The sequence below is a fragment of the Aequorivita capsosiphonis DSM 23843 genome, assembly GCF_000429125.1.
GTDB lineage: Bacteria > Bacteroidota > Bacteroidia > Flavobacteriales > Flavobacteriaceae > Aequorivita > Aequorivita capsosiphonis.
Window position 1 is genome coordinate 230687 of sequence record NZ_AUBG01000006.1, and the last position, 115343, is coordinate 346029.

114 protein-coding genes and 1 tRNA gene (2 of these 115 running past the window's edge) are annotated in these 115343 nt (G+C 37.3%); 44 read left to right on the forward strand and 71 right to left on the reverse strand.

Annotation, left to right across the window (positions count from 1 at the left end; translation table 11 throughout):
- Together G440_RS0105525 and trpC are read right to left on the reverse strand one after the other, a co-directional pair.
- Nucleotides 1-440: the 5' portion of a phosphoribosylanthranilate isomerase gene (locus G440_RS0105525; protein ID WP_245574831.1), read on the reverse strand. 214 nt of this gene lie to the left of the window's left edge; 440 of the gene's 654 nt are visible here — the first part of the coding sequence; its start codon is at nt 438-440; its stop codon lies beyond the left edge, outside the window.
- Between the two features lie 106 nt (nt 441-546).
- Entirely contained in the window at nt 547-1329 is a 783-nt protein-coding gene (trpC, locus tag G440_RS0105530) for an indole-3-glycerol phosphate synthase TrpC (protein ID WP_026450392.1), read from the reverse strand.
- Between trpC and G440_RS21185 the strand changes: the two genes are divergently transcribed.
- Nucleotides 1322-1498 carry a hypothetical protein gene (locus G440_RS21185; RefSeq protein ID WP_157417871.1) on the forward strand — a complete coding sequence of 59 codons (177 nt, stop codon included), beginning with the start codon at nt 1322-1324 and terminating at the stop codon, nt 1496-1498. The two genes, trpC and G440_RS21185, sit on opposite strands and share 8 nt — an antisense overlap.
- Here G440_RS21185 and trpD read toward each other — a convergent pair.
- From trpD to G440_RS0105550, 3 genes are all read right to left on the reverse strand, one after another.
- Nucleotides 1484-2482 (reverse strand): anthranilate phosphoribosyltransferase, encoded by a 999-nt coding sequence (gene trpD, locus G440_RS0105540; protein WP_026450393.1) that lies wholly within the window; start codon nt 2480-2482, stop codon nt 1484-1486. The two genes, G440_RS21185 and trpD, sit on opposite strands and share 15 nt — an antisense overlap.
- Before the next feature lie 182 nt (nt 2483-2664).
- A complete protein-coding gene (locus tag G440_RS0105545) occupies nt 2665-3231 on the reverse strand; it encodes an anthranilate synthase component II (protein WP_026450394.1) in 567 nt (188 codons plus the stop codon).
- 93 nt (nt 3232-3324) lie between these two features.
- On the reverse strand, nt 3325-4764 hold the full coding sequence (locus tag G440_RS0105550) for an anthranilate synthase component I family protein (protein ID WP_026450395.1): 1440 nt from the start codon (nt 4762-4764) through the stop codon (nt 3325-3327).
- Between the two features lie 278 nt (nt 4765-5042).
- Between G440_RS0105550 and G440_RS0105555 the strand changes: the two genes are divergently transcribed.
- The 3 genes from G440_RS0105555 to G440_RS0105565 all read left to right on the forward strand — a co-directional run bounded on the left by G440_RS0105555 (nt 5043) and on the right by G440_RS0105565 (nt 6269).
- Nucleotides 5043-5354, forward strand: coding sequence for a rhodanese-like domain-containing protein (locus G440_RS0105555; protein ID WP_026450396.1), 312 nt, complete (start codon nt 5043-5045; stop codon nt 5352-5354).
- Nucleotides 5355-5367: 13 nt separating this feature from the next.
- Nucleotides 5368-5763 (forward strand): rhodanese-like domain-containing protein, encoded by a 396-nt coding sequence (locus G440_RS0105560; RefSeq protein WP_026450397.1) that lies wholly within the window; start codon nt 5368-5370, stop codon nt 5761-5763.
- Between the two features lie 128 nt (nt 5764-5891).
- Nucleotides 5892-6269 (forward strand): hypothetical protein, encoded by a 378-nt coding sequence (locus G440_RS0105565; protein ID WP_026450398.1) that lies wholly within the window; start codon nt 5892-5894, stop codon nt 6267-6269.
- A gap of 62 nt (nt 6270-6331) precedes the next feature.
- On the opposite strand, the gene G440_RS0105570 is transcribed toward G440_RS0105565, so the two are convergent.
- On the reverse strand, nt 6332-6823 hold the full coding sequence (locus tag G440_RS0105570; protein WP_026450399.1) for a DinB family protein: 492 nt from the start codon (nt 6821-6823) through the stop codon (nt 6332-6334).
- A gap of 206 nt (nt 6824-7029) precedes the next feature.
- Here G440_RS0105570 and ctlX point away from each other — a divergent pair, with 206 nt between their 5' ends.
- Nucleotides 7030-7932, forward strand: a complete 903-nt coding sequence (gene ctlX / locus G440_RS0105575) for a citrulline utilization hydrolase CtlX (protein WP_034259089.1) — start codon at nt 7030-7032, stop codon at nt 7930-7932.
- Nucleotides 7933-7935: 3 nt separating this feature from the next.
- Here ctlX and G440_RS0105580 read toward each other — a convergent pair whose 3' ends face one another.
- A complete protein-coding gene (locus G440_RS0105580; RefSeq protein WP_026450401.1) occupies nt 7936-9369 on the reverse strand; it encodes an SDR family oxidoreductase in 1434 nt (477 codons plus the stop codon).
- 125 nt (nt 9370-9494) lie between these two features.
- Between G440_RS0105580 and G440_RS0105585 the strand changes: the two genes are divergently transcribed.
- Nucleotides 9495-9701 carry a hypothetical protein gene (locus G440_RS0105585; protein ID WP_026450402.1) on the forward strand — a complete coding sequence of 69 codons (207 nt, stop codon included), beginning with the start codon at nt 9495-9497 and terminating at the stop codon, nt 9699-9701.
- 3 nt (nt 9702-9704) lie between these two features.
- Here the strand turns inward: G440_RS0105585 and G440_RS0105590 are convergent, their stop codons facing one another.
- The gene (locus G440_RS0105590) at nt 9705-10337 is read right to left on the reverse strand and encodes a MarC family NAAT transporter (RefSeq protein WP_026450403.1); all 633 of its coding nucleotides are present in this window, start codon (nt 10335-10337) and stop codon (nt 9705-9707) included.
- 79 nt (nt 10338-10416) lie between these two features.
- On the reverse strand, nt 10417-10848 hold the full coding sequence (locus G440_RS0105595; RefSeq protein WP_026450404.1) for a hypothetical protein: 432 nt from the start codon (nt 10846-10848) through the stop codon (nt 10417-10419).
- Nucleotides 10849-11011: 163 nt separating this feature from the next.
- On the opposite strand from G440_RS0105595, the gene argS reads away from it, so the two are divergent.
- The gene (argS, locus tag G440_RS0105600) at nt 11012-12823 is read left to right on the forward strand and encodes an arginine--tRNA ligase (RefSeq protein ID WP_026450405.1); all 1812 of its coding nucleotides are present in this window, start codon (nt 11012-11014) and stop codon (nt 12821-12823) included.
- A 270-nt stretch (nt 12824-13093) separates the two neighbouring features.
- Nucleotides 13094-14053 (forward strand): fasciclin domain-containing protein, encoded by a 960-nt coding sequence (locus G440_RS0105605; protein WP_026450406.1) that lies wholly within the window; start codon nt 13094-13096, stop codon nt 14051-14053.
- Nucleotides 14054-14105: 52 nt separating this feature from the next.
- Here G440_RS0105605 and G440_RS0105610 read toward each other — a convergent pair whose 3' ends face one another.
- From G440_RS0105610 to G440_RS0105715, 19 genes are all read right to left on the reverse strand, one after another.
- The gene (locus G440_RS0105610) at nt 14106-14753 is read right to left on the reverse strand and encodes a carbonic anhydrase (RefSeq protein ID WP_026450407.1); all 648 of its coding nucleotides are present in this window, start codon (nt 14751-14753) and stop codon (nt 14106-14108) included.
- A gap of 103 nt (nt 14754-14856) precedes the next feature.
- Entirely contained in the window at nt 14857-16377 is a 1521-nt protein-coding gene (locus G440_RS0105615) for a tetratricopeptide repeat protein (protein ID WP_026450408.1), read from the reverse strand.
- Nucleotides 16378-16472: 95 nt separating this feature from the next.
- On the reverse strand, nt 16473-17774 hold the full coding sequence (locus G440_RS0105620; protein WP_026450409.1) for an APC family permease: 1302 nt from the start codon (nt 17772-17774) through the stop codon (nt 16473-16475).
- 8 nt (nt 17775-17782) lie between these two features.
- The gene (locus tag G440_RS0105625) at nt 17783-18835 is read right to left on the reverse strand and encodes a proline iminopeptidase-family hydrolase (protein WP_026450410.1); all 1053 of its coding nucleotides are present in this window, start codon (nt 18833-18835) and stop codon (nt 17783-17785) included.
- Nucleotides 18836-18984: 149 nt separating this feature from the next.
- Complete coding sequence (locus G440_RS0105630) at nt 18985-20160, reverse strand: dipeptidase (RefSeq protein ID WP_026450411.1); 1176 nt, start codon at nt 20158-20160, stop codon at nt 18985-18987.
- A gap of 81 nt (nt 20161-20241) precedes the next feature.
- Entirely contained in the window at nt 20242-21054 is an 813-nt protein-coding gene (locus G440_RS20580) for a DUF6090 family protein (protein WP_051285167.1), read from the reverse strand.
- 57 nt (nt 21055-21111) lie between these two features.
- Nucleotides 21112-21990, reverse strand: a complete 879-nt coding sequence (locus tag G440_RS21320) for an ester cyclase (protein ID WP_169718943.1) — start codon at nt 21988-21990, stop codon at nt 21112-21114.
- Between the two features lie 112 nt (nt 21991-22102).
- Nucleotides 22103-23656 carry a M20/M25/M40 family metallo-hydrolase gene (locus G440_RS0105650; protein ID WP_026450413.1) on the reverse strand — a complete coding sequence of 518 codons (1554 nt, stop codon included), beginning with the start codon at nt 23654-23656 and terminating at the stop codon, nt 22103-22105.
- A 55-nt stretch (nt 23657-23711) separates the two neighbouring features.
- Complete coding sequence (locus G440_RS0105655) at nt 23712-24755, reverse strand: methyltransferase (protein ID WP_026450414.1); 1044 nt, start codon at nt 24753-24755, stop codon at nt 23712-23714.
- 88 nt (nt 24756-24843) lie between these two features.
- On the reverse strand, nt 24844-25833 hold the full coding sequence (locus G440_RS20945) for an ester cyclase (protein ID WP_211228192.1): 990 nt from the start codon (nt 25831-25833) through the stop codon (nt 24844-24846).
- 44 nt (nt 25834-25877) lie between these two features.
- Complete coding sequence (locus G440_RS0105665) at nt 25878-26207, reverse strand: hypothetical protein (protein ID WP_026450416.1); 330 nt, start codon at nt 26205-26207, stop codon at nt 25878-25880.
- A 172-nt stretch (nt 26208-26379) separates the two neighbouring features.
- Nucleotides 26380-27150, reverse strand: a complete 771-nt coding sequence (locus G440_RS0105670) for a hypothetical protein (protein WP_245574832.1) — start codon at nt 27148-27150, stop codon at nt 26380-26382.
- A gap of 97 nt (nt 27151-27247) precedes the next feature.
- Nucleotides 27248-28189, reverse strand: a complete 942-nt coding sequence (locus G440_RS0105675) for a hypothetical protein (RefSeq protein ID WP_026450418.1) — start codon at nt 28187-28189, stop codon at nt 27248-27250.
- Nucleotides 28190-28226: 37 nt separating this feature from the next.
- Complete coding sequence (locus G440_RS0105680) at nt 28227-29165, reverse strand: NAD-dependent epimerase/dehydratase family protein (protein WP_026450419.1); 939 nt, start codon at nt 29163-29165, stop codon at nt 28227-28229.
- Between the two features lie 159 nt (nt 29166-29324).
- The gene (ahr, locus tag G440_RS0105685; protein WP_026450420.1) at nt 29325-30332 is read right to left on the reverse strand and encodes an NADPH-dependent aldehyde reductase Ahr; all 1008 of its coding nucleotides are present in this window, start codon (nt 30330-30332) and stop codon (nt 29325-29327) included.
- Nucleotides 30333-30342: 10 nt separating this feature from the next.
- Nucleotides 30343-30870, reverse strand: coding sequence for a nuclear transport factor 2 family protein (locus G440_RS0105690; protein WP_026450421.1), 528 nt, complete (start codon nt 30868-30870; stop codon nt 30343-30345).
- 327 nt (nt 30871-31197) lie between these two features.
- Nucleotides 31198-31962 (reverse strand): LytR/AlgR family response regulator transcription factor, encoded by a 765-nt coding sequence (locus tag G440_RS0105700; protein WP_026450422.1) that lies wholly within the window; start codon nt 31960-31962, stop codon nt 31198-31200.
- Complete coding sequence (locus G440_RS0105705; protein WP_026450423.1) at nt 31962-33839, reverse strand: tetratricopeptide repeat-containing sensor histidine kinase; 1878 nt, start codon at nt 33837-33839, stop codon at nt 31962-31964. The genes G440_RS0105700 and G440_RS0105705 overlap by 1 nt, the downstream gene beginning before the upstream one ends.
- A gap of 207 nt (nt 33840-34046) precedes the next feature.
- Nucleotides 34047-34430 (reverse strand): hypothetical protein, encoded by a 384-nt coding sequence (locus tag G440_RS0105715; protein ID WP_026450424.1) that lies wholly within the window; start codon nt 34428-34430, stop codon nt 34047-34049.
- A 106-nt stretch (nt 34431-34536) separates the two neighbouring features.
- Here G440_RS0105715 and G440_RS0105720 point away from each other — a divergent pair, with 106 nt between their 5' ends.
- Entirely contained in the window at nt 34537-35211 is a 675-nt protein-coding gene (locus G440_RS0105720; protein ID WP_026450425.1) for an RNA polymerase sigma factor, read from the forward strand.
- A gap of 83 nt (nt 35212-35294) precedes the next feature.
- On the opposite strand, the gene G440_RS0105725 is transcribed toward G440_RS0105720, so the two are convergent.
- Nucleotides 35295-36542 carry a YCF48-related protein gene (locus G440_RS0105725; protein WP_026450426.1) on the reverse strand — a complete coding sequence of 416 codons (1248 nt, stop codon included), beginning with the start codon at nt 36540-36542 and terminating at the stop codon, nt 35295-35297.
- A gap of 247 nt (nt 36543-36789) precedes the next feature.
- Here G440_RS0105725 and G440_RS0105735 point away from each other — a divergent pair, with 247 nt between their 5' ends.
- Nucleotides 36790-38061: a DEAD/DEAH box helicase gene (locus G440_RS0105735; protein WP_026450427.1), complete on the forward strand. Its 1272-nt coding sequence runs from the start codon at nt 36790-36792 to the stop codon at nt 38059-38061.
- Nucleotides 38062-38316: 255 nt separating this feature from the next.
- Here G440_RS0105735 and G440_RS0105740 read toward each other — a convergent pair whose 3' ends face one another.
- Nucleotides 38317-38829, reverse strand: coding sequence for a hypothetical protein (locus G440_RS0105740; RefSeq protein WP_026450428.1), 513 nt, complete (start codon nt 38827-38829; stop codon nt 38317-38319).
- Nucleotides 38830-39139: 310 nt separating this feature from the next.
- Between G440_RS0105740 and G440_RS0105745 the strand changes: the two genes are divergently transcribed.
- Together G440_RS0105745 and G440_RS0105750 are read left to right on the forward strand one after the other, a co-directional pair.
- A complete protein-coding gene (locus G440_RS0105745; RefSeq protein WP_026450429.1) occupies nt 39140-39610 on the forward strand; it encodes a GtrA family protein in 471 nt (156 codons plus the stop codon).
- 121 nt (nt 39611-39731) lie between these two features.
- On the forward strand, nt 39732-40682 hold the full coding sequence (locus tag G440_RS0105750; protein ID WP_026450430.1) for an aldo/keto reductase: 951 nt from the start codon (nt 39732-39734) through the stop codon (nt 40680-40682).
- 194 nt (nt 40683-40876) lie between these two features.
- Here the strand turns inward: G440_RS0105750 and G440_RS0105755 are convergent, their stop codons facing one another.
- The 13 genes from G440_RS0105755 to G440_RS21190 form a co-directional block, all read right to left on the reverse strand.
- The gene (locus G440_RS0105755; RefSeq protein ID WP_026450431.1) at nt 40877-42184 is read right to left on the reverse strand and encodes an APC family permease; all 1308 of its coding nucleotides are present in this window, start codon (nt 42182-42184) and stop codon (nt 40877-40879) included.
- Nucleotides 42185-42730: 546 nt separating this feature from the next.
- Nucleotides 42731-43882 (reverse strand): lycopene cyclase family protein, encoded by a 1152-nt coding sequence (locus G440_RS0105760; RefSeq protein ID WP_026450432.1) that lies wholly within the window; start codon nt 43880-43882, stop codon nt 42731-42733.
- 65 nt (nt 43883-43947) lie between these two features.
- Nucleotides 43948-44466: a PH domain-containing protein gene (locus G440_RS0105765; protein ID WP_157417873.1), complete on the reverse strand. Its 519-nt coding sequence runs from the start codon at nt 44464-44466 to the stop codon at nt 43948-43950.
- A gap of 17 nt (nt 44467-44483) precedes the next feature.
- The gene (locus tag G440_RS0105770) at nt 44484-44906 is read right to left on the reverse strand and encodes a type II toxin-antitoxin system VapC family toxin (protein WP_026450434.1); all 423 of its coding nucleotides are present in this window, start codon (nt 44904-44906) and stop codon (nt 44484-44486) included.
- Nucleotides 44906-45157 carry a DUF6364 family protein gene (locus G440_RS0105775; protein WP_026450435.1) on the reverse strand — a complete coding sequence of 84 codons (252 nt, stop codon included), beginning with the start codon at nt 45155-45157 and terminating at the stop codon, nt 44906-44908. Before G440_RS0105775 ends, G440_RS0105770 begins: the two co-directional genes overlap by 1 nt.
- A 210-nt stretch (nt 45158-45367) precedes the next feature.
- A complete protein-coding gene (locus tag G440_RS0105780; protein WP_026450436.1) occupies nt 45368-47242 on the reverse strand; it encodes a PLP-dependent transferase in 1875 nt (624 codons plus the stop codon).
- 133 nt (nt 47243-47375) lie between these two features.
- The gene (locus G440_RS0105785) at nt 47376-48119 is read right to left on the reverse strand and encodes a carboxypeptidase-like regulatory domain-containing protein (protein WP_169718944.1); all 744 of its coding nucleotides are present in this window, start codon (nt 48117-48119) and stop codon (nt 47376-47378) included.
- A 284-nt stretch (nt 48120-48403) separates the two neighbouring features.
- On the reverse strand, nt 48404-49300 hold the full coding sequence (locus G440_RS0105790) for a restriction endonuclease (RefSeq protein ID WP_026450438.1): 897 nt from the start codon (nt 49298-49300) through the stop codon (nt 48404-48406).
- Nucleotides 49301-49448: 148 nt separating this feature from the next.
- A complete protein-coding gene (locus G440_RS0105795; protein WP_026450439.1) occupies nt 49449-50003 on the reverse strand; it encodes a hypothetical protein in 555 nt (184 codons plus the stop codon).
- A gap of 235 nt (nt 50004-50238) precedes the next feature.
- A complete protein-coding gene (locus G440_RS0105800) occupies nt 50239-50937 on the reverse strand; it encodes a hypothetical protein (RefSeq protein WP_026450440.1) in 699 nt (232 codons plus the stop codon).
- Nucleotides 50938-51496: 559 nt separating this feature from the next.
- Nucleotides 51497-51799 carry a helix-turn-helix domain-containing protein gene (locus G440_RS0105805; RefSeq protein WP_026450441.1) on the reverse strand — a complete coding sequence of 101 codons (303 nt, stop codon included), beginning with the start codon at nt 51797-51799 and terminating at the stop codon, nt 51497-51499.
- Nucleotides 51786-52127 carry a type II toxin-antitoxin system RelE/ParE family toxin gene (locus tag G440_RS0105810; protein ID WP_026450442.1) on the reverse strand — a complete coding sequence of 114 codons (342 nt, stop codon included), beginning with the start codon at nt 52125-52127 and terminating at the stop codon, nt 51786-51788. Before G440_RS0105810 ends, G440_RS0105805 begins: the two co-directional genes overlap by 14 nt.
- Before the next feature lie 234 nt (nt 52128-52361).
- On the reverse strand, nt 52362-52511 hold the full coding sequence (locus G440_RS21190) for a hypothetical protein (protein ID WP_157417875.1): 150 nt from the start codon (nt 52509-52511) through the stop codon (nt 52362-52364).
- Nucleotides 52512-52567: 56 nt separating this feature from the next.
- Here G440_RS21190 and G440_RS0105815 point away from each other — a divergent pair, with 56 nt between their 5' ends.
- Entirely contained in the window at nt 52568-54703 is a 2136-nt protein-coding gene (locus G440_RS0105815; protein ID WP_051285180.1) for a S9 family peptidase, read from the forward strand.
- 454 nt (nt 54704-55157) lie between these two features.
- On the opposite strand, the gene nhaA is transcribed toward G440_RS0105815, so the two are convergent.
- Nucleotides 55158-56480, reverse strand: coding sequence for a Na+/H+ antiporter NhaA (gene nhaA, locus G440_RS0105820; protein WP_026450444.1), 1323 nt, complete (start codon nt 56478-56480; stop codon nt 55158-55160).
- Between the two features lie 389 nt (nt 56481-56869).
- Here nhaA and ffh point away from each other — a divergent pair, with 389 nt between their 5' ends.
- The 3 genes from ffh (at nt 56870) to G440_RS0105835 (ending at nt 59631) form a co-directional block, all read left to right on the forward strand.
- Nucleotides 56870-58198, forward strand: coding sequence for a signal recognition particle protein (ffh, locus tag G440_RS0105825; protein WP_026450445.1), 1329 nt, complete (start codon nt 56870-56872; stop codon nt 58196-58198).
- Between the two features lie 148 nt (nt 58199-58346).
- Nucleotides 58347-58709, forward strand: a complete 363-nt coding sequence (locus G440_RS0105830) for a four helix bundle protein (RefSeq protein ID WP_026450446.1) — start codon at nt 58347-58349, stop codon at nt 58707-58709.
- A 40-nt stretch (nt 58710-58749) separates the two neighbouring features.
- Nucleotides 58750-59631 (forward strand): bifunctional 5,10-methylenetetrahydrofolate dehydrogenase/5,10-methenyltetrahydrofolate cyclohydrolase, encoded by an 882-nt coding sequence (locus tag G440_RS0105835; RefSeq protein WP_026450447.1) that lies wholly within the window; start codon nt 58750-58752, stop codon nt 59629-59631.
- Here the strand turns inward: G440_RS0105835 and G440_RS19535 are convergent.
- The 8 genes from G440_RS19535 to G440_RS0105875 form a co-directional block, all read right to left on the reverse strand.
- Nucleotides 59628-60092, reverse strand: a complete 465-nt coding sequence (locus G440_RS19535; protein WP_245574833.1) for a YkvA family protein — start codon at nt 60090-60092, stop codon at nt 59628-59630. The two genes, G440_RS0105835 and G440_RS19535, sit on opposite strands and share 4 nt — an antisense overlap.
- 52 nt (nt 60093-60144) lie before the next feature.
- Complete coding sequence (locus G440_RS0105845; protein ID WP_026450448.1) at nt 60145-60627, reverse strand: thiol-disulfide oxidoreductase DCC family protein; 483 nt, start codon at nt 60625-60627, stop codon at nt 60145-60147.
- Nucleotides 60628-60643: 16 nt separating this feature from the next.
- The gene (locus tag G440_RS0105850) at nt 60644-61684 is read right to left on the reverse strand and encodes an AI-2E family transporter (RefSeq protein WP_026450449.1); all 1041 of its coding nucleotides are present in this window, start codon (nt 61682-61684) and stop codon (nt 60644-60646) included.
- Entirely contained in the window at nt 61681-62127 is a 447-nt protein-coding gene (locus G440_RS0105855; protein WP_026450450.1) for a VOC family protein, read from the reverse strand. Before G440_RS0105855 ends, G440_RS0105850 begins: the two co-directional genes overlap by 4 nt.
- Entirely contained in the window at nt 62128-62367 is a 240-nt protein-coding gene (locus tag G440_RS0105860; RefSeq protein WP_026450451.1) for a DUF7218 family protein, read from the reverse strand.
- Nucleotides 62368-62425: 58 nt separating this feature from the next.
- Nucleotides 62426-62611, reverse strand: coding sequence for a hypothetical protein (locus tag G440_RS0105865; protein ID WP_026450452.1), 186 nt, complete (start codon nt 62609-62611; stop codon nt 62426-62428).
- 90 nt (nt 62612-62701) lie between these two features.
- A complete protein-coding gene (locus G440_RS0105870; RefSeq protein WP_026450453.1) occupies nt 62702-63268 on the reverse strand; it encodes a hypothetical protein in 567 nt (188 codons plus the stop codon).
- A 132-nt stretch (nt 63269-63400) separates the two neighbouring features.
- The gene (locus G440_RS0105875) at nt 63401-64930 is read right to left on the reverse strand and encodes a helicase HerA-like domain-containing protein (RefSeq protein ID WP_026450454.1); all 1530 of its coding nucleotides are present in this window, start codon (nt 64928-64930) and stop codon (nt 63401-63403) included.
- Between the two features lie 300 nt (nt 64931-65230).
- On the opposite strand from G440_RS0105875, the gene G440_RS0105885 reads away from it, so the two are divergent.
- Nucleotides 65231-65860: a 7-carboxy-7-deazaguanine synthase QueE gene (locus G440_RS0105885; RefSeq protein ID WP_026450456.1), complete on the forward strand. Its 630-nt coding sequence runs from the start codon at nt 65231-65233 to the stop codon at nt 65858-65860.
- A gap of 94 nt (nt 65861-65954) precedes the next feature.
- Here G440_RS0105885 and G440_RS0105890 read toward each other — a convergent pair whose 3' ends face one another.
- Nucleotides 65955-66497 carry a DUF2911 domain-containing protein gene (locus G440_RS0105890; protein WP_026450457.1) on the reverse strand — a complete coding sequence of 181 codons (543 nt, stop codon included), beginning with the start codon at nt 66495-66497 and terminating at the stop codon, nt 65955-65957.
- 297 nt (nt 66498-66794) lie between these two features.
- Between G440_RS0105890 and gyrB the strand changes: the two genes are divergently transcribed.
- The 3 genes from gyrB to mdh all read left to right on the forward strand — a co-directional run bounded on the left by gyrB (nt 66795) and on the right by mdh (nt 70756).
- Nucleotides 66795-68735 (forward strand): DNA topoisomerase (ATP-hydrolyzing) subunit B, encoded by a 1941-nt coding sequence (gene gyrB / locus G440_RS0105895; RefSeq protein WP_026450458.1) that lies wholly within the window; start codon nt 66795-66797, stop codon nt 68733-68735.
- Between the two features lie 78 nt (nt 68736-68813).
- Nucleotides 68814-69665 (forward strand): tetratricopeptide repeat protein, encoded by an 852-nt coding sequence (locus G440_RS0105900; protein WP_245574834.1) that lies wholly within the window; start codon nt 68814-68816, stop codon nt 69663-69665.
- Nucleotides 69666-69829: 164 nt separating this feature from the next.
- The gene (gene mdh / locus G440_RS0105905) at nt 69830-70756 is read left to right on the forward strand and encodes a malate dehydrogenase (RefSeq protein ID WP_026450460.1); all 927 of its coding nucleotides are present in this window, start codon (nt 69830-69832) and stop codon (nt 70754-70756) included.
- 102 nt (nt 70757-70858) lie between these two features.
- Here mdh and G440_RS0105910 read toward each other — a convergent pair whose 3' ends face one another.
- A complete protein-coding gene (locus tag G440_RS0105910; RefSeq protein ID WP_026450461.1) occupies nt 70859-73411 on the reverse strand; it encodes an adenosylcobalamin-dependent ribonucleoside-diphosphate reductase in 2553 nt (850 codons plus the stop codon).
- A 324-nt stretch (nt 73412-73735) separates the two neighbouring features.
- Between G440_RS0105910 and G440_RS20585 the strand changes: the two genes are divergently transcribed.
- The 5 genes from G440_RS20585 (at nt 73736) to secDF (ending at nt 81088) form a co-directional block, all read left to right on the forward strand.
- Entirely contained in the window at nt 73736-74077 is a 342-nt protein-coding gene (locus tag G440_RS20585) for a hypothetical protein (protein ID WP_157417877.1), read from the forward strand.
- A 103-nt stretch (nt 74078-74180) separates the two neighbouring features.
- Nucleotides 74181-76220: a TonB-dependent receptor plug domain-containing protein gene (locus tag G440_RS0105920; RefSeq protein ID WP_026450462.1), complete on the forward strand. Its 2040-nt coding sequence runs from the start codon at nt 74181-74183 to the stop codon at nt 76218-76220.
- A 21-nt stretch (nt 76221-76241) separates the two neighbouring features.
- A complete protein-coding gene (locus G440_RS0105925) occupies nt 76242-77099 on the forward strand; it encodes a hypothetical protein (RefSeq protein ID WP_026450463.1) in 858 nt (285 codons plus the stop codon).
- 127 nt (nt 77100-77226) lie between these two features.
- On the forward strand, nt 77227-77856 hold the full coding sequence (locus G440_RS0105930; RefSeq protein ID WP_157417879.1) for a hypothetical protein: 630 nt from the start codon (nt 77227-77229) through the stop codon (nt 77854-77856).
- A 205-nt stretch (nt 77857-78061) separates the two neighbouring features.
- Nucleotides 78062-81088 (forward strand): protein translocase subunit SecDF, encoded by a 3027-nt coding sequence (gene secDF, locus G440_RS0105935; RefSeq protein WP_026450465.1) that lies wholly within the window; start codon nt 78062-78064, stop codon nt 81086-81088.
- A gap of 196 nt (nt 81089-81284) precedes the next feature.
- On the opposite strand, the gene G440_RS0105940 is transcribed toward secDF, so the two are convergent.
- The 7 genes from G440_RS0105940 to G440_RS0105970 form a co-directional block, all read right to left on the reverse strand.
- On the reverse strand, nt 81285-81785 hold the full coding sequence (locus tag G440_RS0105940) for a DUF192 domain-containing protein (RefSeq protein WP_026450466.1): 501 nt from the start codon (nt 81783-81785) through the stop codon (nt 81285-81287).
- 73 nt (nt 81786-81858) lie between these two features.
- Nucleotides 81859-82788: a prolipoprotein diacylglyceryl transferase gene (gene lgt / locus G440_RS0105945; protein ID WP_026450467.1), complete on the reverse strand. Its 930-nt coding sequence runs from the start codon at nt 82786-82788 to the stop codon at nt 81859-81861.
- A 224-nt stretch (nt 82789-83012) separates the two neighbouring features.
- The gene (gene yidD, locus G440_RS0105950) at nt 83013-83252 is read right to left on the reverse strand and encodes a membrane protein insertion efficiency factor YidD (protein WP_026450468.1); all 240 of its coding nucleotides are present in this window, start codon (nt 83250-83252) and stop codon (nt 83013-83015) included.
- Nucleotides 83253-83294: 42 nt separating this feature from the next.
- Entirely contained in the window at nt 83295-84776 is a 1482-nt protein-coding gene (gene cysS / locus G440_RS0105955) for a cysteine--tRNA ligase (RefSeq protein ID WP_026450469.1), read from the reverse strand.
- Between the two features lie 51 nt (nt 84777-84827).
- On the reverse strand, nt 84828-85505 hold the full coding sequence (gene folE, locus G440_RS0105960; RefSeq protein ID WP_026450470.1) for a GTP cyclohydrolase I FolE: 678 nt from the start codon (nt 85503-85505) through the stop codon (nt 84828-84830).
- A gap of 171 nt (nt 85506-85676) precedes the next feature.
- The gene (locus G440_RS0105965; protein ID WP_026450471.1) at nt 85677-87206 is read right to left on the reverse strand and encodes an OmpP1/FadL family transporter; all 1530 of its coding nucleotides are present in this window, start codon (nt 87204-87206) and stop codon (nt 85677-85679) included.
- Between the two features lie 169 nt (nt 87207-87375).
- Nucleotides 87376-88479, reverse strand: a complete 1104-nt coding sequence (locus G440_RS0105970) for a hypothetical protein (protein ID WP_157417881.1) — start codon at nt 88477-88479, stop codon at nt 87376-87378.
- A gap of 72 nt (nt 88480-88551) precedes the next feature.
- On the opposite strand from G440_RS0105970, the gene proS reads away from it, so the two are divergent.
- The 3 genes from proS to rpsT all read left to right on the forward strand — a co-directional run bounded on the left by proS (nt 88552) and on the right by rpsT (nt 90458).
- Nucleotides 88552-90027 carry a proline--tRNA ligase gene (proS, locus tag G440_RS0105975; protein ID WP_026450473.1) on the forward strand — a complete coding sequence of 492 codons (1476 nt, stop codon included), beginning with the start codon at nt 88552-88554 and terminating at the stop codon, nt 90025-90027.
- An 80-nt stretch (nt 90028-90107) separates the two neighbouring features.
- Nucleotides 90108-90179: transfer RNA gene (locus G440_RS0105980), tRNA-Glu, on the forward strand.
- A gap of 27 nt (nt 90180-90206) precedes the next feature.
- Nucleotides 90207-90458, forward strand: coding sequence for a 30S ribosomal protein S20 (gene rpsT / locus G440_RS0105985; protein ID WP_026450474.1), 252 nt, complete (start codon nt 90207-90209; stop codon nt 90456-90458).
- Nucleotides 90459-90532: 74 nt separating this feature from the next.
- On the opposite strand, the gene coaD is transcribed toward rpsT, so the two are convergent.
- From coaD to surE, 3 genes are all read right to left on the reverse strand, one after another.
- Nucleotides 90533-90985: a pantetheine-phosphate adenylyltransferase gene (gene coaD, locus G440_RS0105990; RefSeq protein ID WP_026450475.1), complete on the reverse strand. Its 453-nt coding sequence runs from the start codon at nt 90983-90985 to the stop codon at nt 90533-90535.
- A gap of 164 nt (nt 90986-91149) precedes the next feature.
- On the reverse strand, nt 91150-91437 hold the full coding sequence (locus G440_RS0105995; protein WP_026450476.1) for a hypothetical protein: 288 nt from the start codon (nt 91435-91437) through the stop codon (nt 91150-91152).
- A 94-nt stretch (nt 91438-91531) separates the two neighbouring features.
- Entirely contained in the window at nt 91532-92332 is an 801-nt protein-coding gene (gene surE / locus G440_RS0106000; protein ID WP_026450477.1) for a 5'/3'-nucleotidase SurE, read from the reverse strand.
- Nucleotides 92333-92519: 187 nt separating this feature from the next.
- Between surE and G440_RS0106005 the strand changes: the two genes are divergently transcribed.
- The 6 genes from G440_RS0106005 to G440_RS0106035 all read left to right on the forward strand — a co-directional run bounded on the left by G440_RS0106005 (nt 92520) and on the right by G440_RS0106035 (nt 98093).
- On the forward strand, nt 92520-94727 hold the full coding sequence (locus G440_RS0106005) for a carboxy terminal-processing peptidase (RefSeq protein ID WP_026450478.1): 2208 nt from the start codon (nt 92520-92522) through the stop codon (nt 94725-94727).
- Nucleotides 94728-94909: 182 nt separating this feature from the next.
- A complete protein-coding gene (locus tag G440_RS0106010) occupies nt 94910-95149 on the forward strand; it encodes a hypothetical protein (protein WP_026450479.1) in 240 nt (79 codons plus the stop codon).
- A 349-nt stretch (nt 95150-95498) separates the two neighbouring features.
- Entirely contained in the window at nt 95499-96602 is a 1104-nt protein-coding gene (locus G440_RS0106020; RefSeq protein WP_026450480.1) for an ABC transporter permease, read from the forward strand.
- A 61-nt stretch (nt 96603-96663) separates the two neighbouring features.
- Nucleotides 96664-96909: a hypothetical protein gene (locus G440_RS0106025; protein WP_026450481.1), complete on the forward strand. Its 246-nt coding sequence runs from the start codon at nt 96664-96666 to the stop codon at nt 96907-96909.
- Nucleotides 96906-97205 (forward strand): type II toxin-antitoxin system RelE/ParE family toxin, encoded by a 300-nt coding sequence (locus tag G440_RS0106030; protein WP_026450482.1) that lies wholly within the window; start codon nt 96906-96908, stop codon nt 97203-97205. Before G440_RS0106025 ends, G440_RS0106030 begins: the two co-directional genes overlap by 4 nt.
- Nucleotides 97206-97277: 72 nt before the next feature.
- Complete coding sequence (locus G440_RS0106035; RefSeq protein WP_026450483.1) at nt 97278-98093, forward strand: DNA/RNA non-specific endonuclease; 816 nt, start codon at nt 97278-97280, stop codon at nt 98091-98093.
- A 34-nt stretch (nt 98094-98127) separates the two neighbouring features.
- On the opposite strand, the gene rodA is transcribed toward G440_RS0106035, so the two are convergent.
- The 6 genes from rodA to purH form a co-directional block, all read right to left on the reverse strand.
- Nucleotides 98128-99384, reverse strand: a complete 1257-nt coding sequence (gene rodA / locus G440_RS0106040; protein WP_026450484.1) for a rod shape-determining protein RodA — start codon at nt 99382-99384, stop codon at nt 98128-98130.
- Nucleotides 99384-101252 carry a penicillin-binding protein 2 gene (mrdA, locus tag G440_RS0106045; protein WP_026450485.1) on the reverse strand — a complete coding sequence of 623 codons (1869 nt, stop codon included), beginning with the start codon at nt 101250-101252 and terminating at the stop codon, nt 99384-99386. Before mrdA ends, rodA begins: the two co-directional genes overlap by 1 nt.
- Complete coding sequence (locus G440_RS0106050) at nt 101249-101758, reverse strand: hypothetical protein (protein WP_026450486.1); 510 nt, start codon at nt 101756-101758, stop codon at nt 101249-101251. The genes mrdA and G440_RS0106050 overlap by 4 nt, the downstream gene beginning before the upstream one ends.
- Nucleotides 101748-102575, reverse strand: coding sequence for a rod shape-determining protein MreC (mreC, locus tag G440_RS0106055; protein ID WP_026450487.1), 828 nt, complete (start codon nt 102573-102575; stop codon nt 101748-101750). The genes G440_RS0106050 and mreC overlap by 11 nt, the downstream gene beginning before the upstream one ends.
- Before the next feature lie 101 nt (nt 102576-102676).
- The gene (locus G440_RS0106060; RefSeq protein WP_026450488.1) at nt 102677-103705 is read right to left on the reverse strand and encodes a rod shape-determining protein; all 1029 of its coding nucleotides are present in this window, start codon (nt 103703-103705) and stop codon (nt 102677-102679) included.
- Nucleotides 103706-103771: 66 nt separating this feature from the next.
- Nucleotides 103772-105304 (reverse strand): bifunctional phosphoribosylaminoimidazolecarboxamide formyltransferase/IMP cyclohydrolase, encoded by a 1533-nt coding sequence (gene purH / locus G440_RS0106065; RefSeq protein WP_026450489.1) that lies wholly within the window; start codon nt 105302-105304, stop codon nt 103772-103774.
- A 211-nt stretch (nt 105305-105515) separates the two neighbouring features.
- Here purH and G440_RS0106070 point away from each other — a divergent pair, with 211 nt between their 5' ends.
- Nucleotides 105516-106772: an ABC transporter permease gene (locus tag G440_RS0106070; protein WP_026450490.1), complete on the forward strand. Its 1257-nt coding sequence runs from the start codon at nt 105516-105518 to the stop codon at nt 106770-106772.
- A gap of 124 nt (nt 106773-106896) precedes the next feature.
- On the opposite strand, the gene G440_RS0106075 is transcribed toward G440_RS0106070, so the two are convergent.
- The gene (locus tag G440_RS0106075; protein WP_026450491.1) at nt 106897-107352 is read right to left on the reverse strand and encodes a GAF domain-containing protein; all 456 of its coding nucleotides are present in this window, start codon (nt 107350-107352) and stop codon (nt 106897-106899) included.
- Nucleotides 107353-107507: 155 nt separating this feature from the next.
- Between G440_RS0106075 and xrtF the strand changes: the two genes are divergently transcribed.
- The 9 genes from xrtF to G440_RS0106125 form a co-directional block, all read left to right on the forward strand.
- Nucleotides 107508-108053: an exosortase family protein XrtF gene (xrtF, locus tag G440_RS0106080; protein ID WP_026450492.1), complete on the forward strand. Its 546-nt coding sequence runs from the start codon at nt 107508-107510 to the stop codon at nt 108051-108053.
- Nucleotides 108050-108484, forward strand: a complete 435-nt coding sequence (locus tag G440_RS0106085; RefSeq protein WP_026450493.1) for an exosortase F system-associated membrane protein — start codon at nt 108050-108052, stop codon at nt 108482-108484. The genes xrtF and G440_RS0106085 overlap by 4 nt, the downstream gene beginning before the upstream one ends.
- A gap of 37 nt (nt 108485-108521) precedes the next feature.
- Nucleotides 108522-109076: a DUF3347 domain-containing protein gene (locus tag G440_RS19545; RefSeq protein ID WP_051285171.1), complete on the forward strand. Its 555-nt coding sequence runs from the start codon at nt 108522-108524 to the stop codon at nt 109074-109076.
- A gap of 108 nt (nt 109077-109184) precedes the next feature.
- Entirely contained in the window at nt 109185-109583 is a 399-nt protein-coding gene (locus tag G440_RS0106095; protein WP_026450494.1) for a hypothetical protein, read from the forward strand.
- 101 nt (nt 109584-109684) lie between these two features.
- The gene (locus G440_RS0106100; RefSeq protein ID WP_026450495.1) at nt 109685-110104 is read left to right on the forward strand and encodes an HYC_CC_PP family protein; all 420 of its coding nucleotides are present in this window, start codon (nt 109685-109687) and stop codon (nt 110102-110104) included.
- A gap of 317 nt (nt 110105-110421) precedes the next feature.
- The gene (locus G440_RS0106105; protein WP_026450496.1) at nt 110422-112656 is read left to right on the forward strand and encodes a TonB-dependent receptor; all 2235 of its coding nucleotides are present in this window, start codon (nt 110422-110424) and stop codon (nt 112654-112656) included.
- A gap of 145 nt (nt 112657-112801) precedes the next feature.
- The gene (locus tag G440_RS0106110) at nt 112802-113167 is read left to right on the forward strand and encodes a heavy-metal-associated domain-containing protein (protein WP_026450497.1); all 366 of its coding nucleotides are present in this window, start codon (nt 112802-112804) and stop codon (nt 113165-113167) included.
- Between the two features lie 70 nt (nt 113168-113237).
- Complete coding sequence (locus G440_RS0106115) at nt 113238-113558, forward strand: four-helix bundle copper-binding protein (RefSeq protein WP_026450498.1); 321 nt, start codon at nt 113238-113240, stop codon at nt 113556-113558.
- Between the two features lie 805 nt (nt 113559-114363).
- Nucleotides 114364-115343, forward strand: the beginning of a protein-coding gene (locus tag G440_RS0106125; protein WP_026450499.1) for a SusC/RagA family TonB-linked outer membrane protein. It continues 2236 nt past the right edge of the window; 980 of the gene's 3216 nt are visible here — the first part of the coding sequence; it begins with the start codon at nt 114364-114366; its stop codon lies beyond the right edge, outside the window.

Consider the following 115343-nt stretch of genomic DNA (forward strand, 5'->3'; position numbering starts at 1 on the left):
TTCAGAATCTCCCAGTTAAAGGTGAAACCATTTCCTCCTTTTTCTTTTCCTTTGGTGTCAAAGAGGAATTTGTCGACCTTATTTTCAAAAATTGATAGCTGATTAAAATCGAAATAATCATCAAGGTTAAAAGCTTTCCATACCAATGTTTTTGAAAACACCAAATACCATTGTAAATCCAGTACATATTCCTTGCTTTCGTTGCCGTGAAGTTGGATAAAATCTAACGAATGCTTTTTAGTCAGCTCAATAACCCTTGAGATTTTTTCATCTACAAAAACGCCAACTTTTTTAACTCCGGGTGGAAGCGGCGGAATTTCTTCAGCATCAAAATATCTCGGACTTTTAGCATAAAAGATGAAGCCTAAATATTCTGGCTGAAGTTCGGCAACTTCGGCAATGTTGTGTTTCATTCCGCAGATTTTCAGTTTTATATCCATTTTTCGAATTTTATAATAAGTAATTAACCACCCCGTCTTCGGCACCCTTTTGCATTCCTCTCACTCTTTCATCATTCGTCGGATGCAATGAAAAAAGGAGGGAATACTAAAATAAACCATTTATAAATTGTTTAGCAGCTTCTCCAGGATTTTCGGCTTTCATAAAATTCTCCCCAATTAAAAATCCTTCAAAACCATAAGTTTTTAAATCTTTAATAGTTTCAATATCGCTGATTCCACTTTCAGAAATTTTCACAAACTCTTTGGGGATTTCTACCGAAAGCTTCTTGCTGATGTCAATATTAACTTTGAAATTCTTTAGGTTTCTGTTGTTTATGCCTATTATATCAACATTCGGTAACAATGATTTTTCAAGCTCTTCGCGATTGTGAACTTCTAACAAAACATCTAATTTTAAACTTTTTGCCAAATGTGAAAACTGCTTTAGCTCTTCCGCAGAAAGACAGGCGGCAATCAATAAAATTGCATCTGTACCATGAGCTTTAGCTTCGTAAATTTGATACGGATCTACAATAAACTCTTTCCGAATAATGGGAACGGAAACCGTTTTTCTAGCTAATAATAAATCATCCAACGAGCCACCAAAGAAATTAGAATCCGTTAAAACTGAAATCCCCGTAGCTCCAGCTTTTTCGTAACCTGAAACTACTTCGTGCAATAAAACCTTGTCATTAATAACCGATTTACTAGGAGAACGGCGTTTGTGTTCTGCGATGATTCCTGTGGTTGAAATTCGCAAAGCTTCCGCCAATGATTTGGTTTCTTTGGAAAACAACGGAAATTTCTCCAACAAACGAGTTGGAATAGTTTCCTTTTTTGCTTCTACTTCCTTTTGTTTATAAGCTGTTATTTTATCTAAAATGGTCATTTTTTTATCTTTAGATTACGCCGATGGTGATAGGTTTGTTAATTCGGGAATTGGGATGAGCTACTTTGCCTATTATTCACCTCGAACCCGCGTGCCGGACGGGCAGGTACACGAATTATTATTTACTGTTACTGTTACTGTTACTGAATACTTATTAAACGATTCCTGATAAGTCCTGCAATTTCGTCAATGAATTTAAAGCTTTTTTTGAATTTAGAGACTCTTGAGCTTTTTCAAAGCCTTCTTTAATTGTGCAACCGTTCACAACTGAAATCGCCATTGCTGCATTTGCGCAGACCACATTGTTCTGGGCTTCAGTTCCATTTCCGTTTAAAACACTCATAAAGATTTCTGCGGAAGCTTTTACTGTTTTACCGCCAAATATTTCAGATTCTACTATTTGCTTTACTCCAAAATCTTCAGCGTTCAGAATATTTTCTGAATCTTTCGAAATCACTTTGGCTGCGCCAGTTAAGGAAATTTCATCATAACCGTCCATTGCGTGGAGAATCTTGTAGTTTTTCTCGCTTTTTTGATAGAGATAACCGTACATCCGCGCTAATTCTAAATCGAAAACTCCTACTAATTGGTTTTTGGGAAACGCAGGATTCACCATAGGTCCCAGCATATTGAAAAAGGTTTTTACACCTAATTCTCTGCGGATTGGTCCCACGTTTTTCATTGCGGGATGGAATAGGGGAGCGTGCAAAACACAGATTCCCGCTTCGTCTAAACCACGTTTTAAAAAATCTTTTTTATTGCTGAATTTTATCCCCAAAGCTTCCATAACATTACTGCTTCCGCTGACAGAGGAAACGCCGTAGTTACCGTGTTTTGTGACTTTTACTCCAGCGCCAGCCGTAACGAAAGATGCCAATGTTGAAATATTAAAAGTGTTTTTTCCGTCGCCGCCCGTTCCACATAAATCTACGGTATTGTAGTCGCTGAAATCTACCGCCAAACACAAATCCAGCAAAGCATCACGAAAACCTTCCAGTTCCTCTAGAGTTACATTTCGCATCATAAATACCGTCAAAAAAGCCGCAATCTGGCTTTGATTGTATTTGTCTTCGGAAATGTTTACCAATACGGATCGCGCTTCTTCTTTTGAAAGTTGCTCGTGGTTTATTAATCTGTTAAGTATCTGTTTCATTTTTTCTCTCGGGTTTCGGTACAATTTCATTTCAACGCTGTTGAAATGATATCACTCAACCACCTTGTTTTAGGTTATTTTTTAATTTACTTTTTTTACTATTAAAATTAAATTTCAAGTTTTAAGGTGGGTGAGTGATTTTTTAGTTGATTGAAAATCAAATAAAAAATAGTATCGAACCCCTAGCTTTCCACCCAATTTCTAATAATCTGTTTCCCCATTGGAGTCAGCACACTTTCAGGGTGAAATTGTACGCCGCAGATATCGTAAAACTTGTGCCGGAGCGACATTACCTGTCCGTTTTCATCTACGGAAGTGATTTCCAAAACTTTCGGAAACCCTTCCTTTGATACCACCCAACTGTGATAACGGCCAATTTCTATTTCTTTTTCCAGTCCTTTAAAAAGTGGTTCATTTTCTGAAATGATCATTGCTTTTGTTGCAACTCCGTGAAAAACTTTGCTCAAATTCTCCAGCTTTCCTCCAAAAACTTCGCCGATGGCTTGTTGCCCCAAACACACGCCTAAAATTGGTTTTGAGGTTGCGTATTTCTGAATTATTGCTTTCAGTAAACCTGCTTCATCTGGAATCCCTGGACCCGGAGAAAGTAGGATTTTGTCGTAGTTTTCCGCTTCTTCTAAGTGAAACTTATCGTTTCTTCTTACAGTTACTTCGCAATCCAACTCCTCTAAATAGTGGACTAGATTGTACACAAAACTGTCGTAATTGTCGATGACTAATATTTTCATAGTAAACTTGATCTATTCATTAAAATAATTTCTTTAGACCTATAAGGAGGTTTTCTTTTTCGCTTTCGCAAAAAGAAAACAACACCTTACAGGTCAAATGGATTCCGCTAATTCCAGCGCTTTCGTTAGTGCGCCCAATTTATTATAAACTTCCTGCAATTCATTTTCTTCATTGCTTTCTGAAACCACACCAGCACCCGCTTGATAATGCAACGTATGGTTTTTGCTCACAAAGGATCGGATGATAATTGCGTGATTGAAATTGCCGTTGAAATCCATAAAACCAATGGCGCCACCGTAAAATTCGCGACTTCTATTTTCATATTTTTCAAGTAATTGTAAAGCTTTATGTTTTGGTGCACCGCTTAAAGTTCCCGCAGGAAAGGTGTCTGCCACAATTTGCATCGTTGATATTTTTGGGTTCTTGATGGCGGTTACCTTACTTACTAAATGGATTACGTGCGAAAAAAATTGGATCTCCTTATACGTTTCTACTGTTACGTTCGTCCCGTTTCGGCTTAGGTCATTTCGAGCTAAGTCTACTAACATCACGTGTTCACTGTTTTCTTTTACATCTTCGGCAAGTTTTTTAGCAAGCTCAGCATCTTCCTCGTCATTTCCCGTTCGCTTAAATGTTCCTGCAATGGGATGGATTTCTGCAAGCTCTCCTTTTACAACAAGTTGTGCTTCTGGAGAACTTCCGAAGATTTTAAAATTTCCATAATCAAAGTAGAAAAGATAAGGTGAAGGATTTACACTTCGTAAAGCTCTGTAAACATTGAATTCATCGCCTTTAAACTTTTGAGAAAATCGTTTGCTGGGTACAATCTGAAAAACATCCCCACGCTGACAATGTTCTTTACATTTCCGAACTAAATCCTTAAAATCTTTGTCATTAAGATTGGTGGTTCGTTCGCCATCTCTTTTAAAAGGAAACTCAGCAAAGCTTTTCGATTTTAAAATTTGCTCAATTTGAGGAATGTTGTTTTCGGCGTCGTAACAATGTGCAAAAATGTAGGCCTCATTATTAAAATGATTTATCGCGATGATGTTTTGATAAACCGCATAATACAAATCGGGCATTTCAAGGTTTTTCTCTTTTTTTGAGATTTCTATGTCTTCAAAATAACGCACGGCATCATAAGCCATATAACCGAAAAGGCCATTAATCCCCCCTTGGTCCCCCTTGGTCCCCTGCGGGGGGGAAGGACTTACTGGTTCAGAAGAAAATGAAGCTGCAAATTCACTCAAAAGATTCGGAACATTTGTGTCTGATTCAATTTCGATAACTGAACTCTTTCCATCAGGAAAGGTTTGTGTTATGATTTCATCTTGAACCTTTATAGATGCGATTGGGTTAAAGCAGATGTAACTAAAACTATTGTTGTTTGCGTGATAGTCGCTGCTTTCTAATAAAAGACTGTTCGGGAATTTATCGCGAAGCCGCAAATAGACTGACACAGGAGTGAGTGTGTCGGCTAATAGCTTTTTTGAGTTCGTTTTTAGCGAATATTTTTTATTATTTATTTTCATTTTTCACTAACTTATTGAATTGATCTCTAATTTCGATAGGGCACAAAAAAAAAGGCTTGTCGTGAATGACAAGCCTTTTCGTATATAATTTATACCATAGGTGTTCAGCTCACGATGTTTGCCGTAAGTTTCTCCACCACCAAGTATTTGTTGTAATTGTGTTCATTGTTTGAACTTCAAAGATAGAAAGGTTTTTTAAAAAATAACGATAGTCTGATATTTTTTTTGAAATTTACATACACTTTGTTGATATTGATTAGTTTTACAAAAAAAACAAAATGGCAGACTTGACCCAAGAACAGTGGAGTGAACAACTGGAAAATGATAACAACGCTGTAATAGTAGATGTTCGTACCGACGCAGAATTTGAGGAGGGTTATATTCCCGGTGCAATCCAAATTGATATTTATAACGGAGCTGAATTTCTTAACCAGGCAAAACAGTTAGATCCAAAAAAAAACTATTATGTGTATTGCCGTTCTGGAGGTAGAAGTGCTCAAGCTTGTATGCTGCTTAATTCTGTTGGTGTGAAAAATGCCTACAATTTAAAAGGCGGGATTACAGAATGGAAAGGAGAAACAACAAATTAAAAACAAATCAACAATGAAAAAATTAGTTATACTTTTCACGTTTTCAATGCTCTTGCTGTTTACATCTTGTAAAGGCCAAGACTCTTCTAATGTGATTGAGGTAATGCCAGCGCAGGAATTTCACGATGCAACTGCGGGAAATGATGTTCAACTGCTGGATGTTCGTACTTCTAAAGAATATAAGGAAGGCCACGTGGCACAGGCTTTGAATATTGACGTTTTAGAAGATGATTTTAGTGAAAAAGCTAAAAGTTTAGATAAGGATCAGCCAGTTTACCTATACTGCCGAAGTGGAAATAGAAGTAAAAAAGCGTCAGCTATTTTAAAGGATATGGGTTTTAAGGAAATTTATGATATGGAAGGTGGTTTCCTTAAATGGGAAGACGAAGGCCTTGAATCTGAAAAATAATTATTTCCTCTTAATTTTTTAACTTAATAAATTTCTCGCCGTTAAATTCGCGCCAAAGTACGCTGTAAACAAATCTTTCCCTAGAAATCCTTCGTAACTTCATTATAATGTAACAATACTATTTTATAATGGACAGCGGAGAAGAAAAAGTACAAAAAGAAATAAGAGCGCTTATTGATGTCAGTTGTCGTTTTAATAAACGGCCAAATGAACAGTTCTGCGCATTTCATAAAGCATATCTAAAATTTTGCTTTAACGCGGTTGATGTGGAGATTAATTATGAGAATCAACAAATTTACTCATCAAACTCTAAACCTTTGACTACAAATCCTGTTCGGCTTTTTGATATGAATAAAGCCGTTGCAGATCAACTCTCTTATTCCGATTTGAAGGAAACGCTCACGGGTTGTCTTAATGATAGTCATCTCCATTATTTATTTTATAGGAAAATGCTACTGGAATACGGCGATTTTTCTAAAGATGAGCTGGATAATCTATGCGCTTAAAAAATAACTTACGGTTGTTGCAAAGGGAATTTTTCATCAAATTTTAAGCTATTAACCTTAGTCTATTTTGAATCATCAGCAGAAGGGCCGTAACTTCCGGGAACAGGAATATCCAACAACCTGTAGTAAACCCCCAACTGGGCTCGGTGGTGTGTAATCTGGTTGAGGCCATGGCGGATGGCTCCGTATTTTGTCCACTCCATTAATTTTTCACCGTTCATCTGGATGCTCCAATTTGGATTTAGATCTTCTTCTTTCGCTTGCTCCAATGCTTTTAAACCTGCGTTGTACTGTTTGTTCAAGTAAGCCTGTAAATCTTTCTTGTCGTTCATTTTCTCAGGTTTATAATCAGCGGAAAGATCCAAATAATCTGTGTTTAAAATTAATTGTGGCCAACCAAAAATATCGACAATATGATTTGCCAAATTCATTAGCTGCATGCTTTTTTTATGAGGCGCATAATCGTTTTTATTCGCGGGAAAATTGTTGAGAAACTTCTTTGTTGTGTGGTATTCTTCAGAAAGTTCGTTCTTTAAGTTTTTTAATGTATCCATGATTTTTGAAGGTTGTGTTAGAACTTAAAACTTACAATTCCGTCATCTTGAAATCTTTTATAGAAAATTAAAAATTCAATTTTTTAGGAATTGTGTTTTCTAAAACTAATTTACCCATTTAAAAGTATTTTTCTCCCATAAAATTCCTTTAAATTTGCAGCCTAAAATTTTCTACATTGGCAAAACAAATCACAAATACTATCTTAATGATCCGCCCAGTTGCGTTTAGAATGAACGAACAAACGGCAGTCAACAATTTTTTTCAGGAAGAAATAGCGCTTAAAAATGCTGAAGTAAATAGCCAGGCGCAGGCAGAATTTGATGCTTTTGTGGAAAAGCTGCGTGCTGTTGGGGTAAACGTGATTGTGGAGAATGACGATGTAAAGATGGATACGCCAGATTCTATTTTTCCGAACAACTGGATTAGTTTTCACGCAAATGGCGATATTGGTTTATACCCTATGTTTGCTGAAAATCGCCGTCGAGAAAGACGGGAAGATATTTTAATCCGCTTGGAAAAAGAAGGATTTATAATTAGAAATGTCTACGACTATACATCTGCCGAAGATGAAGGTATTTTCTTGGAAGGTACGGGTAATTTATTGTTGGACCGTGTAAACAAAAAGGCATATTGCGCACTTTCACCCAGAGCACACGAAGAGCTGTTAATTGAGTTTTGTGAAGATTTTGACTACATGCCGGTAATCTTTACTGCGAACCAAACAGTAGACAGCAAACGCGTGCCAATCTATCATACTAATGTAATGATGTGCCTTGCGGAAGAATTCTGCGTTATTTGTTTAGACACCATAGACGATGCCGCCGAAAAGAAAAACCTTGTCAAGCACCTAAAAGAAGATAAAAAACAGATCATTAAAATAACTGAAGCGCAGATGCATCATTTTGCGGGCAATATGCTTCAGGTTCAAGGGAAGGATAAAAAATATTTAGTGATGAGTACCGCTGCACACAAAAGTTTGGATCAAAATCAGATTTCAGAAATTGAAAAACACTGCGAAATAATGAGTAGCGATCTTACAACCATTGAAACCTGTGGTGGTGGAAGTGCACGCTGTATGATGGCCGAAGTATTTCTTCCCAAGGAATAGTTTTTAAGAAACCTCTTCAATTTTACTGATATTTCGAATCATTCCACCAAAAATAAAATAGTGGAAGGGGAGCATGGTGTACCAATATAAACGCCCCCATATTCCTTTGGGTCTAAAGGTTGCTGTTTGTATAAGTTCATTTTTCTCATTGATACAGAATTCTAGCCAAGCTTCGCCAGGAAGTTTCATTTCAGCAAAGAGTAATAGTCTTTTATTTTCTTTATCGGCGTAAAGTACGCGCCAAAAATCTAAAGCATCGCCAGTATAAATCTGATTGGGATTTGTACGTCCGCGTCGCAAACCAACTCCGCCAACAATCTTATCCATAAATCCACGTAATTTCCAAAGTGTATTTCCATAATACCAGCCTTTTTTGCCTCCAATAGCCCAGATATTGTCCAAGACTTTTTCAGGGTTTTCCACCTTTAAAATCTTTCTATCTTTTAAGCATCCGTATTTTGGCACTTGGATGTATTCTTTTAAATTAGTTATTCTACCAGCGACCAGGGAGTCTTTCCAACTTGAAACCACCAGATTTTGTTCAATTTTTACAAAGGCTTTTCTGATGGCTTCTTCGTAGGTAATTGGTTGGATGCCCAATATTTTCTGAAGTTTATTGTCCTTTGCCACAACTTCCATTTTCATGCTGTCCACTAAATTTACAGCTAGTTTATATGAAGTTGAGGTTACAAAATACAACCAATAGGATGAAAGTCTTGGTGACATAACAGGAACCGAGATGATCCAAAGTTTTAATCCGCGAATTTTAGAGTATTGCTGCAACATTTCTTTATAGGTCAAAACGCAGGGGCCGCCGATATCAAAAGATTGGTCAAAACATTTTTCATTGTTTAATACTCCATATAAAAAGGAGATAACATCGCGAATGGCGATGGGTTGTATTCTAGTTTTTAACCAAGATGGTGCTACCATTAAAGGCAATTTTTCACAAAGATCTCTGATTATTTCAAAGGATGAACTTCCGCTACCCACAACAATTCCGGCTCTAAGAACTGTAACTTTATAATTACCTTGGTATAAAATTTCTTCTACTTTTTTTCGGGAAGAAAGGTGTTTTGATAGTTGTTCCTGATTTACAATTCCACTTAAATAAATAACCTGCTTTACGGAAGTTGTTGCCATATATTTATTGAAATTTTCTGCGGCACGTGCTTCTATTTCATCAAAATCGGTAGTAGAACCGCTCATAGAATGGATCAGATAATAAGCGGCATCAATATCTTTAGGAAATGATTCCGTATTTACTTCCTTTGCGAAATCTACTTCCACAACAGAAACTTTTGAAGTTGTTTCGGGATCTAATGGCAGTCTATTTTTATCGCGGACGGCACAAATAACGTGATGCCCGTTTTCTAGAAGTTCGGGTAACAATCTCATGCCAATGTATCCGTTGGCGCCTGTAAGTAAAATTTTCAATGGAGTTTATTTTGTTTAAAGATAGGTGATAATAGTTGAACAGAAGTTAAAAAGCCGTTAACTTCCTACGCGCAGTAATTAGTAAAGACCTATCTTTAAGAATTCAACCAAATAAATCGATTTCTATGAAAATTTTAAAAATAGTACTCCTTATCGCTGGGGTAGTTTTAATAATTTTTGGACTCTATAATGCCTTTGTTCCACAGACAGTTGTTGACATTGGGCCTTTAGAAGTCAATGCAAAAGAAGGCTTAAACAATCAAACCTTAGGAATGATTGGGATTGGTATTTTGGCACTTCTTGGCGGCGCTCTTCTTAAAAATAGGCGCTAAATTTTAAGCATTTATCGTTTTAAGAATAGAAATCACGGCGGCACTTATATACTCCACGCCTATAGATATCACGATAAACCCAACAATTCGAGAAATAGCATTAATGCCAGAAGCACCTAAAAATTTGCTGATGTAATGAGAGCTTCTCAATATAATAAACGTAGCCAGACCTACTGCCAAAACGGCTAAGATTACCGTCAACATATCATTCCATTTTTGATATTCTTGATTAAAGCTTATCAATAATGAAATTGAACCAGGTCCGGCAAGCATTGGAATGGCTAGTGGTGTGAGTGAAAATCTTTCCCGCTTGTCCAAATCTTTTTGAACCCGTTTGTTCTTCATTCCTTTGTGTTTTGAAAAAGTTCCTGTGAGCAAAGCAAAGCCCGAAGTAACGATTATCATTCCGCCTGCAATCCGTAGCGCGTTTAAACTTATACCGAAGAAGGCCAACAAATACGTGCCGGCAAAGAAGGAAATAATTAGAATGACGACCACGTTTATCGTGGTGAAAAGTGAAGTTTTGTTGCGCTCCTTTACACTTTCTTCACTGGTAAGGCCTACAAATACGGGTACAGTTCCCAAAGGATTTATAACTGAAAATAGTGCCGCAAAAACATATAAAAAAATATCCATCGTTTTTTTGGCAAAGAACGTATGGTTTTTCTATTTGAAGTTTACTGAATTGTTATGATAAGATTAAAGTTGCGGTAAGTTATTGGTCTTCCCAACGATCAGGTGTGGCGTGGTTTTTCGCGGCCACTAATTTTTTCATAAAAGCGTGAACACTTTTATCTGATGGATGCACTTTTATCTTAAAGAAATAATTGTCCTTATATATAGCATATTCCTCTGTCTTCCCCTTGTATAGCACTAATTTATAATAGGGGATAATTAATGCGTATGAGTTTAATTTACTTCGGAAACCAACAATAATGCCTTTAGGTCGCATTTCGATATTGCAGACGTTTCGATTATTGTCCAAATTCATTAGGTTACTTATTTGAAGACTCGTCTCACTTAAAATGAGTTTTGGCGAACCTATTCCGCCCATTTTAAATCTTTCCATTAGTGGAAAAGATTTGCCAAGTTCATTATCTATTTTGCGAGTTACTTCGCTGTCCTTGTAGGAAACATTTAAAAGCATTTTTTTACTTTAAAGATAGTGGTTTCTGAAATACTTAAAATTTAAAAACGTGTATCTTTGTCCCCAAACTCCGAAGCCTCAGCAAAGGAGTTCATTTATTAAAAGAATTTATTGAGAGGATTTCTAATATCTCAAGTCTCATATCTAATATCTATTTAAAAAGATGAATTTTCAGCAAAAAATAGAATCCGAAATTAAGAAAGCAGTTTCAGCCATTTACATTGCTACTTTGGAAACGGTCGAACTACAACCAACCCGCAAGGATTTTGAAGGTGATATTACCGCCGTTGTTTTTCCTATGTTGCGCGTGGTGAAAGGGAATCCGGTGCAAATTGGTGAAGCTATTGGAAACTATTTGGTTGAAAATGTTGAGGAGATTGAAAAATTCAACGTGGTTCAAGGTTTTTTGAATATGGTGTTGAGTGATTCGTATTATTTAAACTTTTTTAATTCGGTAGAAGATTTTTCTTCCTTCGGAAAAGTGCCGCAGGGAAAAGAAGCTTTAATGGTTGAATACTCTTCGCCAAACACAAACAAACCTTTGCATTTAGGGCACGTTCGAAATGTTTTACTGGGCTATTCGGTTGCTGAAATTGAAAAGGCCGCGGGTAAAAAAGTGTATAAAACGCAAATTATAAACGACCGGGGAATTCATATTTGTAAAAGTATGCTGGCTTGGGAAAAATTTGGAAATGGCGAAACTCCCGATACCGCAAATTTAAAAGGCGATAAGCTGGTTGGGAATTATTACGTAAGATTTGACCAAGAATACAAAAAGGAAATTGAGACTTTAAAAGCTGAAGGTAAAACCGAAGAAGAAGCAAAAGCGCAAGCAGCATTAATTTTGGAAGCACAGGAAATGCTTCGAAAATGGGAAGCTGGTGATGAAGAAACCGTTGCGCTTTGGAAGAGAATGAATACTTGGGTTTACAAAGGTTTTGAGGAAACATATAAATCCATTGGCGTAGATTTCGACTTTTATTATTACGAAAGCGATACCTATCTTTTAGGAAAAGATATTATTGAAGAAGGCATAAAAAACGATGTTTTCTTTATGAAAGACGATGGCTCGGTTTGGTGCGATTTAACCGAAGATGGCCTCGACGAAAAACTTGTTTTGCGAAGCGACGGAACTGCGGTTTATATGACGCAGGATCTTGGAACCGCAGTACAGCGTGTAAAAGATCATCCCGACGTTGGCGGAATGATTTACACCGTTGGAAACGAACAAGATTATCACTTTAAAGTCTTGTTTTTAATTCTGAAAAAACTAGGCTATACTTGGGCTGAAAACCTATTTCACTTAAGTTATGGAATGGTAGATCTCCCTTCTGGAAAAATGAAAAGCCGTGAAGGAACCGTTGTAGATGCAGATGATTTAATAGCACAAATGACGGCGACTGCGCGCGATATTTCCGAAGAACTTGGAAAGATTGACGATTTTTCAGATGAAGAAAAAGACGAACTCTATAAAATTATTGGGTTAGGTGCGTTGAAATATTATATCCTAAAAGTAGACCCTAAAAAACGAATTCTTTTCAACCCCGAAGAAAGTGTAGATTTTCAAGGAAACACGGGTCCTTTTATTCAATATACATATGCACGGATTCAATCTATTTTAAGAAAAGTCGCTGATGTCAGGTTAAGCACTTCGACTGCGCTCAGTACAAGCTCCGTCGAAACCTCATTCAACGACGAAATCGAAATGCATCCAAAAGAAAAAGAACTGATTAAAATTATCCAGCAATACCCTGAAATTATTCAGTTGGCAGCGGCTAATTACAGTCCAGCATTGGTTGCAAATTATACGTATGATTTGGTAAAAGAATTCAATAGCTTCTATCAAAACGTACCAATTCTTGCTACAGATAATGAAACCGAAAAAGCATTCCGTGTAAAACTTTCTGGCGCGGTGGCTTCAATTATTAAAAGTGCTTTTGCCTTGTTGGGGATTGAAGTTCCGGAACGAATGTAGATTTTACTCAGCGTCTTGACGCCTTTGCGTGCAACTACCTCTCGCAAAGTCGCTAAGACGCAAAGCTGATACTCCTTATAATATCATTCCCAGTGCAGTTTTGTTTAGATTAAGTTGCTAATAATGATTCTGATTGTTCTAATATTTTGAAAACCAGTCATTAGTTATTTTGTTCAACCTTTAACTTAAAAGCATAAACATAAGTTAAATACTATTGCTTTCACTTCTTCAGTAAATAGATTTGTTTTTATAAATTAAACTTTAAAAACAATGAAAAATTTACTGAAATTAACTCTGATTGCTTTTATCACCATGGGAGTTGTCTCCTGTAGTGATGATGACGATAATGTTATCACTAATCCTCCAACAGACAGTATTGCTGATTATGTAGCGTCTCAAGAAAACTATTCTTCTTTAAAAGCAGCTTTAGACAAAGCAGGACTTACTGAAACACTAAATGGTGAAGGAAGTTTTACGGTTTTTGCTCCAGATAATGAGGCATTCGCTAACTTTTTGAATGCCAATGGATTTGCCAATTTGGACGAGATGCCTATCCCATTTCTTAAAAATGTTTTATTAAATCATGTTTTGGGTACTAAGGTTTTATCTGATGATATAACTAATGGTTATACTAATACTTTAGCTACTGAAGCTTATTCTGGCGCCAATTTAAGTTTGTATATGAACGTATCTTCTGGAGTGAAATTAAATGGGGTTTCAACAGTTACTGCTGCAGATATTATGACTTCCAACGGCGTTATACATGCAGTTGATAATGTAATACCTATGCCCACAGTAGTTACATTTGCCACCGCCGATCCTAATTTTTCCATTTTAGTTGCTGCCTTAACACGTGAAGATCAACCTGATTTTGTGAGTATTTTATCTACTCCAGAAGGAGCTGATCCAGCACCTTTTACCGTTTTTGCACCTACAAATGATGCTTTTGGAGCGCTATTCACTGAATTAGAAGTAGGAGGTCTTGAGGATATTGACGGCCCCACACTTACTGCTACCCTTAATACACACGTTATAGCCGGAGCGAATGTTCGGTCTGAAGATTTGGTTAATGGTCCGGTAAGTACTTTGGGAGCAGATGTAATTGTAGATGCAGACAACGCAACTTTAACAGATCCTAATGGCAGAGTAAGTAATATTGTAGTAGTAAATGTGCAAGCTACAAACGGCGTTGTACACGCTATTGATAAAGTACTTCTTCCCCAATTATAAAAATAGGTACTTTATCAAAAAAAAGCCGCTTTCTTTATGAGAGCGGCTTTTTCTATTTTGATTCAATTTCATCTTTATCCAAATGATAGATTTCCATAATCCCTTCCAATACTTTTTCGAAATCGATTTTTAAATCTATTAATTTTCCGGTGGCCATATCCATCACCCATCCGTGAACTGCAAGGCGGCCTTGCCTTACGGCGATTTGAACGTCAGCAGTTTTTATCACGTTCACGCATTGTTCTTGAACGTTGAGTTCTACCAACCTTCTGTACTTTTCTTCTTCGTTTTCAATATCTTTTAGTTCATCGCGGTGTAAACGATACACATCCCGAATATTTCGCAACCACGGATTCAAAATTCCTAAATCTTTAGATTGCATAGCCGCCTTAACGCCACCGCAACCGTAATGGCCACATATAACAATGTTTTTTACCTTGAGCACACTTACTGCATAATCTATAACGCTCATGGCGCTGAGGTCCAGATTAGAAACCATATTTGAAATATTCCGCATCACAAAGACGTCGCCCGGTTTAACGCCCATAACCTCTTCTGCGGTAACGCGGCTGTCGCTACAACCTATATATAGAATATCGGGGTTTTGGCCACTAGCTAGATTTTTGAAATAGTCGGAATCGACTCCCAATTTATCGTTTACCCAGACTTCGTTGTTTTTAAAAATTTGTTCTATGTTCATTTTTTGTGAAGATTTTTTTCAGGCTATAAAGGTACAGAAAAAGCAGTTTTTCTTGCAATATGAGATTTAAAAAATAAATCTCCTGGTAAATTTTTATGAAGTCTTATAATACTTGTGTAGTTTTTTCCATTCCTTTTAAAACAAGCAATCTGCTTGGTCCATTTTTTAGAGCAAGTTTATACTGTAATGCAGCTTCTTCCTTTCTATTTTGAGTGAGTAACCAATCTCCATAAAGTTCGTGAGTAGGTTTTTGAATGACCGGTGGGCCATAGCTGTAGCTTATACTATTTTCAATACTTATGGACTTCTTTAAATGTTCTTCTGCCAGTTTCGAATCATTATCTAATTGTGCGCGAAGTGCTGATAATTGGTTTTGTCTAATTTCGGCTTCCTTTAAATCCATTTCGGAAGCTTCATCACGGGTAACTGCTGAACAGAGTTTAGCACTTCCTTTTGAAACAACAAACGATTCTCTATTATGGTCTTGATCCATAATACGTATTACGCTGTCTAGTTTCTGAATGTCACCTTTTTTATAAGCTTTCATTCCTTGCAAAAAGTGATGTCGAGAGCGCACCGACACATTCAAATCGGTTATTTCTACTGGAATATTTGCGATTTCACCTTCCCATTCATCAGTTTCATTTAAATATGTTCCTTTTAAAAATACTAAATGAGTCCGTGCTTTTTTTGAGGGTTTTTCAGTAGCGTATTTTTGCATATTGAGCACCATCTTTTTTGCTTCTTCGTAATCTCCTTTTTGAAGATAGCCGTATTCCAACCAGTGAAAAGCGTGATATCCATGCGCATCGTTGTCTAATTCCTTTTTCTCCATTCTGTTAATGCTTGCTTGGTATGAATCCATATTTGAGGATATAACATCATCCCACATTCCCATTGCAACAAAAATATGTGAAGGCATATGCAAGGCGTGCCCAGCATCTGGCGCTACTTTTGAATATGAATTGGCGGCATCTAATGCAAGGATGGCGTGTTCGGGATCGTCGTAGGAATGGATTAGATAATGCAGCGCTCCTGGATGATTTGGGTTTTCCTTTAAAATCCCTTGAGCTATTTTCGCTCCCTTTCCATACAGCGCATCGTCCCTTCCTTCGGGCACGGAACCCAGTAGTGACAGTGCATAAAAGGCGGCTACTTCTTGGTTGGCGGGATATTTTTTGTACAAACCTTCCATAAATTCAGCATAGGCAATATCGCGCTGTGTTTTTTCAGTTTTTGGTTGGTAGAGTATTTGAGTGGCTTTAATTAAATCTTGTTCTAGCTCAGTTGTTTTTTGAACTAAATCAATCTCGTCAAGCTTTGCCAAAGCAGTGGTTGCAGCTTCATAATCTTGGTTTTGCCACAAGCTGTGATTATAAGTCATTGCTTCGCCCCAATAGGCCATCGCCATTTCTGGATCTTCCTTTTGTGCTTTTTGAAAAGCTTCACGCGCATCTTCATATTCAAAAGAATGTAAAAGTAGAAGTCCTTTTTCAAAGTGTGGCTGGGCACTTTTTTTTCCGCTAACGGATATGTCAACAACACCTAGAAAACTGTTTTCTGTTTTTTGTTGTTTACAGGAAACTATAAGAAGCAATATAAAGAAATAGGTTACAAGTCTCATAATTAATTATTTAGATTAATTTTTAAAGATAGCCATTTTTGTATCGATAATCATTTTTTGGCCAAATGCTCAAACACGTTTTCTAAAGAACTTTATCATTCCACTTTCTTTTTTAGAAATTTAATAGCGAAAAATATAAGCGTTAGTACACCTATAAATATTCCTGTACCAATCATTTCATTTGCCGAAAGACTTGATAAAAAGTATAGAATTATAGCAATTGCTAAAATGGGAACCGCCCAACCTCCTGGAATTTTAAATCCGCCATCGTATTCTTTTTTAGATTTACGCAGCTTCATTACAGATAGTGCTACACCTAAATAAAGAATTAGCATAGAACTACTAGCTATGACTGCTAATTGCTCAAAACTGCCAGAAACAGCCAGTATAATACCAATGGTTGCATAAATAATAATGGCTATGTATGGCGTAGCAAACGATTTGTGAATTCTGGAAAGTGCCTTTATTGGGATTACCTTGTCTCTGGCAAGTGCGTAAACTATTCTTGGACTATTAAGTATAGTACCACTCATATATCCAAACATAGAGATAACGGCACCTACAATTAAAAGCGTAAACCCAAGAGGTCCAAAAACTACTTTAGCAGTTTCAGCAAGAGGAGCCGCTGTAAAATTTGGTAAAGCATCACCTAAAACACCTTGGGAAACGGTTTGGATTAAGATATAAACAACCGCAACTGTTGTAATACTTATTAAAATAGCTCTAGGAACTGTACGTTTTGGGTTAACAACTTCTCCACCAACAATAATTCCCGTTTCAGAACCTTGAAAAGCAAAAAATAAAATAAGCGATGCTTCACCTAATGTTTTAAGACTTGGCATTTCTTGAAAATACAAATTGCTTACCGAAACATCTTTAAAGCCAAAAACGATTAGTAAAAGCAATGGTATTAGCTTAACAATGGTATTGAACTTTACTAAGCCTATGCCTTGTTTTAAGCCAATAACATTGATGTAAACCAAGCCGTAAAAAAGAATAAATAAAAACAAAAAGCGAGGCCATCCGGTTTCAAATACTGGGTATGCCGAAGCAATAACATTTACCAATGCGTTAGAAACTGCGGCATCTGCAAACAAGTTGCTTCCAACAGCAAAAAAGCCTGCTACAAAGCCAGCATAATCTCCAAAAGCTGTTTCAATATAAGTATACGGTCCGCCAGTGTTTGTTACTTTACTTCCAGCTTCGGCAAAGCAAAGCATTACCATTGCCATTAACAGTCCGCAAAACAGATAAGCAATGATGCTGGACGCTCCCATATAACTAGCCACAATTGCAGGCAATACAAAAATACCAGACCCGATGATAATGTTGACGATATTAGCCGATAAGCCAAATACACCAACTCTTCTTTTTAATCCTTCGTCTTTTTGAATCATAATTTTATCTATTTGAATTCTCCATGATCCACATCTTTTATAAATTTTATCAATCCTGTGAAATAATTTTCTGGATCGTCATATTGAGAAATGTGTCCAGAATTTACAGTGAGACTTCTTCCATTTTGAACTTCGGTACTCATCCATTCCATATATTTTGGATCCATCGTGTCGTATTTGCCACCAATCATCAAGGTTGGTGTTTTTATTTCTTTCAGTCTATCGGAAACATCCCAGTTTTTTAAAGTTGCGTTGCCCGTCATTCCAAATTCACTGTGACCTTGCATATAGATATAAATAGCTGGGTTGAGGTGCGAAAAAGCGCGGTTTATAAATTCTGGCCATTCGGCCACAGGTTTTCTCAAGATGTGTTCTGTGTAATAATGATTCATAACCAACTCTGTATATCTTGGATTTTCAAAATCTTCGTTGGCTTCCATTTCCTTGATTTCTTTGTAAATTTCTGGTGGTAATTGTGGGCCTAAAACTTCATCGGCATATTTTTGATATTCTGCCGCGCTCGCCATCATATTCGAAATAATCAAACCTTTTAAATTATCTTGATATTTTAGCGCGTATTCCATCGCCAGAATCCCGCCCCATGATTGGCCGAGCAAGTAAAAGTTGTCTTTGTCAAGATTTAATGCTTTGCGAACTTGTTCTACTTCTTCCACAAAATGTTTGGTGGTCCAAAGGGTGGAATCGTTTGGTTTATCGCTGTAATAGCTATCGAGTTGGTCGTAATAGATGTATTCAATTTCTTCATTTGGAAGATAGCCGTCAAAGTTTTCAAAAAACTCATGCGTACCTCCAGGACCTCCGTGAAGTAATAAAACTTTCATTTTTGGATTATTGCCCACGCGTTTTGTCCAGACATTAAAGGTGCCTTTTGGCGTTGTGATTGGAATCATTTTGATGCCGCCGGTATTTTGGTCATCGCTATTAGAATAATCGAAATAGGTAGATTTGCAATCGGTTTCGGTTTTTGCGATTTCTTGTTTTTCGGTACAGCTTAAAAGAAGTGTTGCTGAAATAATCAGAAAGTAAATTGTGTTTTTCATAATGGTTGGTTTTAGTTGATTTACTTTATCCTGCAAGGTGTTCCCCGCTTTTTCAGCGGGGCTCCTTGTAGGTATTTATCAGGAGTTTGTTGTTAAACCTACAAGGTCTGAAAAAGACCTTGCAGGTTAGACCTTGCAAAAATTATTTCCTATTCATTCGCCTTCAATACCCGCAGCAGATTTCCGCCAAGGATTTTATCAATAGCTGTTTCGCTATAGCCTTTTTCAAATAAAGCTTTTGTAATCAATGGGTAATCGGTAACGTCATCCAATTGTTTTGGTGGCAGAAAAATGCCATCAAAATCGGAACCGATACCTACGTAATCCACACCCACCAAATTGATGACGTATTCTATATGTTGAATTACCATTTCAAAAGGTGCACGAAGCTGTTGGGATTCATCTGCATATTTTACGTAGATACTTTCTTGTGCGATAAATGGATGCAACCCAGCTTGTGCTAGTGAATCTATTTCAGATTTATGTTTTTCTAGAAAGGCACTTTCCCTATTATCAACAGTTGGATCAATAAATCCTGAATTAAAATTGATTTGAATTACGCCACCATTTTTGGCAATCGCTTTTATTTGATCGTCTTTCAGATTTCGAGGATGTGGACAAAGCGCATAAACCGAACTATGCGAAGCAATAATGGGTTTTTTGGTGGTAGCAATTACATCATAAAAAGTTTGCTCACCAGAGTGCGAAACATCCACCATCATTCCCAAGCTGTTCATTTTTTGTACTATTTGTTTCCCAAAAGCGGTAAGCCCTTTTTTATCTTCGGAATTTTTTGCGCCATCGGGATTGGTTTCATCGGCAGCGCTTGTTGCCCAAGGGGTGGAGTTGTTCCAAGTAAGTGAAATATAGCGCACATCGCGATTGTAAAGGGATTCAAGTTTGCCTAAATCGTTCTCAAATTGATGGCCGCCTTCCACACCAATTAACGCAGCAATCTTTTTCTGCTTAACAGTCTTTAAAAGTTCTTTTGAAGTGGCGACTTTTACAATTTTATCGGGATTTCGAGAAATTACGGCATCCAGACTATCTATTTGGCGGTTTGCAAACGCATACGGATTTACCTGTTCGCCATCGCTCCAAACCGAAAAGAACTGCACATCCACGCCGCCTTCTTTCATCCTGCTGAGGTCACTATGGGTTTTGCCTTTTAAATTGGTATCAAAAACAAAATTCTTTTCCATTGTTTGGGTAAGAAAGTCATTGTGGGTGTCCACTAATATGGCTTTGTTGTGAATTTTTTGATAGCTTTGGGCGCTTAGTTGAAGTGCTGCGAGTAAACTGATGAGAAGTAATTTTGTTTTCATTTTTTCTAAATTAAATCATTGATTTTAAGTTGTTTGTTATTCCCTTCATTAAGAAGGTTTTGGCGGATGTTTCGGAATAGTTTAATCATCTTCTTTAAGTTTGGTCAACAATTCTTGGGTCTTTATTTTTTGTTTATTCAGATATCTGTAATGAAGAATTGCCAATTGGTATCTGAAATTTATCGCATTGATCATTAAAAGTTGTTTCTCTGGAATTTGTAGATTAGATCGTGTAATTGCTTCTAAATTAGCTTCATTTAGACTCACAATATCAGTTGAAATTTCTGCAGGAATATCGGATAAGAGACCTTGAAACATTTTTCTTTCATAAAGGTCAGTCGATTGAATCTCAGTCAATTTGAGCATTTCGGGAACAAATACAGCATCGGTAAAAAGATTGTTGTTTTTATTGATGACTTTTTCAATACGTTCCATTTCTTGGTAATATTTTATCAACTCGTTTTTTAAGCCATCATTACTGATAATATCGATATTTCCCGACGAAAGCAATTCAATGTAAGTTGGGTTGTTTTTTACAAAAGTCATACGTGCGCTTAATTTGCCAATGGTGGCTGTAAAGGTACTGTCCACCTTAAATTCGTGATGTGCTTTATAGTAGATGATAATGGGTTTCGCAGCTTGGTTAATTTCAAATTCGAAAGCCATTTGTTGCTCGATGGATATGAGCTGCTCTTCCAAATCGCGTTGAATATTAGATAAATATACAGCTTCCTTCTTTTGCTTAATCCGGTTGGAATTCCAGTTGTTGATGCTCAAGGCAATTAAAATACCTATAACCACAAGCACAATTTCGCCTATGGCGTACTTTAGATATTTTGAAGTTTTGCCTTCTTTTAAAAGGTTTTTACGAATGTTCCTAAAGAGTTTTATCATTTTCTGTATACTAAGAAATTCAGCTCCCTAATGGAAACTGACTTTTACTAAGTGGTTTTATTCATTCACAGCATCAGCTACCTTTTTAGTATCCAAAAACTGCTGAAAGGCAATTACTTTTCCATCCTTAAGTGTCCAAAGATGTGCAACCTGTGCATTATAGGTCTTTCCGGTTTTCTTTACTTTGGCATCATAGCGAAGGGTTGCCAATACTTGGTTGTTGTCCATTCCGTGAAGCTGAATATCGGTTAGTTTGAAATATTCGTTTTCCGCGCCAAGTCTTGCGAAAACACCATTCAAAACCGCATCTGGACCTATGTATGGATTACCGTCGGCCAATGAATTACTTTCTGCTTCGTTCCAAACTATTTTGGCATCCATACCAGCAAGGACTGTGGGAATATCTCCTTTTGCAAAAGCCTTGTATAGACCATCAATAATGCTAACATTTTCTGGATTTGAAACCAATCCCAATTGTTGCATAAGCACGCCATTGTCCATAAAATCTTGCTCTTGGGCAATGCGTCCATTTTTCATTAAAACCAAGGTAACGCCATCTACATTAACCCTGTTTCCAGTAGCTGGAATGCCGAAGAAATCGCCTGTGTGCTTTCCTTCAAATCGCCAATGTTTTACAATTTTATTGCCTTGTCCAAAGGCATCCTCTACAGTGAATTTGATATTTGAAAAACCAGTTAAGAAATTTTGGTAATAAGACTTAAACTCTGCAATACCATTAAGGTTTCCCGTATTGTTAATCTGAACAATATTTGGATCGAAGTTTTTATCATTTATAAGCTCTATTTGACCTTTGTTAACGATATCATTCCAAACCTGTTCGTACATTTTCAGGTCTTTTTCAATGTTGCTTTCTTGTGCAAATACTGTTGAAATGCTTAAAAAAGCGAGAACGAATAGTAATTTTGTTGTTTTCATTTTTTCGATGTTTAAAGTTTATAATTGCTTGGTTACTATGAAATATGTTTTAATTTTCTGAATACTGAATACTGAATACTGAATACTGAATACTGAATACTGAATACTGAATTCACTCTTCTCTCGGCAAAAGCCTATCCATTTGTGCAATTTGATAAACAAGTGCTGCAATTACTGTTGCATTGACCATCATATCTCGTTTTGGAACATATTCTAAAACATCTAAATTGGTATGATGTGTAACTGTTTTATAGTTTAACGGATCCTGAATAATTTGAAATCCGGGTATTTTGTAATAATCAAAAACCTCATGATCGGTAAAATTTGTGTTTTCAATGGTTAGGGTGTTGACATCTAAATATGCATACGGTTCTAACATTTCTTCAAATATGGGTCGTACCGCTTCGTTTCCCTGCAAATAAATGCCTCGCATTTGTCCAGCACCGTTATCCATATTGATATAAGCCGAAATTTTTTCAACCTCTTTCTTTCTAGTTGTTTCATTTACTTTTCCAAAATGTTTTTCACCATAAGCTCTTGAACCTACAAGTGCTTGTTCCTCGCCTCCCCAAAGTGCTATTCTAATGGTTCGTTTTGGTTGTAATCCAGATGCTTTAATAATGCGCATTACTTCCATCATTACGGCAGAACCTGCTCCATTATCTGTTGCGCCAGAGGCAGGATGCCAAGAATCAAAATGCGCACCGATCATAACAAATTCATCCTTTAATTTTGGGTCAGATCCTGTGATTTCTCCTATGATATTCACATTGTTTTCAGGTTTTAAATAGAGGTCAGCGTCTAAATTGAATTTTATTTTAGGGTTCATTCCTCTATCTGTCAACCGTTTTAGTTTGCCGAAATTTTCGGGTGAAATTGCAAAATAAGGTATTGGCCGCGCATCATTTTTTCTATAATTATAAGTGCCACTAGGATGAATAATACCTGGAAACATTGGGGAAGTTCCTAAAGCACTTATTGCACCTTCTTCCTTTAAAAACGCAAAAAATGCATCGTCTTTTTTTGCAAATTTTTCAAAAAGAATATCAAAATCTTTAATCAAATCTAGATTCCCAGATGATGGTCCTAATGGTTTATCGACCACCGGTGTTATTGATTTTTTAGCTTCTTCAAGTTGCTCTTTGGTATAACGTTTTGAAAGTGGTTCAAATAGCATATTTTGTTCTGGAGCTGAACCAAATAGTATTATTTTCCCCTTTAATTTTCCACTCCATTGTATTTTTACTTGCTCTAAATCATCTTGATTTTCAATTGAAACTACATCGCCAATCTGTACACCATTTGAACTTTCTGTCCACGCATACGGATAAGCTTGTATTTTCATATAGGCAGGTTCGGTCATTTCTACATTAAATGATTTTACTTCCCAACCCATACAATCGTCACAATAGTTTTCGAAATACACCTTATCTATTCCCCAATTTTCCAGGGTTTTCTTAGCCCATTCTGCGGCTGTAAAATATTGGTTTGTTCCTGTTAATCGAGGGCCGTACACATCAGACAAGTCTGTAATAAGATTCATTACCTGTGATTTTTGGAAACCTTCGGTATTTATTTTTGAAAGTGCTTGCGGTAGGGATTGGCTGGCTGCAGAGAATCCTATAAAAAGAAATACTGTAATAAGAATTTTAGAATAGATTTTCATTTTGTTGATTTTCAGTAATTAAAATTGAATGTGAATTATTTGGTTGGTTCTACCATTATTTATAAGCAATCGCAGCACTGGCTGGTCCTGCCAAAGGCATCAATTCAGTAGATGTAAAGCCTACTTTTTTTGCCCATTTGTTGAAATCGTCAAAGGTATAATCAAACCCATCACCCGTTTCAATGAGCATGTTTAGGCTCATCATCAATCCAAAAACATTTTGTTTTCTATCATTGTCAATAACATTTTCAATGGCGATAAAAGCACCTCCTTTTGGTAGCGCATCATAAGCGATTTGCATCAGTTTTATTTTGGTGTCTTCATCCCAATCGTGCAGTACATTTCCCATGGTTACTATATCTGCCTTTGGCAGTCCATTCTTGAAAAAATCACCGTTCAAAACTTTCACACGATCTTCTAACTGGAATTTTTGAATGGTTTCGTTCGCCATAGTTTCCAGCGGAGGTAAGTCGAACGTGGTACAGCTTATATGTGGATTATTCTTGGCGACCATCGCAGAAAGTACGCCTGCCGATCCCCCTGCATCTACCAAAGTTTTGTAGTTTGAAAAATCAAACTTTTGTGCCAAAGTCATAAAATTCCCCATCTGTACACCTGTCATTCCATTTACGAAGTTTTTTAATAAGTCAGGATTGCCATAAAGTAAATCGAAAATGCCTTCGCCACCTTCTTTGGCTTCATTCTGAATCAAGCCAGTTTTTAAACCATCATCTAGATTTCCCCAAAATTCCCAGAGTCTATTGTTCATCATTTCAAGAATTCCACCGATATATGAGGGTTTTGCTTTATCTAAAAATACATCGGTATCTACAGTATTTGAATAGCGAGCTGTTTCCAAAAGCCCTTCGCGTTTCAAAAATCCAAATGCGGTCAGACAGTCCAAAAAGTCGTAAGTGTTTCTGTCTGTACATTTTAGGTCCAATAAAGATTTGAGATTCTTGGCAGACTGATTCGGTTGCTTTGCAAGATGTGTAAAGAGTTCGAAATTTACAGCTGTCAATAAAATTTTTGACGCCCAAAATCCAGTTCCCATTTGAAGGATTGCTGCTGGTGTTGGTTGTGTGGTTGTAGTTCCCATTTATATTTTAAATTTATAGTTCCTATTACCGATATGTTGTCCAATTCGACTTCCCTCTGTACTCCGCCTAACGGGACAGTACATAATTTTAATTTTCAACACCATATTTAATCTGCCTACTATATTCTTCAGCATCAAAAGTGCCTTTGGAGTCTTTTATTAAACCGTTCTGGTCCAATTGCCAAACTTCAAAACCGCTTATGTTTACTTTTTTTCCTGTTCCGTTTGGGCCAGTATTCGTACCTGTAAGCGTCCAATGGAATTCGGTGCCTTTTTTGGTTTTTACCAACTTGTCAAAAGCCACGACCATATCATCGGGGAAGGCATCCATAAAGGCTTTGGTACTCTGGGTAATTGCAGTTCTTCCTACAGCGGGTACGCCTTTGTTTATAGTTAATGAACCATTTTCAGTATAAAACGTAGCCACGAAATTTGGTCTTTGACTGCTCCAGGATTGTGCATAGCCACGAGCGAAAACTTCTAAATCATAGGTCTTTTTATTTACTGGAATATCTACTACTGTCCAAGATATATTGAGTATTTTCCATTCCCAATTGTCTTTGATGAAAGTAAAATGATTTATTTCTCTTCTTTCAGGAATTCCCCATCTATAAAGAATACAATCAGCTCTAGCTAAAGCGACCTGACCTTCGGTAATTAGAATATCATAGCTGTTTGGTACCTCGATGTAGGGTCTACGTTCTCTCTTTTTTACACTTTCAAAGAAATCATTTATGGGTATTTCCGAATTAGACCAAGTTTCATCTTTTAGTCTGCTTATGCCGAGCATAGCATTGTCGGAAACCATTGCATCCAATTTTGTTATGTTATAATTTCCAGCATTAAACAATAATGTATTGATAGTTGCTTTAATGTTTTCTTCATCCTGCGTCCAAACTTTTTTTATAGTGATTGTTTCATTCGGCTTGTCCATTTTATTAAAGTTTTCACTAATTTTTATTTCCGAAGAAATCATTCCGGTAATTGCCGAACCTTCATTTCGGTGCGGGTCTGCGCCTTGGGCGTTCATTGCGAAGCTTACTAATAACAAAGACAGGATTGGTATTATAATTTTCATTATTTCTTAGATTTTCAATTTCGATTTAGTCTTAGGTTTTAAATCTAATTTTCTTCAACCGTAAAACCTTCGTGCGAAAGTTCAATGCTTTTATAACTCGGTCTGTCATTTTCTAAACGATCAATGACTTCAAATTGTAATGCTTTACAATTATTTAATTTCCAAGTTTTTACAGTTTTATCATTTTCATCTTTTTCTTCTATAGTAACTGTGCCTTTCTTATCAAATGGCGTTGCGTAACCCGCCCAAAGTTCTGTTTGGTCGTCAAAAACCACGTCGTTTAAAATTACACTGCCATTTTCTGTTCCGCAGTTTTCTAGTCCAGAAATTTCATTGAACTTTCCGTTTGCTCCTGAAATATGTATTGTTTTCATTTTTAAAATATTTAAGAGTTATTAGTAAATTGATTATCATTTTTTTTTAATAGATTATATTATCCAAAATCCTTCCCAAGTTGCTTTCAGACTATTTCTTTAAATTTCTTAGCGTTCTCTGCACCTTTGCGGTTTTAATATTTTACCGCAAAGCCGCAGAGACGCAAAGTTTTTATTTTCTTTCAGCAACTTTTACATCGCCACGAATGCCGCTTAATTCTGGAACATAAGTCCAAATTTCGGTATCGCCGCCGTTGGTTACGTCCATCCAACCCTTTAAAAACTGATCCCAACTACCAGCTCCGTACATTTCGTCATATTTATTTGAAATGTCGTGATCTTCGCCTAGCCATGATGATTTATCGAAAAACGAAATGACCGCCAGGTCCCTTCCTTCTTTGGTACTCGGAAATTCATTGGTGTAAATACCATAGGTATCGTTTGGCGATTTTGCGGCGTACATGTCGTGGACTTTTTTAACCAAAGCCATGGCTTCTTTGTATTTTCCTCGCTTTATGTCCCAAGTGTCCACCTCCATATTTTTTATGGTGAAATCCTTCGAAAATCGAGACATTTCTGAGTTAAAACGCCAGTAGCTTTGCGTGCCGCTATCTGTTGTTGTGTATGGTGCTACATTAGCGTTCCAATCAGCATCGTGACCATCTTTTTGGGCAGGTCTGTTATCTAAGGAGCTCCAAGGAAATGGCCCCATAGTCCAAACATAACTACCTGTTTTTGGGCCGTTGGCAATCCAATACACACGTACGCCGTAAGGACCTTCACCGTGAAATTTTTTATTGTGTGCGGCAAGTCCTTTTTCAAACTGTGTTACTTGAGCGGGATTGGGTGTTAATAGTGCATTTTCGAATACGCCGTATTCGGTACTGTTTTGTGATATTGCCATCAACGGCAATAAAAGCATGGTAAAAATTAATTTTCTCATAATGTTTGATTTGTGTCTCTGCCTTGGGCGGAAACTGGTTAATATTGAATTATTTCGCTCTATAAACCGGGGAGTTTATAATGATAATTTCGGTTAGTTAGTCCAACAGTTTTGGGTTGTAATAAGCTGTTTCAGCAATTATTTTTCCTTCCTTGTTGAAATCGTGTAGGTAATGCATGGGTAGTGCAATTGCTTTTTTGTCAGCTTTGCGAATTAAATTAATGTTCCACCAAGACTGAACTACACGTGCATCCCCCAATTCGTAATGTAAATAATCTGGATAGCCTACCATATCTATACTGGCAACTTCATACTTGTCCATAATCTGTTTGTCTATCGCTTTTTGCTCTGTTAAGGAAATACTTTTCTGATCTGGCGAACTTGAATCTACGAAACGTACATTTTCATCATAAGAACCGTACATTTTATCCAAATCGTTGTTTTCCAAAGCATATATCATTTTTCGAACTTTGTTGATGTTTTCGTGATGGTTGTAGATGGTCCCGTTGGTTCTGTCTGTAAAGCTGTCTCTTATTTCATCTATTACTCCTTCGTTCCCGTAGGTGATTATGTTTTTGATTTTGTTGTCCTTGGTAAGTGTATATAATCTATGGCTGGCGGCATCAATTTTTACCCCAGTGTTTTTGTGGACTCCCTTAATCAAATCCCAGGTCTGTACCCATACCTCGCCATTGGGATTGTCTTTCTTGTATTCAATGGCATCGGGATAGGAACCAGGATAGGTTACATTGGAATAATAATCCAATTGGTCGTGATAGACCATTTGATTGTTGAGAAAGGCAGCTTTATCCATTCCTTTATCGTTCGCGCGGTTCGAGGTGCCGTTATAGGCTACAAAGTCCTCAGTTAAATAATTTCCCATTTTGGTTTTGTCACCTGCAACGGATGCTTTTACAAAATCCTGTATAACATGGATTGCTGGATGTTCGTCATACACGGTTCCATTCTTTTTTTGTGCTGTGGAAATGAAGGCAATTAGCATCATTACCGAAATAATTGTTGTTTTAACTGTTTTCATTGTTTCTATATTTATTTGGTTAAAATTCTGTTTGATTTTATTCTGAATAATTGTTTAAAGTTTCTTGAACGGGTCTGAATTTCATCCCCAAATCGTTCATTGCCAAGTCATTCTTATAAATTATTTGTGGTTTGTTTTTTGGGCTTTCGTGGTTCAACATTAGTGTTGCGTCAGAAACGGAATAGGTTTCACTGCTCAGCAAATAGTTTTTGCCGTGCAAGCCGGAAATTGTAGCAGCTTTGAAAATGGCTTCCGCAACGTCTCTTACATCCACAAATGCAAATTCGGCATTGGTGTCATAGAGCATTTGTACAAATGGATTGGGGGCGATTTTGTTTTTAAACAGAAATTGTAATCCAGTTGAGGTGGAATCTTCCCTCTTTGATAAGGATTTCCCCATAACCCCAACGGGTGAGACCGAAATGATTTCAAAAGAAATATTTGGGTTTTCTTCAATAAATTTCTCTACCGTTTGGTTGGCCATAAACTTGGCCTTTGCATACGGATGACTTTCGGCGCTGATGTATTTTTTGTCGGCTTCATCAAAAGTATCAGTAGTTGTTTTGCCATAGGAAGGCAACGGGAAGTTCGTATTATAAGCTGCGACCGAAGCTATTATAACAACCTTTTCAATGGAAGGAGTTTCACTTACGGCTTTTAAAAAACTCTCCGTTCCTTTAATAGTTGGATCAAAAAGTTCTATCTGCGGATCTTTCACATCCAATTGAAAAGGTGTGCCTCCGTGAATTACAATTTCGCAATCGCGTATAAAGTCTTTTAGATCTTCAAGGTTTTCAACTAATAATGGACTGATATTTAAATTATCTGAATTTTCGAGATTAAATAAATGCTCGTATTTTTCACTCTTTTTAATATCGGTAACCGATACTTTTACGCTGAATCCTTCATTCAAAAATTTCTGTGTGGTGTGGCTTCCTATAAAGCCTGAGCCGCCTATAATTGCTACTGTTTTCATAATTCTTCTGCCGTAAAGACGGTTGGCTTTTAAATTAATGAGAGGTTTTAATAAAGACCTAACAGGTTAATTACCTCCTCACGAGCAATGCCTGTCAGGCCTTATGGAGTTGTTACTCCAATATTGTTGTTATTTAAGAAACGGTTTGGCTATGAGGTGTTATTTGTTTTTCAGTACTATTCTAAACCTTGCTTTACCGTTTTCTAGGTGTTCAATTGCTTCATTTACATTTGTCATTGGGAATTCTTCAACTTCTGAATAAATGTTGTGTCTTTCACAAAAATCTAGCATGGTTCTAGTTAATGCAGGACTGCCTATTGGGCTTCCGCCAACCGTTTTTTCGCCCAACATCAAACTGAATGCAGGAATTGCCATCGGCTCCAAAACTGCTCCTACTGTATGAAATTTTCCTTTCGGTGCTAAAGCTGTCAAGTATGAATTCCAATCCAATGTTACATTTGTGGTATTCAAAATAAAATTTAGTTTTCCGATGATGCTTTCTAATTCTTCGGGAGCTGTAGAATTAATCACTTGGCTGGCTCCCATATTCAAAATTTCCTTCTTTTTATTTGGGTTTGAGCTAAAGGCAATCACTTCGCATCCCCAATGTTTTAGAAACTTTATAGCCATATGTCCTAATCCTCCAATTCCTATTACACCAACCTTATCCGTTGGTTTTACACCAGCTAATATTATAGGATTGAAAACTGTAATCCCGCCACAAAGCAAGGGTCCTGCTTTACTCATATCTATGCCCTTTGGAAGTGGAATTGCCCAAGACCAATGCCCACGAACATAATCTGCAAAACCACCGTTTCTACCTACAATGGTAGCCTCGCCTTTGGCGCAGAGATTGTGGTCGCCGTGCATACATTGCTCGCAACTCATGCAGGAAGAAGCCATCCATCCCAATCCTACTTTATCTCCAACTTTCACATTTTTAACTGCATTACCTGTAGCTATTACTTCTCCAATTATTTCGTGGCCAGGAACAAATGGGTATTGCGACATTCCCCAATCATTATTTATCATACTTATATCTGAATGACATAAGCCACAATAGGAAACTTTAATATCTACTTCTTCAGAACCTCTCGCTCCTAATTCATAAGAATAAGGCGTTAGTTTTGCTTTTGGGGCAGTGGCTGCGTATCCGTTAACTTTCATAATTTTAATTTTATAAATTGATTGAATCACTTTTAATAGCTGCTTCTGCATGCTGCATTGCTTGTAAATCCACCATAATTTTTGAAAGGTCCCAATAGCCAAATTCTTTTACAATTTTGCCATCTATAAATTGGGCTGAAATGTGTGTCGGAATGGTGTACGTTTTATTATTTGCGACTAGAGAACCTTTCCAGGTTCCCCAAAAGTTTACATAGGTTTTACCTTCATCGGTAATTGTCATTTCATATTCAGATTGGTCGTTTACATATCCCCAACTTGAAAACAGAGCGGCGTCTTCTTTATCACTAGCAACCAATTCTGCTAGAGTTTGTCCTTCCGCTTCAGTGACATTATTCATTATTTTTGCGGTATCTGCATAATGCCTAGTCATAGCTTCCCAATCTTGCTTATCATAAGCTTCAATCACTTTTTTGTAAGTGTCTATTTCTGAGGATTGTTGGGTGTAGCGCTTTTCCTGTTTTTGGCAAGCGGTTAATGAAAGGACGATTGCAAGCCCCAAAAGAAGTACCGTTTTCATAATTGAAAGATTTTATTGTGAAACAAATTTCGTGAGGAAGTACATCTAAGTAACGGACAATCAGCGAGAAGGAAAAGTTGTTTAGGACGAAGAGCCTTTAAAAGTGTCCGAATGTATCTGTATGGTTATCAAAGAATATGGATGGCCACTGAACTTTAGCTATTGGTTAAAAATAAGTAATGGAAATTGGCTTTTTCCATAATGAGAATAGAATGCATTACTCGAATATGAAATGGAAGCTTGGAGGTGAAAAACAGAAAAAATTATACCTACAAGAATATTGCTTCGTGCCTCGCAATGACACCTTGCAGGAAAGACGTCAAAAAATCAAATAGTTTGCAATCGCTTAAGAAGTTCTGCCCGCATGACCTTGCTCATCGGGATGGCTTTTTTGGAAATAACCACATGCGTACCAGCCACTTCATCTATTTGGGAAAGATTGATGATGTAACTGCGGTGAATTCTGAGGAAATGTTTTTGTGGAAGTTTTTCGTCAATGTCCTTTAAGGTCATTACTAAAAGATACTCTTTACCATTGGCGAAAATACGGCAATAATTCCGGTCCGCTTCAATGTAGTAAATGTTCTTAATATCTATTTTCAACATCTTTTCGTTATGCCGAATAAAGATGCGATCGTTTAATATAAAATTGGTTATAGGACTTTCTGTTTTGGATTCCAGATTTTCAGAACTCGCTTCTCCTTCGGTTTTCTCTTCAGCTAAACGGTCTATAGTCAGTTCGATGGCCCGTTGCAAATCCAACTTCTTAAAAGGTTTTGAAATAAAAGCGTATGGATGCGTCTCTTTGGCGCGATTAAAATGCTCTTTGTCCGCGTTTCCGGTAAGGAAAATAATAGGTATGCAATACTTTAGGTGGATTAGGTTTGCGGTGTCAATTCCGTCCAGTTCACCTTTTAACCGTATATCCATCAAAATGATATCGGGTTGCTCTATTTCAATATGTGATAGTGCTTCTTCGCCTCGGGGCAAAACACCTATCACTTCATAGCCCAGCTCGGTTAATTGTAAAGAAATATTTGCGGCAATCACCATTTCATCCTCCACAATCAATATTTTCACCGCTTTTTCCATTAGGCTGTCTTGAAATTTTTAAAGTTGAAAAAAACTGAAGTTCCATTTTTATAATCTTCAGAAATGCTGCCGTTTAGCTGTTTTGTAAGCAGTTGAATTAATTGCGTACCAAAACCTGTTCCCTTAGGTTTTGAACCTTCGGTTTTACCAATGCCGTTGTCGGAAACTTTTAGTAAAAGATCGTTGTCTTCTTGAGTAAGACTTATGTTTATTTGCCCTTTAGTTCCTTCGGGGAAAGCGTATTTTAGAGCGTTGGTTAAAAGTTCATTTACAATAAGGCCGATGGGTACAGCGGTGTCCACATCTAAATTTAGATCGTCCATGGCGCATTCTATCTTCACTTTTTCTTCGGCATTGAAAGTATCTAGAATGCCTTCGCCTAAATTCACAAAATAATCCTTCATTTCAATCGCGCCCAGATTGGTCCCTTGATATAGTTTTTGATGAATGATGCCCATACTCTGCACTCTGTTTTGGCTAGCGAGCATAGCTTCTTTGCTGACACCGTCTTCCAGTTTTGCCGATTGAAGCGCGATAAGGCTTTTCACCATTTCAAGATTGTTTTTAACGCGGTGGTGAATTTCTTTCAGCAGCAATTCATTTTGAAGGTTTTTGGTGTTTAATTCTACATTTAATGCAGAAAGCGCTTTCCGTTTTTTGCGAATATTTTTCATCGTGAAATACATTCCGAAGAGAATGATTGCGAGTAATACTGCCAAGACAATATATAGGCTTTGGGTTTTTCGCTGTCGTGAAATCTTAGCCTCTTGGTCTAAGATTTCGATATCTTTTTTGGCCGTTTCATACTTCACCTGCAACTCACTGTCCTTCCGTGCTATGATGGTGTTGAGGTATTCGGCGTGGCCTTCTTGGTAAAGTTCGTGGTATTCCAGAGCTTTTTTATAATCGCCCAATTCACTGTAAATATTGGAAACGTGCATATAGTTTTCCCAAAGATTTTTGGTGTTGCCTATGCGTTTCATTATTTCAATCGCCTTTAAATTGTAGGGTAGGGCTTCGGTATATTTTCCCTGTAAAATATAAACGTGGCCAATATTTGCTGTTGGTGGCATCATATAGCGGGTAAGCCCTATTTTCTTAGCGCCTTCATAGCAACGCTTATAATCTGCAATTGCATCATCATAGCGTTCCATGTATTTGTAAATGTTCCCGCGACCATTATAACAAGCCAAGAGCGGTGGACCGGTTTCGCCAATTTTTTTATAGAGGGTGATGGCGTGGTTCATGTTTTCCAAACTTTCTTCCAGATTACCTAAAAATAATTGGTTTTCCGAAAGCCGTCGATATGAAAGAGGTAAATCATCTTCATAACCGTTTTTTTCTTGAATGACGATGGCTTTTTTGCAATATTCCGCACCTTCGGCATAACTGTCTGAGTAATATAAAAGATCGCTTATTTTTGTGTAGCTTTTTGCAATTCCGCGCTGGTCGTCAGTTTTTTCGTAAAGCGCCAAGGCTTTGTAAACAGCTTGAGATCCTTTATCGTATTCCGCAGTTCCGCTGTAATTGGTTGCCAATAAAAGGTAGGTATCCGCCAAAAGTTTGGGCATTTTCTGCTTTTCGTAAATGGCAATTGCTTTTTGCAGATAAACTATGGAAGAGTCCAGCACCGTATGATCTTCGTGCCATTTTGCCAAACCGATATAGGCATTGCCAAGGCTTTTGAAATCCTTGTTCTTTTTGGAAAGCTGAATGGTTTTATTGAAGTTTTTGTAAACTTGGAGTGTGTCTTTTGGTATCGGAATTATTTCCGAAGCGGAAGTTTTAGACGTGTCTTCTTGTGTCTGAGAAGAAGCTTGAGGCCGACTGCTCCACGAAACGCAAGCTAATACTACGGTGAGTAATAGTCGTTTCATTTTGTGATAATTGGTTGTTTGTGGATTCTAAATTTACGATTATTTTATTTTTTAATAAGAAATCTTTTCATTTATTTGAAACTAATTTATTGCAAAAGAGTAATCTAGCTTGCGTTTTACTGCTATTGCTTTAAAAATAAAAACCTTCCCTTCCGCGATAAAAGCTGGTAGGGAAGATTTTTCAACAAAACTAGTGAGTCGTGAAATTTAGTTTTTAAGAGCACTCAACTTAGCCAAAACATAAGCAGAAGTCGCCATCACAATGTCGCGAACCGCCACATCTGGATGATGCCAAGTAAAAAGTAGACTTAAAGCAATAAGTAATAACCAAATGGAGACAATATACGCCCCCAACTGGGTTTTAAAAAGAACGATTATTCCTGCAATAATCTCGATTACGCCAACAATCATCATAAAAGTAGCGCCGCTAAACGGAAGTAGATCTAAGGTTACAGGTGCTAGATAGGTATCCCATTGTACCAAAATGTTGAAAAATTTGTCCAGTCCGGCGACGATGGGAACAATCCCAAAGACATATTTTAAAAGGTTTTGTAATTTGTTGATTTCAGTCGTATTAGTTAATGTCGTCATAGTTTTTTTAATTTTTAAGTTCTATTCATTTGATGCCACAAAAGAAAAACGGTTACAGAATTTGTAACTTTAGGTTGTCTATGGCATCTAAAAAGAAAAACAGATCATGAATGCAACCCAACCCGACCGATTTACCTTGACAAAATTGCCAGATTCTAAAGTGGTGGAACGTGTTTTGGATGGCGAAAAAGAACTCTTCGAAATTTTACTTAGGCGCTACAACCAACGTCTTTTTAGGGTGATAAGAAGTTATGTTCACTCTGAAGATGACGTTCGGGATATTATGCAGGAGGCTTATGTAAAAGCGTATCTCAAATTATACCAGTTTAATAACGAAGCCTCATTCTCTACTTGGTTAATAAGAATAGGGATTAATGAAGCTCTGCAATATTTGCGAAAGAATAATAGAATAGTAACTAACTACGGACAAACAGAAAGCTTGGAAAACATTTTTAACTTACCAGATACAAATCAAATGAATCCAGAAAAACAAGCTATTAAATCTGAAACGCGCGTCTTGATTGAACGGGCCGTGGATCTATTGCCGGAAAAATATAAAGTAGTTTTCGTGCTTCATCAAATGGAAGGTTTGTCCAATCCAGAAATTGCGGCTTGCTTAAACCTGACGGATAGCAACGTGAAAGTGCGATTGCACCGAGCTAAGAATTTACTAAAGGATGAACTCTTTAAAAACACCCACGATGCTTCCATCTTTGAGTTTGGAAATCATAAATGTGATGCAATGGTTGAAAAGGTTATGGATCGAATCCAAGATTTGTAAGGATTGTTCTTTCCATTTTTTTTGCAATAAAAAAGGGGCGTAAATTATTTTAGGCCCCTTTCATTATTTAATAATAAATAAAATTATTGCTTTAAAAACTTCAAACTGCTAGTCTGATTGTTGCTGCTAACATTTACTAGATAAACTCCATTCGCAAAAGCCGAAACATCTTTACTAAAGCTGTTAGAATCGTTTGTAAATGTTCCAACAAGTTGCCCGGTGATATTGTAAATTGTTACACCCTCTATCTTCTCGCTTTTAGATTGAAGGTTGAAAGTTTTAGAATTTGAATTGTAAAAGCTTATAAGTTCATTTTCTGAAATTCGATTGTCTTCTGTTCCTAAGAATACGTCCTCAAATTTTATCATAATCCCACCCGAACCGCTAATCAATCCTGATCCATCTTCAAAAAATTCTATATCGTATAATTGATTTTGACCGTTTCCAACAAAGATTTGACTCCAGTTTGCACCATTGTCTTCAGAAAAATAAATATCTGTATCGGTACCACCTGCCATTAGTTGATCTCCTTTATAGGCCAATGCATAAAAATGATGATAGCCAGTTGCAAAATCGCTCCAAGTGGCTCCGCTGTCGTGCGTTGTTTTTAATAGTCCATCTTCTCCCGCAACAACGCCATTATCTTTATCCTTGAAATAAACTGAAAGGAAATAATTTTGAATCATTCCTGAATAAATTGCGTTCCAAGTGTCTCCGCCATCGGTTGATTTTGCAATGCGCTCGTCTGCACCTACCGAAAATAAAGTGGTTTCATCAGCATAGGCAATGTTGATTCCACCGGCCGCAAGTATGTCTGAAGCTGCTGTCCAAGTATCACCGCCGTCAATGGTAAGATAAATGGCAAAATAGGGCGCATCGTCAAGTTGTGCCGAAACAAAACCTACGTCTTCATTGTAAAAAGAAAGGTTGTTGTAAAGATAAACGTCGGTTCCGACCGTCATTGGTGTCCAAGTAGTACCGCCATCTTCCGTTTTCATAAAAAGATTGTAGCCAGCAACGAAACCTTTTTCCGTGGTAACAAATTCAATTTTTTCAAAACTTGTTGAGGTTCCGGATACTGGATAAATAGTTTCCCAAGTTTCTCCAGCATCTTCTGTCTTGATAATAATACCTTCCGTGTCAAAGGTGAATTTTGATCCTGCGGCATAGGCAATGGAGCTTTGGCCTTGTGGGATGGAAAGGTCGTAAAGAATGAAATCTGTTCCTGAATCTTTGTACTCAAAAGTCTGTGCTTGCAATAGTGTTGCGCTGCTTAGTATTAGAGTCAAACTGAGAATACATGTTTTTAAAAGGGATGTACTGATTTTCATAGTGGGATATTTTTAAGGTTTGTACTGTAAATATAAAACCTAGGGTGGTATAAAAGACAAAAAATAGTAGCAACTATTCCCAAATTGTCCATGTTTTCAGAAAGTAAAGCCAAATTTTCTATATAATTCATTGAAAAACCTCCACGCAGAAAATTAGCCGTACCTTCGCGCCTTAATTAAAAGTTCAAGGTTTAAAATTCAAAATTCAAAATCTGCAACCTTAAATTTTGAACATTGAATCAATTTTATGTCATTTAAATCACTTGGGCTATCCGATGCCCTGCTAAAAGCTATTAGCAAAAAAGGATATGATACGCCATCGGCTATTCAACAAAAAGCAATTCCCTTAATTTTGGAAAGAAAAGATGTGTTGGCTTCAGCACAAACGGGCAGTGGGAAAACTGCGGGCTTTGCTTTACCTATGTTACAAATTTTAAACAGCGAACCAGCTTTACGAAAAAGGCCGATTCGCGCGTTAATACTTACCCCAACCCGTGAATTGGCCGCCCAAGTGCAGGCTGAGTTTCAGGAGTACAGTGAATTTACAGATTTGCGTTCTACCGTTATTTTTGGTGGAGTAGGTGCAAATCCACAGATTAAAGCCTTGCGAAACGGTGTAGATATCTTGGTGGCAACACCAGGAAGATTATTGGATCTTGAAAATCAAGGCGCGCTTTCGCTTGCCAAAGTTGAAATCTTGGTTTTAGACGAAGCCGATAGAATGCTCGATATGGGTTTTCTTCGCGATATTAAAAAAGTACTTTCTTTACTCCCTTCAAAAAGACAGAATCTTTTGTTTTCTGCAACTTTTTCAAAGGAAATAAAAAAACTGGCCAATGAGTTTCTTCACCATCCTGTTTTAGTGGAAGCTACACCGGAAAATACTACGGTTGAAAAAATAGACCAGACGGTTTATAGAGTTGATAAAGCACTAAAAACAGACTTAATTATTAAGCTTATTTCTGAAGGTGACTGGCAACAGGTTTTGGTGTTTACGAGAACCAAGCACGGTGCTAACCGTTTGAGCGAAAAGTTGGAAAAAGCAAAAATAACTTCTGCGGCAATCCACGGAAATAAAAGTCAGGGCGCAAGAACAAGAGCACTTTCTGGATTTAAGGAAGGAAAGGTTCGTGTTTTGGTTGCAACAGATATTGCAGCTCGAGGTTTGGATATTCCTTTATTGCCACACGTTGTTAATTATGAATTACCTAATATCTCGGAAGACTATGTTCACCGAATTGGACGTACTGGAAGAGCGGGCGCTAGCGGTGAAGCACTTTCGTTAGTTAGTCTTGATGAAGTTGGTTATTTGAGAGATATTGAAAAATTAATAGGCGAACGTCTTCAGCCTAAAATACTTTCAGACTTTGAACCTACCGAAACCATGGCCGATGTGAAAGAAGCCGAGGCAGAAAAGAAACGCCAAAAAGCCGCGCACCACAGTCGTGGACGTAATTCTGGAAGCAGAGGGAGTAGTTCTTCTAAAGGAAAAGGTAACAGAGGTGGAGGGAGAAGATAATTATTCTAAGAACTTCGATTTTACTGAGGCTCAATAATTTTAACCCACTTTAGATAGTTTTAGCTTGTTAAGCTTTTCATTTCCTATCTTTATTTTGGAAATATTATTATAAAAAAGTTCGGATTTTATCCGGACTTTTTGCTTTTATACAATTTTGGAATTTATGAGCAAGGAAATGGAACGGAAAATGAACAAGTTTAAATGCTACATTACATTGTCAATTTGGTATAAGGGAAATTAATTAGTTCGATAAACTTAAAAAGGTAAATCGTCGTTGCCAAATATAATGTCATCGTAATCTTCCATTTCATCGTCGCATTCATTCCAAAATTCCAAACAGGGGCAATAAGACTTTAAATCGCAGTCGGGCGCATATCCACTACAAAAATCAAAAGTTATCATTCCTGTTTTAGGAATGTTGGTTTTGGTATTGAGCATATCTACCGTTAGGTGGTATGCAAATGGCAATGGCAAATTATCAGGTAAAGCGATAGACAAATTCCATGTTTGCATCATTTGCTCAAATGCTTTACAAACTTTTTTTAAGTCATCGTCGTCCAGCTGTTCGGGAGGAGGAAAATCTATGGATTCCAAGCCACAATAATAAGCAAAGGTGGGCTCCTCTTTACCTGCAATATACCGTTCCACATCCGCAAAAAGCTCTTCAAGAGATAAATCATCATCTTCATGATCAAGATAACCCGCCTTAGACTCTTTTTGGTGAGCTGCGGCGATATCCGAAAGCAAGTGAGGAATGTATGGATGCATGGTTTTTATTTGGAAAATTAAATAATATTTTTGAAAATCACATCATGAAATCATTATAAAATAATCATTTACAGTATTTTATGAGTAACAGATATGAAATTAATAGACAGACGTCTTCCACTTAAAAAGCTTTAGAATTAGACTTTGGCAAAATATTCTTTGAATAAGAATAATAATAGGGGCAAAGCTCTCTGAAGTTTTCGACATCATCCAAATTGAAATCGAAACTTACTTTTTTGGTAACTTCTTTTTCAAAAGATAAAACCCGTAACTTCTTTAATCTTATGCTTAACTTTGCGTTCCATCTAGCATGAAAAACAGCATCATCACATTTATTGACGCCTTCTATTTTATATTTAGGCGTTTTCTTCCCCTAAAAACATATCGTTATGCAGCGTGCGGCGGCGGTAACTTGGTTTTAGATACGGTGCTTTATTTTATCTTTTACAATTTTATTGTTGCCAAACAGAATGTGGATCTGGGCGTTGTGGTGCTAAGTCCGCATATTGCTTCGCTGTTTTTTGTGTTTCCAATTACTTTTGTGACTGGGTTTTTGTTGCAGAAGTTTATCACCTTCGAAAAATCTAATTTACCTTGGAAAACCCAGTTTTTTAGGTACTTTCTGGTGGCAATGGGGGCGCTAATACTCAGTTATATCTGTATGAAATTTTTTGTTGATTTTCTTGGCTTTTATCCTACGCCTTCCAAAATTCTTACTGTTTTTATCGCGGTTGCTTATAGTTATTTACTTCAGAATAAGTTTAGCTTTAAGGTTGTTTGATTGTTTTTTGGTTAGAATTCCAAATCTTATTAGAAAGGAGACTGCATTTAGTTAACTATTGTATAATTGATCGGCTATTCAGCTACATTTCCTTTATTTTTATGAAAATTGAAAATATATTATGGAAAAAAGAGAACTCGGAAAATCAGGACTTAAAGTAGCCCCATTAACTTTTGGCGGGAACGTATTTGGCTGGACAATAGATAAACAACAATCATTTAAAATACTTGATGCCTTTGTCGATGCAGGCTTTAATTTTATTGACACTGCTGATACATATTCTTGGTGGGTTCCTGGAAATAAGGGAGGTGAATCTGAAGCGATAATTGGGGAATGGCTTGCCGAAAGAAAAAATCGTGATAAAATCATTCTTTCTACTAAAACGGGATCTCAAAATAATGAGCATCCAAAGGATGTTAGTAAGAAGGCGATTCTGGAAAATGTGGAGAAATCGCTACTGCGTTTAAAAACCGACTATATCGATTTATTCCAAACTCATTTTGACGATGAGATTACTCCAGTTGAAGAAATACTTTCTGCTTATCAACAATTGATAAAGGAAGGGAAAATTCGCGTTATTGGTACCAGTAATATGTCACCCGAGCGAATTCGTGAATCATTAAAAGCTTCAGAAAGAGAAGGACTTCCAAAATATCAAACCTTACAGCCGTTGTATAATTTGATGGAACGTGACGCTTATGAAAACGAATTGCGCAGTATAGTTGAAGAAAATAATATGGGTGTTTTGAGTTATTCCTCTTTGGCTTCTGGGTTTTTAACTGGAAAATATCGAGCTAAAGAAGACCTCAATAAAAGTCAACGAGGTGGGGGAGTGGAAAAATATTTAAATGAAAAGGGATTTAAGGTTTTAGAAGCTTTAGATAATATTTCACATAAACACGGCACCACACAAGCTGCTGTTTCCTTGGCTTGGCTACTGGCTAGACCAACCATCACCACTCCAATTGTTAGTGCGACAAGTTTAAAACAAATGGAATCTATTATCAAGGCACCGCAATTGCAATTGAATAAAGAAGATATGGAGGTTTTAAATGAAGTGAGTTCTTTCTAAATTTTTCACTTCCTAATTCGAATTAAAATTTTCGAGTGTTTTTGAAAAAGCACTGCTATAAGTTGTTGATGAAATCAGACTACTAGATTGTGCCAGTCATAGTATCATTTGATACTATCAATATCTAAAACGAATGTTTGGCAGTTGTTGTTGATGAATAAAGGAGGAGTATAAATTTTGAATAACCCGACCATCTAATTATCATCTTGTTTTGTGCTGTTTAGGAAACCTTTTTTAAAAATCCACTCTACGATAAAACAGATAATAATAATGCCGATAGAAATAGACACTCCCAAGATATTACTCCCAGACTGTTGTACAATTAGCACAATAAAAGCCAAAGCACATAAGATGGCACCGAGGAGCGTAATTATTTTACTGGCATTTATCTCCTTGGCTTTTTTGTAAGCCGTAAAATTAACCACGGCAAAAATCATTAAAAAACCAGCGCTGCCAGAAGTAGAAATACTTTCCAGGTTTAGAAAATTAGCCGCTAGTAAGGTTAATATAGCGGTAATAAATAAACCGATGGGTTTGTTCCAAAGTTGGGAGGTAAAGGAGTGTGGCAGTTCGTCATCTTCGGCAAGTTCGTAGCTCACGCGGCTTCCGCCGTAAATAGTAGCGTTTATTGCTGAAAATGTGGAAATGAGTGCCGCAATAGTCATAATTGTAAATCCTAACTGCCCAATCATTGGTTTTGAGGCCGCGGCCAAAACATAATCTTTTGCATTGGCTATTTTGTCAAAACTCAGCGAACCCACAGTAATCATTGCGATAACGATATAAAGTAAAACCACAAAACCGACAGAGATAAAATAGGCCCTAGGCACGTTTTTCTTTGGGTTTTTTAAATTTGGGACTGCATTGGCAATCAGTTCAAAACCTTCATAGGCCACGAAAATTACCATACCCCCGGTAAGTAGTAAAAACGGACTTTCCCAGTTAGAGGGGTTAAGTTGGGAAACATTTGCGTTTCCGAAGAGACCGTAAACCCCCAGGGCGGCAAAAGCAATAAGAATACAAAGCTTGACAAAAACAGCTATACTTTCTATTTTGCCCACGACTTCTAAACTATAATAATTTATAAGCGAAGCCAAAATTATAACACCACTCACGAAAATGTGGGTGTCAATGGCTTTAGAACCTGTAATGGAAAAAAGATTTGGCGCGTACGAACCAAAGGCGCTCGCATATAATGCCAGCATAATAATGTAGCTCACCCAAAGTACATTGTTTATACCTCCGCTGAAAATTCCTTTGCCGAAACCTTCATTTACAAAACGTACTGTACCACCACGGTCCGGAAAGGAAAGCGAGAGTTTTGAGTAGCCATAGGCAGTAAATAAAGCAATGATGCCGGCAAATAGAAAGGCGAGCGGCGTACCACCTTTTGCGAGGGAGACTGCCAACCCCAAAACCGCAAAAATCCCACCGCCTACCATGCCTCCAATGCCAATTGCTATCGCATCTTTTAATTGGATGGTTTCCTTAGATTTTTTCAAAACTTTTTTCTTGAAGTAATATAAAGGTAGTTTATAATCAGGAAATTATGAATTCATTTAAATAAAAATTGGCTAGTTGATTTTAGTAATTATAATCCAATTTGTTTATCCGTAATCAGTAACATGATTATTTTTGTTGTGCTGAGAGTTGAGTTTGACCCGCAAACAAGCCCTTTGAAGCTGCCGAAAACAAGAGCCAACCTTGTGTTTTTGAAAAGGTAATTTTTGGAAGCACTGTACTGATCAGGTTATCCCCGCTGCTGCGAGCACCTCGCTTGTGTTCTCAACGAAAGCAAAAACCATCTCGCAACCTGCTATAAAACGAATATGCCCTGAAAAGGCAACGTACTATAACATAAGGCAACGCCTTATGGGTCGCATAATCAGTCTAAAACCAGCCCTGATAGGGCGGTATTAATGGCAATGTCCACCGTTCCATAATATAGTTTAACTATTTCGCCCTTTCAGGGCTTTAGATGTTTAAGGCTTTCCCAGCATCGAGCGTTGCTCGATGTTAAGATATTACGCCCTTTCAGGGCAAACTTATTAATTGCTCTTCAGTTGTTTAACCCCAGCCGATAAAAAAGGGCCAATAGGCAAACTACTCATAATCTTTATGTCGTCCACGAGGGAGCTTTCATTGGCCAGAAATTTTAAAATCATTTCAGGGGAACGTTTCCCGAATAATAATGAAAAAACCTCTTTTCCTTTCATTTTGTTGGAAATAAGAACTTCCAACAAGGTGCGATCATACCATTGAAACATTTTCTCTCGGAAAGTCATTTTTACATTCGGATTGCCACTCAGTTGTAATTGGCTTATTATCCGTTCGGTGTTTTTCTGAATAAATTGGAAGGTATAGCCGCTGCTTGCCTTTGTATGTCCTCCGGCGGTTCCTATGTTTATTATTAGTTCTGAAGCATCTGTAGTTCTTGAAAATTTTGCTAAAGACATTGGAATTACGCCGAACTCTGTGTGGAGAATTTCATAATCATCAATATGGAGATAATTCTTAATATACTCCTTTAATGCAAGTTTGTATTCCTCTTTCTTTAAAAGCGCAGGGCTAAATAAAGTATATTCAACCAAAGCTTCCGTAGAAGAAGTTGGTAAAACATACATAAACGTGGCTCCGTTTTTCTGATCGAGTCTAAAGTCCATCAAGGTTCCGACTTCGCTGTTAAAAGTAGGTTCTTTGGTTTTTATCACCCAGCCTTCAAAATGCTGTAACAGGGAGTTTTCTTTGTTTATTTCAGGGTTAAAAAGGCTGGTGGAATTGAATACGTAATCTGAAGTATATTTTCCATTTTCAGTTTCCACCAATGCAGCATTGGTTTCAGTTTGAATACTTTTAATGGCTTCCTGTTTAAAAACTACATTTTCGAATTCTTCAGCAAAACTTAAAACGTAGCTGTAAAAATCAAGACCTTTGATCATTTTATAGCTATAGTTTTCCAGATGGAATTCTTTGATAAATTCTGAAGTTAAAAATTGAAGCCTTCGCCATTCGTGGGTTACAATAGCTTCAAATAAACCTGTGCCTTCTTCCCAATAACACCAAGTTCGGTCGTTATCGGTTTTTTTACTCTTGTCAATTACTAAAATCTTTTTGTTCTTTAAAATGGGATCTTTTAGCATCCTAAATAAAAGACTCAAGCCTGCACATCCTGAACCTGCAATTATATAATCGTACTTCATTTTTGGTTTTTATTTTACTTAGGAGGAGCTTGACTAGGTTCCTTTAAATTTAAGTAGAAACTTCTTTACTGACTAATTGGTTCGTTCTTCATTGGAAATTCATTAATCTTTCCATCCAAAAACATTCTTAATTCATGATCAGAATGGACTAAATCTATTCTAATTCCTTTCTCTTTTAGAAATTTTAAAACTTTTCCAAATTCAAAGGGATTAGTTGAGATTAATATTTTAATATTGGGTTTATGGTTTGTTTCTAAATAAACAGCACGTTCCTGTCTTAGCCCGCCCTCATTATATCTAACACTTTTAATAGTATTATAGTCTATACTTTGAAATAGTGTTTTCCCCTTTATATTTTTACGAAGAAGGCTTATTCGCTTTTCAGATATTACTATTCCAGTAGCAAAGTAGCTTTTAATAATATCTAAAAGAGCTGGAGCAATAAAAATGCCGGACATTAATAGTTTTATAAACAGTAAATCTGAATAATATAAAAGAAATCCTCCTATTGAAAATGAAATTATAATTACATAAATATTGAATATCTCAGGTTTCGCCCTATATATAATTATGTTTTTCGTCAAGGATTAAATAGTTTGGATTAGTCGATGGTTTTTCCTTTCAAATAAATCTCTGGTGTGAATACGGCCAGAGTGCTTTTCTTATAATCCTTAATGTTTCTAGTAAGAACGATATTGATTTTTCCATTTTGAACCGCGGAAAAGATTTGTAATGCATCTTCAAAATCCTTGAATTCTGAATTAAGCGCATCAAAAACAATCGTTTTATCCATTGCTGTAATTTCAATTATGTTTAAAAGCTGTTTTATCTTTTCTACGATCAATTGATGCGAAGCTGTTTTCCGCAATAAATAATAAACATTGCAGATTATAACCGGAGTAGTAAAGCCGTTCAGTTTTTTCGCTTCGCAGCGATTGAATATTTCAGTTGCAAATCCTGAAAATGGCTTGCGGTCAAAAAAGAAATCCATTATAACATCGGTGTCGATTAAAACCTGGTCCATTATAAGTACTTTTCTTCTAAACGATTTCTAAGTTCTTCCTTATAATCCATGTCTTTCGGCATTTTGAAAGAACCTTTTAAAGATTTTACTATGGGATTTAGTTTTTCCGAATCCTCAGCCTGATCTTTTTTTGTGAGCGTCTTTAAATAGTTTTCGATAATGTCAGATAAGCTCCTATTTTTATCCTTCGCGTATTCTTTCGCTTTTTTGATGACTTTCTGCTCGATGGTCAAAGTGAGTTTAGTATTCATTTTTATATCACTTAAATTTTTAAATAATAAAGATAAGGAATTATTTACTTGCACGTGCTATTATAAAGTAAACTACACGTCTTAATAATTACGTCATGGTCTTCGTCAGTAATCCTTGTTGCTCTTTTTCAAAAACTCATTACTATTCCCGTGTTATCCTTATATAACTTTTCAGAAGAATTGGTTCGTATTCAGAAAATAGAAAAGTCATTAATTACTTTCAACAAAATCGGCAAAGACTTTCTTATGAAGATCCAGATCTAAGTTAGGAGAAACCGATACACGGACAATATAATCTTTGTCACCTTCTTTCGTCGTGCCCTGTGTTGATGTTGCCGGAATGGTCCAATAACATCCTTTTAATTGGCCATAGCTCACACAGAACTTACTTTCATTTGGAATTTCGGTAATCATTAAGTTGATTAATTTTAGATTTAGCTTCCGTTTGTAAGCTTCTCTTTCTTCATCTGTATTTCCTTTCGTTGGAAGATCCAATGAAAACACCGATGGCGTAAATCCGGCATCAGCCAATTCTTCTGAAACAAAATTGATTTTTGCGTCTGGTAAGGTACCGTGGATAAAGTTTACAAATTCCCGTGTATTTTTATAAGCGTCCTTAATTCTCTGATTCATGGAGGGCAATTGCTTGGCCAATATTTTATACTGAAGCGCTGTAGCCTCGTTATCGCAAAGATTTAGGTGAATTTCTATTTTCTCCAGCAAATCTTCTGTCTTATTATTTCCTACGCAATACCCGGCCGTACATTGTCCGCCACTTGGGAATTTAGATCCGCTGGCATACGAAATAGCCCGCACGGTGGAAAGTATTTCTCCTTCCCCTAGAAAGAGGTAATTAGGACAAAAAGTTTGATCTAAAATAAAGACTGGATCGATGGCAGTTTCGCCATTTGCGGTTTTGCGCGCCTTACTTAAAACAGCTTTTAGTTCGTGAAGATCAGGAACCTCAACTCTGGGATTTGTAGGGATTTCAGCGATTATATAAGGAACAGCATCTTGATTCGCGATTTCAGCTAAAACACTATCGATGCTTTGCACCATTTCATTATCGCCATCAACCAAGAGATCTACAACTTCAACATTATCAAGGCAGGCAGCCACACGTCTCGCTTGATCATTTGTGCCGCCGTAACAATTTGGAGGAACAATAAATTTGATGGTTTTTCCCTTATGTTTTTCTAAGGCGTCGTCAACTAAGCCCATCATAATGGCATACTGCATGGAGAGTCCGCTGGAAGCAACGAGTGGTTCTGCAGTGGTGCCAGTAACGTCAGCAATTGAATCTAAAACCTGTGTTTTATTTGTTTCGTTAGTGCTTTTTTGGTTCTGAGAGCTATCGGAATCTAAAGAGGATTTATCAACTAACATTTTTAAGGCTGTAAGACAGTTGTCTGGGGTCATCGCCACGGTTTCTCTTCTTCGCACATGCTGAATATCGGAGATATAACTTTCATTTTCCTTGCCATCTACAAGTAACACACTTCCAAGCTGGGCGTAGGTAGCAATATAGAAGTCGATATGGTCTGGGAGATTAATTTCACCAAATTGGTTTTCGTGGGAAATGAAAATCCTAGTGCCATTGTTCCGATAGCTATCGGAATTATCAATTGCCGATACATTCTCCACCTGCTTTAATTCAAACTTATACCCATAAACTTTTCTCAGAATGTCAGCATCAAAAAATTCTGGCAACTTTCCTGAATATAGGATTTGCGTATTTTTATTCTCCAATAAATTCTTTCTGAGGATTGCTAAAACCGGAACCGTCTTTGAGGAAAAACTGATTACACTTTCTGAATCTAGATTATTCAATTTCGCAATTCCCCATTCCAGCACACAGGATAGCGGATGCCCTAAGCGGATATAATCGTAAGCCGTAGGTAATTTTTTGAGTTCCGCTACATCGAAATCATCAGTTTTCAACAAGGCTTCAAACTGCGCTAAGAACTGCGTTTTTGCCAAGTCTTCATTATAAATATCAAGCCGATGGGTTGTTAGGTTTAACCAATCTGCTGGCATGTTTTCCAATACATCTTTTATATAATCTCGCATTTTATTTGCTTCCATAATCTTCACTTTTAGATAGACCGGTAGTATACATTAATTAGATTTATTTTAAAAGCCTTTTAAGACGATTTTGTTATAGTCTTTCTTTTTCGTTTTCGATTTCGATTTCTCCCGATAGCTATCGGGATTGATTTCATTTTCCCCTGTACTCTACGCTCTTCTTTTCCAAAAACTCAATAATCTCCATGCTATTTTGTTTCATAACAATTTTATAATCCGGATCGTCTTCGCAGAAAAAAATAAAGGAATAGACTTGTAGCTTATCAATCTTTAAGGCATCGGTAAAATAGGTTTCGGGGAATTTATCAAGTAGGGCAAGGGTTAACACGTGAATTTTTTCAAGTTCCAAGCGTTTTTTTATCATTTTTGTCCTCCCTGAAAGTGCATTTATAAGCATATCAACCGGGCCGGAATTGGCGGCGTAGAGTTGGCGTCGGGTTTTTGAAAGTTGCGGTAAATCTGCATTAGGAAGACCAATGGAAGTAGCCGTGAGTACCGCTTGCACCGGAATAATATTGGCATCACTCCCTATATAACCTGTAAGTGGTCTGTGAATGGTTACCGTACTCAACTCATTCATTTTCTCGCTGAGGTTGATGATGATTTTTTTAGTCTTTATCTGATCGTTCCCGATAACAATCTTTTTATCCTGAATATGAACCGCTGAAATAGAAAGTGAATCATTTAAGGAAACCAGCATTCTAAATTCTCCCTCAGCATTCGTGACCGTACCCTTGCTAGTAGTAAGATTATAGATATTAATGCCTTCAATATCGATATCCTCGGTGGTGCCAATCTTGCCTTCCAAATGTACTTCTTGCGAAAATAAATTGCAGGAAAGGAGAATCCCAAAAACCATTAATAAGTTCTTTAACATTCTAAATGAATTTTGGGAAGTGTTTGTAGGGGAGATATGGGTCATTTAAAATTGTGGTTGGCTAGCTATCTAAAAGACGGTAATATATGGGGAATGTTACAGGGTTTTGGGTTTATATGGGTGATTGCTATTTTTTGAACTTAGGGCAAAATCCGTATTTTAAGTGAGCTAAGTATTTTATTTTTAAGTCAATTATTATGAAACGATCAAATTGATCGTTTATAAACATCTATAGTTTTTTCACATCTTATATTTCTTTATAGCTTCATACCTTTTTCCAATTACTACTCTCCCTCGAAAAAATCATTATCCACTTCTTTTACTTCATAAATAGTTTTTATCTGAACTCCTACATTAAATTGATGCATTAATTCAACTAACTTAGGACCATCAATTAAGATAATAGTATGATGAGCTTCTCTGGCCTTTTTAATTGCAGAATCGTCAAAAGAAGAGGTAGTAATGAAAACCCCTTTTTTAGTGTCACCGCTCATTGCCCCGATAAAGTTCCTTATATCTTTTTCACGTACCTTATTTTCATTATAACGTTTTGCTTGTGTATAAATCCTTTCAAGTCCCAATTTATCTTCGTTTATAATACCATCAATACCCCCATCACCAGATTTTGAAGTTTCGATAAAATCTCCATAACCCATTTTTTTGAGAAGGATTAGAATTACTTTTTCGAAGTAATACGGATCGATCTCTTTTAATTTCTCTAAAAGTTCAGTTTTAACCTCCGCCTCAATTGTAGCAAATCCAGAGTCTATTAAATCTTGCGGTGAAGCATTATCTACATTATCTGTCTCCAGTTCTACCTCATTTTCTTTTTTGATTTGTACTGATTCTCTGTGCTTTATAAAGTCCTTATCGTTTTTAAGGTCTTGTATTGATAATTCACCTATGTCAAGAATGCGTCTGCCTTTTTCAGTAAGTTGCACCCTACCTCTTTGAGGATAAGAAACAAACTTTGCCATTTTAAGATAAGATTTTCCCCAACCGATCCTGTCAATTAAAACATTTGCTCCAGAACTTGTCTTTTTATTAAGTAATTCTTTCGGTAACTCTGTGTAATATTTATCACGTACTCTAATAGCTAATTCTCTACTATTTAATGAGTCTTCTGCAATTAATGTTTCTAATATTGGTATAAAGGTTTGGTGATATTTTGGTATTTCCATTTGGTTAAATTGTAATTTAAAATAGCGTTCTTGTGTATGCTTATTTGGGTGGTTAGGCACCTAATTTAGCAAATAAAAACTGAATAGAATATCTGCAAGGATTTTCGAAAAGATGCTTGTACTAGCAACTAACTTTACCAAATATTGGCTATTGGCCTAATTCAGTTCTTGCTTCTGCTGTTAATAGTAAAGTCATTAATCTCAAACTCTTCGAGTCTTTAAATCCAAGTTCTTTCCGCATTTCTTTTAAAAAATAATCTGTATTATTTAAAATAGCACGAGTGTTGTCTTTATGAATATCAAGGTTGTCTTCATACTCAATATACTTTTCTATTATACTTTCGCTTCCCCAGTTCATTAGGCCTTTTTTAAAGAGCGCCATTTCATCAATTGCTTTTTTAGTGAGACCCTCACGATTATTTTTTACCTTTTTAAAAATCTCAAAAAAAGCATTATAAAAGTGCTCACAAACCTTTTGCTTTTCTTTTAATATGTGCAATTCATATTCTCTTTCTCGTGTTTTATTATTATTTATGTTTACTGTCATAACAGATGTAAAGGCAGCAACAATCAGTGCTACTATTCCAATAACCGATATTTTTGAATCTAAATCCTTTATGAAGAAAATCCCCCAAAATGATAATGAAACTAATATTAGAATTAGAATGAATAACCAAATATTAATAAAAAAAGTTTTTGTCATTTGCATTATTTATGTTTTCACGACTTGTAGTTAATGTTCTTATCTATGAAAAGGACTGCGGAGAATAGATGAATACTTTTCGATTAAGCATAAGCCGAATTTTTAAATTTTTCTAATTATCTTTCTTTTCCGGATTAGCCAAATTTAAAAATTTGACAACCTAACAAATATGCCGGAACAATTCAGTTTGGCACTTACTTGCCGTATCTTTTTTATACAATAATACCAGTAATTTTTATTTTCTCATTTCTGCAACTAATTTTTCAGTTGCATCCTTAATAAAGATTTCCAATTCGTCTCTTTCAACTCCTTCATATCCTTTAACTCCATCTCTCAATCTTTTTTTTCTTTCTTTTTGCAACTCACTCAAGGATTTGGAAATTACACATCCTTCAACACAAGGTGTATAATTGAATTTATATACACCTGCGAATTCATTTGAATTAATCATTACCACTTTAAATTCTACTGATGCCCCATATTCTTTATATGTGAATGAATTTTCTACTTTTTCTCTATCATTTTTGTCGTAATATTTATTAGTTTCATATAAGATTTGTGGATTTAGCCTTACTAATTCGATAATTAAATCCGTATCTGATTTTTCTTTTAGTTTCTGATAGTCAATATTATTTTCATCATTAGCAATAATTTGATTGAATAATTGTCTGTCTCTTACGATAAAACCACTTGCTAGTAATTGATTTTCAATTGCATTGTAGATATAATCATTGTTTTCGTCTTGTGTTACTGTCATTGACGATTCGTTTACTCTTAAAACTACTTTTGGTTTCTTATTGGCTGTTAAAAAATTCTTTAAAGATTCGGTTTTGACAATGTCGTCACTTTTTTGAGTGAATTTTAATGTTTTAGTTGTTGAACAACTTGCAAATATTATGCTTGAGAGTATCACTAAAGTATAAATTTTTTTCATCTTGTTGCTGGTTTCTAGTTAGTTGTGTTAATTTTTAATAATTATCAATCTTTTGTTCAAATTGCTGGGAACATTTATATATAAAATGTGGTATATACCTACATAATTGGATATATTTAACTCTTGTCAAATATAACAACAATCCCTCGACCCATTTTACGGAATCCCGTAAAGGCAAGCTTTCTTAAATATATAAGTTTTTGGGAATGTTATATTAAACGAAGGTCAGCCATTAACAAAATTTGAAATTGTATTATCTATATCGGCTTGAGAAAAAAGTCTTGAGTCGTTAGGGATTATGGCTCTGGGAGCTTAAGTTTCGGAGCTAATTTTGTTTTTGGTAAAAATGATTTTTACAAACTCCCCAATCCTTTCTGCTTCTTTTAAGTTAAAGGGAAGGGTTTGAATACTGTTTAGTGGCCAATCGTCTAAATTTCCTAGAACACAATATGCTGCAATTGAAATAGTAGGAATCTTAAGGTTTATTTCGTTTTACGGGAAATATTTAAAGATTAGGCGGTTACCCATCTGCTTGACTACCAATAGTGCCTACACACTGTTAAACGTCCACTGAAAGTTTTAAACTCCCTCCAAGTCCCTCACGGATAATCCGCATTAAGGTTGATAGTCGGATATCACTCGCATTGTTCTCGATTCGGGAAATGTAATTTTTAGTTGTTCCTGCTTTTTCCGCTAATTGCTGTTGAGTCATTTTCTGTCTTTTTCTTGCTTCTTGGATAAGCACTCCGATTTGAAAAGTCTCAAATTCTTCTTCGAACTTTTCTCGGGATTCGGTTCCTTTCTCGCCGTATTTTTTATTGATATGCTCTTTCCAACTTTTTGGATTCTCACTTGTTTGCATGGTATTTCTTTTTTAAGGTTTCCGCTTTCTTGATTTCCTTTTTTGGAGTTTTTTGGGTCTTTTTCTGGAATCCGTTCATTAGGATTATAACATTGCCTTTGTCGAAGAAGGAGAATACCCTGTAAATATTGTTACCTGTTTTTACGCGTATTTCCCAAAGTCCGTCCGTTCCTGTTAAATGGTCGAAGTATTGTTTGGGAACTATTTTCGTTCGCTCGATAAGTGAAATTGTCCAATCGAACTTGTCCTGTACTTTCGGGTCAAGCTTATTATAAAAATCCCAAAAGTGATTTTCGAACAGGATTATCTCTCTTTCAAATTCGGCCAATTCATTTTATTTTTTTTTGACTCAAACACAAAGTTACCTGAAAAGGCAACATTTTCCAAATCGAGTTGTGGTTTTATGGTGAAGACTTATCTATTTTGAATTAATGACAACTTGTGAATACAAAACATTTCAGTGTTGTATGTCTCCAAGTATCAGATGAATAAAATAAACTCACTAAATATAACAATAATTCCCCAACACATTTTTCGAAATCACGTAAAGGTGACGTTTTTCTTATAAATAGTTCCCGAAGAACATTTCCTCAAAAATCAAGATCAAATATTCACCCCAACAATTCCAAACCTCCCAAAGGTTTTTTATCTTAGCCTCCCGATAACTATCGGGATGCAGCAGTAATCCTATTTTTAGTCTTCCTTGCCGCATTTTTTAAACACTAGATTTTGAACATGCTATCTTTTCGATCCAAAAAAACCATTCTGATGAAATACTATATCGCTTCCCTATTTTTCTTTTTGTGCTTTTTAAACATTCAGGCACAAGAAAAGGAACTCACCCTCAAAGACGCGGTATTGGAGCAATACGGCAAATTTTATCCAGAGCACGTTACCGGATTTCAATGGATTCCGAGAACGAATTCCTATGTTTATCTTAAAGGTGATACCCTTAAAAGATCCAATGTTAAAAGTAAAAGAATGGAGGAGCAGCTTACAATTGCTGATGCCAACCAAAACTTAGGAACCGCCTTAAAGCGTTTTTCTGGCCTTACTTGGAAAAACAAGGATGCTTTTTATCTGTCGGGAGACAACTCCTATTATCTATACAATTTCAATACGAAGAAAGGAGAATTCGTTTTAAAAGTTGATGAGGCAGCAGAAAATGAAAGCTTACAAGTTGAAACTGGAAACGTAGCATACACCATAAAGAACAACTTATATATTCAAACAAAAGATGGTGAAACTGTTGCGGTTACCGACAACACAGATTTAAACATCGTTTCTGGTCAGGCAATTGCACGAAGTGAATTTGGAATAACCCAAGGTATCTTCTGGTCGCCTAAAGGGAATCTGCTCGCCTTTTATCAAAAAGATGAAACTTATGTGGCAGATTATCCGTTGTTAAATATTATTCCAACTCCAGGGGAATTAATGTCCATAAAATACCCAATGGCTGGACAGAAAAGTGAGCGGCCGAAAGTTGGAATTTACAATCTGGCAACAAAGCAAACGGTTTTTATAAGCCCCACAGGAAATGTGGAAGATTATTTAACCAACCTATCTTGGACTCCAGATGAAAAAAATGTGGTTATCGCAGAATTAAACCGCGATCAAAATCATATAAAATTGCAACTTTTTGATGCTAACACAGGAAAACTTGTAAAAACGATGCTAGAGGAGAAAGATCCAAAATGGGCAGAGCCGCAACATCCGGCCTATTTCTATTCAGATTCTTCGGAAGACTTTATTTGGATGAGTGAAAAGGATGGGTTTATGAACCTTTACCTTGTCAACACCAAGAAAGGTGTGGTAAAACAACTGACCAAAAATAAGTGGGTAGCCAAGGAAATTGTAGGGAATAATGATAAAGGAACAGAAGTGTATTTTACCGGTACTGGGGATTCTCCTTTGGACACCAAATTGTATTCGGTAAATATTTCAAACGGAAAACAAAGAGAATTAACACCTGTAAGCGGAGTGCATAATGCGAGCGTTTCTTCCGATGGAAAATATATATTCGATCAATATTCAAATCATGATACGCCCGGAGTTGCCCAGATTTTGGATACTAAAGGAAAGTCGGTACACAACTTTGTAAAAGCCGAAAACCCAATGGCCGATTATATAATGGGAGAAACTACCATTGGGAAATTAAAGTCGCACGATGGTTTTGATCTTTATACGCGCCTTATAAAACCTTCTAATTTTGATCCTTCCAAAAAATATCCAGTTTTGGTTTATGTTTACGGAGGCCCAAAGGCACAGTTGATCACAAACAAATGGTACGATGGCGCCTCATTATGGATGAATTGGATGGCGGAACAGGGTTATCTCGTGTTTACCATAGACAACCGAGGTTCAGCAAACAGAGGCCGTGCTTTTGAGACGGGCATCTTCAGACAACTAGGAACTGAGGAATTAAAAGATCAGTTGGTTGGGGTAGATTATTTAAAATCGCTTCCGTATGTAGATTCAGATCGTCTTGCCATCCACGGTTGGAGTTTTGGAGGATTTATGACGGTTTCAATGATGCTTCGCAATCCTGGAGTTTTCACGACTGGCGTTGCTGGAGGTCCCGTAACCGACTGGAAATATTATGAAGCAATGTACGGCGAACGCTATATGGATACGCCAGAGCAAAACCCTAAAGGCTATGAAAAGGCCAGTTTGCTAGACAAAACGCAGAATCTAACTGGAAAACTATTAACCATCCACGGTTCCATAGATCCAGTGGTGGTTATGCAGCACAATCTATCATTGATAAAGTCTTTTGTCGATAACGAAAAGCAAATGGATTTCTTTATTTATCCAATGCATGAGCACAACGTCCGCGGAAAGGATCGGGTACATTTAATGACGAAAGTTTTGGATTATGTGATTGAGAATAATAAGAAGAATTAAGAGGGTAGATGGGAGCGGTGAGAGGTTTAGACTTGAGATTTAAGACTTTAGACTGAGATAATGAGCGATAGCCGTAACCCACTGCATACTGCCACTGCCAACTGAATACTGTTGCTTTTATGTTCACCGCGGAGTCGCAGAACATAGTTAGATGTGAGATTTTAGACTAGACTTGTGATAGTGAGCAAAAGCCATAACCCACTACATACTAAAAACTGACCACTGCTACTGCTTACTTACGATTAAAGTATTTTTTGATGTTTTAATCTTTCTTCTCTGTGTGTAGAAAATTCAGTTATTCCCTTTAGGGTCGGGGTAAAAATAATTGAATTTTCGACTTGAGATTTTAGACGTAAGATAATGTGCGATAGCCGTAATCCACTGTATACTGCCACTGCAAACTAAAAATTGCCCATCCAAACTGACTACTGATCACTGATCACTGACCACTGAATCAACCTCTCTCCGAGTGATCAAACTTTCCTTTTACAGTATTAAATCGAAGTATACTAAACCCAATTATTGCTGAAATAAAGGAGCCGATTAGAATTCCGATCTTGGCGGAATCTATGTATTCGGGATGGGTGTTAAAGGCTAAGCTAGCGATAAAGATGGCCATGGTAAATCCGATTCCAGCCAAGAAAGAAACGCCAATTATCTGTTTATTGGTAATATCTTTTGGCACCTCGATAATCTTAAGTTTTCTGGCCAAAAAGATGATTCCTGTAATTCCGATACTTTTCCCTAATATCAAGCAAATGACGATATTTATAACTAATGCGGATTCTAATCCGCCATCACTATTTAGTGCCACTCCGGCATTAGCAAGCGCAAAAATGGGGATTACCACAAATGCCACCCAGTTATGAAGTTTGTGTTCCAATGCTTGTATCGGTGATCGGTATTTATCAGACCAGTCTTCTAAATCGTCTATGAGCTCCAGTTGTCCACCCGAAAGCACAGGTCTTTGAAGTATGGTGCTATGTTTTATCGCTGCTACAATACTCTCCAGTTGATCGGTAAATTCGTGGGTACTTATCTTTTGTCTTACAGGTACGGCGAATGCCATTAAAATTCCCGCTAAAGTTGGATGTAAACCAGCTTTTAGGAAGAGTAGCCAAATAACAAACCCGGCAATCATTGTTAAAATTTCAAAATAAATTCCTTTATAGCTTAAGAAATAAATAAATGCTAAAATCCCTAAGGCCCAGGCTAAGAGAACAAGGTTAAGGCTACCGCTATAAAAAATTGCGATTACCAAAACAGCTCCCAAATCGTCAACGATGGCAAAAGCGGTTAGAAATATTTTTAAACTCAGCGGCACGCGATTCCCTAATACTTTTAAGATGGCTAGCGAAAACGCGATATCGGTTGCCATCGGTATTCCCCAACCCTTGAGGGTTTCAGGGTTTTCGTTAAGCATGACAAACATCAATACTGGAAGAGCAATCCCGCCCAATGCTCCAAATAGTGGGAACATGAGTTTTTTGGTGGAATTGAGTTCCCCAATTAAGAATTCACGTTTTATTTCTAGTCCGATGAGAAAAAAGAAAATCGCCATCAACCCATCATTCACCCAAAGAATTAGTGGTTTTTTAAGTTCGAAGCTATCGGTAATAATACCGAGTTCAAAATCCCAAAAGGATTGATAACTATCTGCAAAGGCTGAATTTGCCCATACCAAAGCGATAATTGTTGTTGCCAATAGAAGAATTCCACTGGAACTTTGAAGATTGACGAATTTTTGAAAAGGAGAGAGTATTTTTTCTTTGATCATATACTTTTGGTCGGCCTGCAATATACCGAAAACAGAGCAAATAGCTTATGATGGGGTATGTATAGCTAGTTGATTTATGAAAATTTTATGAATTTCTGGTTTTAAAAGTCGGTGGACTGTAGACGATAGTCGGTAAAGGAGATGTGATAAAAAAACTCAGAGTAATAGAAGTTGAAAATGAACACTGCTACTGCATACTGCCACAGCTCATTGAATACTGAGCACTGAACTGCATACTGCCACTGTGAACTGAATACTGAAAAACGAACACTTTTTTTTGATACTCCCTTTCAGAGTGTTATCTTTGCAACCTTGAACTCTGAAGCCTTGCATTCTCGCCTTAGCGCAATTGCTTGAAGAAGGAGTTAACCTATTAAGAAAGTAAGAATATGTTCGATAATTTAAGTGATAAGCTGGATAAAGCGATGCACGTGCTGAAAGGTCACGGTAGCATAACAGAAGTAAACGTTGCAGAAACTTTAAAGGAAGTGCGTCGTGCTCTTTTGGATGCTGATGTCAACTTTAAAACCGCCAAGGAATTTACCAATACAGTAAAGGAAAAAGCCTTGGGTCAAAACGTACTTACTACGCTACAGCCTGGGCAATTAATGGTGAAGTTGGTAAAAGACGAACTTACCGAATTAATGGGTGGGGAAACTGCTGGAATCGATTTAAGCGGTGCGCCAACGGTTATTTTAATGTCTGGTCTGCAAGGTAGTGGTAAAACTACTTTTTCTGGAAAACTTGCCAATTACTTAAAAACGAAAAAGACTAAAAAACCACTTTTGGTTGCCTGTGATATTTACAGGCCCGCTGCAATAAATCAGTTGCACGTTGTTGGAGACCAAATTGGGGTTGAGGTTTATAGCGAACCTGAAAATAAAAACCCAGTGCTAATTGCACAAAACGCAATTGCACACGCCAAGAAAAATGGCTTTAATGTGGTAATTGTGGATACGGCAGGTCGTCTTGCTATTGATGAGGCGATGATGGCGGAAATTGCAAACGTGCACAAAGCCATCCAGCCCCATGAAACCCTTTTTGTGGTTGATGCAATGACTGGGCAAGATGCTGTAAACACTGCAAAAACCTTTAATGAAAGACTAAACTTTGATGGAGTCGTACTTACCAAATTAGACGGTGATACTCGCGGTGGTGCTGCTATTTCTATTAAAAGTGTAGTAGATAAGCCTATCAAATTTATCGGTACCGGTGAAAAAATGGATGCGATAGACGTGTTCCATCCAGCGCGTATGGCCGATCGAATTTTGGGGATGGGAGATGTTGTTTCTTTGGTTGAAAGAGCTCAGGAACAATTTGATGAAGATGAAGCCAGAAAGATTCAGAAGAAAATTGCAAAAAACCAATTCGGTTTTGACGATTTCCTTAACCAAATACAACAGGTTAAGAAAATGGGAAGTATGAAAGATTTGGTGGGAATGATTCCCGGAGCCGGAAAAGCCTTGAAAGATGTAGATATTGACGATGATGCTTTTAAAGGAATTGAAGCTATAATCCATTCCATGACCCCAACGGAAAGAACCCAACCCGCATTAATAAACGGAAGTCGCAAAAAACGTATCGCAGCTGGAAGTGGAACGAGCGTTCAACAAGTAAATCAACTTCTAAAACAATTCGACCAAATGAGCAAGATGATGAAAATGATGCAAGGTGGCGGCGGCAGAAAAATGATGCAGGCGATGGGGAATATGAAGTAAATGAAGTAGCAGTTTTCAGTTGCAGTTAGCAGTAATTGAAATTGCGTTTCAGTTAGTTCATGAGGTATATGTAGTGGTAATTTTCAGTTGCAGTGAGCAATGAGGGGCCTGACGAAGTAGCTAATCAGAGATTTAAATTTATATAAATATGAGTTTTAAAACTTTATTGGCATATCAAAAAGGATTCTCATTGGCAATGGAAATAATGGAAATATCCAAAACTTTTCCAAAAGAAGAAATATATTCTCTGACTGATCAAATCAGAAGATGTTCTCGTTCTGTTTGCGCTAACATAGCTGAAGCTTATCGAAAAAGAAAATATGAAAAGCATTTTGTCAGTAAATTGACTGATAGCGATGCTGAAAACTCCGAGACACAGGTATGGCTGCAATTCGCTAAAGCTTGTGGTTATATTTCATCGGATATTGAAACCGATTTCAACAAAAAGAGTGAAGAAATTGGGAAGCTTATAAACTATATGATTGATAACCCAGGCAAATTTGGGGTGTAAACTACTGCCAACTGCAACTGCCACTGAATACTCCTAAATTATGACAATCCTAGATGGAAAGAAAGTAAGTAACGATATTAAAAACGAAATCGCTGCCGAAGTTGATAAAATGAAGGCTAATGGCGAAAAAGTACCGCATCTTGCTGCAATTATTGTAGGAAATGATGGTGCTAGTCTTACTTATGTGGGCAGCAAAGTGAGGGCGTGTGAACGTGTTGGTTTTGAATCAACACTAGTGAAAATGCCTGATACTACTAGTGAACTCGAGTTGTTGAAAAAGATTAAGGAGTTGAATGAGGACGACAATATAGACGGATTTATTGTTCAACTTCCACTGCCTCCGCAGATTGATACGCAGAAAGTACTTCTTACTGTAGATCCTTCAAAAGATGTTGATGGGTTTCATCCCGAAAACTTCGGAAAGATGGCTTTGGATATGAGTACCTTTATTCCTGCCACCCCATTCGGGATTTTAGAATTATTGCAACGTTACGAGGTTGATACCAAAGGAAAACATACCGTTGTTATTGGGAGAAGTCATATTGTTGGTAGACCGATGAGCATTTTAATGAGTAGAAAGGGATGGCCAGGAAATAGTACAGTAACCTTAACTCATAGCAACACCAAAAACATTGCACAGATAACCACGCAGGCAGATATTATTATTTCGGCCTTGGGAGTTCCAAATTTTCTAAAAGCGGAAATGATAAAAGATGATGCCGTGATTATCGATGTGGGAATTACAAGAGTTGATGACCCAAGCCGTCCAAAAGGCTATAAAATAACTGGAGATGTGGATTTTGAAAACGTCAGTAAAAAAGCATCGTTTATTACACCAGTACCCGGAGGAGTGGGGCCAATGACTATTGCGATGCTTCTTAAAAATACCTTATTGGCTAGAGAGCAACGAAGAGTTCATTAAATATCTTTTCCTTCATTTATTTTCCAATCTAGATATTTGTGTAAATCTGTTTGGATCCACCCAATGCTGATTCCTAATATGGCAACATCATCGATATAACCAATTCCTGGGATAAAATCCGGGATAAGATCAAATGGATTTAAAACATAAAGTAAAGCAAGTGCCGCAGTTGCTATAGTAAACCAAGGAACTTCTTTGTAAACCCGATTTTTTACATCTTTGAGCATTAAGATCATTATTTTTCCGAGTTCTGCATATTTTGCCAGTGTATTTTCACCACTGAACTTTTTGTTTATGGCTTCTTCGTTATCCAAAACGACCTCAACATCTTCGTCTTTTATTTTGATAACTTCCTCTTCCATATAACTCTTGGTAGAGCGATCCATTGTGTGGTGATCCATAGCGCCATCATCGCGATTGCCTGGATTAAAATATCTTGATAAAATTCCTTTAAATGACATATTTTTTATTTTAAAGATACAATTTTAATAAAACCGAAGGTTTAAAATTATGTTATAATCTAAAAAGCAAAAATGCAACTGTAAAAATTATAAGCAGGAGGAACAACCAATAAGGCTTGATGTTCTCTGGATTTTTTCCGAAGAAAATTTTTGTTACCTTAAACATGAAGCTTCTGTTTTTCGCAATAAAGTTATAGGAGTAGTCGCAAAGAATAGTAAATGCTTTAAGTTGCGAATACCATAAATGCCAAGACAAAGAAGGGTTTTTGAAATACTGAAAAGTTCTAAAGGCAGAATCCGGGCCACTATAAACAGAGCCGTCGCTCTTAATGAGTCGAGAGGCTTTTTTAAACTCTTTTAACGGTATGTCCGCAAATTGCCCGGCAACTTCTTGAAATGTTTTATAAATGATGCGATCGCCGGTTTTGGATTTCCAGTTTATAATCCAATAGTTACAAAAGTCACATGCTCCATCCCAAACCATGATAGGTCTGTCTTTAGGCGGAAAAACGGTTTTATGGATTTTCGAGAACATTCATATTGCGTTACAATTACAATCTTTCGGCCTTGCTTTCTGTTTTTGATTTACCATATTCTTTTCGATAGATCTTCACGATTACCATAAAGAGGCTGATGAGCAAGGGTCCAAAGATTAACCCGATAAAACCAAACAAGGGCACGCCAACTATTACACCAATAAGTGTGACCAATGGATGTACGTCGTCCAGTTTTTTTAGCACATAAAGACGAATGATATTGTCTGTTGAACCAACGACTACAAAGCCATAAATAAGTATTCCCCAAGCTGCAAAGTTGTCTCCAGTAGATAGCGAGAGTAGAAATACTGGTAATATTCCCAGTAAAGTCCCGACAAAGGGAATCATGCTGGAAATGGTCACGATAACGAACCAGAAAAATGGATCTTCTGTTCCAAAAATCAAGAAGCCTATAAGGGCCACAATTCCTTGTGCAAGACCAACCATCGGAATTCCCAAGGCATTGGAGCGCACCATTTTTTGTACTTCAACCCCAACTTCTTTTAGATTTTCACGATTCATTGGAATGTAATCTCTAAGAGATTCTCTTAAGTCTTTCCTGTTAGTAAACATATAAAAGAGCATAAAGTACATCAATCCAATAGCGATAAATGCGTTGAATGTACCACCCACAAAGCCCTGAAGGTTTTCAGAAATCCATCCAGTAATGGCAGAGGCGTCAATTTGTGAAGTTAAATCATAGCCTATCTTATCTTGAATTTTACTCAATTGTTCTTTAAAAGCGTGAACAACTTCTCCAGAATTTTCTACCGCTGTACCAACTTTGTTAGTTAGCATTAAAATGATTCCAGCAATAGGAATAAGAATTCCAAAGAAAGAAATGAGCATCAACATAGTTGCTGCCAAAGATGGATTCCATTTCTTTTTATTGACCAATGTTGCCATCCATTTACGCATTAAAACGTAGATGGTTATCGCGCCCAAAACTCCTGTGAGATATGGAATGAGTTCTCTAAATATAAGACTCCCCATTAATAAGATGAGCAGAATAACAAAAACTTGTCTAATTATTTGAGGTGGTATTTCTTTGGTCATTTAGCGAATAGTTGTGTTAGGTCTTTAAAAGCTTTGAATTCGAGCGCATTTCCTGATAGATCTTTAAAAAACATAGTTGCCTGCTCTCCAACTTGGCCTTCAAAACGAATATAGGGCGCAATGATGAAAGTAATGTTTTTTTGAATAAGTTTTTCAGAAAAAATCCTGAAAGTTTCCACATCCAGAACCACACCAAAATGTGGTATAGGTATCTTTTTCCCATCAACTGGGTTTAAGTCTCCTTTTTCGAGTTCCGAGGTAGTTGTTTTTGAACTTTCTTCTTTTAAATGAATAACAAGTTGATGTCCAAAAAAATCAAAATCTACCCAATGCTCACTACTTCTTCCTTCGGGAAGTTCGAGAATATCTCTGTAAAAAATCCGACAGCTTTCCAGATGGTTTACTGGAATGGCAAGGTGGAAAGATCTTAGTTGATTGGACATTTAGTTATTTCTCAAAGCGTGAATAAGTTCCTTTTTCTTCATTTTTGAACGACCTTCAATACCCACATTTTTTGCTTGGTCATAAAGTTCGTCCTTGGTCCATTCTTCATAAGGTTTAGCTTTCCCACCTTTTTTTCCTGAGTCTGATGTATTGGCAATACGAGCAGATTTTTCTTTGCTGTAACCTTTATCTAACAAGGCTTCGTACTGTGCTTCATTTTTAATTCTTGACTTTGCCATAATCGTATTTTTTAAACGTAAAAACCCCTTGTATAACAAAGGGTTTTTAGATTAATATTTATGTTTGATCGGTATCCTTTCGATTTTTTAGAAGTCCAATCCCTGACAAGAAGAAAACAATACCTAATATAATAAGTGCCCAAGGGCTCATACCTACATTCATACTGCCAAATGCTCCAAGTACTCCCATCACCAGACTGATTCCTCCAGCGATGGTTAAAATAAAACCTAAAATCTTAATCATAATTCAACTGTTTAGATGGTTAATTCGATTAAAATTAAGGGAAAGCATTCATTCATTAATGAATGTTAACAAAACCTTTGCAGGAAAAGTTTATTGAGCAGAAGGTTCCCAGCCTAACATAAAATATTTAAAAGTGGCTGCATCCGGTATTTGTGATGCTTCCACCTTTACGCTAGGGTTGTATCGTAATTCTTCTGGTAGTTGCTTTTTATCGATTGTTAAATAAACATCTGTGTCTTTTAAGAAAACCACAACAGCATTGATGGTGGTCTCTATATTAGCAACGGTATAATTGGCCTTTACATCTTTAAATGTACTTGCAGAATTCAAGCCTTTATCTGTTTTATAACGGGAATCGAAAACTTGAATATTGGTAATGGTTGAGTTTGGATCAGATTCATTATCTGGAGAAAGTAACAATAGTTTTTTTCCTCCTTTTTCGTAGATTTCCACTTCGCCCTGTGTTTCCAAAGCATTTGGCGATGAGTTGATTTTCACGATAGAGTCCTTAGCAAATATAGAATCTATCTGCTTAATTTTTATTTCATTGTTTAAATTCCCAATCGAGCCTTTATTTATTGTAAAAGGGTCACTGTCTTTTCCACATTGCACAAATAATAATGCCGCTACAGCACCAATAATTATTGTTTTTTTCATTTTATTTTTCAGTTACTATGTTAATGCGTTATTCGGTCGCGAAGGTAACAAGATTTTGAGAGGATGAGTTTAGAGTTTATTGTTTATTTACAAATTGTTACCCGCTCGGATCTTCCTTCAATAGACTGTGGGTTATTTCATCATTTTGCTCAAAATTCCTAAAATACTCCGGATTACCGTTGGACTGGAGATTGTTTTAATCCAAGGATTTACAGTGCTTTTTCGGCTGGAAGTAGTTTTTTGACTCGCAGTTTTTTTTGCTGCTTCTTTTTCTTCTTGAGCTTTTTCTTTTGCTTCCTTTGTGTTTGCAGTTTCAATTTTTTCTGTCAACATTTCATAGGCACTTTCCCTATTGATTACCTGGTTGTATTTAGGAATTAGTTTTGACGTTTTCAATAGATCAGACAATTCACTATCTGTTAAAATATCCATTCTACTCATTGGCGCGCGGAGCATTGTGCGGGCAAGGGGCGTAGGAATTCCTTTTTCGTTTAAAGCGCTTATCAATGCTTCCCCAATACCAAGCTGCGTCAATACTTCATCCGTTTTGTAGTAATCTGATAGTGGATAATTCTCTGCGGTAAGTTTGATTGCTTTTCTGTCTTTTGCAGTAAACGCACGTAAGGCATGCTGCACTTTTAGTCCTAATTGACTCAAGACTGCATCTGGAACATCGGTTGGGTTTTGGGTTACAAAATAAAGCCCAACGCCTTTGGAACGAATCAATTTTACAATGCTTTCAATTTGGTTGAGCAGTGCTTTACTAGCTTGATTAAAAATTAAATGTGCTTCATCCACAAAAATTACCAGCTCTGGCCGGCCACTATCGCCTTGCTCTGGAAATGTAGCGTAAATTTCCGCCAAAAGACTGAGCATAAATGTTGAAAAAAGCTTTGGTCGGTCTTGAATATCCGTCAAACGAATGATGTTGATATAGCCCATTCCGTTTTCATCTATACGAAGCAAATCTTGGGGATCGAAGGACTTTTCACCGAAAAATAAATCAGCACCTTGTTGTTCCAAAGTGATTACTTTTCGAAGGATAACACCTGTGGAAGCCGTGGAAATTCTACCGTATTCGTTGGTGAACTCTTCCTTGCCCTCGTCCGTAGTGTATTGTAGAATTTTTTTGAAGTCGTTTAAATCAAGCAATGGCATTTTATGGTCATCGCAATATTTGAATATTACCGAAACAATACCAGATTGTACATCACTTAAATCAAGGATTCTCGAAAGCAACACGGGTCCAAACTCACTTACGGTTGCTCTTAGGCGAACGCCTTCTTGGTTTGAAAGTGAAAGAATTTCCGCGGGAAACTTTTTTGCTACATAAGGAAAACCAATTGCCGCGTGACGTTCTTCAATCTTGGCGTTGTTTTCACCGGGTTCAGCTATGCCGCTCAAATCACCTTTTACATCCATTAACAAGACCGGAACTCCTTTTTCTGAAAGGTTTTCAGCAAGAATCTGCAATGTCTTTGTTTTTCCTGTACCTGTTGCCCCAGCAATAAGCCCGTGACGGTTCATGGTTTTCAATGGAATTTTTACATAAGCATCCTTCACGGTTTCATCGCCCAGCATTGCTGCTCCAAGGTTGATAAAGTCCCCTTTTGTGGTATACCCCGTGTTGATATAATCCTTAAAATCTTGCTTGTTGGCCATCACTTTAAATTTTCTTCAAATGTAACAAAATATAAATTTCAAATTCTAAAAACCATCCCGATAACTATCGGGACCAAATAAAAATCAAATTTTCAAAAACCAATTGAGTACAACTTATATTCAAATGTTTTATGACCTAAAGCGTGGTTACGGGTTTCATATTCCGTTTTTAAAATTTGTTGCTTGTTTTTTGGAATTTGGTACTTGTAGTTTGGTTTTTTTAGAACCTGCAGTCGGTATTTTGGAATTTGTTTTTTGTTCTTTGGAATTTTCTTGTTCGTTTAGAGTATTTTTGCCGCGATGAAAAAGGAAATACAAAATCTAGTAGATAAAGGAGTGATGCTTCCGTTGATGGAGGAGTTTTATACCATTCAAGGTGAAGGCTTTCATAAGGGAACTGCGGCCTATTTTATAAGAGTTGGCGGCTGCGATGTGGGTTGCCATTGGTGTGATGTAAAGGAAAGTTGGAATGCTAATTTACATCCGCCAACTGCCATTGAAAAAATAGTTGAAAATGCTGAAAAATATTCAAAGACCATAGTTATAACTGGCGGTGAACCGTTAACGTGGGATATGGGGCCTTTAACTGAAATGTTAAAACAAAAAGGGATGCAAATTCATATAGAAACTTCGGGAGCTTATAAACTAACAGGAACTTGGGATTGGATTTGCCTTTCTCCAAAGAAAATGAAATTGCCAACTGAGGAAGTATATCAGGTTGCCCACGAGTTGAAGGTGATCATTTTTAATAAAGATGATTTCCGTTTCGCGGAAGAACAAGCTGCAAAGGTGAATAAAGATTGTATTCTGTACTTACAGCCGGAATGGAGCAAACGTGAAAAAATGAGCCCGATGATTGTGGATTATGTTATGAAAAATCCGCAATGGAAGGTTTCCTTGCAAACCCATAAATATTTGAATATCCCATAAAAATAAATTCCAAAATAAAAGCACCAAATTCCAATGGCAAGTTTTGGGATTTGGTGCTTTTTATTTGGGTTTTGAAATTCCTTTTAAAAAGGCGTCAGACTCTTTTAAAAGGAATTTCAACGTAATGGTCATCCCAGCCTATCATTAATATCGTTCCTTTATTGTCGGTTTTAAAAATCATGGAGAGGGATTCAATTGGTGCTGCAGCTTGTTCGCATGGCACTTTCATTCGGGCAACGTCCTTTTCTTTTTTATAACTGAAGGCTCCCCAAACATTCGTGTCACTATTTATAATAATTGTCCAGTTGTCTTCATCTGGAATGGTGTACAACGTATAAGTTCCTGGTTTTAATAAGCTTTTTCCGAACATAAGCGGAACATAGGTCGTTAGTTCCGTCGCTTCATTGGCTCCCGTGCGCCATACTTCACCATAAGGCACCAAGCCGCCAAATATGTCCCGACCTCTTTTTTGTGGCCTACTGTATATAACCCTTGCCAAAGGTGGACTGTTTTTATCTGGTCTGGCCATTGCGAGATCCATAGGAGAAGCATCTCTGTCAGGAAAGCCTTGTGCAGATAAATCTTGAAATGTGAATACAGATAGCACGATAAAAAATATAGCGAATGATTTTTTCATGGATTTTTGAGGTTTTTGATATTATGACGGAATCTTGTAGGTAAATTTAAGAAATAATCGTTTAAAACATAGTGATTTAACATCGTTGTTGCTGATAAAACGCAAAAGGGATTGGGAATAGTGTTCCATTATTCTGCCAAAATAGTAAACTCATAAATTTCTACTCATAATCACTGTTTTTCCACATAAATTTGTTAATAACTTAAACTTCTTAAATAGCGTAAACCCTTCATTTTATTGGGGATTTCGTTATATTTGTTCGTTACGAAAAAAACTGAAAATCATTCAAGTAATTATATGAGCGAAGAACAGAAAAAAGGCAGCTACGGCGCCGACCAGATTCAGGCTTTGGAAGGAATGGAGCACGTGCGTATGCGCCCCTCCATGTATATTGGCGATGTAGGCCCACGCGGTTTGCACCATTTAGTTTATGAGGTGGTGGACAACTCCATCGATGAGGCTATGGGTGGCTACTGCGACACGATTAGAGTGGTTATAAACGAAGACAATTCGGTGTCTGTAGAAGATAACGGTCGTGGAATACCTGTAGATCTCCACAAAAAAGAAGGTGTTTCGGCACTTGAGGTTGTGATGACCAAAATTGGAGCTGGTGGTAAGTTTGATAAAGATTCCTATAAAGTATCCGGTGGACTCCACGGGGTTGGGGTTTCGGTAGTGAACGCGCTTTCTGAAAAGTTGACTGCTACTGTTTATCGCGACGGTAAAATATGGGAACAGGAGTTTGCGCGTGGAAAAGCATTGTCTCCAGTAAAGGCTATCGGTGATACAGAGCTTCGTGGTACCATAGTTAACTTTAAGCCAGATCCTGAAATATTCCATCAGACTCTTGAATATAGTTATGATACCCTTGCAAGTAGAATGCGGGAGCTTTCGTTTCTAAATAAGGGTTTGACGATTTATGTTACGGATAAACGCCATACGAACGAAAAGGGTGAAGTTGAAACTGAAAAATTTCACAGTGAGGAAGGTTTAAAGGAGTTTATCCGCTTTTTAGATGGTAACCGAGAGCCTATTATTGCTGAGGTGATTTCAATGGAAGGCGAAAAGAACGATATTCCTGTTGAGGTTGCCATGGTTTACAATACCTCTTTTAATGAGAATCTACATTCTTACGTAAACAATATTAATACGCACGAAGGAGGAACCCACCTAGCAGGGTTTAGATCCGGGTTGACGCGTACTTTGAAAAAATATGCAGACGCTTCCGGAATGCTCGACAAGCTCAAGTTTGACATTGCTGGAGATGATTTCCGTGAAGGCCTGACGGCCATTATTTCGGTTAAAGTACAAGAGCCTCAATTTGAGGGGCAAACAAAAACGAAGCTAGGTAACCGCGAAGTTACTTCGGCAGTAAGCCAGGCTGTTTCTGAAATGCTTGAAAACTATTTGGAAGAAAATCCAAATGATGCCAAAACCATAGTTCAGAAAGTAATTCTTGCCGCACAGGCACGTCACGCCGCTAGAAAAGCTCGTGAAATGGTACAGCGTAAAACCGTGATGAGCGGTGGAGGTTTGCCAGGGAAACTTTCAGATTGTTCGGAGCAGGATCCTGAAAAATGTGAAGTGTTCCTAGTAGAGGGTGACTCTGCGGGTGGAACTGCAAAACAAGGTCGTGACCGTAATTTTCAAGCTATTCTTCCGCTTCGAGGTAAAATTCTTAACGTGGAAAAAGCAATGCACCACAAAGTTTTTGAAAACGAAGAAATTAGAAATATTTATACTGCATTAGGTGTAACCATTGGTACCGAAGAAGACAGTAAGGCACTTAACCTTTCAAAACTACGCTATCATAAAGTAGTGATTATGTGTGATGCGGATGTGGATGGTAGCCACATTGCAACATTAATTCTGACCTTCTTTTTCCGTTATATGCGCGAACTAGTTGAAGCTGGTTGTGTCTATATTGCAACACCACCACTTTATTTGGTGAAAAAAGGTGCTAAAAAAGATTATGCTTGGAGTGATAAAGAACGTGATAGATTAAACGAAGAGTTTGGTGGTAGCGCTTCTATTCAACGTTATAAAGGTCTGGGTGAAATGAACGCAGAGCAACTTTGGGATACTACAATGAACCCTGACTTTAGAACCCTTCGTCAAGTAACTATTGACAACGGTACGGAAGCCGATAGAGTATTCTCTATGCTTATGGGCGATGAGGTGCCACCAAGACGTGAATTCATTGAGAAGAACGCTGTTTATGCGAATATCGATGCTTAAGCCTTTCTAAATCTTATATAATTAAAGACTCTCTATATGGGAGTCTTTTTTTTGCTTAGTTTTATGAAAATACTAAATATGAAATTATTTCTATTTCTAAAATGTGGGATGTTGTGTTTGATATCTACGCTGATTTTGTCTTGTAATCAACGAAATAATATAATTCAAAATTCTTCAGAAGAGGTGAATTATAACGTTTTCGAAAGAGATTCCATTGTTGATCATGTTATGTATTCAGTGAATCGACTTCCAATCAATTCAGAAAAAAGGAGAGTGACATTAGATAGTGCTATTGCCGAATATCCTTCCATAGCCTATTTTCAGCAACAACGTGCTATGCCATTATACAAACAAGATAAGGATGAATTAGGGAAGCCGTTTCTGGAGAAAGCAGCTAAACTGGATCCTCAAAGATATTTGGACTATAAAGCTTTTATGGAGTGTGTTTTTTCACAAAACTATAGAGATGCTATTTCAGATTTTGAAAAATATTTGGAAATGTTCGGTGAGGGATATGTAATGGATCATACCTATTATTTTTACATGGGTATAAGTTATTTGCAACTGAATGAGTTTGAAAAGGGAAAAATTTATTTAGACAAAAGTATAGCGCAGATAGTGGCTGAAAGTGGACAGGATTGGGTTCATCATCTAGATTTGATGTATCTGGGAATTGCAAATTTGGAATTGAACGATTACGAAAATGCAATCAAAGCTTTTGATGAAGCCTTGGTGAAATACCCAAGTTTTGGAGATGTAAAGTTTTACAAAGCTATTTGTCTTTTTAAACTAGGGAATGTTGAAGAGGCAAACAAGTTATTGGAAGATGCCAAGGAGGATGTTTTAGCTGGGAACACTATAAATGAGGATAATGTAATTTATGAACGCTATCCATACCAAGTTAGAAGAACCTGGTTTGGGCATCCATGAGATCTTTGGAATTTATTTAGTGTACTTTGGTTTTTAACCCTATATTATCTTTAATTTAAGCAGATATTGGTACTTTTGCGCAACTTATCTCACTTATTGGATCAGCTCACGCTAAAAAGTTCTAATTCAATAATTAATAATAATTAATAATAAATAATAAAGATATGAAAGTAACAGTTGTAGGAGCAGGTGCTGTTGGCGCAAGTTGTGCTGAGTACATTGCCATCAAAAATTTTGCAAGCGAAGTAGTTTTATTAGATATCAAAGAAGGTTTTGCCGAAGGAAAGGCAATGGACCTTATGCAAACCGCATCTTTAAATGGTTTCGATACTAAAATTACCGGTGTAACTAACGATTATTCAAAAACTGCAGGAAGCGATATTTGTGTAATCACAAGTGGAATTCCGCGTAAGCCAGGCATGACTCGTGAGGAGTTGATTGGCATAAATGCTGGAATTGTAAAGGAGGTTTCTTCAAACCTTGCAAAACACTCTCCTGATACTATTCTTATCATTGTAAGTAACCCAATGGATACTATGGCTTATTTGGTTCATAAAACTTCGGGACTTGATAAAAACAAGATCATTGGAATGGGTGGTGCATTAGATAGCGCACGTTTCAAATACCGTTTGGCAGAAGCTTTGGGCGCGCCAATCAGCGATGTTGACGGAATGGTGATCGGTGGTCATAGCGATACTGGAATGGTTCCATTAACAAGACTGGCAACTAGAAACAGTGTTCCAGTTTCAAAATTCATTTCGGAAGATAGATTGAACAAAGTGATGGAAGACACCAAAGTAGGTGGAGCTACACTTACAAAACTTTTAGGAACTTCAGCTTGGTATGCGCCAGGAGCAGCAGTTTCAGGATTGGTTCAGGCAATTGCTTGCGACCAAAAGAAAATGTTCCCTTGCTCCGTTTTGCTTGACGGCGAATATGGAATGGATGACATCTCCATAGGAGTTCCAGTAATTTTAGGTAGAAACGGAATCGAAGAGATTGTAAAAATCGAATTGAGCGATGCCGAAAAAGCACATATGAAACAAAGTGCCGAAGGTGTTCGTAAAGTAAATGATCTGCTCGAATTATAAATCCTAGTTTCATTTGAAAATAATTAAACCTGTCAGGTTTTCAAAACCTGACAGGTTTTTTCATTAGTTAATTTCAAAACGCAAAAGTCTTACATCTTTTTTTTACCCGCATTTAGAAGATCCACAATCCTTGCAAGTCAAGCATCCTTCCTGATAAATAAGGGAGGTGCTATTACAGTTTTCACATTTTTGCTTTCTTGCCTCAGTTCCGTCTGCAACATAGCGTTTTAAAGCTCGCGCAACGCCGTTTTTCCAAGTGTTGATACTTTCCGTGTCTAATTGCAAACTGTTGATTAATTCTACAGCTTTTTCAATTGGCATTCCGTGGCGAAGCGTGCTGGAAATCAATTTTGCATAGTTCCAGAACTCTGGGTTGAATTTATGTGAAAGTCCTTCAATAGTGGTTTTGTAACCGCGTTTGTTTTTATACTGAAAGTCATAACGAGAAGTTCCGTCGTCGTTTCTGTTTTTGATGATCAATCCATTATTCACCCAACGCGGAATCAAAATTCCATCTTCATCATCTGCAAAACCAGTAAAGATTTCATAAGGCTTTCCGTCAATTAGGCCGATAAAGGCAATCCATTTGTCTTTGCTGTTTTGGAAACGCACCACGTCTGCTTCCAAAGTTTCGGGGCGTTTGGTTGGGAATGCGGTAAGGGTGTCGTTTTCTTCTTCTTTCTTTTCATCATTGGAGATCAAAACTCCAGAACGAGAGCCATCACGATAGACAGTAACGCCTTTACAGCCGGCTTGCCAAGCTTCGAGATAAAGTTTGCCAACCAATTCTTCCGTAGCATCGTTTGGTAGGTTGATGGTTACTGAAATAGAGTGATCCACCCATTTTTGAACGGCACCTTGCATTCTTACTTTGCTCAACCAATCCACATCATTGGAAGTTGCTTTGTAATACGGTGATTTTTTCACAATTTTGTTCAGTTCTTCTTGACTGTAATTTCTATCTGTGTCAATTCCTTGAACTTCCATCCACTGCTTAAACCTGTGATGGAAAACTACATATTCTTCCCAGCTGTCGCCCACTTCATCCACAAAATCAATACGCACGTTTTTGTCATTAGGATTTACTTTTCTTCTTCGTTTGTAAACGGGCATAAAAACAGGCTCAATACCAGAGGAGGTTTGCGTCATTAAACTTGTTGTTCCAGTTGGCGCAATGGTAAGCAAGGCAATATTTCTTCTGCCGTATTCCAGCATATCGTAATACAGCTTTTCATCTGCATCTTTTAGGCGAAGAATAAATGGATTGTCTTTTTCTCTTTCGCTGTCAAATATTTTAAAAGCACCTCTTTCCTTAGCTGCATAAACGGATGCGCGATAGGTTTCCAAGGCTAATGTTTTATGAATTTGAACTGAAAACTCAGTTCCTTTCTCACTACCGTATTTTATTCCCAAAGCGGCCAGCATATCACCTTCTGCAGTTATCCCTATTCCTGTTCTTCGGCCTTCTTCCGCTTTTCTCTGAATGTTTAACCAAAGATTTTTTTCCACAGCTTTTACTTCTTCTGTTTCTGGATCTGCATCAATTTTTGCGAGAATAGCGTCAATTTTTTCAAGTTCTAGGTCAATGATATCGTCCATTATTTTTTGGGCGATTACGATATGCTTTTTGAAAAGTTCAAAGTTGAATTCCGCTTTTTCCGTAAACGGGTTTTCAACATAAGAGAACAAATTGATTGCCAATAAACGACAAGAATCATAGGGGCAAAGTGGGATTTCGCCACAGGGATTTGTAGAAACGGTTTTGTAGCCAAGATCTGCATAGCAATCTGGCACAGATTCATTTATAATGGTATCCCAGAAAAGAATACCTGGTTCGGCAGACTTCCAAGCGTTATGCACAATTTTTTTCCAAAGTTTTTCGGCTTCAATTTCTTTAGAATATTTTGGATTATTGCTGAAAATAGGATATTTCTGTGTGTAGTTTCCTCCATCTTTTACAGCCTGCATAAAGCTGTCGTCCATACGTACAGAAACGTTCGCGCCGGTAACTTTGCCCTGCTCCATTTTGGCATCTATAAAATCTTCAGAATCTGGATGGTTTATAGAAACCGATAGCATCAATGCACCTCGACGACCATCTTGAGCCACTTCACGTGTTGAGTTTGAATAACGCTCCATAAAAGGAACAATTCCCGTTGAGGTTAAAGCTGAATTTTTTACAGGTGAACCTTTTGGACGGATGTGTGAAAGGTCATGGCCCACTCCGCCGCGACGTTTCATAAGCTGCACCTGCTCCTGGTCTATCTTCATGATTCCTCCGTAAGAGTCGGAATCACCATTATTCCCAATTACGAAACAATTTGAAAGTGATCCAACTTGATATGGATTGCCAATTCCCGCCATGGGGCTTCCTTGAGGGACGATGTATTTAAAATCTTTAATGGCGTCAAAAACCTCTTTTTCAGTCATCGGATTTTGATATCGCTGTTCAATGCGTGCTATCTCACGAGCGATACGGCGGTGCATATCATCCGGTGTTTTTTCGTATATATTTCCGTCTGAATCTTTTAGGGCATATTTGTTTACCCAGACTCGAGCAGCAAGGTCATCGCCTTTAAAATATTCTACCGAAGCTTCAAACGCTTCGTCTTGAGTATAGGTTTGTTGAGTGGGAATGGCTGTTTTTATTGACATATGTTTGAACTTAATTTAGGAAGCTATTATTTCTACTTTAAAGTATGTAAAGATAGCAAATTAGCAAGGTCAATATGAAATTAAAAATTTGAAGTTGTCAAGAAATTGATGTTAATAAACTTATAGTCAATAATATAAATATTTATCAACACTAAAAAGTTGACAAATATTTAAAATAAGTTTGGAGATGCGATATATTTATGTTTCAAAGACTATTTAATCTTAAATACTTTGAAATAATGATAAAAATCATTTTTTGGAAGTCACTGTGAGTGTTATCTTTGTGTCGTGAAAAACATACTTCTCATAACAATCACTTTAATAATGCTTACGAAGCCTATGTGGCCCGTATTGGATTATGTGGCGAATTATGATTATATAGTAAACACGCTTTGTGAAAATAAAGACAAACCAGAGATGGAATGTAATGGAAAATGTCATTTGAACAAAGAACTAGCAAAAGAGGCTGGCGCAGATGATAAAAACCCGTTAAACAGCAAAACCTCCAAAACTGAAATTCCTCAGATTATTATTTCAGAAAACATTAAAGAATTTAGTGTTGCTTGGGGAACCGAAATTACTTCTGAAGAAAACCTAGGCTATATGCCGAATTTAATTCCTTCTCTTTTCATTTCAAAAATTCTTCATCCGCCGCAGTTGGGGTAGTTTAAACTTTTATTTTTTCTACAAGGCGTTTATAGTGATCCCGATAACAATCGAGAAAAGCATTCTCCTTGTAGGTATGTAAACTTCCTATAAAAACTCGAAAATGAAAATATTTATAAGTGTGTTTCCTTTAAGGGGAACGCTTGTAGGTTGCCTTTGGTGTGCTTTGTTTTGCGGTATTTTTACGCCGAAACTATCTGCCCAAGAAACTCCTGCAGACAGCCTAAAACTAATTAATCTTACTGAAGTGGTCGTGATTTCTACCGGTAAAAAGCTCGATCATCAAAAGCAGCGTAAGCCCTTATCTACGCTCGACGAATTCTTAGAATCTTCCCGCAGTATCAATATGGTAAAGCGCGGCGCATACGCTTGGGAACCAACCATGAACGATATGGCTTCAGAGCGATTGGCTGTAACCATAGATGGGATGCAGATTTTTGGTGCGTGTACCGATAAAATGGATCCGATAACTTCTTATGTTGATGTATCAAACCTTTCCGAAGCCCAAATTGGTTCCGGACAACAGGGCGCAGTATTTGGGAATACCATTGGCGGCGGTATTAATTTAAAACTGGACAAAAGTAATTTCAAGCCAACTGGCTGGAATGGCTCTTTGGAAAGCGCTTTTGAAACCAATAATAAAATGCGTGTTTTTGGTGGTGAGTTGAATTATTCTGATGAAAAGTTCTATGCGAATACTGATGTTATTTATCGAAAAGCTGATGATTATAAAGCAGGGGGTAATAAGGAAGTCAATTTTTCACAATTTGAGAAATATAATTTCTCGGTTAATTCCGGCTATAAACTGACTGATGATAAATTTATTTCGGCTACCTTAATATATGATGAAGCGAAAGATGTTGGTTATCCGGCATTAACAATGGATGTTTCCTTGGCTCGCGCGGTGATTGGTTCGGTGAGCTTTAATCAGGATACTTTGTTTGGCAATTTAAGCAACTGGGAGTCGAAAGTGTATTACAACACTATTAAGCACGTGATGGATGACACCACGCGTCCAGATGTTGTTATACATATGGATATGCCGGGATGGAGCGAAACTGCTGGGTTTTATACGCAGGCAAATTTCAACAAGGAAAATAATCACTTCTTTTTTAAGATGGATGGGTTTTACAATAAATCTTACGCAGAAATGACGATGTATCCAACCAACAGCAACGAACCCTTAATGTTTATGTTGACGTGGCCAGATGTGCACACCAAAGATGTTGGGTTTTATGCTGAAGATCATATCAATTTTGAAAAATCTTCCTTAAAACTTTCCACTCGCTTGGCCTATCATTCCAACGCCGTGGCGGATGACTTTGGATTGAACAGCTTAAAAATCTTTTATCCCGAAATGGAGAAAACAAATTCTCGGTTTTTAAAAAGCTTCTCAGCTCAATATCATACACCGCTCAGTGATTTTCATTTTAACGGAGGAGTTTCTTATGGTGAGCGTGCGCCTTCTGTTTCGGAAGGATATGGTTTTTACTTGTTCAACAGTTTTGATAATCACGATTATATAGGCGATCCAAATTTGAATACGGAAAGCTCAGCAGATGCGAATGTTTCCCTAACCTATAAAAGACCGGTTTTTGAGATTACCGCAACTGCAAATTACTTTCACATTTTTGATTATATCATAGGGAAAGTTGACAGTTCGTTGAGCACAATGACTATTGGGGCTGACGGGGTGAAGATTTATACGAATCTGGAATATGCGCAGCTTTTTAATGCTTCGTTTTCTGGGCGTTATAATATTTCGAATGCATTTAAGCTAACTGGGAATCTTTCGTATCACCGCGGAGTTGATAATGATGGCGAAAACTTGCCGTTAATCAGTCCGGTTTCTTACAGAAGTGCGCTGGATTTTTATAAAAACCAATACTCCGTATCGCTTTCGGTGGAAGGCACAGGAGAGCAAACCAATTATAATCCTGCATACGGCGAAACAAAAACCGCTGCTTATGCCACACTTTCAGCGAGCTTCGGAAAACGTTTTTTTATCAATGAGAGTGATCTTTTTGTAAAAGCAGGAATTCAAAATATTTTTGATACATACTATTCTTCCTATACCGATTGGAACAACATTCCAAGAATGGGTAGGAATATTTATACAACAATTTCTTATTCTATCAATTAATTACAAAAAAATATAAATTTTATGAAAACACTTAAATATATATTCGCGCTTCTTATTCTTTCGGTTTCATTCGTTAGTTGTTCTTCAGACGACGATGAAAACATCCCAATTGAAACAAATCCGGTAGAAGGATTAAATAAAATCTACGAGTTTTCCGAAGCGGATCATTCCGTAGAAATCTATTCAGAAAAACAAATCCTTGAAGTAGGTTACAATGAAATTTCTATAAGAATTAAAGATTTAACAAATGACAAATACATCACAAATGCCAGAGTAACTTGGATGCCGATGATGCATATGGCAACTATGGAGCATTCTGCCCCCCATAGTATGTTGAGTAATTCAGAAGAAAGTTCAGTTTATAAAGCACATATCGTTTTCCAAATGGCAAGCAACGATACGGAATACTGGGATTTAAGGCTTAATTATTCAGTGAACGGTCAGCCAATGGAGAAAGAATTTAGCATTAGCGTAGTGCAGCCCGCGGATGGTTTGAAGAAAACACAGGTATTTACAGGAAGTGACGATACCAAGTATGTTTTGGCTTTTATAAATCCAAAAGCCCCTAAAGTTGCGCTGAATGATATGCAAGCTGTGCTTTACAAAATGGAAAGTATGGTGAGTTTCCCAGTTGTTGAAAATTATAAAATAACTGTGGATCCAAGAATGCCAGGAATGGGTAATCACAGTTCCCCAAATAATCAAGATCTTACTTACAATGCTGCGACAAAGAAATATGAGGGAAAACTATCACTGACCATGACTGGTTTCTGGAAGATTAATATGAAGCTTTTGAATGAAAATGGAGTGGTTTTAAAAGGTGAAGATGTTACAGAAGACCATCTAACGAGTAGTTTGTACTTTGAGCTGGAATTCTAAAATAGGACTTAGGATGAAATGATCTTCCTTAAGCTAGTAGGCGTAAGACATAAGAATAACTTTTTAGTCTTACGTCTTATGTCTCACTGTCCTATGTCTTTTGAAGTTATTTTTCTATATTTGGCGCGTGAACTGGAGATGGTACATTACCGGAGTAATAGTTGCGCTTGCTTTTTTTGGCATGAGCCTAGGCCAATCAACAACAAACCCGAATCAGGAGATTGTTGTTCGGTTTAATGCTGCGTCTATAAATTCTGATGAGGTACAGCTAGCAATTGCCGATATACGAAGCCAGTTAAAGTCTATAGGCATAGAAAATGTTCACGTTTCAGAAATTGTAAACGGCAAATTAAAAGTAACTTACTTTAGTGATAAGGATGTTGCCGTAATAAAGGATTTATTTCTTCATCAAAACAAACTTCAACTTGGGGATACGGCTTTCAATGAAAAAGAAGGGCCTTCAAAATTACCTTTTAATAAAAACTCCAACACCTATAAACTTGATGTAATTAAAATTCAGCAGAATCCTAATTCTGATGTAGGTTTTCACGGTACCCTTGTTGATATTAAGTCTTTAAATGATCAATATTTAAAGCCGATAGTATCTCTGGCTACTTCTGAAGTGACTTTTAGTTTAAAATATTTGATTAAAAGGGAAGCTTGTAAAATCTATCCAGATATAAGGCTTTTAATAAACAATTCTGCATATAAAATTCCTGAAGTTAGGGCGGGGCCTCTTGCCCAGGAATTTTTCTAACGAAACTTTAGTAAAAAAAATCAGTCAAAAATTGATAAAAACGAACTTGTTTTTTCAATTGAAAGATGTACTTGTGTTTCGAAATTCCTATCACTTCAAAAATTAATTTTAAACAATCATCAAAATTGTCAGATTAAACCGTAAATCATATATTTGCGCGCCCAAAATATGGGCTAATAAAAAAATCTGACCAAAAAACATACACATGCAAAACAAAGGATTAATTACTGTATTTGCCATCCTCTTTGGACTGGTGAGTATTTATCAGCTTTCTTTTACGTTTGTTGCCAGCAAGGTAGAAGGTAATGCTAAGGAATTTGCGCAAAGCAAATTTTCTGAAGATGAGCCCCACGAACGGGAAGCCGCGGCAGCACGTTACTTAGATTCTGTAGCTACAAGCCCAGTATTCTTAGGGATAGATTACAAGACAGCTCAAGAAAAGGAATTGAATAAAGGTCTTGACCTTAAAGGTGGGATTAACGTTATTCTTCAAGTTTCTGTAAAAGATATCTTGAAAGGACTTGCAAACCATACTAAAGACCCTGCTTTTAACCAGGCTTTAGAGAAAGCGTCTGAACTTCAACAAAACAGTCAAGATACTTACCTCGAATTGTTTTTCAAGGCATTTGACGAGATTCCCGGCGAAAATAATCTTGCATCTCCAGACATCTTCTTCAATAAAAATCTTGAAGATGATATAAACGTGGGAATGACCAATTCTCAAGTTAAAACAGTTATTGAAAGAAAAGTTGACGAGTCTATTACTTCTGCTTTTGAGGTTTTAAGAAAACGTATCGATAAATTTGGGGTTACTCAGCCAAACATTCAACGTTTAGGTAAATCAGCAAGAATACTTGTAGAGCTTCCTGGAGCAAAAGATGTTAGTAGAGTTAGGAAGTTACTTCAAAGTACTGCCCAACTTGAATTCTGGGATGTTTACAAATTTGAAGATGTTGCTGGTTTCCTTCAAGCTGCCGATACTAAAGCAGGTGAGATAGAAATGGCGAAAGCTGGTGCTGAAACTGAAACCACTAAGCCTGTGGTAGATTCTACGGAAACAGAAGAAGATGACGTGAGCAAGCTATTGGGCGGACAAGATGTGAATGATTCTCTTGTTGATGACAATAAGGCGAACCCAATACTTTCAAAAATGGTTTCATTAGGTACTCAAGGAGGTCCTGTGATCGCTGTTTTTAGATTAAAGGATACTGCAACAATCAATGCTTATTTGCGCAATCCTCAAATAAAATCATTGTTGCCAAACGAACTTCGTTTTGCTAAACTAGTTTGGGGATTGCCAGAAAGCAATCCACAATTGAACGGAGAAGAAACAACTGCTTTATATGCATTGAAAGGAAACCGTGACAATGTTCCACCACTAGGAGGGAGTGTAGTTGTTGATGCAAGCCAAGAATATGACAACTTGAGCCGCGTAGTGGTTTCTATGCAAATGAATGGTCAAGGTGCTAAAATTTGGGAACAAATGACTGGTGATGCATACCAAAATCAAAGTCAAATTGCTATTGTTCTAGATGATATTGTTTATTCTGCTCCAGGTGTAACATCTGGTCCAATCGCGGGTGGACGAAGCCAAATTTCAGGAAATTTCACTGTACCACAAGGTCAGGATTTAGCGAATGTTTTGCGTGCAGGTAAATTGCCTGCTTCTGCAGAGATTCTTCAAGGAGAGGTTGTAGGACCAACATTGGGTCATGAAGCTATTAATAGTGGGGTTATGTCCTTCTTGCTTGCACTTGGGATTGTACTTTTATGGATGATCTTCTACTACGGAAAAGCAGGTATTTTTGCCGATATCGCTTTGATGGTAAACATTTTGTTCATCTTCGGAATATTAGCCGGACTTGGTGCGGTACTAACGCTACCTGGTATTGCCGGTATTGTATTGACAATTGGTATGTCTGTGGATGCGAACGTGCTGATCTTTGAGCGTATTAAGGAGGAGCTCGCAAAAGGTAAGGCACAGAAAGATGCCATTAAAGATGGTTTCAACAATGCACTTTCCTCTATTCTTGATGCCAACATCACTACGGGTCTTACCGGTTTGATACTTTTGGTTTTTGGAACTGGACCAATCCAAGGTTTTGCAACTACCTTATTAATTGGTATCGCAACTGCTTTATTTACTTCCATTTTCATTACAAGACTGTTTATTGATAGTTATACCAAAAACGGTAAGGCATTGCCTTGTTCTACTTCATTGACGAAAAATCTTTTCACCGATGTGCATATCCAGTTCCTGAAAAAGCGTAAGATTGCTTATATCTTTTCTGCTATCATGATTTTGGTAAGTCTTACATCTTTATTTACCATTGGTTTAAACCAAGGTGTTGATTTTGTTGGTGGGCGTACTTATACCGTTCGTTTCGCGAAAGATGTAAACTCGGCTGAAATTCAAGACGATCTTATTAAGACCTTTGGAAGTGCCGAAGCTAAGACTTATGGTGGAGATAATCAGTTAAAGATAACAACCAAATATAAGGTTGAAGAAACTGGAACAGACGTGGATAACGAAATAGAGCATATGTTGTTCGAAACCGTGAAAAAGGAGATGCCGGCAGATATGACCTATGAAGAGTTTGTAGGTGATAGTGAGGGTAAGACTATTGGTAGAATGGAATCGTATAAAGTGAGTCCAACTATTGCAGATAATATTAAGAAGGATTCCTTCTGGGCTGTACTTGGAGCATTGTTAGTGATGTTTCTTTACATCTTGTTGCGTTTTAGAAAATGGCAGTTTGGTCTTGGGGCTGTTGCGGCAATTTTTCACGATGTGTTGATTGTTCTTGGTATTTTCTCACTAACCTATAGATTTATGCCTTTCAGCATGGAGATTGACCAAGCGTTTATTGCGGCCATCCTTACGGTGGTGGGTTACTCTCTGAATGATACGGTTATTGTATTTGACCGTATTCGTGAGTACTTTGGAGAGCATCCAAACTGGAAAATGGGTAAAATTGTTGACGTTGCCTTGAATAGTACATTAGGAAGAACCTTGAATACTTCATTTACAACTCTTGTGGTATTGTTGTGTATGTTCTTCTTTGGAGCAGAGTCTATACGCGGATTGCTATTTGCTATTATCGTAGGTATCTTTGTGGGTACCTATTCATCATTGTTTATTGCAACGCCACTTATGTATGACAGTGTGAAACGTAAAAAGGTTGAAGATCTAGTTAAAAAGAAAGAAGAGGAACCGGTTTTAGAGGCCTAAGCTTCTCCTTTCTTAAGTAATAAAAAAGACCTTTCCATTAAGTTGGAAAGGTCTTTTTATTTGTAGTAAGCACTAAATAAAAAATGTGCTTGATGTAATATGAAAAGTGTAAAGCTTATCGATTAAAAAATCTCAACTCCATATTGCGCTATACTTTGCAAGAATTAATCAATTGCTAAGCTTATTTAAGTAGGCGTTATTTATTATCGCGACTAAATTTCATCATATCACCTTTCTCAAGATTCCAAGTATCAGACAGGCCTGCATTTACTTCTAGCACATATTGCGAAGGTGCTTCTGATGGGAGTGAGGTTTCATCAAAAGCTTTGGCGTTTTTCTGAATGCTTGTTATTTCTTTTTTTGAATTTAAATAGATGATATCTAAAGGAATTTCCGTGTTCTTCATATAAAAAGATCGCGGCTGTTCCCTTGGAAAAATAAAAAGCATTCCGTGATTAGGTGCCATATTATGACGATACATTAGTCCCGTTTGGGTTTTATATTCGTCATCGGCAATTTCAATATCAAGCGTAGTAATTATGGAGTCGGTTTGAGCTTTTAATAAGCTAAGCTCCCCGTCTTTTGTAAAAGTAATCTCTTGGGTAAGGTTTTTACTTTCTGAAGTCGTTGCGTCTTTACAATTGTAGAAACTTAACATAGAAGCAAAAAGTGCTGCTGATATAAGTATTTTTTTCATTTGAAGAAATATTAAACACCTCGAATACACAATTATTTTCTAAATAATTATTCGTGAATTCGTGGTGATTTTATTAATCAGTAATCGGTTTTTTTGAAGCTTTCCACATAATATAGATTCCCGCTATTATGAAAGGAACACTTAACCACTGTCCTGTCGATAATAAGCCGAGAGCAGATTCAAAGCCTCCTTGGCTCATCTTTACAAATTCCACCAAGAAACGCACCATAAAAAGAAGTATCAAGAATACCCCAAAAATATAACCAATTTGTTTTCTGCGTTCTGTTTTCCAATATAGATACCAACATACCAAAAATACAATCACATATCCTGCAGCTTCATACAATTGTGCTGGATGACGAAAAGGAATGGATTGAAGTAATTCGGAAAACTGAGGGTTATGCGCAATTGCGTCATAAGCTTTACTTGCGGGTTGAATCCCAGTTGCGTTAACGGCTTCTTGTGGTCTAATGCCTTCGTGCAAAAAGCGAACCCCCAAAGGAAAATCGCCACAAGGCTTACCGATGATTTCAGAATTCATAAAATTCCCGATTCGAACGAAAATTCCACCTGCTGCCACCGCAATTACAATACGATCCATGATCCACAAAAATGGTTTTTTAATAACATTTTTAGTGTAAAAATACATGGCAATAAGGATCCCGATTGCCGCCCCGTGACTTGCCAAACCTTGAAAGCCTGTAAACTCAAATTCCGGAACTGTACTTATAGGAAGAAATACGGAAAGTGGATCTTCTACAAAAAGTTCGGGTTGATAAAAAATAACATGCCCCAATCTGGCGCCAGCTAAGGTAGCAACTACCATATAGATAAAAAGACTGTCCAGCTTTTCCTGGGATAAGCCTTCGCGTTCATAAATCTTTTTAGTGAGAATCCAGCCTAAAGTAAAGGCTACCACAAACATCAGGCTGTAGTAACGGATCATAAAAAAGCCAAGATCAATTCCTTCGGAAGGATTCCAGGTAAAACTTAAATAGTGCATATTGAAGGTTTTATTGCGCCGCGTAAAGATAACAAAAGCGAAAAAGTATTGTGCAACATATATTTAATTCTTTGATGATTGGTCATTGATGCGTAAAAAATGGACGTAGGACGGTAAGACTTAGGACTAAAAAAGGAATGATAGTTGTTCGGAATTGAATGACTGATATCCTAAAGATTTTCGTTATATGTCTTAGATCAAATTGTTTAAAATCGTTTTCAAGATCAATTATTATTTTTTTTAGGCGGAACGGGATCATAACCAGAACCACCCCAAGGATTACAGCTGGCTATTCGTTTTGCTGCAAGCCAACCCCCTTTTAGCAATCCGTGCGTTTGTAATGCTTTCACCGCGTAATGCGAACAAGTGGGTGTGTATCTACAACTGGAAGGTAGCAAGGGTGAAATAAGAGTCTGATACCCTCTAATGAGTAAAATAAACGGATATGTAAAAACTTTTTTCATAGAGTTACAGCGAGCAAATTCATCATCAACACCTCTTTGTGACTAAAGGGAGCTCAAAGAAAAAGTAGTTCCGTCTTTCCCGTCTTTCAACTGAATTCCTTTTGCTGCAAGTTCATCGCGTATTTTATCGCTCATCGCAAAATCTTTATCTGCGCGAGCTTGGTTTCTCAACTGAATAAGAAGTTCAATGGCTGCGGAAAGTTTTTCGCTATCCTGAGATCCTTCCGAAGCATTATCCTGTAAGCCTAAAACATCAAAAAGAAAGTCGTCCATTGTTTTTTTGAAAATCTCCAAATCTTTTTTAGATATGGTTTCTTTTCCTTCGTTTAAAGCGTTTACAAACTTTACACTTTCAAACAGATGTGCTATCAATATCGGACTGTTAAAATCGTCGTTCATGGCTTCATAACAAGAATTTCTCCAGCTTTCAATGTCAATGCTGCTTTTTGCAGAAGTAGGTGCTTCATCTAAAACTCTATGCGCATCCATCAATCGGTTATAGCCTTTTTCGGAAGCTTCCAAAGCCTCGCTACTAAAGTCGAGAATACTTCCGTAATGGGCTTGGTACATGAAAAATTTGATAACCGTAGGAGAAAAGGGTTTGCTTAGAACATCATTCTCACCTGTAAACATATCATTTGGAAGAATAAAATTCCCGGTAGACTTCGACATTTTTTTACCGTTAAGTGTAAGCATATTGGTATGCATCCAATAATTAACTGGCGAAGTGTGGTTGCAAGCCTCAGCCTGTGCAATCTCACATTCGTGATGTGGAAATTTAAGATCCATTCCGCCGCCGTGAATATCGAAATTGTTGCCCAAATATTTTGTACTCATAGCAGTACATTCCAAATGCCAACCTGGAAAACCTTCACTCCAAGGTGATGGCCAGCGCATAATGTGCTGTGGTTCGGCTTTTTTCCAAAGTGCAAAATCCTGCGGATTTTTCTTGTCGGTTTGTGCCGCAAGTTCCCGTGTATTGGATATCATATCTTCAAGGTTTCTACCGCTCAAAATTCCGTAGTTATTGGTCTCGTTGAACTTCATAACATCAAAATAGACAGAACCATTTTTTTGGTAAGCAAAGCCTTCGGCTATAATTTTTTCAATAATAGCGATCTGTTCGTAAATATGCCCAGTGGCGGTAGGTTCAATACTTGGTGGCAACGCGTTGAATTTCGCCATGACCGTATGAAAGTCGACTGTGTATTTCTGGACCACTTCCATAGGTTCCAATTGCTCAAGTCGTGCTTTTTTTAAAATTGGGTCATCACCACTTTCTCCGTCGTTTTCCAAATGTCCAGCATCCGTAATATTACGAACATAACGCACTTTATAACCCAAATGCTTTAAATATCTAAAAACCAAATCGAAAGAAAGAAAAGTACGGCAATTTCCCAAATGTACGTTACTGTAAACCGTTGGTCCACAAACATACATTCCGATTGCGCCCTCATGGATAGGCGTGAATTTTTCTTTGCTTTTGGTGAGCGAATTGTAAATATGGAGATCTTGATGTTTCAAAGTTTCAGGTTTCAGGTTTGGAATTTGGTGCTTTTAATTTGAAATTTCTTCCTAGAAGTTCGTGTCCAGCTTTATATAATCCAAAAACTCTCTTCTCACTTCAGGTTTTTTAAAGGCGCCACCAAATTCACTAGTTACGGTGCTGCTGTCAATATCACGAATTCCGCGTGAGTTTACGCAAAGGTGTTTTGCATCAACTACACAGGCTACATCATCAGTGTTTAGGACTTTTTGTAGTTCTTTCACTATTTGAATGGTGAGACGTTCCTGGACTTGTGGTCGTTTTGCATAGTAATCAACTATCCGGTTCATTTTGGAAAGTCCAACCACAGTGCCATTTGAGATATACGCAATATGCGCTTTTCCTACAATGGGAAGTAAGTGGTGTTCGCAAGTAGAGTAGAGGGTAATATTCTTTTCTACAAGCATTTCCTGATATTTGTATTTATTTTCAAAAGTGCTTGCCTTTGGTTTTTTTTCTGGGTCAAGTCCCGAAAAAATCTCCTGTACAAACATTTTTGCCACGCGAGTTGGGGTGCCTTTAAGGCTGTCATCAGTTAAATCAAGCCCCAAAGTTTTCATTATATTTTGGACGTCTTTCTTAATACTGGCAATTTTTTCGATGTCGCTCAGTTCAAATGCATCAGTACGCATCGGGGTTTCTGTGGCGCTGCCGATATGGTCATTTCCCATGGCCTCTATCTCTTTAATTTGTTTTTCTAAATCCATTGAGTAAAAATATCTTTTCTAATAGGGCTGCAAAGATACGCAATAGCATTTGGGAATGAAAAATGGAAGGTTCTTATTTTAACTGCTTCAATGGTAGAACTTCATAATCTTTTCTTAATGCACCAATCGCTACTTTTGCCCAGAATATAGTATTGAACAATTATATGTTGATTAAAAGTTGAAGCCCAGAGATAATACAACATTGTTGTAAACTGAATTTATCTTAGCCGTATCGGTTAAGCCAACGGAGTAAAGTTGTTGGTTTCGTTCTTGTTCCGATCTGGAATATGCAAGATCAACATTATAGCTTCCTACATTATAACCTGCTCCCAAAGAAAAACCAATGCGGTCTCCAATTATATCTGTATTCTTATAAGGGCTCTCTTCAAAGTGGAAACCACCGCGAAGACTTAATTGACTGATGCGGTATTCGGCACCCGCATTAAATGTTGAAGTCCCTTTTAGTGTATTGTCTATTTGGTTGTTCAGATTGCTGAAGTATGTATCTTGATAATCGTCAATGGTGCTGTATTTAATGGAAGAATAGTTCTTATAGGAGTAATCAAAACTGATTAGACCATCTTGACCAAAAATATATGCAGCACTTGCCGTAACATTTGCTGGAGTGCTAAGATTGTAGTCTTCGTACACATTCAGTACTCTAGGATCAACAACTGTATATTGGTCTTGTCCATTAACTATACGGCGACTTTCAAGGTATTGCGTGGTTTCTTCAGATATCTGATACCAGGTCGGGGTTTCAAAACTCAATCCAAGACGAATGTTGTTCGCTACTTTAGCAATAGCTCCTATTTGAGCGGAAATTCCTGCGCCATTTACGGAGAGGTTGTTTCCAAAACCTACCCCTTGAACCATGGAGCCGGAATTGTTGTTTCTTTCAAGTAAGAACGAACTTTGATCGAAATTGATAGTATGGGTGTTTATATTAACTCCGAAGTAATAATTATCGGTTACCTGCGTGGAAAAGTTTATTGAAAACTTACTGTTATATCCCTGGGATAAATATGAATACTCCTGATTGAAACTGTTGCCCGCAACATTTGAGGTGTAGATGGTATTTGTTGGATCATCTGCGTCAAGAGGATCAAAAAGAAAAGCTTGATAACCCAAAAATGCATTTTGAGCTGTGGTGCCTTGGTTCCGTCCAAGATAGCTGTATAGGTTTCCTATAGATTCACCGGACTGAAGGTTTAAAAGATCCAGTGGAATCCCTTGCGCTTGTTCCAAGAAGAAATCGCCAATAGACGTGTTTCCCGTTCCGGCAATAAACATGCTATTATTTAGGTTTTTCGTTGTGTTGTAATTTATACCGATGTTAAATTTTTTAAAGGCTGAACTTTCGTTTGAATTATTGATGACGAAAACGCCGCCTATTTGATTTAATGTGAAATCATCAGAAGTACTTTTTTCTGAATTATTGAAATAATTGGTTTCGTTTTTTAAATGCAGTAAAGAACCAGATAGCGTCAAATTAGAGTTTAGAAAAACGGCGCCTCCAGCTGGATTTAGTTGCGTTGCCGAAAAATCTCCTCCTAAAGCACCCATGGCACCGCTTAAAGCTACAAAACGAGCAGTGCCGGTATTGTCTGTTGTGCTATAACGCAATGCGTCAGTTGTGTTTTGGGCTTGGGAGATTGATATGGTGAAGAAGGCTATAATAAGGAATGATATTCTTTTCATCTGACTAAAATAATTAAGTATTGACAATATTTTCAATTTGGTTATATCTGGATAAATTGAATGCGTTTTTATAAGCAAGAGGAATGCCCATTCTAAGCATTTCTATCTTGATAAGAAATGTTTAATGGGCATTCATATTTAGAGTTCATAAAAATTATTGGGTTTAATTTTATCCACGACCACCACGACCTCGGCCTCCGCTACTTCTTACGTTTCCGCCGCTAGAGCGTCCACCACTACCAGAACTTCTAATTGAGCTTGAGTTGCTGCTTCTGGTTGGTGTTGAGTAATTGCTATTACTTCTCGTACTGTTAGAATTACTTCTTACCGGCGGTGAGGAATAGTTGTTATTTCGAGTATTGTTAGAGCGTGTGTTTCTTGAAGTATTCGAACGCGTATTTCTTATCGTACTATTTGTATTATTAGAATTTGAACGCGTGGTTCTAACATTGTTGTTTGAACGTGTTGTATTGTTATTAGCACGTACATTATTTCTGTTTACGCGACGTGTTGTTTCAGAACGGCTGTATGAGGAGTTTCTAGTTGAAACATTATTCGATCGTCCTCTTGCTTGACTTCGATTGTAATCTGTGTTTCGTCTTCCTCTATTATAGGTAACATTGTTGTGGTAATTACCGTAATAGGAATTATAATTATAATATGGATTATAGCTATTATATCCGTAATATGGATAGCTGTAGCCATAACCATAGCCATAATAAGGATAGCCCCAACCGTAGCTTATACCCCAATAAGGTCTGTTGTATCCGTAATAAGGAGATCCCCAATAGCCACCATACCAATAAGGTCTGTGGTAGAATCCGTAGCCGTAGCCTCCGTAATTGTAGATGTTTACGGTCACTTCTTCACCATTGCTACCCCAAGGGCCATAGCCTTCTTCGTCGCTATAGTTATTTTGTTCGATAACTATATTTCCTTCATCATCTAAGCTTTCCGTGGTTGAATAGGCATCAATATCGGTAAAAATAGCACCTTCTTCAGGTAGATCAGAATAGTCGTTAACCTTAGATTCGAAATACTGCTTATAGTAATTCGATTTATCATTGGAGTTTTCAGTATTGCTGTAGGTTTCTTCCGCATTTGAATAATTACCGGAAGAATAAATGCCGTCGTTTTGAGAATATCCGTTTTTCTGTGTTCCACAAGATGCTAGCAAAAGGGTGAAAGCACCCAGTATTGTTAAAGGGATTAAACGTTTTATATTAAAATTTGGAGTGAACATATCTGTGGTAATTTTATTGTTGAACTTCATAAAAATAAGTAGTTTTGCCGGAACTAACTAATCATTTAACATAGGTACAACTTTTGTGCCACAAACTGGGCTATGGCGAAGAATTTAACAACTAGGGAGGAAGATTACTCCAAATGGTATAATGAGCTGGTTATCAAAGCAGACTTGGCTGAAAACTCAGGGGTGCGTGGCTGTATGGTTATCAAGCCTTATGGATATGCCATCTGGGAGCGTATGCAGGCAGAACTCGATAGGATGTTTAAGGAAACTGGGCATCAAAACGCATATTTCCCTTTGTTTATTCCAAAATCTTATTTCAGTAAGGAGGCGAGCCATGTAGATGGTTTTGCTAAAGAATGTGCCGTAGTTACACATTATAGACTTAAAAATGCCGAGGATGGTAGCGGAATCATTGTAGATCCAGATGCCAAATTGGAAGAGGAGCTGATTGTGCGCCCTACTTCTGAAACCATTATTTGGGACACTTATAGAAAATGGATCCAATCTTACCGCGATTTGCCACTTTTAATCAATCAATGGGCAAATGTGGTGCGATGGGAAATGAGAACGCGTCTGTTTTTGCGTACCGCTGAATTTTTATGGCAGGAGGGCCACACGGCTCACGCAACCAAAGACGAAGCAATTGCAGAAGCAGAGCAAATGATGAATGTTTATTCAGATTTTGCGGAGAACTATATGGCGATTCCAGTTGTAAGAGGAACCAAAACTGAAAGTGAGCGTTTCGCCGGAGCTTTGGAAACTTATTGTATAGAAGCTTTAATGCAGGATGGAAAAGCCTTGCAGGCTGGCACATCTCACTTTTTGGGTCAGAATTTTGCAAAGGCTTTTGATGTCAAATTTGCAGCCAAAGATGGTACTTTAGATTATGTTTGGGCAACCTCTTGGGGAGTTTCCACAAGATTGATGGGCGCCTTGGTCATGACCCATAGTGATGACAAAGGATTGGTTCTACCTCCAAATTTGGCGCCAGATCAAGTTGTAATCGTTCCTATCTATAGAAAAGATGAAGAATTTGAGGCGGTAGATAAAATAGCCAAAGACTTGATGAAGGAATTGCGATCTAAGGGTATTCGAGTGAAGTATGACAACCGCGACACCCAAAAGCCGGGCTGGAAGTTCAATGAGTATGAATTAAAGGGGGTTCCTGTTCGAATCGCTATTGGACCAAAAGATGTTGAAAAGGGTACGGTAGAGCTCGCCAGAAGAGATACGCTCCAAAAAGAGTTTATAAAGAATGAGGAAGTAGTAGAAAAGATTGTTGCCTTGATGGATGAGATTCAAGACAATCTTTATAAGAAAGCGGTGGATTATAGAACCGAATATACTACTGAAGTTTCTACGTATGAAGAGTTTAAGGAAGTTTTAGACGCTAAAGGTGGGTTTATTTTAGCCCATTGGGACGGAACGGTAGAAACCGAAGAGAAAATTAAAAATGAAACAAAAGCAACAATTAGGTGTATTCCATTGGATGTTGAAAAAGTGGCGGGAAGCTGCATGGTTACTGGAAAACCTTCTTCTGAAAAAGTCCTTTTTGCGAGAGCTTATTAAATTTTTTAGAAAAAGTTCAATTAGGATTTGGAACATTCAAAAATAGTTGTATTTTTGCATCCGCATTTAAGAAATAAAATGGTCCGTTCGTCTAGGGGTTAGGACGCCAGGTTTTCATCCTGGTAACAGGGGTTCGATTCCCCTACGGACTACAAAAGTTAGAATTTAATAAAAACACAATGGCAAATCACAAGTCAGCATTAAAGAGAATTAGAAGCAACGAGGCAAAGCGCTTGCGTAATCGTTACCAACACAAAACTGCCCGTAATGTTATGAAGAAGTTTCAAGAACTTACTGATAAGAAAGAGGCTGAAGCTATGTTTCCTACGGTTGTTTCTATGATCGATAAATTGGCGAAGAAGAACGTTATTCACACGAATAAGGCTTCCAACCTAAAATCGAATATGGCGAAACACGTAGCAGCGCTATAAGTTCTTTACTTAAAAATTTAAAGAACCCTTTCAGGAAACTGAGAGGGTTTTTTCGTTGTTCCATCTTGATGTAATTATTGTTTTACCGAAGCAGGAACCAAGCTTGAAAAATCCCCGTCATTCCTCATGACGTCTCTCACGATAGTAGAAGATATATTTGAAACCTCGGGAGAGCAGATTAAGAAAACACTTTCAATCTTTGCTAGTTTATAATTGGTTTGGGCTATTGGTTGCTCATAATTTAAGTCGGTTGTGTTGCGCAGTCCACGGACTATAAATTGTGCTTTTTCAGCAACACAAAACTTTGCAGTGAGTCCAGAGTAACTTTTTATTTTAACCTTGAAATTTCCTTCAAAAGATTTTTCAATGAAGGCAATGCGTTCTTCTAAGGAAAACATGGTTCTTTTATCGGCATTTACTCCAATGGCAATAATCAATTCGTCAAACAGCGGAAGTGCACGATTAATGATATCTATGTGGCCTAAGGTGATTGGATCAAAAGTTCCAGGAAAAACAGCGCGTCTCATTTTATTGTTATTTATGGTTTGATATTTAGTTTAAGATGCTGAAGCCAATAATCAGAGCTAATCAAAATTGAACATTTAGCATTTAGCATTGAGCATTGAACATTGAACATTGAACATTGAATCTGCCTCCTAAGTTACTCAGTTCTAGGGAAAACTCCTTCTTATTAATAAAATTTTGAAATCAGGATTGCTAATGCTGCGATTATTGTAGCCAAAACCACCCCTCTGGCTCGATAAATTTCATTCTTTTTTATAAAAATAAAAAAGACAATCAAGTTTAGAATGGCGCCTAAGGCAATCAGACTTCCGAGAATATCGTTTTCAAGAGCACCTATTAAGGTTTCCTTTAATCCAAAATCGGAGAAGAAGAATATGTATAAATAAGTTCCTGCCAAATTTGCTGCTAAACCTATTAACAGTCCAAGCAATATTTCTCTTACGTGTGGTTTCATTTATTTTGTTGTCAGTTATGAGTTATGAGTTATGAGTTATCAGTTGTGGGGTTTTGTTTGTTTAAATGTAGCAAGCGTTAACTCTAACCCTTCGTTACTTCTCCCTTTGGGGGTTAGGGGGAAAATCCCACGAGTTTAGTTCCTTTATTGCGTGATGCGCAGTCAAGTCAAATTGAACAGGAACTACTGATACAAAGCCGTTGTAAAGCGCCCATTCGTCGGTATCTTCTCCTTTGTCTTTATTGACGAATTCACCCGTTAGCCAGTAATAGTCACGGCCTACAGGATTGGTTCGCTTATCAAATTTTTCTTCCCAATGTGCATCGGCTTGTCGGGCAACTTTTATCCCTTTTATTTCTGATTCGGATAGCTTTGGGATATTCACATTTAAAACCACTCCTGTTTGCAGCCCATTTTTAAGCACTTCTTCGGTGATTATCTTGACATACTTTTTAGAAGGCTCAAAATCTGCATCCTGCGAATAATCTAAAAGTGAAAAGCCAATTGCTGGAATCCCATGAGTTCCCGCTTCAACCGCCGCGCTCATGGTACCGCTGTAAATAACGTTAATGGATGAATTACTACCGTGGTTTATACCGCTAACACAAAGGTCTGGTTTGCGTTTTAAAATTTCATTTACCGCTATTTTTACGCAATCTACAGGGGTGCCGCTACAGCTAAACTCTTGATGCGGATCGCCATTTGTCACTTTTATACTATTGCAATACAAGGCATCATTTATGGTTATGGCGTGGCCCATTCCGCTTTGTGGAGAATCTGGAGCCACCACGCAAACATCGCCTATAGTGTTCATCACTTGAATTAGAGCACGAATTCCCGGAGCGTTTATTCCATCATCGTTTATTACCAAAATTAAAGGTCTCTTTTTTGCCATAATTGATTGCGTTTTTGAACAGCAAAAATACATTTATTCCACTTGTAGAGACAGCATTCGTTGATTGAATTCTGCTTGGGGTTCGGGAAAAACCTGTTTAACAAAAAATTAGTATCGGATTCCTTTTGTGGCACGGTTTTTTGTATAATTTAGAGCATTCATATTTAATACCTATACCATGCGGATAATGAGGAAGAATTTTAAAGTTTTGTTTTTGGCGGTTTTCGTTTCTGTGGCTTCTTGCAGTTTTACTACCAAGGAATTTAACGATCCAGATAAAGACAAGCTTCTTTTAGATTTAATTACTTACGTACTTCAGAAAGGACATTACGATCCTAAAGATTTAAACGATGAGTTTTCGACTGAAGTTTACGAAAATTTTATAAATGGTCTCGATCCTTTGAAACGCTACTTTTTAGCATCAGATATAGCTGAATTCAGTAAGTACAAAACAGAAATCGACGATCAAATAAAGGAAAAAGACCTTACTTTCTTCGATTTAGTTTACAACCGTTTCCGCGAGCGAATGGATGATGTTCAAAAAATTTATCCTGAAGTGCTAAGTCAGCCATTTGATTTTACAAAGAAAGATAGTATCAATGTAGATTATGATAAGCTCGCTTATGCGGGATCGATGAAAGATTTGAAAGCGCGCTGGCAGCAACAATTGAAGTTTTCAACACTTTCAGGCTACTATGACTTAGTGGAGGATCAAAAAAATAAAGAAAAAGGAATTACTACCCCTAAAGAAGATTCTGATGATGAGGATGCTGATTTTTCAAAAAAGAAGAAAGAGAAATCTGCTAAAGAAGAAGAACCTTTCGAGCCGAAGTCTTTGGCAGAATTAGAGAAGAAAGCCCGCGAAACCACCAAAACTTCTTTGGATGAATACTTTGATTTCACAAAGGATTTGGAACGTAAAGATTATTTCTCCATTTACTTAAATACCATTGTTGAGGAATACGATCCACATAGCAATTATTTCGCACCACCAGACAAAGACAGATTCGATCTGCAGATGTCAGGAAAGTTGGAAGGGATAGGAGCAAGGCTTCAAAAAAAGAACGATTATATTACCGTAATTGATGTAATAAGCGGCGGACCAGCTTGGAGAAGCGAGAAAATTGAAGTTGGTGATGCTATTTTGAAGGTGAAGCAGGAAGGTGATCAAGACGCTGTTAGCATTGTTGGAATGCGCATTGATGACGCTGTTAAACTGATAAAAGGGCCCAAAGGAACCAAAGTTACCCTTACTATTAAAAACGTAGATGGTACCGTTTCAGATAAAGTATTAACCCGTGATGTAGTTGAATTAGAAGAGACATACGCCAAATCTTCCATTGTGGAGAAAGACGGGCGCAAGTTCGGACTTATAAATCTGCCCCAGTTCTATTTTGATATGGACAATTATAAGGAGCGCAATGCCGCGACTGATGTTAAAAAGGAAATTGTCCGTTTAAAGAAAGAAGGTATGAAAGGCCTTGTTGTAGATCTTCGTGGTAATGGTGGCGGTTCTTTACGAACGGCCGTTGATATTGCTGGTCTTTTCATAAAGAAAGGCCCCGTTGTGCAAGTGGCTTCTGCCGGAAATAAAGAAGTCTTGGAGGATAGAGATAGTGAGATAGTTTGGGACGGACCCTTAGTGATTTTGGTCAACGAGCTTTCAGCTTCCGCATCTGAGATTTTGGCTGCCGCGATGCAAGATTATGAACGCGCCATTATTATAGGTAGCAAACAAACCTACGGAAAAGGAACCGTACAAAATGTAATAGATTTAAACCAATGGTTGCAGAATAGTGATTTAGGCGATTTAGGAGCATTAAAATTGACCTCGCAGAAATTCTATCGCGTCAATGGAGGTTCTACGCAATTGGAAGGGGTAAAGAGCGATGTGGTTATGCCAGCTCGTTATAGCTATATTGATATAGGTGAAAGAGATTATCCAAATCCATTGCCCTATGATAAAATAGATGCCGCTAAATACAAGGTTTGGGATGGTTATATTGATTATGAAGAAACCATTAAAAATAGTAAGGAGCGCATGGCTAAAAATAAAGAGCTACAGTTAATTGACGACAATGCCAAGTGGATAAAAACGCGAAGAGATGAAAAGAAAGTTAATTTAAATTACGATGCCTATGCAGCCGAAATTGAAGAGCGCAAAATAGAAACGAAACGCTTTGACTCCATAGATAAATATGACAACCATTTAACTTTTGAATCATTGCCTTATGAAGTGGCTTTAATGAAACAGGACACCACTTTATCTGAAAAGCGTAAAAGATGGCATAAAAATTTGAGCAAGGATATTTATGTTGAAGAAGCGATCCACGTGCTTGAAGACTTAAAACTCAATAATATTAAGGCCAAAAAAGTGGCTGATCTAAAAAACTAAGTATTCACATTTCCTCACTAAAGGAAGAGGAGTTACATAATAATACTTGACCTGCAAGGTTTTTACTCGTCCATTGGAAGAGGAAAACCTTGCAGGTTTTTTTAGATAGGTCAAAAAAATAATATTTTGTAACTTTACTTGAATTAATGCAATTATAGTCAAACTGTAAACATTTTAATCTAATGAATATCGAGGCCAAAAGAATAGAGCTTGCAAAATGGATTTTGGAAACTGAAGAAGAGATTTTAGCTGAAGTAGATGATATAAGAAATAATTCATCGACAATTGTCTGTAAAACCGTAATAGGAAATATGTTGACAAAAGAGCAATACAAGCAGAAACTTTTGGAAGCAGAAGCTAGAATTGAAGCAGGCGAATTTACCGATCACGACCAGTTGCTAGAGGAAATGGGAACCTGGTAATGACAAGAATTGGAAAGATTGTCTGGGATAATATAGCAAAAGAAGATTTAAGACGAATTTATAGATTCAATAAAGAAAATTTTTCCGCGGAATACGCCAAAAAAGTCCAATTGGAAATACATAAAGCTATTTCAGAAACTGTTTTTAACTAGCAATGGCAGTCTGATGAGATATTGGGCGAACCGTATAGACGAGTAGTTAAAGAGCATTATAAAATATCTTCAAGTGCTGATTTTTTATATTTTAATGGTTTTTGATACCAGTCAAAATTCAAATAAATATAAGCTGTAATCTAACCTGCAAGGTATTTTTAATCCACTTCCACTAGATTTTTCAGTAAATTTGAAGCGTGAAAAAATCCACCTCCTTATCAAAGATTGCGCTCCAGAAATTTAAAAAGAACTTTTGGGGCGTTTTTAGTTTCGGGTATTTGATTCTATGTGTGCTTCTTGCCATTTTTGCGTATGCTTTGGCTCCTGATAATTCTCAGAATGCGAATCAAATGCATCTTTCCATACATTCCAAAAACCCTGGTTTTTCTGTAAAAATGTTATCGATTCCTGCAGCGGTGGAAGACCAGAATCCATTTTCAGTTTTCTTCTTCGGAAAAAAGAATGCCGATTCAGAAATACCTATTTCAAATTTCACTTTGAAAAATAATTCCATTGAAATCACCGAATACACTTCCGATGCGGCTGAAGGCCTTCAAAAAGATTATAAACTTGCACTTTTCCCAGATGTTACTTCTGCAAGTGAAATTTCTAAAAAATATATTTCTGAAAAAACATTCCTGCTCGGAACGGATAAATACGGCCGCGATCTGTTGAGCAGAATGCTGATTGGGATCCGAATTTCATTAGCTATCGGCTTTGTTGCTGTTTTTATCTCTTTGATAATTGGTGTTACCATGGGGGCAATTGCGGGTTATTACGGAGGGAAAGTGGATGCTGCAATAATGTGGCTTATAAACGTTACTTGGTCCATCCCGACATTGCTTTTGGTAATAGCCATTACTTTAGCGCTCGGCAAGGGCTTCTGGCAGGTTTTTATCGCTGTCGGGCTCACTATGTGGGTGGAGGTTGCGCGCGTGGTTCGTGGGCAGGTTATGGGCGTAAAACAGATGCAATACGTTACCGCGGCAAGAGCTTTGGGGTTTAATGATTTTAGAATAATCGTAAAACATATCTTGCCTAATAGTATGGCGCCAGTAATTATTATCTCTGCCGCCAATTTTGCGGGAGCTATTCTTATTGAAAGTGGGTTGTCATTTTTAGGAATTGGTGCCCAACCCCCAATGCCAAGTTGGGGAGGAATCATCAAAGATCACTACGCATATATTATTCTAGGGAAGCCGTTTCTGGCATTAATTCCGGGCTTGGCGATTATGAGCCTTGTAACAGCTTTTATGTTAATAGGGAATGCGCTACGGGATGCGATGGATGTGCGGAATTAATTGGTGGAGAAATTTCGCCAAACTATTTGTATATTTGAGATACATTTAAAAGTAGTTGAAGATGGATATTACAGAGAGAAAATATAAGTTGATTGAGAAATGTATGGGTATTTCAACAGTTGAGGAAATAGAAAGAGCTGAATATTTTTTTAAGCACGAAATCGAAATCACTGATTTTTGGGATGATCTGCCAGAACAGGTACAAATGTTAATTATGAAAAGTAGGGCCCAGAGCGCCAATGACCAAATTATTCCTCATGATACAGTAATAGAGAGGGCGCGAAAGAAAATAATGGATTTTAAATGAAAATCCACTGGACAACTTTGGCTGATTTAACTTTCAGGGATGAGATCGATTTTATACTCAGAAAATGGAATGCAGAGGAGGCGATGAAATTTGTTGATTTGGTTGAGGCGTTTGAGAAAGCTCTCGCTTCAAATCCATTCATGGGTAAACCATCTGAGAAGAGGCAGATTAGAATGTTTGTGTTGTCAAAACAGACTACCGTTTTTCACGAGGTTTTCGAGGAAAAAAATCGAATTGATATTCAATTGTTTTGGAACAACACTAAAGATCCAAAGGGGCTTGAGATATATTTATAAGTACGTGTTTTAATCTGTCTTCATTAAAAGGTAGTATTTATAAGTAATTAGCCTCATTCTATATTTCGAAAGATGAACCGAAAATACATTTATCCCCTAGTAATCATTTTAGTAACCATTGGACTCTATTATTCCGAAGACTATTTCGAGAAGGATACCAATTCATCAGCTAAAACGTCAAATTCTGAACGGGTTTATTCCGAAGAATTTGATGATTCTTTTTTGCCAATTTCTACTACTGGCGCCATCATAACTCATGGCGCCTATACGCTTTCTTATTCAGAAAAGCACGAACAGGCAGAATGGGTGGCGTATGAATTAAAGAATAGCGATCTCTCCCGAAATAAATTTGAACGACCGTATTTTAATGAGGATAAAAGTGTGTCAACCAAATCTGCAGATTGGCGGAATTATAAAAATTCGGGATACGACCGTGGTCATTTGTGCCCTGCAGGCGATCGAAAATATTCTTATGAAGCCTACAATGAAACCTTTTTAACGAGTAATATTAGTCCGCAGGATCGCGAATTTAATGCCGGCATCTGGAACAGATTAGAGCAGAAAGTTCGTTTTTGGGCAGATAAATACGATGGAGTTTATGTAGTGACGGGAGGCGTTTTAAAAGGAAACATGAAAAGCATAGGCTATGAGAATGTTTCAGTTCCCAATGAATTTTATAAAATTGTTGTAGATGTTACCGATGGGAATCATAAAGCCATCGCATTTTTAATTCCGAATAAACCTTCAGATAAATCTTTTTATGAATATGCAGTTTCAATAGACGAAATTGAGGCAAAAACCGGAATCGATTTTTTTCCACATCTGCCGGACTCTGTTGAAGACAAAATGGAACGGATGATTGATTTAAAGGCTTGGGGAAGGAAGTAGGGACAGGTCGCGACCTGTCTGTACCGACCTGTTCCTACGTATAATGATAATTCGCGCCGTCCAGTTTTACGAAAATAAACAATAAAATAGTAAAGCCCCATAAAGCAGAACCTCCGTAGCTAAAGAAGGGAAGCGGGATTCCAACGGTGGGAAAAACTCCCGTCACCATTCCTATATTAACGAAAAAATGAATAAAAATTATGGCGGCTACACTATAGCCATAAACCCTTCCGAATTGGGTTTTTTGCTTTTCGGCTTTAAAAATTATTCTAATTATAAGACCAACAAATAACAATACCACAAGCATACTGCCTAAAAATCCCCATTCTTCCCCTACAGTACTAAAAATATAATCTGTGTGCTGTTCGGGCACGAAGTTACCTTTAGTCTGCGTTCCTTCTGTCCAGCCTTTTCCTAACCAACCTCCGTTGCTTATGGCAATTTCACTTTGATGGGTATTATAGCCGATGCCTCTGGAGTCTACTTCCTTCCCTAGCACAATGTTAAAGCGGTCGCGGTGATGTTGTTTAAAAACATTATTAAATATATAGCTTACTGAGAAAGTCAAAGCGATACAGCTGGCTGCGATTAATACATACTTTATAATATTGGGTCTCTTTTTTCTTCTTCGGAAAAATATAAATCCAGCAATCAATAGAACTCCCAAAGCCACCCAGATTGACCCAAAAGCAAGCGTTGAAACGAAGATAACGATAGTAAAAAGTCCTAATAGAAGATAAACACCATGAAGTCCTTCCCGATAAAGAGGAAAAACAAAAGCGGCATAAACCAAAACACTTCCGGGATCCGGTTGCATAATAATCAAAAGAACGGGAAGTGCAAGAATAATAAACGCCCCAACCTGATTCTTTAGGTCCTTCATATCCGTTTGAATATCACTCACGTATTTCCCAAGGGCGAGCGCAGTAGCAGCTTTGGCAAATTCACTTGGCTGGATGCTAAAGCCGCCAAAGTCATACCAAGCTGTAGTTCCGGCAATCGTCCTTCCGAAGACAAAAAGACCCAAGAGTGAAACTAATGACGCAATGTAAATAACACTAGCAAAGCGTTCGTAAAACTTAGACTCAATTGCTAATACGAAAATAATTAGTATTAAGCTTAAGCCTATCCAAATCATCTGTTTCCCATAGATTTGGCTAAAGTCGAAAAAACCTTTGGCAGCATCACTTAATGAAGCGGAATAGATATTAACCCACCCCATGGACACTAAGGCCATATAAATAAATATGATCAACCAATCAAAGCGTACGTGATTTTTACTTCCCGTCATTATCGATTTATTGGAAAAGGTTGACCACTGTATGGTTTGGCGTACTCATCTTCTAAACTTCCATCGAGTACATATTTTTCCATATCGGTGCGGGTTATTTCGCCTTTTAGATATTTTTCAATCATAAGACCTGCAATTCGTCCTGCCCAACGCGAGCCCCAATAGCCGTTTTCAACAAAAACAGCAATAGCAATTTTCGGATTGTCCTTCGGCGCAAAGGCTACAAAAATGGAGTGATCTGTAAGTTGGACGCGTTTGCCATCAATTCTGGTAAAGTTTTCGGCTGTACCGGTCTTTCCACATATTTCAATTCCTGGTATTCGAATATAGGATGCCGTACCTTCTTTATAAACAGCTGCCATTCCCTCCACAACTGGGTCAAAGTATTTGGGTTCTACAGTGGTATGATGTTTTACCTTAAAAGGCTCTGGAATAGTGTCTGGACCTTTAATGTTTTTAATTATGTGCGGCGTGTAATACCAGCCTCGGTTTGCGATGGTAGCGGTAAAATTAGCCATTTGTATGGGGGTAAGGGAAATTTCCCCCTGCCCAATGGAGTTTGAGATGGTTGCTGTAGAAAACCATTTATATTTGGGGTAATTATAAAATTTATTATAAAACTTTGAGTCTGGGATGAATCCTCTCTTGCCACTCGGTAAATCATAACCCAAAAAATCACCTAATCCAAAGCTGGCCAAATGTGCTTTCCAATGATCAGTCCCTTCCTGTACTGTAGGATACTTGTCTATAGATCGTCGGTATAGCGCAGCGAAATATGTATTACAAGACTGGGCAATTCCATGTACCATCGCAGTTGGTCCGTGAGCTCCGTGACACTTCATTAATCGTCTGCCGTTATAGTAATAACCTCCTGGACAGTTAATTGTTTCATCAACTCCTACTACTTGATCTTGTAAAGCAATAAGCCCGGTTAAGGTTTTAAAAGGGGATCCCGGTGGGTATTCCCCCATCAAGCCTCTATCGTATAGTGGCTTGGAAATAGTGTCATACCACAGCTTAGTGAAATTTTTAGACCGGTCTCGTCCCACCAATAATCCAGGGTCGTAATTTGGTGCTGAAACAAGTGCGAGAATTTCTCCTGTGGAAGGTTCAATGGCTACAATCCCTCCCCTTTTATGAATCATTAAATCAGTGCCGTATTTTTGAAGCGCGGCATCAATGGTCAATTGGATATCGTTTCCTCTTACAGGTAAAGTGTCGAAAACCCCATCTTTATAAGGACCGATGTCTCGGTTGAAGCGGTCTTTTTGAATATACTTAACCCCTTTTCTTCCACGGAGAACATTTTCATACTCTTTCTCAACCCCAGCTGTACCAATAAGTTCTCCCATTTGATAATAAGGTTCTTTTTCTATGGTTGCATTGTTCACTTCGGCAATGTAGCCCATGACGTTGGCAGAATGGTTTACTTGATATTCACGTAGGGAGCGGCGTTGAATATAAAAGCCTTCGTACTTATACATCTTTTCAGAAAGAGAAGCGTAATCGGCTTTATTCAATTGGGGTAACACTACCGAAGGCAGTCGAGGCGAATAAACATTTGCTTTATGAAGAATTTCCTTAAAATCTTCCTTTGTGATTTTCAGCAAACCACAAAACTCCAAAGTGTCCAATTCCTTAACATCTCTAGGAATGACCATGACATCATAAGACGGCTGGTTGGAAACAAGTAATTCGCCATTTCGGTCAAACATATAACCGCGTTGCGGAAAATCATACATGATCTTGATTGCGCTGTTTTGGTATAGCGAATCTGAAGTGCTGTCATACACCTGCAGATAGAAGAGCCTAGCGGAAAACAAAAGACCGCTAAACAATACCAATGCTATAAGTATGATTTTTCTCATTTCACTTTTTTATTAAACAATAGCAGCGTACATATTATCAAAACAATGCTAAATATACCTGAGAACAACGTGGATTTTAATAGAAGAAGTATGTGATCGAAACTAAAAATTTCCAAAGCAAACATTATAAAATGATGCATAAATACCAAGGAAGCAATATAGGTGAACCTTTCCATTGGATCTGCTTTTTTTATTTTCACATTGTTGTATTCATAACTAACTCCAAAGGAATACTTTAAAATAACGGGTCTTATGTAGGCAATAAACGCACAAGCCGCCGCATGCACACCGCCTGAATCTTCAAATATATCGATCGAAAGTCCTAAAAGGAAGCTTAAAAATATTAATAGGCCCTTATTCCCATCCAATGGATATAACAATATAAAGATGATGTATAGATACGGGTTTATAAATCCTGCAAGATTAATATTATTAAGTATTAGCACCTGAATAAATACCAGCACCACAAACCGGACCATATTTATGAAGATATCACTACTTTTCATCTTCCACTCGTTTTTCTAATTCCTTAATTTCCTGGGCATCGTTATTTTCTATTAAATAAACGTGCTCTAAACTTGTCATATCATTAAAAAGCTGAATGTTTACATAATAATAGTTGTCGTCGTTATCCAAGTGGAAATCTTTCACGGTTCCTATTAATATTCCTTCCGGGAAAATAGTAGATCTTCCACCGGTAACAATAGTGTCTCCTTTTTCAATTTCTGCTAATCTGGGAATATCAATAAGTTGCACGACGTTTGGATCTTTTGTGTTCCATTTTAGAGAGCCAAAATGTCCTGAAATTTTATGCTTTGCGTTAATTCTACTTTTGGTGTTCAGAATAGATTGAACGGTTGCGTAATTATTAGAGATATCACTTAAAATACCTACAATTCCTTTTGAAGAAATTACGCCTAAATCAATGGATAGGCCGTCATTTCTTCCTTTGTCAAGGGTTAGTTGGTTTTTGGTATTTGCGTAATTATTGTTAATTACCCTTGCTGCGAAATATTCAAATTTTGAAGGAATAACGGTGCTGTCGGGAATGGGTGCAGCAACAATATCTTTTAAATGGTCTAATTTTTTTCGAAGTAGTAGATTCTCTTCAAGCAGATCATCATTCTCAGTTCTAAGCGCAAAATAATCGGTAATATTATTTCTGAAAGTATAAACTCCGCCGGTCACGAAATTTGCCGAACTGATAAACTTATCATTGTGATAATTGTGCGTCTGAATGGTAAGTGCAACAGAAATAGTAAAAAGCACAGCAAACAACAGGAAGTTTTTATTCCGTATAAAGAAAAATATAATCTGTTGCATTGCCTTGTGGGGTTAAAATATTCTGCTTTCTGATGCGAGCAACGCCATACATGGGTGACTGTCTTATTTCAGTTTTTCTGCTTAACTACTTCTTTTGAAAATTATTTTATCAATACACTTTTAAATTTGGCTAGATTTTTCAAACAGATTCCCGTACCACGAACTACTGCTCTCAACGGATCTTCTGCAATATAAACTGGAAGGTCAGTTTTTTGCGAAAGTCTTTTATCTAAGCCGCGTAGCATAGAACCACCACCTGCAAGGTAAATTCCGGTGTTGTAAATGTCAGCAGCAAGCTCTGGCGGCGTTTGCGAAAGCGTTTCCATAACCGCATCTTCAATACGAAGAATCGATTTGTCCAGCGCCTTTGCAATCTCTCGGTAAGATGTTTGTACTTGCTTTGGTTTTCCAGTTAGCAAATCACGACCTTGTACGTCCATCTCATCTGGTGGAAGCTCAAGATCTTCGGTAGCAGCACCGATTTGTATTTTAATTTTTTCAGCAGTTCTTTCACCAACATACAGGTTGTGTTGGGTTCGCATATAATAAACAATGTCATTGGTAAAAACGTCTCCCGCAATCTTTACAGATTTGTCACAGACAATTCCACCAAGAGCGATTACCGCAATTTCCGTAGTTCCACCTCCTATATCTACCACCATATTTCCTTTCGGTTGCATGATGTCAACGCCAATACCAATTGCCGCAGCCATAGGTTCGTGGATAAGATAAACTTCTTTTCCGTTAACGCGTTCGGCACTTTCTTTTACTGCTCGCATTTCCACTTCTGTAATTCCACTAGGAATACAAATAACCATTCTTAAGGAAGGCTTTAGCCATTTTTTCTTAAGCGCGGGAATGTCGCTGATAAACATGTTTATCATCTTTTCGCTCGCATCAAAATCGGCAATTACACCGTCTTTTAATGGGCGAATCGTTTTGATGTTTTCGTGAGTTTTTCCCTGCATCATCGCAGCTTCACGGCCAACAGCAATTATTTTTCCCGTTGTGCGATCGCGTGCAACAATAGACGGAGCGTCCACCACAACTTTGTCGTTATGGATTATAAGGGTATTTGCAGTACCAAGGTCAATGGCTATTTCTTCAGTCAGGAAGTCAAAAAATCCCATAGTTTATAGTTCGTGGTGTTTGATTGTTAAGGCGTTGGATTTTGGTTTTAACAAATGTAATAAAATTTAATGCTTGAAATGACGTGTTCCCGTAAATACCATCGCCATTTCGTTGGCGTTGCAATAGTCCACGCTCAATTGATCTTTAATAGAGCCTCCAGGTTGTATTACAGCTGTTATTCCTGCGTTGTCCGCAATTTCCACACAATCTGGAAACGGGAAAAAAGCATCACTTGCCATTACGGCTCCTTCAAGGTTAAAATCAAAGGCTTTTGCTTTATCAATTGCTTGCCTTAATGCATCTACGCGGCTGGTTTGGCCGGTTCCGCTGGCGCAAAGTTGTTTGCCCTTTGCTAAAACAATTGTATTAGATTTTGTGTGCTTGCAAATTTTTGAAGCGAATAACAAGTCTTCTAACTCATCTGAATTCGGTTTATTGTTTGTTGCATGCGTTAAAATTTCCTTAGTGTCGGTAATATTATCCTTGTCTTGTACCAAAACTCCGTTTAAACAAGTTCTAACCGTTGTTGAGGGAAGTACGGCATCTTTCTGGATCAATAATATTCTATTTTTCTTTCCTTTTAAAACTTCCTCAGCTTTTGCTGAAAAAGAAGGGGCAATAACTACTTCGCAGAACAAATGGTGAATTTCCTTTGCAGTAGCTTCATCAATCTCCACATTGCTAATTAAAATTCCTCCGAAAGCAGAAACAGGATCGCCTGCCAATGCTGCCATATATGCTTGTTGTATCGTGTCGCGTTGTGCGATTCCGCAGGCATTGTTGTGTTTTAAAATGGCGAAGGTTGGCGCTTCCCCTTTAAATTCGCTCATCAGGTTTACTGCTGCATCAACATCTAAAAGATTGTTGTAGCTCAATTCCTTCCCGTGAAGTTTGGTGAACATTTCATCAAAATTTCCAAAGAAAAACCCTTTTTGGTGTGGGTTTTCGCCATAACGAAGTTCCTGGCCGTTGGTTTCACTTATTTTGAATGCTGAAAGTTTTTCCTCGGAATTAAAATAGTTGAAGATCGCAGTGTCGTAATTTGAAGAGACATTAAAAGATTTTGCAGCAAAACGCTTGCGATCTTTTAAGGCAATTTCTCCGTTATTTTCTGAAAGCAATTCCAAAAACTCAGCGTAGTCTTCCACTGAAGAAACGCAGATGGTATCCTTAAAGTTTTTTGCCGCAGCACGAATCAACGAAATGCCTCCGATATCAATTTTTTCAATGATATCTGCTTCTGAAGCACCCGAAGAAACGGTTTTTTCAAAAGGATATAAATCTACAATCACCGCATCTAGTTGCGGGATGTTATATTGTGCCATTTCGGCAACATCACTTTCGTTGTCTTGACGGTTTAAAATTCCACCGAAAACCTTTGGATGAAGTGTTTTTACACGACCGCCCAAAATAGAAGGATAATCTGTTATATCTTCAACGGCAATAACCTCGATTCCAAGGTCGTTGATGAATTTTTGGGTTCCTCCTGTGGAGTAAATTTTTACGTTTTGTTCGTTCAGTTTTTTAACGATTGGCGCAAGACCTTCTTTGTCAAAAACAGAGATTAAAGCGGATGTAATTTTCTTGGAATTGTTCATTATGAAAAATTAAGGTGCAAAAGTACATAATTGAATAGTAAATTTGTAACATAAGCATACAGAAAACGTCTTACTTTTTATAAATTTATCAACCAGTTCGAAATCGTCCTTCGGCTTCGCTCAGGAACCCAAATTGAAATCGAAATCGAAAATGAAATCGAAAATGAAAATCATCTCCCGATAGCTATCGGGACGTTAATCTAAAATCTAAATGCTAATCTACCTTCGCGTTTTAAAGGAGAGTTTCAATTTTGCCATCAATGCGTTGCGCACCAATAAACTGCGGACGTTTCTTTCATTGGTGGGTGTAACTATTGGTATCTTTTCAATTATTGCGGTTTTGGCGGCGGTAGATTCCTTGAAAAAGGAAATTGAAGGAAGTATTAGCGGGTTAGACAATAGTACCATCATCATCATGCGTTTCAACTTTGGTCCCACGGATATTCCACGTTGGAAATGGCAGCAATTTCCCGATGTAACTTACGATGAATACCAATATATTGAACGCAGTACCCCAAATTTGGCCGAAGCAACTTTTACCTTAGGTGTGCCAAATGAGAGCGTAAAATACGAAGATAAGCAAGTGGATAATGTGCCTATTGGCGCGGTCACAGAAAGCTATTATTATATAGAATCGCTAAAACTTGCGGAGGGACGATTTTTTAATGGCTCCGAATCAAATAGCGGCGCCATGGTCGTAGTTTTGGGTGACGAGATTGCGAATCAGTTATTCGGAAATTCGGCAAATGCCATAGGAAAGGAAGTTCGAATTTACGGGAGAAAGTTTAATGTGATTGGGGTTCTGGAAAAAGAAGGGACAAGTCTTTTCGGAGGTTCAAAAGACACCTCGGTGTGGATGCCCGTTAATGTGGTGAGAAGAATCTATGGTGACAATAACAAAAATACATTTCCGCAGATTGTTGTAAAGCCAGAAAAAGGCGTTGATAATGATGAGTTTATTGCCATGTTAACCCAGCAACTTCGCATCAAACGCGGATTAAAACCTGATGAAATAAGCAACTTTTTTGTGAATCAGTTGCAAGGTTTTGCAGATTTTATCGATAATATCACTGGCAGTATGAATATTATCGGCCTGATAATTAGTGGGTTCTCACTGCTTGTAGGTGGTTTCGGGATTGCGAATATTATGTTTGTTAGCGTAAAAGAGCGGACCAATTTGATTGGTATTCAGAAATCTTTAGGGGCGAAGAATAAATTTATTCTGTTTCAATTTTTGTTTGAAGCAGTTATTCTTGCTGTAATCGGAGGGTTAATTGGACTCTTTTTAGTTTTTATAGTCTCAATTCTCGCTTCTCAATTCACGGGCGATTTTGAATTTGTACTTTCTCCGTGGAATATGTTTATCGGTACCGCGATCAGTGCGGCCATTGGTTTGATTTCCGGAATTCTACCAGCTATCTCAGCTTCAAAATTAGATCCGGTGGAGGCCATCCGGACTGGGATGTAAAACTGCGCAAGCACCAAAAAATCAAATTCCAAATTCCAAACGCATGATCTAGAAATTTTGGAATTTGGTGCTTAAGATTTGGAATTTACTCAGAAGTTGCGCTAAGAATATTAAATCAAAAAAACTAAAGTATAACCGCAACTTCTTCGTTCACCCATTCCAAAAACCGCTCGTCTTCTTCAGAAAATGGATCTTCTAAGTGTGAGTCGATATCGATTTGGCCAATATTTTTACCGTTTTTGAAGAGTGGAATTACTATTTCAGATTTTACGGTGATGCTACAAGCTATATAATTGTCTTGCGCTGTAACATCTGACACGATAAAATTTTTGTTGGAAACTGCCACTTGCCCGCAAATACCTTTTCCGAAAGGGATTACAACATGGTCTGTGGGCTCACCTGCGAATGCCTTTAGATGAAGGGTTTTCTCGGCCTCCTTGGCGAAATAAAATCCAACCCAATCGTAATAACCTACGGATGATTGTAATAATTCACAAACTTCTTTTAGGCGTTGCTCCGTGCTTTCAGCATCATTGGAGAGAATAGTCTTTACTTTTGACTTTAAATGTATAAAAGACATAATGGGTTTTTTAAATTAATTTGGTATAACAAAAGTAATTTGAATTGATTTACAAACCCCAACAACAAATCCTGTATTTTTGTTAAAAACTAAATGTTAAGGCTTCTTATTTTGACAAACAATAAACAAAATTATTTCTTCGAAAAATTTAACTCTTGAAAGAGCTCTTTAAAAAATATAAAATCGTTGTTCGTTTTGTAGTGTTGTTTTTGGGCTCTTATTTATTGCTGAGCATTTTATACACCCTCTATTTGAAAATAGCTATCAATACTGGTTATTTTCCAGATTACTTCACCAATTTGGTTGCTAGACAGAGTGGGGCAGTAGTGGATAGTTTTGGTTATCATGCGCAATTGAGACCTTATAAATTGGAAGAAGCAGTGTTATTGACTATTGATAATAGCTACTCCGTTAGTATTGTTGAGGGTTGTAATTCCATCAGCATTGTTATCTTATTTGTTTCCTTTATCATCGCTTTTTCTGAAAATTTTAAAAAAACATTGGTATTCCTTTTGGCGGGTACTGTCTTGATTTATGTAGTGAATATTTTACGAATAGCTATTTTAGCAGTAGGCTTATATAAGTTTCCAGAGTATGAAAATATCTTACATTCCGTAATTTTTCCAGGAATCATTTACGGCATGGTTTTTATACTTTGGATGATCTGGGTGCGGATGCTAAAGCCGAAAACTTCAGAATGAGAAAAATTTTGAAAATATCAGGTATTGTTGTGCTAGTCGGCCTGTTGGTCCTCATTCGAGCCTATGAAGACAGCTTGTTTTACGATCCATTATTGGACTTTTTTAAAATGGATTATAAAAGTAAACCCCTCCCAGAGGTAGATACTTTTGCGCTTCAAACGGGAATTGTACTTCGGTTTTTGTTAAACACGCTTATATCCTTTGCTATTTTGTGGCTGGTGTTTAGGGATAAAGATATAATCAAACTGTCGGCGATACTTTACTTTTTGTTATTTGCAATATTTTTTCTGGCTTTTAGTTTTATTATTTTTACTTCGGAAGGCGTTCATGGACACCTTATTCTCTTCTATATACGAAGGTTTCTCATCCAACCTCTGTTTCTACTCATCTTACTTCCTGCCTTTTATTTTCAGAAGTATAAAACCCAATGAAATTTTAATATCTTTGAAATTCTAAATTTCTTAAAAAATGAAAAATTTATCTATTGTTTTCTTTGCTATCATTGGTATAGCTTTTACATCCTGCAAGGACAATTCAAAACAAAACGAAGCAGAACTTGAAGTAGTTACGGTGGACAATACTGCAGATGCGACTAAAACGTATGAAGTGGCAGAAGTAGAGGCCGAATTTAACGATCCAAAGGTTGAAGCTGTTTTCGAGCAATATCTAAATATTGAAAGTGCTTTGATAAATACCAATGCAGATCAAACCGCTTCTGAATCTTCCAAATTGATGACGCTTCTTAAAGAGATGAATGCTGACGAAGCAACTCAGAATGCGGTTTCCGCTATGGCAGATTCGAAAGATGTAAAGGTGCAACGCGAAAATTTTGAAGCCTTGACTGCTGGTGTAGAAGCAATGCTTCAGGGCGCATTGAAATCTGGAACTGTTTACAAACAATACTGCCCCATGGCCTTTAATAATAAAGGAGCATCTTGGATAAGTACAAGTAGAGATATCCTAAACCCATATTTTGGTGATAAAATGCTAAAATGCGGTAGAGTAGATGCTGAGATTAAGTAAAAAAGTACCAGTTTTCAGTGGCAGTTTGCAGTATATAATTGTTAAACAACCAGACGCAACTTTTAAATAAAGTAAGCATCCTTTGTGTGAATTTATATCTTAGTTGTTATGAAAAAAATACTGATTTTATTATTGACTCTAGTAACCGTTTTGGGTTGCTCAAAAAATGATGATGCCGAGACAAATGCAATTGTTGGTCAATGGAAATTAATGAGAACTGTGATTAATGGAGTTGCCGGACCGACCACATTTGATTATTCAGCGGAGAACATACTTTATCGTTTTAATGAAAATGAAACTTTAGTAGTTTCTGGCGAAGAAAATGCTATACACTCAAATGGCGAACATGAATATTTTTTTGGAGAGGATTATTATCCAGGAGATACAACAGGGCCAAAAGCATTGTTAGTAAAAATAGATGAAAAAAAATGGGTGTATAATTTGACTGATGGAGAAATGCATTTGGAAGACCGCTTTGTTGCTGACTTATTTTTTGTAAAAAACTAGAGATAGGTTAAAACCATAACTGTTTTTTTTCTAAACTCCTAAACTATTCAACTCATCCACCGATCGACTCTTTAAAATAATATTTGTATTTTGCCGATACAATGAAAAAATTGATTTCCATATTCATTTCGGTGTTGATGCTGGCCAGCAGTTCTGGCATAGCCTACGCGCAACATTTTTGCGGTGGCATGGAAATGATGGCTGAAGTCACTTTGGGCGAGAAACACCTTTCCTGCGGAATACAAACAGCGAATTCAAACTCCGGTTGTGGAGATGAAGAGTCTATTCCTGACGTTCATGATTGTTGCAAAAACCATATTACCAAAATACAAATTGACGATGATTTTGCAAAGGCTTCATTTCAGGTAAAACTCCATAAAACCTTGGTAGCTTCTTTTATTTCTGTATTTCTCCTTCATGAAGTTGAGATCGCTTCCATACAAAAATCTTTCTTTGCGGATTATAATCCGCCACCACTCGAACAGAATCTAAACATTCTATACGAGACTTTTCTAATTTGATACTTCCTAGATCTTTGCGCTACCGAAGCCATACTGCTTTCTTAGTTAGGCTAGCGAGATAGCACGAAGAGTAAAGCCCCATCTTCTAGGGGTGATTTTATATATAAAATAAAATCAATTTAAAATTCAGAATTTTATAGAACAATGGACTGAAGTCGCAATGCCACCACAAATTTTAAGGTCGGCTAGCATGTTTTAAATCGAACTATTTATTCATTAAGACACTTATCCCACCCTTGCTAGTTCAAATTCTGGTTTCAAGTTTAAAATTTCACATCAAAAATGACGAACATAATCGTACGTCAACATAAATAAATATGAAAAAAATATTAATACTATTCCTTTTACTTCCATTTTGTGTTTTTTCACAAGAAAAAGTAACAGGAATCATAACAGAAACTATAAATACCGAAGAAGTTCCACTTGGTGGCGCCAACATTTATTGGTTGGGCACTTCTGTGGGGACGGTTACCGATTTTGACGGTAACTTTGAAATTGTATATAAGCCTGAATACAAAAAAATGCTTATCAGTTTTGTGGGTTATAAAACGGATACCATTTCCGTAAATTCTTCCAAGAGAATATCACATTCGTTAAAATCTACTGCTGATTTGGATGAGGTTACTATTTCAGCGCGCCAAAAGGCAAGCTCAAGATCTTTCTTACAATCGCAAAACGTGATTAACGTTAGTAGTGCTGAGTTGCTAAAGGCTGCGTGTTGCAATCTGGCGGAGAGTTTTGAGACCAACCCCTCCATTGATGTTAATTTTGCTGATGCTATCTCTGGAACCAAACAGATAAAAATGCTTGGCCTTACCAGTCCGTATATTATGGTTACCACTGAAAATGTGCCAAGTGTTCGTGGGGCTTCTCAAGCCTATGGAATGAGCTTTATTCCAGGAACCTGGGTGGAGAGTATCCAGATTACCAAGGGAGCGGGCAGCGTAGTAAATGGATATGAAAGCATTGCCGGGCAAATTAATGCCGAACTGCAAAAGCCGATGAGTGACGATAGGCTTTTTGTAAATGCTTATGGTTCTGGCGATGGGCGTTTTGAGCTGAACACACATCTAAATACCAAAGTCTCTGAGCGATGGAGCACTGGACTATACATTCACGGAAATATGCGTGAAATGGAATTTGATAAAAATGATGATTCCTTTTTGGACGCGCCATTGATGCAACAGGTGAACCTAATGAACCGTTGGCAATATACCGATCAGGAAAACGGTTATGTCGGTTTTTTCGATTTTAGATATTTAAATGATGAAAAGCAGACTGGCCAGCGCTCTTTTGATCCAAAAAAGGATCGTGGAACTACTAATGCCTGGGGTAGCGAAATAAAGACCGAGCGGTTTGAAGCTTCAGGAAAATTCGGCTTTGTGAATCCCGATCTTCCATGGCAAAGTGGTGGTTTGCAACTTGCTTATAGCCATCACGAACAGGAATCTTATTTTGGATTGAATGATTATAATATTCAGCATAACAGTCTGTATGCAAGCTTAATGTACAACTCTATTATCAGTGATTCACGACATAAGATTAAAACGGGCTTGAGTGCAACCTATGATAATTATGATGAATTGGTGTTGACAGAAAACTTTGGCAGGATTGAAAACTCTGTTGGAGCATTTTTTGAATACAATTTTGACAATATGGGCGATTTAAATTTCAATCTGGGAATCCGTGCCGATGTTCATAATAGACTAGGAACATTTGTGACGCCACGTTTTCACTTGCGATACACCCCTTGGGATAAATCTGCTTTTCGGGTTTCTGCGGGAAGAGGAAAGCGAAGCGCGAATATTTTCACCGAAAATCAGCAGATTTTTGCAACTTCACGAAGCCTTAATATTCTAGGGAATGGGGGAGCTGTTTACGGCCTTGATCCGGAAATTGCTTGGAACTACGGCGTTTCGTATATGCAAGGTTTCAATCTGTTTAATAGAAGAGCAGATATTAGCGTTGATTTTTATAGAACTGATTTTGTAAATCAAATAGTAGTAGATTTTGAGACCCCTACTGAAATCAATTTTTATAACTTAGAAGGTGAAAGTTATTCAAATAATTTTCAATCGGAATTTAATCTAAATATACTGACACATTTGGATCTTAGGCTTGCTTATAAATATTACGATGTGGAAACCACCTATCGCAACGGCAAAAAGCAAACGCCGCTTACGCCCAATCATCGTTTTTTCGCAAATGTTTCCTATCAAACACATCAAACTTCGAAAGGGGGTAATTGGAGATTCGATGCCACTTATAATTTTATAGGGGAGCAACGATTCGCTTCCACAGAAAATTACTTAAACACTATTGGTCTTTCAGAGTTTTCACCCAGTATTTCAACTTTAAACGCACAGATTACCAAGGTTTTTTCATCTAACTTTGAATTATACGTTGGTGGCGAGAATATTACAAACGTAAAACAACAAAACCCGATCATTGGAAGTGATAATCCGTTCGGCTCAAGTTTTGATACAACCTACGTGTACGGGCCCATTTTTGGAAGCTCTTATTACGCAGGTTTACGATATAGGTTAAATTAGTAATCTTTGCTTGTATGCGTTCTCCAGTTTAAAAACTGCCGAAGAGGTGGATGTAGCCAAGAGTATATAATAGCAATAAAGAATAAATAATAGTAATAAATAATAGTAATAATAAATAATAATATAAATAGAAAATAAAACAAATATGAAAAAAGCAATCTTAATTATTAGTGTATTATTTATAGGAGCGACTGGTTTCGCGCAAAACAAAAACGCAAAAGCCACGATTGACGTGGACGGTGTTTGTGGCATGTGTAAAGACCGTATAGAAAAGGCTTCTATTCAGGCGAAAGGAGTTAAATCGGCCACATGGAGTGTAGATACACACGAACTACAACTAATCTACAACGAAAAGAAAACTGATCTTGCCCAAATACAACAAAGCATTGCAGACAGCGGTCATGATACGGAAGACATAAAGGCGGAAGACATTGTTTATGAAAGTATTGACGCTTGCTGTAAATACCGTGATCCAAAGGTAGTTGACGACCATAAGGACGGCGGCCATTAAATTTTTTTATAATTTCCTTAATATATAGGAGTGGTGAAATTTCGTAATTTGAATATCAAAATAAAATATTATGAAAAACGAAAAATTAATACACGCTTTAGGTAATTGTATCAATCACTGTAATTATTGTGCCGACGCTTGCCTTGATGAGGAAAATGTAAAAATGATGGTAAACTGCATTCGCACGGATAGGGTTTGTGCAGAAGTCTGCAGTACACTAAACCAGCTTTTAGCTATGAATTTCAAAGAAGTGAAAGGACTAGTTGCTTACTGCGAAAAAATCTGTACTATGTGTGCCGATGAATGTGGAAAGCACGATGCACAGCACTGTAAGGATTGTGCGGAAGCTTGCAGAAACTGCGCACAAGAGTGTAAGGCATATATGGCATAGGTTTTCTCTGTTAAATTTTAGCTAACAAGAGAATATTATATCTTGACTTATTTTTACCTTTATAGTGTTAATTCAAAAAAATAATTGTTATGCCACAAGACAAGCAAAGCAAAAAGCCACAGACTGCTAAAAGCCCACAAGCTAAAAAGCAGGATGATAAAAAGGCTCCGAAAGCTGCTCCTAAGAAGAAGTAGCTTTCCGCAAGGTTTTTTACAGACCAACAAGACCACCCCTCGAAAGACGGGTGGTTTTTTTATTTATGCTGCTTTGATATGTGTTTCCATTTTATATTTATTAAAATAAATAATAATAAACAATAATAATAGAGAATAACAAATAACCTTTAATGTGCTCTTCAAAAGCAATTCTCAGCAATTTAAGGGAGCGAGTTCAGATCGATAATTTTTTATTATTAGAGATAGGTGGTTTTATAAATTCGAATAGAATGATTGTTTAATTATTGTTATTTCAATAATTTAACACTGATGGTGTAAAAATTGTTTTTGACCGTAAGGGATGAAAATGCTCAAAAACGGCATTCTTTGGGTAGTTTCGTCAATTGTTAATAAACTGTTAGGTTTTTTTTTCATTATTTTTTGTTGACATTACTTAGTGAACTATCTTTTTATTGCTCTTGAAAACCTAAGAAAATCAGGCCTTTGCAAAAAATTAACTTAAAATTCGCCTTAAAACAGCGGTTTCAAAACAACTTTTTGATAATATTTTCATAATCTACTTTGATTAAAAGTTGGAATTGTGGGATTTTATTGGCACTTTTGGAGTGCTAATTCAAACAAACAAAAAAATGAAAACAAAGTTTAGTGGAATTTTAACACTATTAATAGTGTTGATTGTGCAGCTCTCTTTTGCACAGGAAAAAACGATTTCCGGAACAGTAGCCGATGACACAGGCTTGCCGCTTCCAGGAGTTAACATAATTATAAAGGGTACAAGTACTGGAACGCAATCTGACTTTGATGGTAATTACTCCATTGAAGCAGCAGTGGGACAAACACTTGTGTATAGTTATGTAGGTTTTGAGACCCAAGAGATTGCGGTTGGGGCCTCAAATACGATAGATGTTGCTATGCAAGGTGGGGAAGCTCTTACCGAAGTAGTAGTAACTGCACTTGGCATTAGCCGTGAGAAGAAATCCTTAGGGTATTCAACTCAACAGGTTAGTAGCGAAGAATTAAATGAAACACGACCAACCAGTGCATTAGGTGCACTTTCCGGTAAAGTTGCTGGGGTTAGTATTTCGTCACCATCAGGTGGCTTGGGTGGTTCTACACGTGTTCTTTTACGTGGTGCTAGTTCCATAACCCAGGAAAACAAACCATTGATAGTGGTGGACGGTATTCCTTTAGATAACAGTAACTATAACTCTACAGCTACACAGAATGGTGGCGGTGGTAGAGATTATGGTGATGCTGGTTTTGACGTTAACCCAGATGATATTGAAAGCGTGAACGTACTTAAGGGTGGTGCAGCAGCAGCACTTTATGGTTCAAGAGCTTCCAATGGTGTAATCTTGATTACTACTAAAACTGGTAAGAAAGGTAAGGCTACGGTTACAGTTAACTCTGGTGTTACTTTTGACCAAGTGAGCATTCTTCCTAAAGTTCAAAAGCTTTATGGTGGTGGTGCAGGAGATGCGAGTACCTTTGAGCAATCTACTTTTAGTACGGCTGTTATTAATGGAACTACCTATAATATTGCAGATTATTCAACAGATGAATCTTGGGGGCCTCTTTATGACGGGCAACAAGTATTGCAATGGGATAA

Coding starts and splice junctions, on each gene's coding strand:
- ahr (WP_026450420.1), bottom strand. CDS start 30,332: ATGAAAGTTAACGGATACGCAGCCACTGCCCCAAAAGCAAAACTAACG.
- G440_RS0105670 (WP_245574832.1), bottom strand. CDS start 27,150: ATGAGAAAATTAATTTTTACCATGCTTTTATTGCCGTTGATGGCAATA.
- nhaA (WP_026450444.1), bottom strand. CDS start 56,480: ATGATCAAAGAAAAAATACTCTCTCCTTTTCAAAAATTCGTCAATCTT.
- secDF (WP_026450465.1), top strand. CDS start 78,062: ATGCAAAACAAAGGATTAATTACTGTATTTGCCATCCTCTTTGGACTG.
- lgt (WP_026450467.1), bottom strand. CDS start 82,788: ATGCACTATTTAAGTTTTACCTGGAATCCTTCCGAAGGAATTGATCTT.
- G440_RS0105855 (WP_026450450.1), bottom strand. CDS start 62,127: ATGTCCAATCAACTAAGATCTTTCCACCTTGCCATTCCAGTAAACCAT.
- G440_RS0105795 (WP_026450439.1), bottom strand. CDS start 50,003: ATGACAAAAACTTTTTTTATTAATATTTGGTTATTCATTCTAATTCTA.
- G440_RS0106005 (WP_026450478.1), top strand. CDS start 92,520: ATGAGGAAGAATTTTAAAGTTTTGTTTTTGGCGGTTTTCGTTTCTGTG.
- rpsT (WP_026450474.1), top strand. CDS start 90,207: ATGGCAAATCACAAGTCAGCATTAAAGAGAATTAGAAGCAACGAGGCA.
- G440_RS0105865 (WP_026450452.1), bottom strand. CDS start 62,611: ATGATTAAGATTTTAGGTTTTATTTTAACCATCGCTGGAGGAATCAGT.
- G440_RS0105665 (WP_026450416.1), bottom strand. CDS start 26,207: ATGAAAACAATACATATTTCAGGAGCAAACGGAAAGTTCAATGAAATT.
- trpD (WP_026450393.1), bottom strand. CDS start 2,482: ATGAAACAGATACTTAACAGATTAATAAACCACGAGCAACTTTCAAAA.
- G440_RS0105920 (WP_026450462.1), top strand. CDS start 74,181: ATGAAAATATTTATAAGTGTGTTTCCTTTAAGGGGAACGCTTGTAGGT.
- G440_RS0105650 (WP_026450413.1), bottom strand. CDS start 23,656: ATGAAAATCTATTCTAAAATTCTTATTACAGTATTTCTTTTTATAGGA.
- G440_RS0106030 (WP_026450482.1), top strand. CDS start 96,906: ATGAAAATCCACTGGACAACTTTGGCTGATTTAACTTTCAGGGATGAG.
- gyrB (WP_026450458.1), top strand. CDS start 66,795: ATGAGCGAAGAACAGAAAAAAGGCAGCTACGGCGCCGACCAGATTCAG.
- mreC (WP_026450487.1), bottom strand. CDS start 102,575: ATGCAACAGATTATATTTTTCTTTATACGGAATAAAAACTTCCTGTTG.
- G440_RS0106105 (WP_026450496.1), top strand. CDS start 110,422: ATGAAAAAAATATTAATACTATTCCTTTTACTTCCATTTTGTGTTTTT.
- ffh (WP_026450445.1), top strand. CDS start 56,870: ATGTTCGATAATTTAAGTGATAAGCTGGATAAAGCGATGCACGTGCTG.
- G440_RS0105740 (WP_026450428.1), bottom strand. CDS start 38,829: ATGCATCCATACATTCCTCACTTGCTTTCGGATATCGCCGCAGCTCAC.
- G440_RS20945 (WP_211228192.1), bottom strand. CDS start 25,833: ATGAAAATTATAATACCAATCCTGTCTTTGTTATTAGTAAGCTTCGCA.
- G440_RS0106100 (WP_026450495.1), top strand. CDS start 109,685: ATGAAAAAATTGATTTCCATATTCATTTCGGTGTTGATGCTGGCCAGC.
- G440_RS0106050 (WP_026450486.1), bottom strand. CDS start 101,758: ATGAAAAGTAGTGATATCTTCATAAATATGGTCCGGTTTGTGGTGCTG.
- G440_RS19545 (WP_051285171.1), top strand. CDS start 108,522: ATGAAAAATTTATCTATTGTTTTCTTTGCTATCATTGGTATAGCTTTT.
- G440_RS0105845 (WP_026450448.1), bottom strand. CDS start 60,627: ATGTTCTCGAAAATCCATAAAACCGTTTTTCCGCCTAAAGACAGACCT.
- proS (WP_026450473.1), top strand. CDS start 88,552: ATGGCGAAGAATTTAACAACTAGGGAGGAAGATTACTCCAAATGGTAT.
- G440_RS0105885 (WP_026450456.1), top strand. CDS start 65,231: ATGAAAAAGGAAATACAAAATCTAGTAGATAAAGGAGTGATGCTTCCG.
- G440_RS19535 (WP_245574833.1), bottom strand. CDS start 60,092: ATGTCATTTAAAGGAATTTTATCAAGATATTTTAATCCAGGCAATCGC.
- mrdA (WP_026450485.1), bottom strand. CDS start 101,252: ATGAGAAAAATCATACTTATAGCATTGGTATTGTTTAGCGGTCTTTTG.
- G440_RS0106010 (WP_026450479.1), top strand. CDS start 94,910: ATGAATATCGAGGCCAAAAGAATAGAGCTTGCAAAATGGATTTTGGAA.
- G440_RS0105815 (WP_051285180.1), top strand. CDS start 52,568: ATGAAATACTATATCGCTTCCCTATTTTTCTTTTTGTGCTTTTTAAAC.
- G440_RS0106075 (WP_026450491.1), bottom strand. CDS start 107,352: ATGTCTTTTATACATTTAAAGTCAAAAGTAAAGACTATTCTCTCCAAT.
- G440_RS0105790 (WP_026450438.1), bottom strand. CDS start 49,300: ATGGAAATACCAAAATATCACCAAACCTTTATACCAATATTAGAAACA.
- G440_RS0105785 (WP_169718944.1), bottom strand. CDS start 48,119: ATGTTAAAGAACTTATTAATGGTTTTTGGGATTCTCCTTTCCTGCAAT.
- G440_RS0105860 (WP_026450451.1), bottom strand. CDS start 62,367: ATGGCAAAGTCAAGAATTAAAAATGAAGCACAGTACGAAGCCTTGTTA.
- G440_RS0105775 (WP_026450435.1), bottom strand. CDS start 45,157: ATGAATACTAAACTCACTTTGACCATCGAGCAGAAAGTCATCAAAAAA.
- G440_RS0105800 (WP_026450440.1), bottom strand. CDS start 50,937: ATGAAAAAAATTTATACTTTAGTGATACTCTCAAGCATAATATTTGCA.
- G440_RS0106025 (WP_026450481.1), top strand. CDS start 96,664: ATGGATATTACAGAGAGAAAATATAAGTTGATTGAGAAATGTATGGGT.
- G440_RS0105630 (WP_026450411.1), bottom strand. CDS start 20,160: ATGAAAACAAAATTACTTCTCATCAGTTTACTCGCAGCACTTCAACTA.
- G440_RS0105615 (WP_026450408.1), bottom strand. CDS start 16,377: ATGAGACTTGTAACCTATTTCTTTATATTGCTTCTTATAGTTTCCTGT.
- G440_RS0105805 (WP_026450441.1), bottom strand. CDS start 51,799: ATGCAAACAAGTGAGAATCCAAAAAGTTGGAAAGAGCATATCAATAAA.
- G440_RS0105570 (WP_026450399.1), bottom strand. CDS start 6,823: ATGGATACATTAAAAAACTTAAAGAACGAACTTTCTGAAGAATACCAC.
- G440_RS0105655 (WP_026450414.1), bottom strand. CDS start 24,755: ATGGGAACTACAACCACACAACCAACACCAGCAGCAATCCTTCAAATG.
- G440_RS21190 (WP_157417875.1), bottom strand. CDS start 52,511: ATGCGGCAAGGAAGACTAAAAATAGGATTACTGCTGCATCCCGATAGT.
- G440_RS0105690 (WP_026450421.1), bottom strand. CDS start 30,870: ATGAAAACGGTACTTCTTTTGGGGCTTGCAATCGTCCTTTCATTAACC.
- G440_RS0105610 (WP_026450407.1), bottom strand. CDS start 14,753: ATGAACATAGAACAAATTTTTAAAAACAACGAAGTCTGGGTAAACGAT.
- G440_RS0105715 (WP_026450424.1), bottom strand. CDS start 34,430: ATGACGACATTAACTAATACGACTGAAATCAACAAATTACAAAACCTT.
- G440_RS0105900 (WP_245574834.1), top strand. CDS start 68,814: ATGAAATTATTTCTATTTCTAAAATGTGGGATGTTGTGTTTGATATCT.
- G440_RS0105550 (WP_026450395.1), bottom strand. CDS start 4,764: ATGAAAATAAATAATAAAAAATATTCGCTAAAAACGAACTCAAAAAAG.
- G440_RS0105625 (WP_026450410.1), bottom strand. CDS start 18,835: ATGAAAAACACAATTTACTTTCTGATTATTTCAGCAACACTTCTTTTA.
- G440_RS0105760 (WP_026450432.1), bottom strand. CDS start 43,882: ATGAAGTACGATTATATAATTGCAGGTTCAGGATGTGCAGGCTTGAGT.
- G440_RS0105745 (WP_026450429.1), top strand. CDS start 39,140: ATGAAAAACAGCATCATCACATTTATTGACGCCTTCTATTTTATATTT.
- argS (WP_026450405.1), top strand. CDS start 11,012: ATGAATTTTCAGCAAAAAATAGAATCCGAAATTAAGAAAGCAGTTTCA.
- G440_RS0105565 (WP_026450398.1), top strand. CDS start 5,892: ATGGACAGCGGAGAAGAAAAAGTACAAAAAGAAATAAGAGCGCTTATT.
- folE (WP_026450470.1), bottom strand. CDS start 85,505: ATGGATTTAGAAAAACAAATTAAAGAGATAGAGGCCATGGGAAATGAC.
- coaD (WP_026450475.1), bottom strand. CDS start 90,985: ATGAGACGCGCTGTTTTTCCTGGAACTTTTGATCCAATCACCTTAGGC.
- G440_RS0105585 (WP_026450402.1), top strand. CDS start 9,495: ATGAAAATTTTAAAAATAGTACTCCTTATCGCTGGGGTAGTTTTAATA.
- G440_RS0106115 (WP_026450498.1), top strand. CDS start 113,238: ATGAAAAACGAAAAATTAATACACGCTTTAGGTAATTGTATCAATCAC.
- G440_RS0106095 (WP_026450494.1), top strand. CDS start 109,185: ATGAAAAAAATACTGATTTTATTATTGACTCTAGTAACCGTTTTGGGT.
- G440_RS0105870 (WP_026450453.1), bottom strand. CDS start 63,268: ATGAAAAAAACAATAATTATTGGTGCTGTAGCGGCATTATTATTTGTG.
- G440_RS0105750 (WP_026450430.1), top strand. CDS start 39,732: ATGGAAAAAAGAGAACTCGGAAAATCAGGACTTAAAGTAGCCCCATTA.
- G440_RS21185 (WP_157417871.1), top strand. CDS start 1,322: ATGGTCATTTTTTTATCTTTAGATTACGCCGATGGTGATAGGTTTGTT.
- G440_RS21320 (WP_169718943.1), bottom strand. CDS start 21,990: ATGAAAACAACAAAATTACTATTCGTTCTCGCTTTTTTAAGCATTTCA.
- mdh (WP_026450460.1), top strand. CDS start 69,830: ATGAAAGTAACAGTTGTAGGAGCAGGTGCTGTTGGCGCAAGTTGTGCT.
- G440_RS0106070 (WP_026450490.1), top strand. CDS start 105,516: ATGCTAATCTACCTTCGCGTTTTAAAGGAGAGTTTCAATTTTGCCATC.
- G440_RS0105780 (WP_026450436.1), bottom strand. CDS start 47,242: ATGGAAGCAAATAAAATGCGAGATTATATAAAAGATGTATTGGAAAAC.
- G440_RS0106085 (WP_026450493.1), top strand. CDS start 108,050: ATGAGAAAAATTTTGAAAATATCAGGTATTGTTGTGCTAGTCGGCCTG.
- G440_RS0105720 (WP_026450425.1), top strand. CDS start 34,537: ATGAATGCAACCCAACCCGACCGATTTACCTTGACAAAATTGCCAGAT.
- G440_RS0105890 (WP_026450457.1), bottom strand. CDS start 66,497: ATGAAAAAATCATTCGCTATATTTTTTATCGTGCTATCTGTATTCACA.
- purH (WP_026450489.1), bottom strand. CDS start 105,304: ATGAACAATTCCAAGAAAATTACATCCGCTTTAATCTCTGTTTTTGAC.
- G440_RS0106035 (WP_026450483.1), top strand. CDS start 97,278: ATGAACCGAAAATACATTTATCCCCTAGTAATCATTTTAGTAACCATT.
- G440_RS0105555 (WP_026450396.1), top strand. CDS start 5,043: ATGGCAGACTTGACCCAAGAACAGTGGAGTGAACAACTGGAAAATGAT.
- G440_RS0105620 (WP_026450409.1), bottom strand. CDS start 17,774: ATGATTCAAAAAGACGAAGGATTAAAAAGAAGAGTTGGTGTATTTGGC.
- G440_RS0105835 (WP_026450447.1), top strand. CDS start 58,750: ATGACAATCCTAGATGGAAAGAAAGTAAGTAACGATATTAAAAACGAA.
- G440_RS0105940 (WP_026450466.1), bottom strand. CDS start 81,785: ATGAAAAAAATACTTATATCAGCAGCACTTTTTGCTTCTATGTTAAGT.
- G440_RS0105925 (WP_026450463.1), top strand. CDS start 76,242: ATGAAAACACTTAAATATATATTCGCGCTTCTTATTCTTTCGGTTTCA.
- G440_RS20580 (WP_051285167.1), bottom strand. CDS start 21,054: ATGATAAAACTCTTTAGGAACATTCGTAAAAACCTTTTAAAAGAAGGC.
- G440_RS0105735 (WP_026450427.1), top strand. CDS start 36,790: ATGTCATTTAAATCACTTGGGCTATCCGATGCCCTGCTAAAAGCTATT.
- G440_RS0105700 (WP_026450422.1), bottom strand. CDS start 31,962: ATGGAAAAAGCGGTGAAAATATTGATTGTGGAGGATGAAATGGTGATT.
- G440_RS0105965 (WP_026450471.1), bottom strand. CDS start 87,206: ATGAAAAGAATATCATTCCTTATTATAGCCTTCTTCACCATATCAATC.
- G440_RS0105590 (WP_026450403.1), bottom strand. CDS start 10,337: ATGGATATTTTTTTATATGTTTTTGCGGCACTATTTTCAGTTATAAAT.
- G440_RS0105705 (WP_026450423.1), bottom strand. CDS start 33,839: ATGAAACGACTATTACTCACCGTAGTATTAGCTTGCGTTTCGTGGAGC.
- surE (WP_026450477.1), bottom strand. CDS start 92,332: ATGGCAAAAAAGAGACCTTTAATTTTGGTAATAAACGATGATGGAATA.
- G440_RS0105910 (WP_026450461.1), bottom strand. CDS start 73,411: ATGTCAATAAAAACAGCCATTCCCACTCAACAAACCTATACTCAAGAC.
- G440_RS0106060 (WP_026450488.1), bottom strand. CDS start 103,705: ATGGGATTTTTTGACTTCCTGACTGAAGAAATAGCCATTGACCTTGGT.
- trpC (WP_026450392.1), bottom strand. CDS start 1,329: ATGACCATTTTAGATAAAATAACAGCTTATAAACAAAAGGAAGTAGAA.
- ctlX (WP_034259089.1), top strand. CDS start 7,030: ATGATCCGCCCAGTTGCGTTTAGAATGAACGAACAAACGGCAGTCAAC.
- G440_RS0105595 (WP_026450404.1), bottom strand. CDS start 10,848: ATGCTTTTAAATGTTTCCTACAAGGACAGCGAAGTAACTCGCAAAATA.
- G440_RS0105560 (WP_026450397.1), top strand. CDS start 5,368: ATGAAAAAATTAGTTATACTTTTCACGTTTTCAATGCTCTTGCTGTTT.
- G440_RS0105545 (WP_026450394.1), bottom strand. CDS start 3,231: ATGAAAATATTAGTCATCGACAATTACGACAGTTTTGTGTACAATCTA.
- G440_RS0105850 (WP_026450449.1), bottom strand. CDS start 61,684: ATGACCAAAGAAATACCACCTCAAATAATTAGACAAGTTTTTGTTATT.
- G440_RS0105875 (WP_026450454.1), bottom strand. CDS start 64,930: ATGGCCAACAAGCAAGATTTTAAGGATTATATCAACACGGGGTATACC.
- G440_RS0105725 (WP_026450426.1), bottom strand. CDS start 36,542: ATGAAAATCAGTACATCCCTTTTAAAAACATGTATTCTCAGTTTGACT.
- G440_RS0105680 (WP_026450419.1), bottom strand. CDS start 29,165: ATGAAAACAGTAGCAATTATAGGCGGCTCAGGCTTTATAGGAAGCCAC.
- G440_RS0105770 (WP_026450434.1), bottom strand. CDS start 44,906: ATGGACCAGGTTTTAATCGACACCGATGTTATAATGGATTTCTTTTTT.
- G440_RS0105830 (WP_026450446.1), top strand. CDS start 58,347: ATGAGTTTTAAAACTTTATTGGCATATCAAAAAGGATTCTCATTGGCA.
- G440_RS0105970 (WP_157417881.1), bottom strand. CDS start 88,479: ATGAAGTTCAACAATAAAATTACCACAGATATGTTCACTCCAAATTTT.
- G440_RS0105995 (WP_026450476.1), bottom strand. CDS start 91,437: ATGAAACCACACGTAAGAGAAATATTGCTTGGACTGTTAATAGGTTTA.
- G440_RS0105605 (WP_026450406.1), top strand. CDS start 13,094: ATGAAAAATTTACTGAAATTAACTCTGATTGCTTTTATCACCATGGGA.
- G440_RS0105675 (WP_026450418.1), bottom strand. CDS start 28,189: ATGAAAACAGTTAAAACAACAATTATTTCGGTAATGATGCTAATTGCC.
- rodA (WP_026450484.1), bottom strand. CDS start 99,384: ATGACGGGAAGTAAAAATCACGTACGCTTTGATTGGTTGATCATATTT.
- G440_RS0106110 (WP_026450497.1), top strand. CDS start 112,802: ATGAAAAAAGCAATCTTAATTATTAGTGTATTATTTATAGGAGCGACT.
- yidD (WP_026450468.1), bottom strand. CDS start 83,252: ATGAAAAAAGTTTTTACATATCCGTTTATTTTACTCATTAGAGGGTAT.
- G440_RS20585 (WP_157417877.1), top strand. CDS start 73,736: ATGCTTACGAAGCCTATGTGGCCCGTATTGGATTATGTGGCGAATTAT.